93 protein-coding genes and 1 pseudogene are annotated in these 109,062 nt (G+C 68.6%); 28 read left to right on the top strand and 66 right to left on the bottom strand.

Annotation, left to right across the window (positions count from 1 at the left end; all coding sequences use genetic code 11):
• The 3 genes and pseudogenes from ACN5KJ_RS00005 to ACN5KJ_RS00015 form a co-directional block, all read left to right on the top strand.
• Positions 1 to 279, top strand: a pseudogene (locus ACN5KJ_RS00005) (ABC transporter ATP-binding protein); the annotation flags it as partial.
• Positions 276 to 776, top strand: coding sequence for a GAF domain-containing protein (locus tag ACN5KJ_RS00010; RefSeq protein WP_347167029.1), 501 nt, complete (start codon positions 276 to 278; stop codon positions 774 to 776). The pseudogene ACN5KJ_RS00005 and the gene ACN5KJ_RS00010, both read left to right, overlap by 4 nt.
• A 629-nt stretch (positions 777 to 1,405) precedes the next feature.
• The gene (locus ACN5KJ_RS00015) at positions 1,406 to 1,540 is read left to right on the top strand and encodes a hypothetical protein (RefSeq protein WP_347167030.1); all 135 of its coding nucleotides are present in this window, start codon (positions 1,406 to 1,408) and stop codon (positions 1,538 to 1,540) included.
• A 317-nt stretch (positions 1,541 to 1,857) separates the two neighbouring features.
• On the opposite strand, the gene lepA is transcribed toward ACN5KJ_RS00015, so the two are convergent.
• The 3 genes from lepA to ACN5KJ_RS00030 form a co-directional block, all read right to left on the bottom strand.
• The gene (lepA, locus tag ACN5KJ_RS00020) at positions 1,858 to 3,663 is read right to left on the bottom strand and encodes a translation elongation factor 4 (protein WP_418591395.1); all 1,806 of its coding nucleotides are present in this window, start codon (positions 3,661 to 3,663) and stop codon (positions 1,858 to 1,860) included.
• 307 nt (positions 3,664 to 3,970) lie between these two features.
• Positions 3,971 to 4,711: a hypothetical protein gene (locus ACN5KJ_RS00025; protein WP_418591397.1), complete on the bottom strand. Its 741-nt coding sequence runs from the start codon at positions 4,709 to 4,711 to the stop codon at positions 3,971 to 3,973.
• Between the two features lie 151 nt (positions 4,712 to 4,862).
• Positions 4,863 to 6,218, bottom strand: coding sequence for a hypothetical protein (locus tag ACN5KJ_RS00030; protein ID WP_418592207.1), 1,356 nt, complete (start codon positions 6,216 to 6,218; stop codon positions 4,863 to 4,865).
• A 147-nt stretch (positions 6,219 to 6,365) separates the two neighbouring features.
• Between ACN5KJ_RS00030 and ACN5KJ_RS00035 the strand changes: the two genes are divergently transcribed.
• On the top strand, positions 6,366 to 6,791 hold the full coding sequence (locus tag ACN5KJ_RS00035; RefSeq protein ID WP_418592208.1) for an MmcB family DNA repair protein: 426 nt from the start codon (positions 6,366 to 6,368) through the stop codon (positions 6,789 to 6,791).
• A gap of 346 nt (positions 6,792 to 7,137) precedes the next feature.
• On the opposite strand, the gene ACN5KJ_RS00040 is transcribed toward ACN5KJ_RS00035, so the two are convergent.
• Positions 7,138 to 7,338: a DUF6324 family protein gene (locus tag ACN5KJ_RS00040; RefSeq protein ID WP_347167032.1), complete on the bottom strand. Its 201-nt coding sequence runs from the start codon at positions 7,336 to 7,338 to the stop codon at positions 7,138 to 7,140.
• Positions 7,339 to 7,431: 93 nt separating this feature from the next.
• Here ACN5KJ_RS00040 and ACN5KJ_RS00045 point away from each other — a divergent pair, with 93 nt between their 5' ends.
• Positions 7,432 to 7,914 (top strand): GNAT family N-acetyltransferase, encoded by a 483-nt coding sequence (locus ACN5KJ_RS00045; protein WP_418591399.1) that lies wholly within the window; start codon positions 7,432 to 7,434, stop codon positions 7,912 to 7,914.
• A 237-nt stretch (positions 7,915 to 8,151) separates the two neighbouring features.
• Here ACN5KJ_RS00045 and kdsA read toward each other — a convergent pair whose 3' ends face one another.
• The 5 genes from kdsA to ACN5KJ_RS00070 all read right to left on the bottom strand — a co-directional run bounded on the left by kdsA (position 8,152) and on the right by ACN5KJ_RS00070 (position 14,151).
• On the bottom strand, positions 8,152 to 9,000 hold the full coding sequence (gene kdsA / locus ACN5KJ_RS00050; protein WP_418591400.1) for a 3-deoxy-8-phosphooctulonate synthase: 849 nt from the start codon (positions 8,998 to 9,000) through the stop codon (positions 8,152 to 8,154).
• 263 nt (positions 9,001 to 9,263) lie between these two features.
• Positions 9,264 to 10,052 carry a manno-octulosonate cytidylyltransferase gene (locus ACN5KJ_RS00055; protein ID WP_347167035.1) on the bottom strand — a complete coding sequence of 263 codons (789 nt, stop codon included), beginning with the start codon at positions 10,050 to 10,052 and terminating at the stop codon, positions 9,264 to 9,266.
• 148 nt (positions 10,053 to 10,200) lie between these two features.
• Positions 10,201 to 11,166 carry a KpsF/GutQ family sugar-phosphate isomerase gene (locus tag ACN5KJ_RS00060; RefSeq protein WP_418591402.1) on the bottom strand — a complete coding sequence of 322 codons (966 nt, stop codon included), beginning with the start codon at positions 11,164 to 11,166 and terminating at the stop codon, positions 10,201 to 10,203.
• A 357-nt stretch (positions 11,167 to 11,523) separates the two neighbouring features.
• Positions 11,524 to 12,708, bottom strand: coding sequence for a LysR family transcriptional regulator (locus tag ACN5KJ_RS00065; RefSeq protein ID WP_418591404.1), 1,185 nt, complete (start codon positions 12,706 to 12,708; stop codon positions 11,524 to 11,526).
• A gap of 405 nt (positions 12,709 to 13,113) precedes the next feature.
• A complete protein-coding gene (locus ACN5KJ_RS00070; protein WP_418591406.1) occupies positions 13,114 to 14,151 on the bottom strand; it encodes a zinc-dependent alcohol dehydrogenase family protein in 1,038 nt (345 codons plus the stop codon).
• Positions 14,152 to 14,299: 148 nt separating this feature from the next.
• On the opposite strand from ACN5KJ_RS00070, the gene ACN5KJ_RS00075 reads away from it, so the two are divergent.
• Positions 14,300 to 14,974, top strand: a complete 675-nt coding sequence (locus ACN5KJ_RS00075) for a class I SAM-dependent methyltransferase (protein WP_418591408.1) — start codon at positions 14,300 to 14,302, stop codon at positions 14,972 to 14,974.
• A gap of 49 nt (positions 14,975 to 15,023) precedes the next feature.
• On the opposite strand, the gene ACN5KJ_RS00080 is transcribed toward ACN5KJ_RS00075, so the two are convergent.
• Complete coding sequence (locus tag ACN5KJ_RS00080; RefSeq protein ID WP_418591410.1) at positions 15,024 to 15,935, bottom strand: LysR substrate-binding domain-containing protein; 912 nt, start codon at positions 15,933 to 15,935, stop codon at positions 15,024 to 15,026.
• A gap of 148 nt (positions 15,936 to 16,083) precedes the next feature.
• Between ACN5KJ_RS00080 and ACN5KJ_RS00085 the strand changes: the two genes are divergently transcribed.
• Entirely contained in the window at positions 16,084 to 17,316 is a 1,233-nt protein-coding gene (locus tag ACN5KJ_RS00085; protein WP_418591412.1) for an aromatic ring-hydroxylating oxygenase subunit alpha, read from the top strand.
• A 4-nt stretch (positions 17,317 to 17,320) separates the two neighbouring features.
• On the top strand, positions 17,321 to 18,385 hold the full coding sequence (locus tag ACN5KJ_RS00090; RefSeq protein WP_418591414.1) for a 2Fe-2S iron-sulfur cluster-binding protein: 1,065 nt from the start codon (positions 17,321 to 17,323) through the stop codon (positions 18,383 to 18,385).
• 533 nt (positions 18,386 to 18,918) lie between these two features.
• Here ACN5KJ_RS00090 and ACN5KJ_RS00095 read toward each other — a convergent pair.
• From ACN5KJ_RS00095 to ACN5KJ_RS00115, 5 genes are all read right to left on the bottom strand, one after another.
• On the bottom strand, positions 18,919 to 20,730 hold the full coding sequence (locus ACN5KJ_RS00095; RefSeq protein ID WP_418591416.1) for an AMP-binding protein: 1,812 nt from the start codon (positions 20,728 to 20,730) through the stop codon (positions 18,919 to 18,921).
• A gap of 58 nt (positions 20,731 to 20,788) precedes the next feature.
• Entirely contained in the window at positions 20,789 to 21,268 is a 480-nt protein-coding gene (locus ACN5KJ_RS00100; protein ID WP_418591417.1) for a MarR family winged helix-turn-helix transcriptional regulator, read from the bottom strand.
• On the bottom strand, positions 21,268 to 22,560 hold the full coding sequence (locus ACN5KJ_RS00105; protein WP_418591419.1) for a TRAP transporter large permease: 1,293 nt from the start codon (positions 22,558 to 22,560) through the stop codon (positions 21,268 to 21,270). Before ACN5KJ_RS00105 ends, ACN5KJ_RS00100 begins: the two co-directional genes overlap by 1 nt.
• Positions 22,561 to 22,894: 334 nt before the next feature.
• Positions 22,895 to 23,440 carry a TRAP transporter small permease gene (locus tag ACN5KJ_RS00110; RefSeq protein WP_347167047.1) on the bottom strand — a complete coding sequence of 182 codons (546 nt, stop codon included), beginning with the start codon at positions 23,438 to 23,440 and terminating at the stop codon, positions 22,895 to 22,897.
• A gap of 141 nt (positions 23,441 to 23,581) precedes the next feature.
• Positions 23,582 to 24,601, bottom strand: coding sequence for a TRAP transporter substrate-binding protein (locus ACN5KJ_RS00115; protein WP_418591421.1), 1,020 nt, complete (start codon positions 24,599 to 24,601; stop codon positions 23,582 to 23,584).
• Positions 24,602 to 24,801: 200 nt separating this feature from the next.
• On the opposite strand from ACN5KJ_RS00115, the gene ACN5KJ_RS00120 reads away from it, so the two are divergent.
• Together ACN5KJ_RS00120 and ACN5KJ_RS00125 are read left to right on the top strand one after the other, a co-directional pair.
• Positions 24,802 to 26,337 (top strand): sensor histidine kinase, encoded by a 1,536-nt coding sequence (locus ACN5KJ_RS00120; protein WP_418591423.1) that lies wholly within the window; start codon positions 24,802 to 24,804, stop codon positions 26,335 to 26,337.
• Entirely contained in the window at positions 26,334 to 26,732 is a 399-nt protein-coding gene (locus tag ACN5KJ_RS00125) for a response regulator (RefSeq protein ID WP_347167050.1), read from the top strand. Before ACN5KJ_RS00120 ends, ACN5KJ_RS00125 begins: the two co-directional genes overlap by 4 nt.
• 240 nt (positions 26,733 to 26,972) lie before the next feature.
• Here the strand turns inward: ACN5KJ_RS00125 and ACN5KJ_RS00130 are convergent, their stop codons facing one another.
• Positions 26,973 to 27,677, bottom strand: a complete 705-nt coding sequence (locus ACN5KJ_RS00130) for a sensor histidine kinase (RefSeq protein WP_418591425.1) — start codon at positions 27,675 to 27,677, stop codon at positions 26,973 to 26,975.
• Positions 27,678 to 27,859: 182 nt separating this feature from the next.
• Between ACN5KJ_RS00130 and ACN5KJ_RS00135 the strand changes: the two genes are divergently transcribed.
• The gene (locus ACN5KJ_RS00135) at positions 27,860 to 28,543 is read left to right on the top strand and encodes a response regulator (protein ID WP_418591427.1); all 684 of its coding nucleotides are present in this window, start codon (positions 27,860 to 27,862) and stop codon (positions 28,541 to 28,543) included.
• Between the two features lie 176 nt (positions 28,544 to 28,719).
• On the opposite strand, the gene ACN5KJ_RS00140 is transcribed toward ACN5KJ_RS00135, so the two are convergent.
• From ACN5KJ_RS00140 to chvE, 7 genes are all read right to left on the bottom strand, one after another.
• Entirely contained in the window at positions 28,720 to 30,234 is a 1,515-nt protein-coding gene (locus ACN5KJ_RS00140; RefSeq protein ID WP_418591429.1) for an aldehyde dehydrogenase (NADP(+)), read from the bottom strand.
• A 7-nt stretch (positions 30,235 to 30,241) separates the two neighbouring features.
• On the bottom strand, positions 30,242 to 31,162 hold the full coding sequence (locus tag ACN5KJ_RS00145; protein ID WP_418592209.1) for a dihydrodipicolinate synthase family protein: 921 nt from the start codon (positions 31,160 to 31,162) through the stop codon (positions 30,242 to 30,244).
• Between the two features lie 18 nt (positions 31,163 to 31,180).
• Positions 31,181 to 32,101, bottom strand: a complete 921-nt coding sequence (locus ACN5KJ_RS00150) for a Gfo/Idh/MocA family oxidoreductase (protein ID WP_347167054.1) — start codon at positions 32,099 to 32,101, stop codon at positions 31,181 to 31,183.
• The gene (gene araD / locus ACN5KJ_RS00155) at positions 32,101 to 33,846 is read right to left on the bottom strand and encodes an L-arabinonate dehydratase (RefSeq protein ID WP_418591431.1); all 1,746 of its coding nucleotides are present in this window, start codon (positions 33,844 to 33,846) and stop codon (positions 32,101 to 32,103) included. Before araD ends, ACN5KJ_RS00150 begins: the two co-directional genes overlap by 1 nt.
• 102 nt (positions 33,847 to 33,948) lie before the next feature.
• Positions 33,949 to 35,187, bottom strand: coding sequence for a multiple monosaccharide ABC transporter permease (gene mmsB / locus ACN5KJ_RS00160; protein WP_418591433.1), 1,239 nt, complete (start codon positions 35,185 to 35,187; stop codon positions 33,949 to 33,951).
• A 9-nt stretch (positions 35,188 to 35,196) separates the two neighbouring features.
• Entirely contained in the window at positions 35,197 to 36,723 is a 1,527-nt protein-coding gene (gene mmsA / locus ACN5KJ_RS00165) for a multiple monosaccharide ABC transporter ATP-binding protein (RefSeq protein WP_418592210.1), read from the bottom strand.
• A gap of 75 nt (positions 36,724 to 36,798) precedes the next feature.
• Positions 36,799 to 37,854: a multiple monosaccharide ABC transporter substrate-binding protein gene (gene chvE / locus ACN5KJ_RS00170; RefSeq protein ID WP_418591435.1), complete on the bottom strand. Its 1,056-nt coding sequence runs from the start codon at positions 37,852 to 37,854 to the stop codon at positions 36,799 to 36,801.
• Positions 37,855 to 38,012: 158 nt separating this feature from the next.
• Between chvE and ACN5KJ_RS00175 the strand changes: the two genes are divergently transcribed.
• A complete protein-coding gene (locus tag ACN5KJ_RS00175) occupies positions 38,013 to 38,933 on the top strand; it encodes a LysR family transcriptional regulator (protein ID WP_347167057.1) in 921 nt (306 codons plus the stop codon).
• A gap of 244 nt (positions 38,934 to 39,177) precedes the next feature.
• Here the strand turns inward: ACN5KJ_RS00175 and ACN5KJ_RS00180 are convergent, their stop codons facing one another.
• The 12 genes from ACN5KJ_RS00180 to ACN5KJ_RS00235 form a co-directional block, all read right to left on the bottom strand.
• Positions 39,178 to 41,064 carry a bifunctional sugar phosphate isomerase/epimerase/4-hydroxyphenylpyruvate dioxygenase family protein gene (locus tag ACN5KJ_RS00180; RefSeq protein WP_418591437.1) on the bottom strand — a complete coding sequence of 629 codons (1,887 nt, stop codon included), beginning with the start codon at positions 41,062 to 41,064 and terminating at the stop codon, positions 39,178 to 39,180.
• A 136-nt stretch (positions 41,065 to 41,200) separates the two neighbouring features.
• Entirely contained in the window at positions 41,201 to 41,815 is a 615-nt protein-coding gene (locus ACN5KJ_RS00185) for a PqiC family protein (protein ID WP_418591439.1), read from the bottom strand.
• Position 41,816: 1 nt separating this feature from the next.
• Complete coding sequence (locus tag ACN5KJ_RS00190; RefSeq protein WP_347167060.1) at positions 41,817 to 43,637, bottom strand: intermembrane transport protein PqiB; 1,821 nt, start codon at positions 43,635 to 43,637, stop codon at positions 41,817 to 41,819.
• Entirely contained in the window at positions 43,634 to 44,269 is a 636-nt protein-coding gene (locus ACN5KJ_RS00195; RefSeq protein WP_418592211.1) for a paraquat-inducible protein A, read from the bottom strand. The genes ACN5KJ_RS00190 and ACN5KJ_RS00195 overlap by 4 nt, the downstream gene beginning before the upstream one ends.
• Positions 44,242 to 44,877: a paraquat-inducible protein A gene (locus ACN5KJ_RS00200; protein WP_347167061.1), complete on the bottom strand. Its 636-nt coding sequence runs from the start codon at positions 44,875 to 44,877 to the stop codon at positions 44,242 to 44,244. The genes ACN5KJ_RS00195 and ACN5KJ_RS00200 overlap by 28 nt, the downstream gene beginning before the upstream one ends.
• Before the next feature lie 312 nt (positions 44,878 to 45,189).
• Complete coding sequence (locus ACN5KJ_RS00205; protein WP_347167062.1) at positions 45,190 to 46,335, bottom strand: iron-containing alcohol dehydrogenase; 1,146 nt, start codon at positions 46,333 to 46,335, stop codon at positions 45,190 to 45,192.
• Between the two features lie 258 nt (positions 46,336 to 46,593).
• The gene (locus tag ACN5KJ_RS00210) at positions 46,594 to 47,979 is read right to left on the bottom strand and encodes an aldehyde dehydrogenase family protein (protein ID WP_418591442.1); all 1,386 of its coding nucleotides are present in this window, start codon (positions 47,977 to 47,979) and stop codon (positions 46,594 to 46,596) included.
• A 22-nt stretch (positions 47,980 to 48,001) separates the two neighbouring features.
• Positions 48,002 to 49,363: a glutamine synthetase family protein gene (locus ACN5KJ_RS00215; RefSeq protein WP_418591444.1), complete on the bottom strand. Its 1,362-nt coding sequence runs from the start codon at positions 49,361 to 49,363 to the stop codon at positions 48,002 to 48,004.
• A gap of 64 nt (positions 49,364 to 49,427) precedes the next feature.
• Positions 49,428 to 50,465 (bottom strand): TRAP transporter substrate-binding protein, encoded by a 1,038-nt coding sequence (locus ACN5KJ_RS00220; protein WP_418591446.1) that lies wholly within the window; start codon positions 50,463 to 50,465, stop codon positions 49,428 to 49,430.
• A gap of 57 nt (positions 50,466 to 50,522) precedes the next feature.
• The gene (locus ACN5KJ_RS00225; protein WP_347168025.1) at positions 50,523 to 51,845 is read right to left on the bottom strand and encodes a TRAP transporter large permease; all 1,323 of its coding nucleotides are present in this window, start codon (positions 51,843 to 51,845) and stop codon (positions 50,523 to 50,525) included.
• Positions 51,845 to 52,441, bottom strand: coding sequence for a TRAP transporter small permease subunit (locus ACN5KJ_RS00230; protein WP_418591448.1), 597 nt, complete (start codon positions 52,439 to 52,441; stop codon positions 51,845 to 51,847). Before ACN5KJ_RS00230 ends, ACN5KJ_RS00225 begins: the two co-directional genes overlap by 1 nt.
• The gene (locus ACN5KJ_RS00235; protein ID WP_418592212.1) at positions 52,434 to 53,177 is read right to left on the bottom strand and encodes an N-formylglutamate amidohydrolase; all 744 of its coding nucleotides are present in this window, start codon (positions 53,175 to 53,177) and stop codon (positions 52,434 to 52,436) included. Before ACN5KJ_RS00235 ends, ACN5KJ_RS00230 begins: the two co-directional genes overlap by 8 nt.
• A 131-nt stretch (positions 53,178 to 53,308) precedes the next feature.
• Between ACN5KJ_RS00235 and ACN5KJ_RS00240 the strand changes: the two genes are divergently transcribed.
• The 3 genes from ACN5KJ_RS00240 (at position 53,309) to ACN5KJ_RS00250 (ending at position 57,903) form a co-directional block, all read left to right on the top strand.
• On the top strand, positions 53,309 to 54,178 hold the full coding sequence (locus tag ACN5KJ_RS00240) for a MurR/RpiR family transcriptional regulator (protein WP_347167065.1): 870 nt from the start codon (positions 53,309 to 53,311) through the stop codon (positions 54,176 to 54,178).
• Between the two features lie 368 nt (positions 54,179 to 54,546).
• A complete protein-coding gene (locus ACN5KJ_RS00245) occupies positions 54,547 to 56,451 on the top strand; it encodes a hypothetical protein (RefSeq protein WP_418591450.1) in 1,905 nt (634 codons plus the stop codon).
• 336 nt (positions 56,452 to 56,787) lie between these two features.
• Positions 56,788 to 57,903, top strand: coding sequence for a hypothetical protein (locus ACN5KJ_RS00250; RefSeq protein WP_418591452.1), 1,116 nt, complete (start codon positions 56,788 to 56,790; stop codon positions 57,901 to 57,903).
• Positions 57,904 to 58,096: 193 nt separating this feature from the next.
• On the opposite strand, the gene ACN5KJ_RS00255 is transcribed toward ACN5KJ_RS00250, so the two are convergent.
• Positions 58,097 to 58,390 carry a DUF2218 domain-containing protein gene (locus ACN5KJ_RS00255; protein ID WP_347167068.1) on the bottom strand — a complete coding sequence of 98 codons (294 nt, stop codon included), beginning with the start codon at positions 58,388 to 58,390 and terminating at the stop codon, positions 58,097 to 58,099.
• A 135-nt stretch (positions 58,391 to 58,525) separates the two neighbouring features.
• Here ACN5KJ_RS00255 and ACN5KJ_RS00260 point away from each other — a divergent pair, with 135 nt between their 5' ends.
• The 4 genes from ACN5KJ_RS00260 (at position 58,526) to ACN5KJ_RS00275 (ending at position 62,126) form a co-directional block, all read left to right on the top strand.
• Positions 58,526 to 59,431: a siderophore ABC transporter substrate-binding protein gene (locus ACN5KJ_RS00260; RefSeq protein ID WP_418591454.1), complete on the top strand. Its 906-nt coding sequence runs from the start codon at positions 58,526 to 58,528 to the stop codon at positions 59,429 to 59,431.
• A 4-nt stretch (positions 59,432 to 59,435) separates the two neighbouring features.
• Entirely contained in the window at positions 59,436 to 60,368 is a 933-nt protein-coding gene (locus ACN5KJ_RS00265; protein ID WP_418591456.1) for an iron chelate uptake ABC transporter family permease subunit, read from the top strand.
• A gap of 85 nt (positions 60,369 to 60,453) precedes the next feature.
• Positions 60,454 to 61,374 (top strand): iron chelate uptake ABC transporter family permease subunit, encoded by a 921-nt coding sequence (locus tag ACN5KJ_RS00270; protein WP_418592213.1) that lies wholly within the window; start codon positions 60,454 to 60,456, stop codon positions 61,372 to 61,374.
• On the top strand, positions 61,371 to 62,126 hold the full coding sequence (locus ACN5KJ_RS00275) for an ABC transporter ATP-binding protein (RefSeq protein WP_418591458.1): 756 nt from the start codon (positions 61,371 to 61,373) through the stop codon (positions 62,124 to 62,126). Before ACN5KJ_RS00270 ends, ACN5KJ_RS00275 begins: the two co-directional genes overlap by 4 nt.
• A gap of 356 nt (positions 62,127 to 62,482) precedes the next feature.
• Here ACN5KJ_RS00275 and ACN5KJ_RS00280 read toward each other — a convergent pair whose 3' ends face one another.
• The 5 genes from ACN5KJ_RS00280 to ACN5KJ_RS00300 all read right to left on the bottom strand — a co-directional run bounded on the left by ACN5KJ_RS00280 (position 62,483) and on the right by ACN5KJ_RS00300 (position 68,469).
• The gene (locus ACN5KJ_RS00280; protein WP_347167071.1) at positions 62,483 to 63,433 is read right to left on the bottom strand and encodes an ABC transporter substrate-binding protein; all 951 of its coding nucleotides are present in this window, start codon (positions 63,431 to 63,433) and stop codon (positions 62,483 to 62,485) included.
• 111 nt (positions 63,434 to 63,544) lie between these two features.
• Complete coding sequence (locus ACN5KJ_RS00285) at positions 63,545 to 64,537, bottom strand: ABC transporter permease (RefSeq protein WP_418592214.1); 993 nt, start codon at positions 64,535 to 64,537, stop codon at positions 63,545 to 63,547.
• A 223-nt stretch (positions 64,538 to 64,760) separates the two neighbouring features.
• The gene (locus ACN5KJ_RS00290; protein ID WP_418591460.1) at positions 64,761 to 66,260 is read right to left on the bottom strand and encodes a sugar ABC transporter ATP-binding protein; all 1,500 of its coding nucleotides are present in this window, start codon (positions 66,258 to 66,260) and stop codon (positions 64,761 to 64,763) included.
• Complete coding sequence (locus ACN5KJ_RS00295; protein WP_418591462.1) at positions 66,257 to 67,414, bottom strand: Gfo/Idh/MocA family protein; 1,158 nt, start codon at positions 67,412 to 67,414, stop codon at positions 66,257 to 66,259. Before ACN5KJ_RS00295 ends, ACN5KJ_RS00290 begins: the two co-directional genes overlap by 4 nt.
• Positions 67,411 to 68,469 carry a sugar phosphate isomerase/epimerase family protein gene (locus tag ACN5KJ_RS00300; RefSeq protein ID WP_418591464.1) on the bottom strand — a complete coding sequence of 353 codons (1,059 nt, stop codon included), beginning with the start codon at positions 68,467 to 68,469 and terminating at the stop codon, positions 67,411 to 67,413. The genes ACN5KJ_RS00295 and ACN5KJ_RS00300 overlap by 4 nt, the downstream gene beginning before the upstream one ends.
• A gap of 154 nt (positions 68,470 to 68,623) precedes the next feature.
• Between ACN5KJ_RS00300 and ACN5KJ_RS00305 the strand changes: the two genes are divergently transcribed.
• A complete protein-coding gene (locus ACN5KJ_RS00305) occupies positions 68,624 to 69,631 on the top strand; it encodes a LacI family DNA-binding transcriptional regulator (RefSeq protein WP_418591466.1) in 1,008 nt (335 codons plus the stop codon).
• A 211-nt stretch (positions 69,632 to 69,842) separates the two neighbouring features.
• Here ACN5KJ_RS00305 and ACN5KJ_RS00310 read toward each other — a convergent pair whose 3' ends face one another.
• The 4 genes from ACN5KJ_RS00310 to ACN5KJ_RS00325 all read right to left on the bottom strand — a co-directional run bounded on the left by ACN5KJ_RS00310 (position 69,843) and on the right by ACN5KJ_RS00325 (position 77,871).
• Positions 69,843 to 70,874, bottom strand: coding sequence for a histone deacetylase family protein (locus tag ACN5KJ_RS00310; RefSeq protein WP_418591468.1), 1,032 nt, complete (start codon positions 70,872 to 70,874; stop codon positions 69,843 to 69,845).
• Positions 70,875 to 71,111: 237 nt separating this feature from the next.
• Complete coding sequence (locus ACN5KJ_RS00315) at positions 71,112 to 71,990, bottom strand: transglutaminase family protein (RefSeq protein ID WP_418591470.1); 879 nt, start codon at positions 71,988 to 71,990, stop codon at positions 71,112 to 71,114.
• A gap of 3 nt (positions 71,991 to 71,993) precedes the next feature.
• Entirely contained in the window at positions 71,994 to 74,402 is a 2,409-nt protein-coding gene (locus ACN5KJ_RS00320) for a circularly permuted type 2 ATP-grasp protein (RefSeq protein WP_418591472.1), read from the bottom strand.
• Between the two features lies 1 nt (position 74,403).
• Entirely contained in the window at positions 74,404 to 77,871 is a 3,468-nt protein-coding gene (locus ACN5KJ_RS00325) for a DUF2126 domain-containing protein (RefSeq protein WP_418591474.1), read from the bottom strand.
• Between the two features lie 428 nt (positions 77,872 to 78,299).
• On the opposite strand from ACN5KJ_RS00325, the gene ACN5KJ_RS00330 reads away from it, so the two are divergent.
• Positions 78,300 to 80,102: an autotransporter assembly complex protein TamA gene (locus ACN5KJ_RS00330; RefSeq protein ID WP_418591476.1), complete on the top strand. Its 1,803-nt coding sequence runs from the start codon at positions 78,300 to 78,302 to the stop codon at positions 80,100 to 80,102.
• Positions 80,102 to 84,862 carry a translocation/assembly module TamB domain-containing protein gene (locus tag ACN5KJ_RS00335; protein WP_418591478.1) on the top strand — a complete coding sequence of 1,587 codons (4,761 nt, stop codon included), beginning with the start codon at positions 80,102 to 80,104 and terminating at the stop codon, positions 84,860 to 84,862. The genes ACN5KJ_RS00330 and ACN5KJ_RS00335 overlap by 1 nt, the downstream gene beginning before the upstream one ends.
• A 145-nt stretch (positions 84,863 to 85,007) precedes the next feature.
• Here ACN5KJ_RS00335 and ACN5KJ_RS00340 read toward each other — a convergent pair whose 3' ends face one another.
• The 4 genes from ACN5KJ_RS00340 to ACN5KJ_RS00355 form a co-directional block, all read right to left on the bottom strand.
• Complete coding sequence (locus ACN5KJ_RS00340) at positions 85,008 to 85,502, bottom strand: hypothetical protein (RefSeq protein ID WP_418591480.1); 495 nt, start codon at positions 85,500 to 85,502, stop codon at positions 85,008 to 85,010.
• Positions 85,499 to 86,596: a cupin domain-containing protein gene (locus tag ACN5KJ_RS00345; protein WP_418591482.1), complete on the bottom strand. Its 1,098-nt coding sequence runs from the start codon at positions 86,594 to 86,596 to the stop codon at positions 85,499 to 85,501. Before ACN5KJ_RS00345 ends, ACN5KJ_RS00340 begins: the two co-directional genes overlap by 4 nt.
• 79 nt (positions 86,597 to 86,675) lie before the next feature.
• Positions 86,676 to 87,371 carry a fumarylacetoacetate hydrolase family protein gene (locus tag ACN5KJ_RS00350; protein ID WP_418591484.1) on the bottom strand — a complete coding sequence of 232 codons (696 nt, stop codon included), beginning with the start codon at positions 87,369 to 87,371 and terminating at the stop codon, positions 86,676 to 86,678.
• Between the two features lie 55 nt (positions 87,372 to 87,426).
• The gene (locus tag ACN5KJ_RS00355; RefSeq protein WP_418591486.1) at positions 87,427 to 88,632 is read right to left on the bottom strand and encodes a 3-hydroxybenzoate 6-monooxygenase; all 1,206 of its coding nucleotides are present in this window, start codon (positions 88,630 to 88,632) and stop codon (positions 87,427 to 87,429) included.
• 78 nt (positions 88,633 to 88,710) lie between these two features.
• On the opposite strand from ACN5KJ_RS00355, the gene ACN5KJ_RS00360 reads away from it, so the two are divergent.
• Both ACN5KJ_RS00360 and ACN5KJ_RS00365 read left to right on the top strand, forming a co-directional pair.
• Entirely contained in the window at positions 88,711 to 89,169 is a 459-nt protein-coding gene (locus tag ACN5KJ_RS00360; RefSeq protein ID WP_347167083.1) for a MarR family transcriptional regulator, read from the top strand.
• A gap of 66 nt (positions 89,170 to 89,235) precedes the next feature.
• Positions 89,236 to 89,997: a hypothetical protein gene (locus tag ACN5KJ_RS00365; RefSeq protein WP_347167084.1), complete on the top strand. Its 762-nt coding sequence runs from the start codon at positions 89,236 to 89,238 to the stop codon at positions 89,995 to 89,997.
• A 109-nt stretch (positions 89,998 to 90,106) separates the two neighbouring features.
• Here ACN5KJ_RS00365 and ACN5KJ_RS00370 read toward each other — a convergent pair whose 3' ends face one another.
• The 7 genes from ACN5KJ_RS00370 to ACN5KJ_RS00400 form a co-directional block, all read right to left on the bottom strand.
• The gene (locus tag ACN5KJ_RS00370; RefSeq protein ID WP_347167085.1) at positions 90,107 to 90,532 is read right to left on the bottom strand and encodes a universal stress protein; all 426 of its coding nucleotides are present in this window, start codon (positions 90,530 to 90,532) and stop codon (positions 90,107 to 90,109) included.
• Between the two features lie 12 nt (positions 90,533 to 90,544).
• Positions 90,545 to 93,175: a TRAP transporter permease gene (locus ACN5KJ_RS00375; RefSeq protein WP_418591488.1), complete on the bottom strand. Its 2,631-nt coding sequence runs from the start codon at positions 93,173 to 93,175 to the stop codon at positions 90,545 to 90,547.
• Between the two features lie 428 nt (positions 93,176 to 93,603).
• Complete coding sequence (locus tag ACN5KJ_RS00380) at positions 93,604 to 94,566, bottom strand: TAXI family TRAP transporter solute-binding subunit (RefSeq protein WP_347167086.1); 963 nt, start codon at positions 94,564 to 94,566, stop codon at positions 93,604 to 93,606.
• Between the two features lie 367 nt (positions 94,567 to 94,933).
• Entirely contained in the window at positions 94,934 to 96,214 is a 1,281-nt protein-coding gene (locus ACN5KJ_RS00385; RefSeq protein WP_418591490.1) for a flavin-dependent oxidoreductase, read from the bottom strand.
• 88 nt (positions 96,215 to 96,302) lie between these two features.
• Positions 96,303 to 97,178, bottom strand: coding sequence for an amidohydrolase family protein (locus tag ACN5KJ_RS00390; protein ID WP_418592215.1), 876 nt, complete (start codon positions 97,176 to 97,178; stop codon positions 96,303 to 96,305).
• A gap of 19 nt (positions 97,179 to 97,197) precedes the next feature.
• Positions 97,198 to 97,686 (bottom strand): MarR family winged helix-turn-helix transcriptional regulator, encoded by a 489-nt coding sequence (locus ACN5KJ_RS00395; RefSeq protein ID WP_347167088.1) that lies wholly within the window; start codon positions 97,684 to 97,686, stop codon positions 97,198 to 97,200.
• Positions 97,679 to 98,464, bottom strand: coding sequence for a crotonase/enoyl-CoA hydratase family protein (locus ACN5KJ_RS00400; protein WP_418591492.1), 786 nt, complete (start codon positions 98,462 to 98,464; stop codon positions 97,679 to 97,681). Before ACN5KJ_RS00400 ends, ACN5KJ_RS00395 begins: the two co-directional genes overlap by 8 nt.
• Before the next feature lie 120 nt (positions 98,465 to 98,584).
• On the opposite strand from ACN5KJ_RS00400, the gene ACN5KJ_RS00405 reads away from it, so the two are divergent.
• Complete coding sequence (locus ACN5KJ_RS00405) at positions 98,585 to 98,728, top strand: hypothetical protein (protein ID WP_418591494.1); 144 nt, start codon at positions 98,585 to 98,587, stop codon at positions 98,726 to 98,728.
• 183 nt (positions 98,729 to 98,911) lie between these two features.
• Here the strand turns inward: ACN5KJ_RS00405 and ACN5KJ_RS00410 are convergent, their stop codons facing one another.
• From ACN5KJ_RS00410 to ACN5KJ_RS00420, 3 genes are all read right to left on the bottom strand, one after another.
• The gene (locus ACN5KJ_RS00410; protein WP_418591496.1) at positions 98,912 to 99,670 is read right to left on the bottom strand and encodes an SDR family NAD(P)-dependent oxidoreductase; all 759 of its coding nucleotides are present in this window, start codon (positions 99,668 to 99,670) and stop codon (positions 98,912 to 98,914) included.
• Between the two features lie 244 nt (positions 99,671 to 99,914).
• Positions 99,915 to 100,760, bottom strand: coding sequence for a metallophosphoesterase family protein (locus tag ACN5KJ_RS00415; RefSeq protein WP_418591498.1), 846 nt, complete (start codon positions 100,758 to 100,760; stop codon positions 99,915 to 99,917).
• Complete coding sequence (locus ACN5KJ_RS00420; RefSeq protein WP_418591500.1) at positions 100,757 to 101,731, bottom strand: diacylglycerol/lipid kinase family protein; 975 nt, start codon at positions 101,729 to 101,731, stop codon at positions 100,757 to 100,759. The genes ACN5KJ_RS00415 and ACN5KJ_RS00420 overlap by 4 nt, the downstream gene beginning before the upstream one ends.
• A 380-nt stretch (positions 101,732 to 102,111) precedes the next feature.
• Between ACN5KJ_RS00420 and ACN5KJ_RS00425 the strand changes: the two genes are divergently transcribed.
• A complete protein-coding gene (locus ACN5KJ_RS00425; RefSeq protein WP_418591502.1) occupies positions 102,112 to 102,564 on the top strand; it encodes a DUF2267 domain-containing protein in 453 nt (150 codons plus the stop codon).
• A gap of 243 nt (positions 102,565 to 102,807) precedes the next feature.
• On the opposite strand, the gene metF is transcribed toward ACN5KJ_RS00425, so the two are convergent.
• Positions 102,808 to 103,674, bottom strand: a complete 867-nt coding sequence (metF, locus tag ACN5KJ_RS00430) for a methylenetetrahydrofolate reductase [NAD(P)H] (RefSeq protein ID WP_418591504.1) — start codon at positions 103,672 to 103,674, stop codon at positions 102,808 to 102,810.
• 88 nt (positions 103,675 to 103,762) lie between these two features.
• Between metF and ACN5KJ_RS00435 the strand changes: the two genes are divergently transcribed.
• Entirely contained in the window at positions 103,763 to 104,668 is a 906-nt protein-coding gene (locus ACN5KJ_RS00435; RefSeq protein ID WP_418591506.1) for a LysR family transcriptional regulator, read from the top strand.
• 7 nt (positions 104,669 to 104,675) lie between these two features.
• Here ACN5KJ_RS00435 and ACN5KJ_RS00440 read toward each other — a convergent pair whose 3' ends face one another.
• Positions 104,676 to 104,978 (bottom strand): hypothetical protein, encoded by a 303-nt coding sequence (locus tag ACN5KJ_RS00440; RefSeq protein WP_418591508.1) that lies wholly within the window; start codon positions 104,976 to 104,978, stop codon positions 104,676 to 104,678.
• Between the two features lie 217 nt (positions 104,979 to 105,195).
• Positions 105,196 to 105,402 carry a cold-shock protein gene (locus ACN5KJ_RS00445; protein ID WP_023852138.1) on the bottom strand — a complete coding sequence of 69 codons (207 nt, stop codon included), beginning with the start codon at positions 105,400 to 105,402 and terminating at the stop codon, positions 105,196 to 105,198.
• A gap of 235 nt (positions 105,403 to 105,637) precedes the next feature.
• Here ACN5KJ_RS00445 and ACN5KJ_RS00450 point away from each other — a divergent pair, with 235 nt between their 5' ends.
• Positions 105,638 to 105,952 (top strand): arsenate reductase family protein, encoded by a 315-nt coding sequence (locus ACN5KJ_RS00450; protein WP_418591510.1) that lies wholly within the window; start codon positions 105,638 to 105,640, stop codon positions 105,950 to 105,952.
• A gap of 27 nt (positions 105,953 to 105,979) precedes the next feature.
• On the opposite strand, the gene ACN5KJ_RS00455 is transcribed toward ACN5KJ_RS00450, so the two are convergent.
• The 4 genes from ACN5KJ_RS00455 to ACN5KJ_RS00470 all read right to left on the bottom strand — a co-directional run bounded on the left by ACN5KJ_RS00455 (position 105,980) and on the right by ACN5KJ_RS00470 (position 108,666).
• Positions 105,980 to 106,567, bottom strand: coding sequence for a DoxX family membrane protein (locus ACN5KJ_RS00455; RefSeq protein WP_347167098.1), 588 nt, complete (start codon positions 106,565 to 106,567; stop codon positions 105,980 to 105,982).
• Positions 106,548 to 107,321, bottom strand: coding sequence for a putative DNA-binding domain-containing protein (locus ACN5KJ_RS00460; protein WP_418591513.1), 774 nt, complete (start codon positions 107,319 to 107,321; stop codon positions 106,548 to 106,550). Before ACN5KJ_RS00460 ends, ACN5KJ_RS00455 begins: the two co-directional genes overlap by 20 nt.
• Positions 107,318 to 108,250 (bottom strand): DUF692 domain-containing protein, encoded by a 933-nt coding sequence (locus tag ACN5KJ_RS00465; protein WP_418591515.1) that lies wholly within the window; start codon positions 108,248 to 108,250, stop codon positions 107,318 to 107,320. Before ACN5KJ_RS00465 ends, ACN5KJ_RS00460 begins: the two co-directional genes overlap by 4 nt.
• A gap of 116 nt (positions 108,251 to 108,366) precedes the next feature.
• Positions 108,367 to 108,666: a DUF2282 domain-containing protein gene (locus tag ACN5KJ_RS00470; protein WP_206563280.1), complete on the bottom strand. Its 300-nt coding sequence runs from the start codon at positions 108,664 to 108,666 to the stop codon at positions 108,367 to 108,369.
• Between the last annotated feature and the right edge of the window lie 396 nt (positions 108,667 to 109,062).

Below are 109,062 nucleotides of genomic sequence, written 5' to 3' on the forward strand. Positions count from 1 at the left end.
GTCTCGGTGCAGGCCGAGATCCTGAACCTGCTGAAGCGGCTGCGCCGTGAACAGGGGCTGACCTACCTGATGGTCACCCACAACCTGCCGGTGGTCAGCTTCATGTGCGACCGCATGGCGGTGATGAACAAGGGCCGCATCGTCGAGATCGCCCCCAAGACCGCGCTTTACGACGGCAGCTTTGCCGATCCCTACACGCGCGACCTCTATGCCGCTTCGGGCGGCAACCCCGATGCCGATCCCGAGGGGACGGCATCCGAAAGCAAGGACCCCGCATGACCGATACCACAAAGGCGCTCGCCGACTTCACCACCGCCCTGGCCGCCGCGACGACCGAAGAGGCGGCTTTCGACGCGCTCTGCGCGCTGATCAAGGCGACCGTGGGCGCCAAGCTGTTCACCGTGATGACCTCGGACACCGACGCCATGGTGGCGCGGCGCGCCTATACCGACGATGCCGAGAACTACCCGACCTCGGGCGAGAAGCCGATCGAGCTGAACCGCTGGTTCGACCAGGTTCTGATCCGGCAGGAGGCCTTCGTTTCGAACACGCTGGCCGATATCGACACGGTCTTCCCCGATGCCGAGCTGATCGGCAAGCTGGGCTGCGGCTCGGTGGTGAACCTGCCGCTGATCATCGGTGGCAAGGTCATCGCGACGATGAACATCCTGCACGAAGAGGGCTACTACACGCCCGAACGCGTGACCCGGATCCACGACATGCTGCGCCTGCCGGCAACGGCGGCCTGCGCCGTGGCGATGGTGCTGCGGGCCTGATCAAGGCCGCCACCTGACAAGCGCATGGTCCCGGCCTCGAAAAACACGGCTGTCCGTGGACGAGGCCGGGATCGCTCTGCCATGCGCGCCAGATGAATTGCACCGGCGCCAGCCCCTTCCGCGTCTTCGGACGCCGCGCGGTGTTGTCGGCGTCAAGGAATGAAGTGCGGTGGCGCCAGAGCTGCGCGCGATCATCGGGGCGGCAGCGTGTCACCGTGGCGTCTTTGACGGTCAGGCGCATCCGTGCGACCGGTCCCTTGGTCCCGGGGGGGCTGGTCTGCCGGTGCGCGGTTTCCCTGGCCTTGCCGATCCTGTCGCGCCGCCCGAGCCGGGAGGAGGCGGCGGTGGTGCGGTTGCGTGGCTGGAAGGGCGTACCGGTGGGTGTCTGTCCCAAGCAGGGCCACCTCTGCGACCCGGCCCAGGGGGCCGAACCTCGCGATCAGCGCCTGCGTCGGGGCGGCGCGGGCCGTCGTGGCCAGCCAGGCTGTATCAGGGGCCGCGAAGAGCGTTTTACCCTGTTCTGTTCGGGTGCCACGCGGGGCGAGGATCGCTTGTCGGCGGCGGGGCCGCTTCGAGCGCGGCCTTGAATGCCCTGCGAGAGGCGTTACACTTGGGCCATGCAAACAAATTTGACTGGATCCCTCACCGCGCTCTGGGAGCGCATGAATCCCGTGGAACCTTCGATCAGCTATCTGGTCAAGACGATGATCGTCTGCCTGACGATCATGGCCCTTGGCGGGCTGATCGGGCACTTCTGGATCTGACCCGCACGGGGTCACGGAGAAACAGCCATCGGTGGGCGAGGGCGGCGGTCTTCTCTCCGCGTGACCGGGGCGGGTTTCGTCAGCGTCGCTCTGGCACGCTGCGGGTCTGACCCGCTGGTGCGGAGGATCGATCTGCGGCGCGGGGCGGCGCGGAAGACGCGCCCCTTCGCAATCGCGGCATGGGGCGCCTCTGCGCGGGCAAGCCGCCGGGCGAGCATCGAAGCACGAGCCGGCGGGCCGCTCTGTTGATCAGTGCCACCGCTGCGGCGGCGCGGGACGTGCTGCGCGAATCCGCAGCGCCCCGCGCGGGCCCGCCTTCAGCTGTCCATCTTCAGGGCCGAGATAAAGGCTTCCTGCGGGATCTCGACCTTGCCGAACTGGCGCATGCGCTTCTTGCCGGCCTTCTGCTTTTCCAGCAGCTTCTTCTTCCGCGTGGCGTCGCCGCCGTAGCACTTGGCGGTCACGTCCTTGCGCATCGCCGACAGCGTCTCGCGCGCGATCACCTTGCCGCCGATGGCCGCCTGGATCGGAATCTTGAACATGTGGCGCGGGATCAGATCCTTGAGCTTTTCGCACATGGCACGCCCGCGCATCTCGGCCCGGTCGCGGTGGACCATCATCGACAGCGCGTCCACCGGCTCGTCGTTGACGAGGATCTGCATCTTCACGAGGTTGTCCTCGCGGTAGCCTTCCAACTGGTAGTCGAAGGAGGCGTAACCCTTCGTTACGGATTTCAGCCTATCGTAGAAGTCGAAGACGACCTCGTTCAGGGGCAGGTCGTAGACGGCCATGGCGCGGCCGCCGACATAGGTCAGGTCCAGCTGGATGCCGCGACGGTCCTGGCACAGTTTCAGCACGTCGCCGAGGTATTCGTCGGGGACGAGGATCGTCGCCTTGATGCGCGGCTCCTCGACGTGGTCGACATAGGTCAGGTCGGGCATGTCGGCGGGGTTGTGCAGGTCGCGCCGTTCCCCGTCCTTCATGTGGAGGTGGTAGATCACCGACGGCGCGGTGGTGATCAGGTCGATATCGTACTCGCGTTCCAACCGGTCGCGGATCACCTCGAGGTGCAAAAGGCCCAGGAAGCCGCAGCGGAAGCCGAAGCCGAGCGCGGCAGAGGTTTCCATCTCGTAGGTGAACGAGGCGTCGTTCAGCGCCAGCTTCTCGATGGCGTCGCGCATGTCCTCGAAGTCGTTGGCGTCCACCGGGAAGAGGCCGCAGAAGACCACGGGGATCGAGGGTTTGAAGCCGGGCAGCGGTTCGGTCGCGCCCTTTTTCTCATGCGTGATGGTGTCGCCGACGCGGGTGTCGCGAACCTGCTTGATCGAGCCGGTGAAAAAGCCGATCTCGCCCGGGCCGAGTTCCGGCACATCCTGCATGGCGGGGCGGAAGACGCCCAGCTTGTCGACGCCGTACTTGCCGCCGGTGCGCATCATCTTGATGTTGTCGCCCTTGCGGATCGTGCCCTCCATGACGCGGATCAGCACGACGACGCCGAGATAGGGGTCGTACCACGAATCCACCAGCATGGCCTTCAGCGGCGCATCCGGGTCGCCGCCATGGGGCGGGGGCAGGCGGGTGACGATGGCCTCCAGCACGTCGGGGATGCCGACGCCGGTCTTGGCCGAGATCAGGCAGGCGTTGGAGGCGTCGATGCCGATGACGTCCTCGATCTGCTCGGCGACCTTTTCCGGTTCGGCCGCGGGCAGGTCGACCTTGTTGAGCACGGGTACGATCTCGTGGTCGGCCTCGATGGCGGTGTAGACGTTCGCCAGAGTCTGCGCCTCGACACCCTGAGAGGCATCGACGACCAGCAGCGAGCCTTCGACCGCGCGCATGGAGCGGGAGACCTCGTAGGCGAAGTCGACGTGCCCGGGGGTGTCGATCAGGTTCAGGATGTAGGTGTTGCCGTCCTTCGCCGGATAGTCGATGCGGACGGTGTTCGCCTTGATGGTGATGCCGCGTTCGCGCTCGATGTCCATGGCGTCGAGAAGCTGGGCCTTCATGTCGCGTTCGGCGACGGTTCCAGTCAGCTGGATCAGCCGGTCGGCCAGGGTGGATTTCCCGTGGTCGATATGGGCGACGATGGAGAAGTTGCGGATGCGGGACAAGGGTGTGCTCATGTCTCGCGATATGCGGTGGAACAGGGGTTTGGTCAAGTGGGCTTGCGTGTCGGATGCCGAACCGCTGCGGGTTTCGGCGCAGTCTATGCCGGTTCCTGCCTTTTGCGGTCATCGGAGGCCGGTTTCCCCTGGGGGCCGGGCCGTGACAGACCCGCGCCGTCGCGCCGTTGTCGGTGACCCGGTCCCGGCGCGGCAGGTCGCCAAGGACCGCGCGGCAGGGCGAACCGTCGGGATGGGCCAGCGGTTCGCCAGGGGCAACGGGGGCCCCCTTGCACAGACCCGCTGCCGCTGGCTTTGGCCGGGCGGATTACTCCGCGCCCGGGAGGAAGCCGTAGCGGGTCAGCTCCTCGGGCACGAGAATATAGATTTCGTCCGCCGGGGTGGACATGGCATGCCGCATCACCAGCGGGTCGATCCCCATGTCGTCGAGATAGGTCATGACCTCTGCCTGCCCGCGCTGGATGTCTTCGGTCGCGATGAAGGCGGGCAAGAGCGTATTCTCTCCGAAGCTGTGCTGGTGGACGCCGATGGAGGCACTGTCCGAGGCGCTGCGGGTCGTGCCACCGGCAAAGAGATAGGGGCAGGCGGAATAGCAGATCTCGCCCGACAGGATCTCGGTGGCGATGGCGCGGTCGCGCAGGTGGCGGCCCAGCGTCAGCGCGTCCTGCACCGCACCGCCCGGGGATTGCAGGACAAGGGTTTCGATCACCGGGTCGGCTTCGTCGATCAGCGCGATCACGCGTTCGGCGTCGCCGGGCGCGATGGTGCCTTCCAGCCGGTCCTGGCCGTTCTCGCGGGTCAGGGTCAGCCGGTCCGGCAGGTCGCCGGCCTCGCGCAGGGGGCGGGTGGCCGGGCGGTCTCGGTCGGGCGCATAGGTGCGGCGCTGGTCGCCGGGGCGCACGGGTTCGGACAGGCGCGGCGTCTGCGGGCCCATGAAGGGCATGGAAAGCGGCGCCTGCCGGACGTCGCCCAGGATCAGCAGCGCGCCGATGCCGACCTGGAACAGCAGCACGGCAGAGAGGGTGCGCGCGATGTTGCGGGCGTTCATGGCCGCCGCTCCCGGGGGGCGATTGGTTGGAAAGCCAGCCTCGGGCCCCTGGTGACGGGTCGGTGCCGCCGTGCGGGCTGCGGGGGCGGGGCAGGCTGCGCAGCGGGGCCACCGCAGGCCCGGTGTGTCGCTGTGCCGGGGCGGGGGTGGCTCATTCCGCGGCCTCGCGCGGTGCCTGCGGATCGCGGGCGGGCGTCGGCTTGGCCCCTGCCGTGGGGTCCGGCGCGACAGGGGGCGGGGCGGTGGGCGCTTCCGTCTGCCGGGCAACGGCGTCGCGGCTGGCCGAGACCGCCTCGACCTCTTGCAGCGCGGTCAGGGCGGCGCGCAGTTCGGCCAGCGTCAGCGTGTCCTCGACGCCCGCGCCGTCGCGGCCCTGCCGGATCGCGCCCTGCGTCACCGCGAGGATCAGCACCAAGACGGCAGGCAGAAGGTCGATGGCGATGGCACCGGCCCAGCTTGGCACGAAGTTGCGGGCGTAAAGGATCACCGCGTCCGCCGCGGAGATCGGCGTATAGGTCACGTCGGTGGGCTGGCCCAGATCCTGCACCGCCTGCGCCGCGCGTTCCAGCGTCGCGGCGCGCTGGCCCAGCACTTCGAGCACCGAGGTGATGGTGGCGGACTGGTCGGCGCGCCCCGCCGCCGTCGAGCTGTCGAGCTCCGGCAGCACCACCGAGGCGGCGAGGTCCTGCGCGGCGCGTTCCACCAGCGGCGCGACCGAAAGCTGGCGCAGCTGCGTGATCAGGCCCTGCAGGCGCACGGCGGCCTCGGAAAACTCGACCGAGCGGGCCTCGACATTGCCGGGCTCGACCGTCAGCGCGCGCATCCGCGACAGGATCGAGTTGCCCTCGGTGAAGGCGCTTTCCACCAGCGGGGTCTGGGCGGCGATCTGGGTTTCCAGCGCCTGAAGCTCTGCCGATTTCTGCCGCAGCACGCGGAAGACGGCGCCCCGGCCCGCGAGCCCGGAGAGCGAGCCCTCGGCCTCTTGCTGCGACAGGTCCTCGAAGCTTTGCCGCGTGCGGGCGACGTCGCGCTCCAGCCCCTGTCCGGTCAGGGCGATCTCATGCGCGCGTTCCAGCGCGACCTGGTAATCCTGCACGGTCTTGGCAAGGTGCTGTTCGACGGCCGCCGAGCCCGCCAGCGCGGCGGCGTTCAGCCAGGACGACATGGCGACGATGGCGAGGCTGCCGAGGCCCATGGCGGCCAGCAGGCCGGTGCGTGCGCGGGTGGTGCGGACGGCGGGAAAGAGCCGCATCAGGTAGGACCAGAAGACAAAGATCCCGACCGAGACGGCGGTGGAATAGGCCACGGCGGCAAAGACCGAGAGCGCGCCGTTGTCGTCCAGAAGCGAGGAGACGCCGAGGTAGGTGTAGATGCCCGAGGCGACGGACAAGACGCCGAGCGCCGTGCCCGAGAAGGTTTCCAGCCAGGAGATATGGCCTTCGAGTTCGCGGGCGTTGCGGACGCCGCGCGCGGCCTCGCGGTCCAGGGGGTCTTGGTCTCGGGTCATGCGGTCCTCGGTCCGGGGAACGTTCAGCATGTAGGTATTTTGCCGGTCATGGAAAGCGTTTGCTGCCGGGGGCTTGTATTTGTTCACCTATTGTTCATATTTTTGGACATGGATACAGGGATCTTGGATAGCGGAACGGGGGGCCTGATGCCCGGGCAGGTGCTGGCGCGGGGGGTCTGTCGCCACCTGCTGACGCATGGCTTTGCGGTGATCGAAGAGTTCGTGCCGGAGCGCGGGCTGCGCGTCGACGTGATGGCGCTGGGGCCGAAGGGTGAGCTTTGGGTGGTCGAGTGCAAGTCGAGCCGGGCGGATTTCCTGTGCGACGAGAAATGGCAGGGCTATCTGCCCTATTGCGACCGCTATTTCTGGGCGGTCGATCAGGATTTTCCGACCGACCTTCTGCCCGGGGAGACGGGGCTGATCATCGCGGATGGCTATGACGCCGAGATCCTGCGCATGGGGCCGGAAGAGAAGCTGGCGGCGGCGCGCCGGGCCAAGCTGACGCGAAAGTTCGCGGTCCACGCGGCGCGGCGCCTGCAGGCCCTGCGGGACCCGGACGCGCTGCTGCGATGACGGTTTGTCCGGGCGGGCGAATTCCGGGACGGAATTCGGGCCGGTTTCTTTGAAAGAAACCGGTGGTTGGCGGCGGGGGTGTTTGTGGATCGCGTCGGAACGAGCGGTGTGCTGCGCACGTTCGGCGTTTGCCTCACCCCTCGCGCTCCCCGAGGTATTTATGAGACCGAAGAAGAGCGGGGGGCGTGGAGAGCACGGGGCCGATGGGGGCGCTGCGCCGGGCCGGCTTTCGCCGCATACCCTGCGCTTTGCGAGGTGTTTGCCGGACCAGAGAAGGCCTGTTCGGCGCGTGCGGGTTGCCGGGGCTTGAGCGCGCGGCGGGGCGCGTCCGACCCGGCGGGCCGGCCTAGCGCTTCTTGTTCTTCGCGCCCTTGCGGGCGGTCGCGGCGGCAGCGCGGAGTTCCTCGGCGATCTCCTCGGCCTCTTCGGGGTCGAAATCCATCGGGATCTCGAGGCCCTCGGCGATGACGAAGAGGCGCACCATGCCCTGATCGGTCGGCCCGATCTGAAGCCCGGCCTCGATGTCCTTTTCGTCGTTGATGCCCATGGTCGATCCTGCCTTTTTCAGCCGCCGCGCGGTGACGGGGGAGATAGCCGCGCGGGGCTTGATTTGCAAGGCGCAGAGGCGCTTCATGGCCGCATGAGGATTGACCTGACCGACCTGCGCCCCGGCGATGTGGACTGGCTGGTAGAGCGGCACGGCACGCTCTACGCCCGCGACGAGGGCTTCGACGCGCGGTTCCCGGCGCTGGTGCGGCAGGTCCTGGAGGCTTTCGTTGCAGGGCACGACCCGGCGCGGGAGCGCGCCTTCATCGCGCGGTCGGGTGAGAGGCGGCTGGGAAGCATCTTCTGCGTGCAGGGGCCGGAGCCGGGGGTGGCCAAGCTGCGGCTTTTCCTGCTGGAGCCCGAGATGCGGGGGCAGGGGCTTGGCCGCAGGCTGCTGGCGGCGAACATGGCCTTCGCGCGGGATGCCGGGTATCGGCGCATGGTGCTCTGGACGCATGAAAGCCACCGGGCGGCAGTGGCGCTCTATCGGCGCACTGGCTGGCGCATGCTGCATGCGGAGCCGCGGGTGAGTTTCGGCGTGCCGGTTGTGGAACAGCACTGGGAGATCGACCTCTGAGGGCGGCTTTGGTGGGCCGTCCGACCCGACAGAGGCCGCGCGGCGCAGTGGGGCAGGGCGATCCCGGGGCGGGTGCAGGGCTGCGGGCGCAGGCCGACCGTCGCCGGCATGCACCGCGCCCGGGTCAGCCCGGGTGCGGCGGCGCGGCTGGGCCCGTCGCTGCCATTGTGCGATGATGAAGCGGCGCCGCGCCGGACGGGTACTCCGGCGGTGCGGCGCCTATGCGCGGCCCGGCTCTCAGCCGAGCGGGATCTCGGGCTGCGCCTTGGTCAGCGCGTCCAGCGCGCGCAGCTGGCCTATCAGGGCCTCCATCCGGTCGACCGGGATCATGTTCGGGCCGTCCGAGGGCGCGTTGTCCGGGTCCTGATGGGTCTCGATGAACAGCGCCGAGACGCCCACGGCCACCGCCGCCCGCGCCAGCACCGGCGCGAATTCGCGCTGGCCGCCGCTGGTCGTGCCCTGTCCGCCGGGCTGCTGCACCGAATGCGTGGCGTCGAAGACCACCGGGTAGCCGGTGCGCGCCATGGTCGGCAGGCCGCGGAAGTCGCTGACCAGCGTGTTGTAGCCGAACGACGTCCCCCGGTCGCAGAGCAGGATGCGCTCGTTGCCGGTCGAGGCGATCTTTTCGGCGACATTGCCCATGTCCCACGGCGCGAGGAACTGGCCCTTCTTGACGTTGATCGCGGCGCCGGTTTCGCCTGCTGCCAGCAGCAGGTCGGTCTGGCGGCAGAGGAAGGCGGGGATCTGCAGCACGTCGCAGACCTGAGCCGCCGGGGCGCATTGGCGGGCGTCGTGGACGTCGGTCAGGACCGGTACGCCGAATTCGGTCTTGATCTGGTCGAGGATCGTCAGCCCCTCGTCCATGCCAAGGCCGCGCTTGGTCGAGATCGACGAGCGGTTGGCCTTGTCGTAGCTGGCCTTGAAGACGAATTTCGTGCCGCTGGGCGCGCAGGCTTCGGCGATCTTCTCGGCCATCATGCGCGCGTGATCGAGGCTTTCCAGCTGGCAGGGCCCGGTGAACAGCGCAAAGGGCGCGGTGCCGCCGATGGCGATGTCGCGGACGGTGACGGTTTTCGTTTCGATCATCGGGTCGTGCTCCTTTGGGGGCCTTTCGGCGCCGGGGTTCGGGGTCTGTCGCGGACACTGCGCCGGGCCCTGGTCCGGGGGGGCTGGCGCCGGGGGCTGGTCCGGGGCGCCGGGGAAAATCACTTTGTGCCGATCCGGCCACGGAGGCCGGGGGGGGTGGGTTGCCGTCCGGGGCTTTGGCCTTCGGCGCCGGTCCGGCTTGGCGGGGTGCCCGAGCCAAGGGGGCAGCGCCGCCCCGGACCCGCACAGCCGCCGGGGCGCGATCAGCCCTGCGCCAGCGCGGTTTCGATGCGGGGGATGTCCTCGGGGTTGTTGAGTTCCCAGAACAGGCGGCCACGGGCCTCGACCTCGACGCAGGCGACCGGCGTGCCGTTCACCAGGAAGCGCAGCTGTTCCAGCCCTTCCAGCGTCTCCAGCGTGGTGACCGGGGTGGCGATGTAGGAGGCCAGCGCCTCGGGGCGGTAGGCGTAGACGCCGACGTGGTGGAAGACCGGGATCGGGTCGGGACGCTTGTCGGGATCGATGAAGGGCAGCACCTCTTTCGAGAAGTAGAGCGCCTTCAAGTCCTGGTCGAAGACGGCGGTGGTGCCGCCGACCCGACCGTGCCGGCGGTCCTCGGTGAAGTTCTCGTAGGTCTGGGCGTCGCAGCGCAGCACCGGGGTGGCGACATCGACAGTGGGGTCGTTGGCCATGCGCTCGATCAGCGCCTCGACGAACCACGGCGGCGTCAGGGGCGCGTCGCCCTGCAGGTTCACCACGAGGTCCGGCGTCTCGCCCAGCACCCGCAGCGCGTCGGCGCAGCGGGCGGTGCCGTTCTCGCAGGCGTCCGAGGTCATGACGACCTCTGCCCCGAAAGCGCGCGAGGCCTCGGCGATCCGGTCGTCGTCGGTGGCGACATAGATGGCATCGACGCCGGCGATCTGCCGGGCCGCTTCCCAGGTCATCTGGATCAGCGACTTGGTCGAGCCGTCCTTCTGGCGCAGCGTGGCCAGCGGCTTGCCCGGATAGCGGGTCGAGGCATAGCGGGCGGGGATGAAGAGGATCGTGCGCATCACAGGGCTCCGTCGTGCCGGGGGACAGGTCTGGCCGCGCCTTGGGGCGCGCCGGTGGTGGTCAGGGTGAGGGGCCGCCTCTGCGGCTGTCCTTGCGCCCGCGTGGCCGGGGTGCGGCGCGGGGCGCGGTCGGGAAGGCCCGGGGGCATCACATCACCCCCGCGCGCAGGAAGTCGTGCAGATGCAGCACGCCCACGGGGCGCTTGTTTTCGTCCACCACCAGCAGCACCTGCACCTGACGCTCGTTGGCCAGCGCCAGCGCCTTCGGGGCATATTGGTCGGGCGCGATGGTGACGGGCGTGCGGTTGGCCACGTCGATCGGGCGCCGCTCCATCAGGCCGGGCAGGTTGCGCCGCAGGTCGCCGTCCGAAATCACGCCCTGCAACACGCCGTCCTCGGTCAGTGCGGCGATGCCGAAGCCCTTCGAGGTCATGGCGAGGATGACGTCGTCCATGGTGCAGTCGCCTTCGAGCACCGGGATGGCCTCGCCGGTGTGCATCATCTCGGCCACGGTCTTCATCTGCGCGCCCAGCTTGCCGCCGGGGTGGTAGGTGCCGAAGTCCTCGGAGCGGAAGCCGCGTGCCTCCATCAGGGCCACCGCCAGCGCGTCGCCAAGCGCCAGCGTCAGCGTGGTCGAGGTGGTGGGCGCCATGCCCAGCGGGCAGGCCTCTGGCATCTTCGGCAGGGTCAGGCGGAAGTCGGCGGCCTTCATCAGGCTGCTGTCGGGGTTCGACGAGATCCCGATCATCGGGATCGCGAAACGCCGCGTGTGGTAGATGATATCGCGCAGTTCCGCCGTCTCGCCCGAGTTCGAGATCAGCAGGCAGATGTCCGCGCCGGTGATCATGCCCATGTCGCCATGGCTCGCCTCGGCGCCATGCACGAAATACGAGGGCGTTCCGGTCGAGGCGAGGGTGGCGGCGATCTTGCGCCCGATGTGGCCGGACTTGCCGATGCCCGAGACGATGACGCGGCCCTTGGACAGAAGGATGCGTTCGACGGCGCCGGTCAGGTCGGGCGGCAGGTGCTCGGCCATGTAGGCGAGGGCCTCGGCCTCTGTCGTCAGGGTGCGCCGGGCCGAGGCGGCGGTGTCTTGGGGCAGGGGGGCGGTCATCTGTGTCTTCACCGGGTCGCTGATGGGTGCCTCATAGAGGGTTCGGGTCCGGTTTCAAACCCCGGGCGGACAAGGGACCCATCGGCCCTGTCCGGCGACCATCGGCAGTGCGGTGCCGGAAGGCAAGCGGCAAACCGGCGGGTCGCGGCTTTGTGCCGACGCCCGGCGCGCGGGTGCGGGCCTTGACGGGCTTGACGGGGCCGGGCGGGCATACCCTGCCGGTCAGGGTCAGGGTCAGGGTCAGGGTCAGGGTCAGGGTCGGCGGTACGGGGCGGGGCATGCCGGCATTCCGGGCGGGGTGCCGCCCCGATCCCGGTGGCCTTTGCGCCTTCTGTCCGGGGGCGGCTTGCGCCGGGCCTATGGCCGGTCGATCCCGGCGGCGGCGTGGCGGATCTCTCCCAGCAGGTCCGCCTGCGCGCGGGTCGGCACCCAGCCGTCCCGCACGGTCAGGCCGATGCGCCGCCCGGGCCAGCGGGTGCGGGTGTCCAGCCGTTGCAGAAGGCGGTTGCGGACCTCTGCCTCGGCCTGTCGCGCAGAGATGCAGCCCAGCCCGTCGCCGCGCCTGAGAAATTCGCGCATCAACAGGATAGAGCCGCTTTCGACGATGCTTTCCGGCAGGGCCAGCCCCTCGGCGGCGAAAAGCGCCGCGACCTGCGCGTGCGCGGGGGTGCCAGAGCGGGGCAGGCACCAGGGATAGGCGGACAGCACCTTCAGCGGAATGTCGCGCCGGTCCGACAGGGGATGGCCGGGGCGGGCGATCACCGCGAGGTGATCGGTGAACAGCGGCTCCTGCACCACGTCGGCGATGGGCAGCGGATCCCGCAGGGCGCCGAGGATGATGTCGATGCTGCCGCGCCGCAGGCTGGCCAGCATCTCGTCGTAGGGGCCGTCAAGCACGGTGACGCGCGCCATGGGGCGGGCCTCGCGGAACCGCGCCAGCGCCTCGGGCAGGACGACGGAGCGCGAAAGCGGCAGCGCGCCGATGGTGATCCGGCCCTGTTCGCGGCCATCCAGTTCGGCAAGGTCGGCTTCCGCCTGCTGGAACTCGGAAAAGGCAAGCCGCGCCGCCTGCGCGAGGTCCCGGCAGGGGCGCGTCGGCAAAAGCCCGAAAGAGCTGCGCTCGAACAGCGGGCGCCCGGCGGCATGTTCCAGCTGGGTGATGGCGCGGTGCACCGTGGGCTGCGCGAGCTCCAGCGCGCGCGCGGCCAGCGTGGTGTTCTGCGCCTCGGTCACGGCGATCAGCGCCTGCAACTGGGCCATGGTGGCCGAGGCCTTGAGGCGGGGCGCGATCTCGTCGAGGCCTGCGTCAAGGCGGCGCATCGCGCGGTCCAGCCGGTCCCGCAGGACCACACCGCGCGGCGTCGGGAAGAAGCCCTGCCGTGTGCGTTCGAACAGCGCGCCGCCGCTCCCGCGTTCAAGCTTGGCAAGGGCCTGGGTGACGGCGGGCTGGGACACGTGGCACTGCTGCGCCGCCGCCGTCGGAGAGCGCAGGTCGGCGGTCGCAAGAAAGACGCGCAGGTGGCGCAGGTTGCGAAAGGGCATGGGGCGCGTGCTCCGGGGCGGTTTGCGGGCGGGGTGCCATGGGGCCGTCTATAGCAGGAACCGCATCGGTTGCACGGGTCGGGCGGGGCTTGGTGTTGTGCTCTTGCAGGGCCGCCGGGGGCCTTCGGGGCTTGCAGGGGGCCGCCCGCGCGGAAGGGTTGCGGGTGTGGCGGCACCGGCGTCGCGGCCCCGTTCCGGCAAGGCCCCCCGCTCGGGCGGCCCGGTTGGGCGCCGGAGGTCAGGGCCGGGGCGGGCGCGAGACAGGGCCCTGCCGCCCCGCCGTCTTTTGAAGAGGCTCCCGGGGCACGGGGCGCTTGGGCGTTGCGCCCGACAGGTCCGGTCCGCAAGGCAGGGGGACGCGGCCCCGCACCTTGCGGGCCGGAGCGGGGCGAGCGCCTCGGGCCCCTAGAACTGCGTGATCACCGTTGCGCCGACGCCCTGAAAGCGGTCCATGGCCATCAGGGCCTCTGGCGCCGCGTCCAGCGCGATCCTGCGGCCCACCAGCCGGTCCGGCGAGACCCGGCCGCTGCGCACCAGGTCCAGCATCGCGCCGTAGCGGTGCGCCTGCATGCCATGGCTGCCGTAAAGTTCCAGCTCCCAGCCGATCACCCGGTCCATCGGCACCGCCGGACGCGCCTGATCCGCCAGCAGCAGACCCACCTGCACGTGCCGCCCGCGGCGTTTCAGGCTGAGGACAGAGTTCTCCAGCGTCGCTGGATGCCCCAGAGCATCCAGCGAGACATGGGCGCCGCCGCCGCTGGCCTGCATCACCGCCTCGGGCACCGCCCCGGCAGAGCCGTCGATGCAGGCCACGGCGCCGAGGTCGCGGGCCAGCGCCAACTTTTCCGCGTCGATATCCACCGCGATCACCTGCGCCCCCAGCGCGGCGGCGATCATCACCGCAGACAGGCCGACGCCGCCGCAGCCATGCACCGCGACCCATTCGCCGGGGCGCACGCGGGCCTGATCGACCACCGCCCGGAAGGCGGTGGCAAAGCGGCAGCCGAGGCTGGCGGCGGTGGCGAATTCCATCGCCTCGGGCAGCGCCACGAGGTTCAGGTCCGCCTGATGCAGGCCCACGTATTGCGCGAAAGAGCCCCAATGCGTGAAGCCGGGCTGGAATTGCGCCTCGCAGACCTGCTGATGCCCGGCGTGACATTCGGGGCAGGCGCCGCAGCCGCCCACGAAGGGCACGGTGACACGGTCGCCCGCGCGCCAGTTGCGCACGTCCCTGCCAACCGCCACGACCGTTCCGGCCAGTTCGTGGCCGGGCACGTGGGGCAGGGTGATGTCGGGGTCGTGGCCCATCCAGCCGTGCCAGTCGCTGCGGCAGACCCCGGTGGCGCCGACCTGCACCACCACGCCATGCGGCTCTGGCGTGGGATCGTCGACAGAGGCAAGGGACGGCGGGCGTTGGAAAGATTCGTAGAGGACGGCTTTCATCAGGGCTCTCCGGTGATCGTCTTTCCTTGTGTAGCAGACCGCGCCGGGGATGCACGCGGCAGGGTGAGGGGCTGGAGCCGGGGGCGGGGCATTGCGGGGAGGGTCATGAGGAGGTATGAGATATCATAACAAAAAGGAGCCAGCCCGCATGACCCATCCTTCCGCTCCTCCCCGCCCGTTTCACGGCGCCCATGCGCAGTCCTATGATCAGGCCAACGCGTTCTGGGCGCCGCTGCGCGGGGCGCTGGACTTCACGCTGGCGCAGACCCTTGCCGGGGCACCCGAAGAGGCCCGGGTTCTGGTTGTCGGCGCGGGCACCGGGGCAGAGATCGCCTTTCTGGCAGAGCGCCGCCCCGGCTGGCACTTCACCGCCGTGGACACCTCGGCAGAGATGCTGGCGCTCTGCGCGGAGAAGGCCCGCGCGGGCGGCTACGGCGATCGGGTGACGATCCACGCCGGCCCGGTCGAGACGCTGGAGGCCGGGGGGTTCGACCTCGCCACGGCCATCCTCGTCTCGCAGTTCCTGACCGACAGGGCGGCGCGCCGGGCCTTCTTTGCCGCCATCGCCGCGCGGCTGGTGCCGGGCGGGCGGCTGTTTTCGGTCGACCTCTCGGCGTCCGGGGCAGAACGGGCGGCGGCGGTCGATGAATGGCTCGGGATCACCGGCACGGCCACGCCCGAGCGGCAGGCGCAATTCGACGCCCTGGTGTCGGTCCTGCCGCCCGAAGAGCTTGAGGCGCTGCTGACCGAGGCAGGATTCGCGGCGGTGCGGCCGGTCTTTCAGGTGCTTCTGATGCGCGGCTGGTCGGCGCGGAAGGCGTGACCCCGATCCGCGTGCCGGTGTTGTCTGCTTAGTCCGCCCCGTCCACCCGTCACGGCTGCCCCGGCGGGATCCGCGCGGCGCCGTCCTGCGTGCGCACCAGCCAGTCCCGGAAGGCGCGGGCGGGGGCCGAGGCGCGGGGGTGCGTGCGCAGGTAGAAGACCTGTGGCGAAGCCATGCGTTCGGCCACCAGCGGCACCAGTTCGCCACGCTCCAGCAGCGGGCCGATCAACCCGGTCCAGCCCAGCACCGCGCCCGCGCCGTCGCGCGCCAGTTGCAGCGCGATCATGTGGTTGTTGACCGTCAGCCCGCGGGACCGGGGCGGCTCTTCTCCGAAATGCGCCAGCCAGTCGGCCCAGCCGGTCCAGCCGGTGTCCTCGGCGGTGACATGGATCAGCGGCACGTCGGGCAGGTCGGCCACGGTGGCGATGCCATGGGCGGCGGCAAAGGCGGGTGTGCCCACCGCGAGGATCTCGTCGTGGAACAGCACCTCGCAGGCCTCGTCCACCTCGGCGGCGGCGCCGTAGTGGATCGACAGGTCCGCGCCGCTGCCGGTTCCGGCGACGTCGGTCACGCGCTGCGACACCACGATCTCCGGGTGCTCTCGCCAGAAGGTTGCAATCTGCGGCGTCAGCCAGAAGGCGCTGACGGCGGTGGTGGCCTGCACCGTGACGTCCTCTGCCTCTTGCGGGCCGCGGGTCTCGCGCACCGCGTCGGACATGGTTTCGAACCCGCGCTGCAGGGCGAGGAAAAGATAGGCGCCCGGCTCTGTCAGGTCGACGCCGCGATGCTGGCGGCGGAACAGCGCCAGCCCCAGTTCCGCCTCCAGCCCCTTGATCTGGTGGCTGACGGCGGCGGGGGTCACGTTCAGCTCGGACGCGGCTTCCTTGAAGCTCAGTTTTCGGGCAGCCGCCTCGAAGCAGACCAGGGCGGTCATCGGGGGAAGGTCGTAGGGCCGGGGCATCGGTCGCTTTTGCAGGGTGCGGTGTCGGAAAGGGGACAGGTGAATTCACCTAATCCATGGTGAATATAATTGCCATTGAGAGGCGCGTAAACCATGCGCCATGCACAAGGCAGACTAAACCCATCCGACCCTTCGGGAGGCCCCTCTGATGCACGATCTTCTGCCCGACATGCTGGCCCGCCGCACCCCCGGTCACTCGCTGGAGCGGCCCTTCTATACCGATCCCGCGATCTATGCCGCTGACCTCGAGAACATCCACTACCGCGAGTGGCTCTTTGCGCTTCCGGCCTGTCAGCTGACCAAGACCGGCGCCTATGCGCGGCTTCAGGTCGGCGCCTACAACGTGGTGCTGGTGCGCGGCTCGGACGGCGTGATTCGCGCCTTCCACAACTCGTGCCGCCACCGCGGCTCGGTGATCTGCCAGAAGGATCAGGGCACGGTGGCCAAGCTGACCTGCCCCTATCACCAGTGGACCTACGACCTGGATGGCCGCCTGATCTGGGCGCGCGACATGGGGCCGGATTTCGATCCCTCGCAGCACAACCTGAAGCCGGTGCACCTGCGCGAACTGGCCGGGCTGATCTACATCTGCCTCGCCGAGGATGCGCCGGATTTCGACGCCTTCGCCGACCTCGCGCGGCCCTATCTCGCGGTGCACGACCTGCACCGCGCCAAGGTCGCCTTTTCCTCGTCGATCGTCGAGAAGGGCAACTGGAAGCTGGTCTGGGAGAACAACCGCGAGTGTTATCACTGCGCGGGCACCCATCCGGCGCTGAGCCGCTCTTTCCCGCTGGACCCGGCGGTCGCGGGGGTTTCTGCCGACGGCAGCACGCCGCCCCGGTTGCAGGCGCATTTCGACAAATGCGAGGCCGCCGGTGCGCCGTCGAAATTCGCCATGGCGGGTTTTGCCGGGCAGTACCGGCTGGCGCGCATGCCGCTCGAGGAAAAGGCGCTGTCCTACACGATGGACCTGCAACCGGCCTCGAAGCGCCCGCTGGGCCGCGTCACCGTGCCGGACGCGGGCACGCTGCTGAAGTTCCACTACCCGACCACCTGGAACCATTTCCTGCCCGACATCTCGCTGTGCTTCCGCGTCACCCCCATCGGCCCGCAGGAAACCGAGGTCACGACCTGGTGGCTGGTCGACAAGGACGCGGTCGAGGGCGTGGACTACGACATGAAGCGCCTGACAGAGGTCTGGCTGGCCACCAACGACGAGGACCGCCGCATCGTCGAGGACAACCAGCTGGGCATCAACTCGCCCGCCTATACGCCGGGGCCCTACAGCCCGATCATGGAGGACGGGGTCGATCAGTTCGTCGACTGGTACGTACAGACGATGCTGCGCGCCCTGGGTCCCCGCTCGGTCGCGGCGGAATAAGCCGATGACCGCGATGACCCCGACGCTGGCCTTCTGGAGTGACGACGAGCCGCTGGAATGCGTGTCCTTCCTGCCCGAGGCGCCCAACACCGTGACCTTCACCTTCCAGGCGCCCTCGGGCGCGCTGTTCCGCTACAAGCCGGGGCAGTTCGTGACGCTGGAACTGCCGGTTCCGGGCGGGCCGCTGCACCGCACCTACACGATCTCCTCCTCGCCCTCGCGGCCGACCTCGCTGACCGTGACGGTCAAGGCGCAGGACGGATCGCTGGGCACGCGCTGGATGCTGGACCACCTGCGCCCCGGCGTGCGGCTGAAGGCCATGGGGCCGACCGGGCATTTCTCGTTCATGAACCACCCGGCGTCGAAGTACCTCTTCATCTCGGCGGGCTCGGGCATCACGCCCATGGTCTCGATGACGACCTGCATGTATGACGCGGGCCGCGCGCCGGACATCGTCTTCATCAACTGCGCGCGCCTGCCCTCCGAGATCATCTTCCGCCAGCGGATGGAGATGATGGCCGCGCGCCTGCCGGGGATCGAACTGGCCTGGGTGGTGGACCGGCCCGACCCCTACAGCCCCTGGACCGGCTACCGCGGGCCCTTCAACCAGCTTCTGCTGGGGCTGGCGGCGCCGGACTACCTTGAACGCGAGGTCTTCTGCTGCGGCCCGGAACCCTTCATGACCGCCGTGCGCGAGGCGCTTCAGGGTCTCGGCTTCGACATGGACCGCTACCATCAGGAAAGCTTCTCGGCCCCCCTGGGCGAGACCGGCGAATACGACGAGGGCGTGACGCTCGACGAGGACGCCCGGGCCGAGGTGACCTTCGCGCTCTCCGACAAGACCGTGACCTGCACCGAGGCCGACACGCTTCTGTCGGTGGCGCGGGGGGCCGGCCTGGCGATCCCCTCGGGCTGCACCTTCGGCGTCTGCGGCACCTGCAAGGTGAAGAAGACCGAAGGCCAGGTCCATATGGTCCACAATGGCGGCATCACCGAGGAAGAGATCGAGGAGGGCTATATCCTCGCCTGCTGTTCGAACCCGCTGGGCAAGGTCTCGATCGAGGCCTGAGGGGGCAAGCGGCGCTCACCGGCTGATCTTCGCTCCGGGGGCGGGCCAATGCCCGCCCTCCTTCGCAATGGGGGGAAACCCCCTCCACCACGCCTGCACCCTCTCCGCCCCGCCCCCCGTCGTGAGGCGCAGGGCGTGCCTCCCCCGGGGCGCCAGACCGCAGGCCGGTCATCCGCACGACCGCCGGGCTCACGGCAGGACACCCGCTCCCTACGTCCTTGGTCTCGAAAACACCGCGGGGGGGCACAGCGGGGGCAGGGCCCCTCCGCCCGTGCCCGAAACAGGCCGAAGCCCGCCCTCCGGGTCTCGCCGCCGCGGCCCGGTTTCAAAAGCGCGCGCCCCGTGCTTCGTCCCGCCTCTCCGCCTCTCCGCCTCTCCGCCTCTCCGCCTCTCCGCCGCGCGGTCGCAGCCCCGGGGGGCGCTCCGCCGGCGGGCCGCCGCATCTTTTCGCGCGCCCCTGTTTCTTCTGTCCGAAAATATCCCGGGGGAGCGCAGCGGGGGCAGAGCCCCCTCAGCCCTTGCCTCGACCGCCCTCAGCCCGCCGTGACGCGCCAGGCCACCGGCATCCCCGCCAGCGCCTCGCGGATGGCGGGCACATCCGCCTCGGCGACGCGTATCGCTGTCCCCTCCGCGCCGACCGTGACGCGGGCGGCGATACCGGCCTTCTCGGCGGCGGCCTCGAAGGCGCGGCGGGTGGCTTCGGCGCGCAGGCTCGGCTTGAAGATCTTGCCCACGGGGGTCAGCGGCATGGTCTCGATCACCGCGACCCAGCGGGGCAGGGCGACCGGGTCTTCAAGCCGCTCCCCGAGGAACCCCACCAGAGCCTCTCCGGTCACCTCCGCCCCCGCGCGCAGGGTCACGAAGGCCGCCGGCAGTTCGCCTGCGTAGGCGTCGGGCATGCCCAGGGCGGCGGCGGCGGACACCTCCGGGTGCGCCAGAAGGGCCTCCTCGATCATCTGCGGGTCGATGTTGTGGGCGCCGCGGATGATCATGTCCTTCTTGCGCCCGGTGATGAACAGCCGCCCCGCGGCGTCCAGCATCCCCAGATCGCCCGAGACCAGCCAGCCGCCCGGCAGAAAGCTGCCCGCACCCAGTGCCGGGTCCGAGTAGCCGTCCGCCACATTGGGGCCGCGCAGGGCGATGATGCCGGTCTCGCCCGCAGGCAGGGGGCGGGCGGGGTCGGCCTCGCCGTCGGTTTCGCCGAGGATCGCGAGTTCGGTGAAGGGCAGGCGCAGCCCGCAGGACAGCGGCACGCGCGGCCCGTGCACCGGCTCGACCGCGATGGCGCCCGCGCATTCGGTCATCCCGAGGATATTGCGCACCGCCACGCCGGTCTGGGCCTCGATGGTCTCGGCCAGTTCCGTGGGCAGCGGCGAGCCGCCGGTCAGGAACCAGCGCAGCGTTGAGATATCGGCATCCACCGCGCGGCCCTTCAGCCCCGCCAGCACCGTCGGCACGGCGCCGACGATGGTGATGCCCAGCCGCTCGACCTGGTGCCAGAGCGTGCCCATGAAGGCCGGGTTGCGCATCCCCAGCCGCCCGGGGATCACCAGCGTGCCCCCGGCGCAGAGCGTCGACAGCCCGTAGACGAAGGCCCCCGCGACGTGGAACAGCGGAAAGCCGTTCACCACCACGTCCGAGGGTTTCAGGTCATGCATCAGGGCGCAGGAGCGGGCGACATGGGCCTGATTGCCGCGCAGGTGGCGCACCAGCTTCGGCGCCCCGGTGGTGCCGCCGGTGTGGTAATAGGCGGCCAGCGCCGTCTCGTCCCCCTCGGGCCGGATCGGATCGCCGGGTGCGGCGATGAGCCTTTCGAAAATACCGTCGGCGCCGGGACTGTCGGCCTCGGCGTCGCAGGCGAAGATCGGCAGCGCGATGCCCTCGGCGCGCAGCGCGGGCACCAGGGTGGACCAGTAGTCCATCTCGGCGTTTACCCCCATGGCCACCACCACCGCAGCATCCGAGGCGCGGATCAGCGCGGCGATGTGATCGGGCTTCAGCAGCGGGTTGATCGGGCAGGCATGGCCCGCGACCTCTGCGCCCCACAGGGCGACCTGTCCCGAGACCGTGTGCTGGGTCAGGATCGCCACGCCTCTGCCGGGCCGGACGCCATGGGCGCGAAACAGCCGCGCCGCGCCCTCTACGCGCGCGGCAAGCCCGGCATAGGTCACGACCGCATCGCGCGCGGGATCGCCGGCGTCGTGCAGGTAGCGGATCGCGGTTGCATCGGGGCGGCTTCGGGCCTGTTCCGCAAGGATCTCCCAGGCCGAGCGCTGGGGGAAGCTGGCCGCAAGGCCCCGGGCCTCGAGCGTTTCAAGGTCTTGCAGCGTTGCGATCCGTGCCATGGTCCCCCCTCTCGTGCACTGGGTCCTTGCGGCCCCGCCCGGCGCCCTTCCGCGCGGTTCAGACCCGCCCCGCCTGCACGTCGCGCAGGTTGTCGTCGAGGCGCAGCAGCAGGCGGTGCAGGGTGTCCAGATCCTCTGCGGAGAGCCCGGCGGTCAGGCGCGCCTCGTGTTCTTCGACGGCGCGTTCCAGCGCCACCAGCCGCCCGGTGCCTTCGGGCGTCAGGAAGACCCGGCGCACGCGCCTGTCCTGCGGTGCCGCGCGCCGTTCCAGCCAGCCCTCGCGCTCCAACTCCTGAAGGATCGGCACCAGCGAGGAGCGGTCGAGGAAGATCGCCTCGGCCAGCCGGGCCTGCGGAACGCCGGGGTTGGCCTCTATCAGTTTCAGCATGCCGTAGTAGCGCGGCGCCGGGCCATGACCGGAGACCCGGGCCTCGAAGGTCTTGTAGGCGGCGATCTGCACCAGCCGGATGCGGTAGGACACCAGACGCGCCAGCGCCTCGGGTTCGTGCAGCTCGGCGATGTCGCGCATGATCGCCATCAGTTCATGCTGTTCGGCAGCGCCATGACCAGCGCCGGAAAGGCGATCAGCAGGATCAGCCGCAGCACGTCGACGGTGACGAAGGGCAGCACGCCCCGGAAGATCGTCGTCAGGCTGACGCGGCTGGCGATGGAGTTGATGACATAGACGTTCATGCCCACCGGCGGGGTGATCAGCCCCAGTTCCACCGTCATGACGATGATGATGCCGAACCAGATCGGGTCGAAGCCCAGCTGCTCGATCACCGGGAAGACGATGGGCACCATCAGGATGATCATCGCCATGGCGTCGAGAAAGCAGCCCATCACGAGGAACAGCAGCAGGATCAGCAGCAGCGTGCCGTAGCGGCCCGCGCCGAGGGTGGTCAGGAAGCCGGTGATCTCCTGCGGGACCTGCGTGATGGCGAGGAAATAGCCGAACAGCGTCGCCCCGATCAGCACCACGTAGATGGACACCGAGGTGCGCAGCGCCTCGACGAGGCTGTCGAGCAGGCTGCCCAGCGTCAGGCGGCGGCGGAGCAGGCCGATGAGCGCGGTCAGAAGCGCGCCCACGGCGGCGGCCTCTGTCGCGGTCACGACGCCGAAGTAGATCGACAGGATCACCGCGATGAAGAGCAGACCGACGGCCCAGATGCCTTTCAGCGCGGCGAGGGCCTGGCCCAGGCGGAAGGGCTCGGCGGCGGGCAGCTGGCGGCCGTACCAGAAGCGCACGGTCAGCATGTACATGACGACCGCCAGCAGGCCCGGCACGACGCCCGCGATGAAAAGCTGGCCGATGTCGGTTTCGGTGATGAAGCCGTAGATCGCCAGCACCACCGAGGGCGGGATCAGGATGCCCAGCGTGCCGCCCGCCGCGATGATGCCGGTCGAGGCGGCGTCGGAATAGCCCGCCTGCTTCATCTCGGGATAGGCGATCTTGGTCATGGTGGCGGCGGTCGCCACCGAGGACCCGCAGATCGCCGCGAAGCCGCCGCAGGCGCCGACAGAGGCCAGGCCCAGCCCGCCCCGGAAGCCGCCCAGCCAGGCCCGCCCGGCGCGGAACAGTTCCGAGGACATGCCCGAGTTGGTGGCCAGCACACCCATCAGGATGAAGAAGGGGATCAGGGTCAGGTTGAAGTCGGTGATGGTCGAGATCGGCGATTGCGCCAGCAGGTTCAGCGCCGGAGCCATGCCGATCACGGCCCCGAAGCCGCCGATGCCGACAAGGCCCATGGCGATGCCGATGGGCACCCGCAGGGCCATCAGGGCGAAGAGGGCGACGAAGCCCGAAACGGCGAGGAGTTCGTTGCTCATGGGGTCGGGGTCCGGTGGGTCTGCGGGCTGGTGCCGTTCAGGGCTGTCGGGTGGGGTCTGTCGGCCTCGGGGAGAGGGGGCTCTGCCCCCCGGCCTTCGGCCTCCCCCCGAGGTATTTCGAGACCAGAGAAGCGGGGGGCCGTGTCCGGGGCGCCCGGGTGGCGCGCCGGACGGGCGGCTGCGGGGCGGTCCTGGCGGGGCGAGAGGCCTGCGGGGGCGCGGGCGGGCGCTGTTGCCGGGCGGCGGGCTGTGGCCCTGCCGGTTTCCCTGTTGTGGGGCGCGGTCGGGCGGGCCTTCGAGGGGCCGGGGCGCGCGGTCGGGGCGGCAGGGCGGCTCATTTCTTCTGGTCCTGCAAGAGCTGCGCGTCGATGCCGTCGAACTCGCCGAGGTCGGCGCCCTGCACGACGATCCGCCAGAGCCGGGCGATGGTGGCAAAGAGCGCCGCCACCAGCCCCAACCAGATCGCAAGGAAGAAGGGCCAGTGCGGCAGGCGCAGGTCCATGGTGGCATCGCCGCCGGACATGGCGGCGCTGACGCGGCCCCAGATCTTCCATGTCAGCAGAGCGGTGAACAGCAGCAGCACGGCCCATGCGACGGCATTGATCCAGCGCCGGGCCGGGGGGCGGACGGCCTGCGCCAGCAGGTCCACCTTGATGTGCGTGCCGTGCCAGGCGACCGAGGCGAAGCCCCAGGCGATGGCCACCCCCAGCACCAGCCGGGACAGGTCGAAGGCATCGGGCAGCGGCCGGGCAAAGCCGTAGCGGCCAATGGCCGAGGCCACGATCAGGACGGTCACAAGGCCGAGAACGGCACCGGCGATCCGCTCGATCAGCTGAACGGCGCGGCGAATCGGCCCGCCGGGGGAAGGGGCGTCACGCATGAGGGGGCTCCGGTCGTTGGGGCAGGCGGGACAGCCCGCGTGCCGAGGGGCGGCGCTGCGCAGAGGGCCAGGGCCCCGCGCAGCGCGGCCTGGCCGGCCAGGGCAGGGGCAGGGCACCGGGGCGCCCTGCCGGTGCCTGGCTCAATAGGCGGCGTCGTATTCGTCCAGCGCGGCCTTATAGGCCTGAAGGATGGCCTCGGCGTCGTGGCCCTTGGCGGCCACCTCTGCCTTCCATTCCTCGGTCAGCGGCGCGGCGGCAGAGATCCAGGCCGCGATCTCGTCCTCGCTGGGTTCGTTGAACGACTGGGCCTCGTCCGCCATCAGCCGGTCCTTGGCGGCCATGTCGTCCTCGTGCCAGCCCGCGGCGACGCGGCCCGACCAGTCCGGCGAGCAGTGGTCGTCGATCACCGCCTTGTTCTCGTCCGAGAGGCCATCATAGCTGCGCTGGTTCATGATCATGACCTGCGCCGACATGTAGAAGGGCATGTCCAGATGCACCGGCACCTCTTCGGAGAGGTTGAAGTCATACATCGCGCCCCAGGGGAAGGTGACCGCCTCTGCCGTGCCCTTGGACAGCGCCTCGCGGGCCTCGGGGGCGGGCACCTGCACCGCACCGCCGCCCAGCAGCGACACGAAGCGCGAGATGCCCTGATGTGCGGGGCGCACGTTCATGCCGCGCACGTCGTCGGGATGGGTCACGTCCACCTTGGAATGGAAGGCGCCCGGCGCGTGCGGATGGAAGAAGCACACCTTGACGTCGCCCATTTCCTGCGCGGCGCCGTTTTCCATGTACCAGGCGTGGATCGCCTTGGCGCCCTGGATGCTGTCGTCGACGAGGAAGGGCACCTGCGTCAGGCCGTAGATCGGGAAGCGTCCGGCGGTATAGCCGGGGTTCACCCAGGCCAGATCGACGATGCCCTGGGCGGCCATGTCGTAGTGGTCGGGGGCCTTGCCCAACTGCTGCGCCGGGAAGATCTGGATGGCGATACGCCCGTCAGAGGCCTCTTGCACCGACTGCGCCCAGGGCTCGATCCCCTTGGACGCGGGGGCGATGGAGGGCGGCACCCAGTGCGACAGGCGCAGGGTCACCTCTTGGGCGCTGACGGAGAGCGGCGCGCATAGCGCAAGGATCGCGCCAAGCGCGACGGATGTTCTGATCATGATGTCCTCCCATGGGGCCGTATGTCTCCTCCGGCCCTTCTGATTGATGGATATCAAACAATCCTGCCGAAGCAAATGAAATGTCACGGGGGTGGGAGATGCGCGCAATTCGAGCGATCAAGCCCTTGTTCCGCCACGGCTTAACGCTGCTTCAACACTTGTGAGGCAAAGCTGAAGGCGACGCTCGATGGAGGACGCGGATGGCGCATTACCGGTGTCGTGCCCCCCTTGCGCTGGCGACGCTGCTTCTGGCCCTTGCCCTTGCCTTGCCGTTCGGGGGTGGGGCGCGGAGCGGCCCGGGGGTGATCCGCCCGGGCTGGGGGCCGCCGCCCGCGCGGGTGGAGAGGGATCCGCTCAGCTTTGCGATGGCTGGGCCCGCGCGCCCGGCGGTCGGGGGCCTTCTTGTCCCGACGCCCGCGCGGGACAGCCTGCCGACCCGGCTGGACAGGGTGCTTCCCGCCTCTCTTGCCGCGGACCAGGCCCCGCTGTTGGCCGGCGCGGGCATCGGGCTGCCGAAGATCCTGTCGCCCGACCGGGCGCAGGTGCTGATCGTGGCGCTGTGCGCGGCGGGCGCCATGCTGGCAGCCGGGGTCATCTGGCGGAACCGCCAGCGCTCGACGATCGCGGCAGGCCAGGGGCTTGCCGCCGAGCTGATCGACTCCATGCCGGTTGGCCTGTTGCTGATCGCGGTCGATGGCAGGGTTGCCTACGTCAACCGGGAAATCCTCGACGCCACCCCCGGCGGTCCCGATGTCATGCGGTGCGGCGCCCACTACCCGACGGCCATGAAGGCGCTGATCGACAACGGCGCCTTCGATCTGGAAGGCCGCGCGCCGCAGGACATGCTGCGGCTGCTGGCGGTGGAGGGACTGAAGGACGGCTTCCGGCAAGAGCTTCGCATGGCCGATGGCAGCAGTTTCATCCGCACCGCGCGGCGCCTTGGCAATGGCGAGACGCTGATCGTCCGGCAGGATGTCACCATCGAGCGGGCGCGCCTGCGCCAGATCGAGGCGCTGAACCGCACCCTGGCGGAGAAGGTGCGCATCGCCACCGCCACCAACGCCGAGTTGCGCGCCTTTGCCTATGCCACCTCGCATGACCTGAAATCACCGTTGAATTCCGCGATCATGCTGGCGGATCTTCTGCTGGAGGAAGAGAGGCAGGGCGAGAGGGACGCGCTGCGGGACCTGATCACTGACCTGCGCGGAACGCTGCGCGGCATGTCCGGGCTGATCGACGGGGTGCGGCTTTACACGGATGCCATCGTGACCGGGGCGCCCATGGTGCCCTGTGACCTTCAGGCCATGGCGGAAGAGATCGTCGGGGCCCTGACGCCCGATCTTCAGGTCGCGGGGGCCGAGGTCACGGTGCAGGGCCTGCCGAAGATCAGCGGCAATGCGGTGCAGTTGCGCCAGCTGCTGTCCAACCTGCTGGACAATGCCCTGATCTTCCGCGCCGAAGGCCGCGCCCAGCGGGTCGCGCTCAGCGGCTTCGACGGACCGGAGGAGGCGGGGTTTGCCATCCGCGACAACGGCATCGGGATCGACCCCGCCCACCACGAGCGGATCTTCCAGCTTTTCCAGAGGCTTCACCCCGGTGCGCTGTACCCCGGAAACGGCCTTGGCCTGCCGATCTGCCAGCGGATCGTGCTGGCGCACGGCGGCCGGATCGCCGTCGAGTCCGCGCCGGACAGGGGCGCGGCCTTCACCGTAACCTTCGGAAAGGATGTCCGATGATAGACACGCTCATGATCGTGGACGACAATGCGCTCGACCAGAAGCTTTATGCCCGGATTATCGCCCGGTCCGGGCTGGTCGGTCAGGTGCACAGTTTCGTCATGGCCGAGGACGCGTTGACGTTTCTTGCCGCGCCCACCTGCCCGGTGATCGACGCCGTCCTGCTGGATATCAATATGCCAAGGATGAACGGGTTCGAGTTTCTCGATGCGGCCACGATGCGTTTCGGATCGGGGTTCGCCCGCGCCGCCGTGATCATGCTGACCACCTCCATGTCAGAGCACGACCAACAGCGCGCCGCAGGCTACGAGGTGGTGCGGGACTACATCAACAAGCCGCTGCGGCCCGAGCATCTGGAACGGATTGACGCGCTCTTGCAGGGCAGGGCGGCCTGATCTGGCGGGACGCGCTGGCCGGACAGGGGGGCAAGGGGCTGTCGGCTGGCACCCCTGGCAGTGCTTTCGGTTGCCGTCGTGAGCGATGGACGGGCCAGAACAGGCGCGCGTGCCCGCGTCGAAGGGACCGGAGGGACGGACAGGGGGCGGCGTCCTTTGTCCTTTATGGAGGGGGGAGCGGGCCGGACGGTTGTCGGGGGCGAGCGTCGCGGTTCAGCCGGACGCAGAAGGCCTGCGCGGTCAGGCGGCGGTCTTGGCCCCGGGAAGGTCGAAGACCACGCGGCAGCCGTGCCCGGCGCTGGGCTCTTCGATATGGATTTCGCCGCCGAGGGACTTGACCACCTTGCGCGCGATGGCAAGCCCCATGCCCGCGTGCCCGGTTTCGTCCTTGGGGCGCAGGGTATGCAACGGCTCAAAGACCTTCTGGCGATACTGCGCCTCGATCCCGGGGCCGTTATCCGCGACACGGATCTGCACGCGATCGCCGTCACGCACCGCCGTCACCCCGATGTCCGGGCTCGGGTCGGAGTTGTGATCCACCCCGTTCGACAGAAGTGCCGCGAAAAGCCGCGACAGATCATTTTTCGGCCCGTGTACCCGGAAGGCATGCTGCGGGACGGACAGGCGGGCGCTGCCGGGCGTCAGAGAGGCCCATGCGGCATCCAGAAGGTCGTTCAGCGCGTGGTCGGCGCAAGGATCCGCAAGCCGCCCGACGCGGCTGAGCGTCGTCAGCGATTCAAGCATCCGGTCCATGCCGCCCGCATAGGACTTCAGCATGTCCATGTGTTCGCCGACGCCGTCGGGCAGGGCGATCTTCGCGGCGGTGAGGTCTTCGGCGATCCAGTCCGGAATGACCCGCATGGCGCGGGAAAAACTTTTCAGGTCGTGGGTGATGCAATAGAGGAACTCCTCGTATTCGCGCTCCCTCTCTGAAATGACCGTCATGGACCGTTCCTGCGTTTCGTGGCGTGCATTAACCGCTTATCCCTACCACGACGCGCCCGATCCGGCAATTTTCAGCCGTCCCGGATTGAATTCAAAGTTGAAAGAAATTCCCGGTATTGAGGAGTGGCCCGCCGCTGGGAAAGGGAATACCGTTGGCCGGGGAAATGGAACAGGGGTGCCCGATGAATAAGGCCTCGATACGGGATAGCGCGGCGGCTGCCGAGGCGGCCTATGACAAAGCCACCTTCGCGCATGAGCGCCGGGGCGTTTTCGATGTGCTGGTGCTGGATGACAGCCGCTTCGACCAAAGCCGCATCATCCGCGCCTGCGAGAAGACCGGCCTGCCTGTGTCCACGACCACGGCACAGGACATGGATACCTTTGCAAAGGCGCTGGACAGCGCTGCCTACGACCTTGTGCTGATCGACTACAAACTGCCCGACGGCAACGGGCTGCACGCGCAGCGGATGGTGCAGAACCACCCGATGAACTTCGGTGCGGCGGTGGTCATGGTCTCGTCCGAGATGCGGACGGACGTGGCGGTGGCCTCGATGAAGAAGGGGTCTCTGGACTGTCTGGACAAGGATGCCCTGACCGCCGAGAAGCTGCGCGAGCTGATGATCGCCTCGGCCAAGATCTTCGCCGAGGCCTCGCGCCACTGGATCGGAGAGCTGCTGGCGCAACAGCGGGTTCAGATTGCGCAGGATGTGGCGCGGGTGATCCGCGACGAAATGGAATTCGGGCGTTTCGTGGATACGATAGACAAGCGGATCATCGATATGCTGGCCTCCCGGGGGTTTTCGGAACCGGAGAACTGGAATGTCTCCTATCTGTTCGATTCCGACGAGCCGCTGAAATTCAAATAGGCGACGTTCCATGGTATTGGAATGAAAGAGGGGCCGCAGATCTGCGGCCCCTTTTCTGTTTGGCGAGCGGGGAGGGGGCGTCATGCCAGAGGCATGCTTTCAGCATGACCCCCGTGGCTCACGCCGCCCCCCCGAGGTATTGTCAGGACCAAAGAGGGGGCGGGGTGCGCCTGTCCTCAGCCCAGGTCGCCGGGCAGCAGGGCGTCCGGGAAGTTCTGGTAGCAGACCGGCCGCAGGAAGCGGCGGATGGCCATGGTGCCCACCGAGGTCGCGCCGAAATTCGTCGAGGCCGGGTAGGGGCCGCCGTGAACCATCGCGTCCGCCACCTCGACGCCGGTCGGGAAGCCGTTCACGAGGATGCGGCCCGCCTTGCGTTCCAGCACCGGCATCAGGCGTTGGGCAAGGCCCAGATCGCCGTCGTCCATGTGCAGGGTCGCGGTCAGCTGACCTTCGAAGCCCTTGGCCAGCGTCGCCATCTCGTCGGGCCCGTTCACGCGCACCACCAGACCCAGCGGGCCGAAGACCTCTTCGCCAAGGGCGTGGTCCTGCAGGTAATTCTCGGCGTCCGTCTCGAAGAGGTTCGGCGCGGCGTTGCGGCCCTCGCTGTCGGTGGTCAGCACCGGCTTGACCGCGTTGCGCCCGTCAAAGCGGCCCTTGCCGTCCTTGTAGGCCTGCGCGATGCCGTCGGTCAGCATGCATTGCGCGGGCGCGTCTTTCAGCGCCTCGGCGGCGGCGGCGACAAAGGCGTCACCCTCGGCACCCTTCTGCACCACGGCGATGCCGGGGTTGGTGCAGAACTGGCCCGCGCCCATGGTCAGCGAACCGGCCCAGCCCTTGCCGATCTCGGCGCCGCGCGCGCGGGTCGCCTCGGGCAGCAGGAACATCGGGTTGACGGAACCCAGCTCGCCGAAGAAGGGGATCGGCTCGTCGCGCTGTGCGCAGAGGTCGAAGAGCGCGCGTCCGCCGCCCAGAGAGCCAGTGAAGCCCACGGCCTTGATCAGCGGGTGCTGGACCAGCGCCGTGCCGACGTCGCGCTTGCCGCCCTGGATCAGGCTGAAGACGCCCTTGGGCAGGCCGCAGGCCTCGATGGCGGCGTGGATGGCCTCGGCCACGATCTCGCCGGTGCCGGGGTGGGCCGAGTGGCCCTTGACCACGACCGGGCAGCCCGCGGCAAGCGCCGAGGCGGTGTCGCCGCCCGCGGTCGAGAAGGCCAGCGGGAAGTTCGAGGCGCCGAAGACCGCGACCGGGCCGATGGGGCGCTGCACCATCTTCAGGTCGGGGCGCGGCAGCGGCTGACGGTCGGGCAGGGCCTTGTCGTGGCGGCGATCCAGATAGGCGCCATCAAGGATATGCGTCGCAAAGAGGCGCAGCTGGCCCACGGTGCGGCCGCGTTCCCCCTGAAGGCGGCCCTCGGGCAGGCCGGTTTCCTGCGTGCCGATCTCGGTGATCGCCTCGGCGCGGGCCTCGATCTCGTCGGCGATGGCGTTCAGGAACTTGGCGCGCTCTTCGCGGGTGGTGTAGCCGTAGGTCCAGAAGGCCTCTTCGGCGGCCTTGCAGGCCTGATCCACCAGCGCAGGCGTGCCGACCGAATAGTCATGCGCCGGGCCGTGGGCCGGTTCCGAGGTGAAGGTGGTCTCGCCGGCGACCCATGCGCCCGCGATCAGGTGTTTGCCATGTGGTTGAAAGGTCATGTCTTCCTCACTTTCCCCATTTGAGGGCAATCAGATCCATATCCCTTGCCATGGACAGCAAGCGGTCCTTCGTGCGCTGGGACATGGGCTTCAGCGGATGGCGTACGTGATCGGAGCCGATGACACCACCCTCCATCATCACCGTCTTGGTGGCGCGCAGCCCGCATTGACGGTTCTCGTGGTTGATCAGCGGCAGGCAGTATTGCCACTGTTTCAGGGCGCCGTCGGTGTCGCCCGCCCGATACTGACGCACGATCTTGCCGATATGTTCCGGCTGCAGGCCCGAGGTCATGGTGCCGGTGCAGCCCGCGTCGAGATCCGCCAGAAGGGTCACGGCCTCTTCGCCGTCGAAGGGGCCGATGATGTCGTCGCCGCCCGCCTCGATCAGCGCGGCCAGCTTGTCGGCGGCATAGGGCATTTCCAGCTTGAAGTAGCGCACGCGTTCCAGTTCGCGGGCCATGCGCGCAAGCATCGGCACCGGAAGCTGCACCCCGGAAAGCGGCGCGTCCTGCACCATGATCGGGATCGAGATGGCGTCCGAGACCGCCTTGAAGTGCTCGTAGATGCCGGCCTCGCCGGGCGCGAAGGCGCCCGCGCCGTGGTAGGGCGGCATCATCATGACCATGGCGGCGCCCATGGCCTGCGCCGTCTTGGCGCGTTCCACCGCGATGTCGGTGTAGAAATGCGAGATCGTGACGATCACCGGCACCCGGCCCGCCACCTGTTCAAGGCTGAGGCGCATGACGGTGTCGCGCTCGGCGTCCGACAGCAGGAACTGTTCCGAGTAGTTGGCGAGGATGCAGATCGCGTCGACGCCCTGGTCGATCATGCAGTCCATCACGCGGCGGCAGCCCTCTTCGTCGAGGCGGCCATCGGCGTGGAACGGGGTCGGGGCCACCGGAAGAATGCCGGTCAGCGGGGTTTTCAACAGGTCCATGGTCTCTCCTTACCAGTCGAAGGGGGCGACGGCACGCCGTTCCCCCAGCATGAAAGCGTCGGCCACGTGGGTCAGCGGGCTGAGATCCATGTCGATCCCGCCGCGGGTCACGAGCCGCGCGAAATTGTCGTAAAGGCGGGGGTATTCGCCTTGCAGGGTGTCATCCTCGTCGTCGGCGCCGCGTTCCTTGCCGTCGATCAGCAGCCGCGCGCCACCGTCTTGCAGCAGCAGCGTGCCCTCGGGGGTTTCGACCTCGATTTCCCAGGTCTGCTTGCCGGTCTGCAACCAGTCGAACTCGGCGGTGACATTGCCCGACAGGGTCAGATGCGCCGCGATGGGGGTCTGGCGGTTCCCGGGGACGTCGAGCGTCGCGCGGGTCAGATGCACCGGCGCGGGCAGGATGCGCGTCAGGATCGACAGCGCGTTGATGCCCGGGTCGAAGACGCCCATGCCGCCCGGCTCAAAAACCCAGTCCTGCCCGGGGTGCCAGTGCCGCACGTCCTCGCGCCACGTGATATGGGCGCGGGTGACGCGCTTGTCCGACAGCCAGTTGCGGGCGGGGCGCACCATGGCGGCCTCGCGGCTGTGCCAGGTCGCGTACAGCGACACGCGGTTCTCGCGCGCCAAGGCTTCCAGCGCGTGGCATTCCGAGAGGCTGGCGCCCGGGGGCTTTTCCAGCATCACATGGCGGCCCGCCCGGATCGCGGCCTGCGCATAGGCAAAGCGCGGCACCGGCGGCAGGCACAGGGACACGACGCGGATGTCCGGGCGCTTCTCCAGCATCCGGGCCATGTCGGTGAAGGCTTCGACCCCGGGCAGGGTGCCCGCGCGCGAGACCGTGGCCCCCACCTCCCAGTCGGGAGAGGCGGCGATGGCGGGGACGTGCTGGTCCACCGCGATCTTGCCGATGCCGACGAGTGCGAGTTTCATCAGTGGCTGTCCTTGCCCACGGCATTGCCCCGGCAGCCCTTGAGAAAGCTGAGGTCGGCCCCGGTGTCGGCGCCTTCCACATGGGCGTTGTGCAGCCATGCGTAGCCGCTGGCGGGCTGTTCGTGCGTGGGCTGCCATGCCTCCAGACGGGCGGCCAGTTCGGCCTCGGTGATGTCCAGATGCAGGCGGCGGTTGGGCACGTCCACCTCGATCATGTCGCCGTTCTGGACGACCGCCAGCGGGCCACCGGCGGCGGCCTCGGGCGAGGTATGCAGGATCACCGTGCCATAGGCGGTGCCCGACATGCGCGCATCCGAGATGCGGACCATGTCGGTGATGCCCTTCTTCAGCACCTTGGGCGGCAGACCCATGTTGCCGACCTCGGCCATGCCGGGATAGCCCTTGGGACCGCAGTTCTTCAGCACCATGACGCAGGTCTCGTCGATATCCAGCGCCTCGTCGTTGATCTTGGCCTTGTAGTCGTCGATGTCCTCGAAGACGACGGCGCGGCCCCGGTGCGTCAGCAGGTGCTTCGACGCGGCAGAGGGCTTCAGCACCGCGCCCTTGGGCGCGAGGTTGCCGCGCAGCACGGCGATGCCGCCCTGTTGCGTCAGACCCTTGCCAACGGGTCGGATCACGTCCTCGTTGTGGTTCTGCACATCCTTGACCTCGTCCCAGATGCTCTGGCCCGAGACGGTCAGCGCGTCCTTGTGCAGCTTGCCGCCCTCTCCGAGGCGCTTCAGCACGACTGGAAGGCCGCCCGCGTAGAAGAATTCCTCCATCAGGTATTCGCCCGAGGGCATCAGGTTCACGATGGTCTCGATATCGCGCCCGCAGCGGTCGAAATCGTCGAGCGTGAAATCGACGCCGGTGCGGCCCGCCATGGCCAGCAGGTGCACGACCGCATTGGTCGAGCCGCCGATGGCGCCATTGGTGCGGACGGCGTTCTCAAACGCCTGCTTGGTCATGATGTCCGAGGGCTTCAGGTCGTCCTTGACCATCTGCACGATGCGCCGCCCCGACAGTTGCGCCATGACGCGGCGGCGGCTGTCCACCGCCGGGATGGCCGCGTTGCCCGACAGCGCCATGCCAAGCGCTTCGGCCATGGACGCCATGGTCGAGGCCGTGCCCATGGTGTTGCAGGTGCCGGTCGAGCGGGACATCGAGGCCTCGGCTTCGAGGAATTCCTCCTGCGTCATCTCTCCGGCCTTCACCATCTCGGAGAACTTCCAGAGGTGCGTGCCAGACCCCACGCGTTCCCCCTTGTAGTAGCCGTTCAGCATCGGCCCGCCGGTGACGACGATAGACGGCAGGTCGACCGAGGCCGCGCCCATGATCAGAGAGGGCGTGGTCTTGTCGCAGCCCACCATCAGCACGCAGCCGTCGATGGGCTGGCCGCGGATGGTTTCCTCGACCGCCAGCGCCGCGAGGTTGCGGAACATCATCGCCGAGGGGCGGAAGGTGTTTTCCGAAGCGCTGAAGACCGGCACCTCGACCGGGAAGCCGCCCGCCTCCCAGACGCCGGCCTTCACCTTCTCGACCAGTTCCTTGACGTGGTGGCCGTTGCAGGGGGTCAGCTCGGCCCAGGTGTTGAGGATGCCGATGATCGGGCGCCCGTCGAAGAGGTCGTGCGGGTGGCCCTGGTTCTTCAGCCAGCCCCGGTGGTAGATCGTGTCGCGGCTGTTGCCGCCGTACCATTCCTGAGAGCGCAGCTTGCGGGGCCATTCGGCGGGTTTGAAGGTCATGTCGGTTCCTTGGGGATTGCCGGACAAAGGCCCGGCCTACGGATGGTCGGAATGGTTTCGGGAAGGGGCAGGCCGGGGTTCAGACCGGCACCCCGGCCCGCGTCACCCCTGTTTCGATTTGTTGTAGACGTCGAAGATCACGGCGGCGAGCAGCACGAGGCCCTTGATGACCTGCTGGTAGTCGATGCCGATGCCCATGATCGACATGCCGTTGTTCAGCACGCCCATCAGGAAGGCGCCGACGACCGCGCCGACGATCTTGCCGACGCCGCCCGACATCGAGGCGCCGCCGATGAAGACCGCCGCGATCACGTCCAGCTCCAGCGCGAAGCCAGCCTTGGGTGTCGCCGTGTTCAGACGCGCGGCGAAGACCAGCCCGGCGGCGGCGGCGAGGATGCCCATGTTGGTGAAGGCGAGGAAGGTCAGCCGCTTGGTCTTGATCCCCGACAGCTGCGCCGCCTTCACGTTGCCGCCAAGCGCGTAGATGCGGCGGCCCAGCGTCGTGCGCTCGGTGATGAAGGCGTAAAGCACCGTCAGCACACCCATGGTCAGCAGCACGTTGGGCAGGCCCCGGAAGGTCGACAGCTTGAAGCAGATGAAGATCAGCGCAACCGCGATGATGCCGGTGCGCAGCACGAAGAACGAGGTCGGCTCGTCCTCGATCCCGTAGGCCTTGTTGCGCGCGCGCTTGGCCAGGCCCATCCAGATCACCACGGCGGCGGCCACGACCCCGGTGGCCAGAGCCAGCACGTTCAGGCGGCGGGCGCCGAAGAGCGCCCCAAGGCTTTCGCCGGTCTCGCGGCCCACGATGTCGGGGACAAAGCCGTTGGCGATCACCTGGAACTCGCGCGGGAAGGGGCCGACCGACTGGCCTTCCAGCAGCCAGAGCGACGCGCCCCGGAACACCAGCATCCCCGCCAGCGTCACGATGAAGGACGGGATGCCCCAATAAGCCACCCAATAGCCCTGCGCCGCGCCGATGACACCACCCACGACAAGGCAGGCCAGCATGGTCGGCAGCACCGGCACGCCCCAGTTGACGATCATCACGGCGGCGAAGGCGCCGACGAAGCCCATGACCGATCCCACCGACAGGTCAATGTGCCCGGCGACGATGACGATCAGCATCCCCAGCGCCATGATGACGATATAGCTGTTCTGCAACAGCAGGTTGGTGATGTTCACGGGCTTCAGCAGGGTGCCGTCCGTGACGATCTGGAAGAAGGCCATGATGGCGATCAGCGCGAACAGCAGGCCGTATTCCCGCAGGTTCGCAACAAGGTATTCGCCCATGCCCTTGCGGCGGACTTCGGCGGTCGTATCGACGGTTTGCTCTGTCATGGCTTGGTCCTATTCCGTCACGATCAGGGACATGATGGCCTCCTGGCTGGCCTCGGCGGCGCTGAGTTCGCCGACAAGCGCGCCCTCGTTCATCACGTAGATGCGGTCACACATGCCCAGAAGCTCGGGCATCTCGGAAGAGATCATCACCACGCCCTTCCCTTGGGCGGAGAGGTCGTTGATGATCCCGTAGATCTCGAATTTCGCGCCGACGTCGATGCCGCGCGTTGGCTCGTCGAGGATCAGCACCTCGGGTTCGGCAAAGAGCCACTTCGACAGCACCACCTTCTGCTGGTTGCCGCCCGACAGGTTCACCACCCGCTGAAAGACGCCGGGCGTGCGGATGTTCAGCGCGCGCCGGTAGTCCTCGGCCACCGCGGTCTCGCGGTTCTCGTTGAGGATCGCGTTGCTGGACACGGCGGGCAGATTGGCCAGCGTGATGTTCTTGCGGATGGTCTCGTCCAGCACGAGGCCAAGGCTCTTGCGGTCCTCGGTCACATAGGCGAGGCCCGCCTGAATGGCGCGCGGCACGTCAGAGACATTGGCGGGCTTGCCGCTGATCTGCACCTCGCCCGAGATGTTCTGCCCCCACGAGCGGCCGAAGATGCTCATCGCCAGTTCGGTGCGGCCCGCGCCCATCAGGCCCGCGATGCCCACGACCTCGCCCGCGCGGACGGTGAAATCGACGTCGCGGATGACGTGCCGGTCGGCGTGTTCGGGGTGGTAGACGTTCCAGCCCGCGACCTGCATCAGAACGTCACCGGCGCGGCGTTCACGGTCCGGGTAGCGGTGCGCCATGTCCCGGCCCACCATGTCGCGGACGATCTCGTCCTCGGTGATCGGCGCGGCCCGGGCGTCCTTGGTGCTGACGGTGGTGCCGTCGCGGATCACGGTCACGGTGTCGGCCACGCGGCGCACCTCGTTCAGCTTGTGGCTGATGATGATCTGCGTGACGCCCTGCTGTTTCAACTCCAGCATGAGGTCCAGAAGCGCCTGACTGTCGGATTCCGACAGGGCGGCGGTGGGCTCGTCGAGGATCAGCAGGCGCACGTCCTTCGACAGGGCCTTGGCGATCTCGACCAGCTGCTGCTTGCCCACGCCCAGCTTGTCGACCTTGGTGGTCGGCGCCTCGCGGCCAAGGCCCACCTTGCGCAACAGCGCCTCGGTGCGGCTGAGCGTTTCCTGCCAGCGGATCACCCCGCCACGGCCCGCGATCTCGTTGCCCAGAAAGAGGTTCTCGGCAATCGACAGCTGCGGCACCAGAGCAAGCTCCTGGTGGATGATGATGATGCCCCGGGCCTCGCTGTCGGCGATATTGCGGAACGCGGCCAGCGCGCCGTCGTAGTGGATCTCGCCCTCGTAGCTGCCCGCCGGGTAGACCCCCGACAGCACCTTCATCAGCGTCGACTTTCCGGCGCCGTTCTCACCCACCAGCGCGTGGATCTCGCCCTCGCGCACCGACAGGTTCACCGTGTCCAGCGCCTTGACGCCCGGGAACTCCTTGGTGATCGCGCGCATTTCCAGAAGCGGCCGCATCTCCGACAAACCCCTGTCCTTTTTGGGAAAAGCCGCCCGGACACCGGCCCGGACGGCGCTTGGCCAAAGGGCCGGTTACTGGATCTGGTCGGCCGTGTAGTAGCCCGAGCCGATCAGCATTTCCTCATAGTTGGAGGCATCCACCGGATGCGGCACCAGCAGGTAGGAGGGCACGACCTTGACGCCGTTGTCATAGGTCTCGGTGTCGTTGATCTCGGGTTCGCCGCCTTCCAGCAGCGCCTCGACCATGCCCACGGTGACCTTGGCCAGTTCGCGGGTGTCCTTGAAGACGGTCGAATACTGCTCGCCCGCGAGGATCGACTTGACCGAGGGCACCTCGGCGTCCTGACCCGAGACAATCGGCATGGCCATGTCGCCCGAGCCGTAGCCCACGCCCTTGAGCGAGGAGAGGATGCCGATGGACAGGCCGTCGTAGGGCGACAGCACGCCATGCACGCGGGCGTCGGTGTAATGCGCGGACAGAAGGTTATCCATGCGCGCCTGCGCCACCGCGCCGTCCCAGCGCAGGGTGCCGACCGTGTCCATGCCCATCTGGCCGGACACGACGTTGACCTTGCCCTCGTCGATCATCGGTTGCAGCACCGACATCGCGCCATCGTAGAAGAAATAGGCGTTGTTGTCGTCGGGCGAACCGCCGAACAGCTCGACGTTCCACGGCGAGACATCGGGGAAGCGCTGTTCCAGACCCTCGACCAGCGAGGTGGCCTGAAGCACGCCGACCTGGAAGTTGTCGAAGGTGGCGTAGTAGCTGACGTGTTCGCTGTCGCGGATCAGGCGGTCGTAGGCGATGACCGGGATCTCGGCGTAATAGGCGTTCTCCAGCGCGTTCGACAGGGTGGTGCCGTCGATGGCGGCAATCACCAGCGCGTCGACGCCATTGGTGATCATGTTCTCGATCTGCGCCAGCTGGTTGGGGATGTCGTCCTCGGCATATTGCAGGATGGTCTCGTAACCGGCGTCCTGGAACTGCTTGACCATGGACTCGCCGTCGGAAATCCAGCGGGCCGAGGATTTGGTCGGCATGGCGATGCCGATAAGCCCGTCCGCCATGGCGCCGGTCGCAAGCGTGAGGGCCGCGACGGACGCGGCCAGAAGGGTCTTGAGCTTCATGTCTTCCTCCACTGGTGGGGGCGTCCGTTGTCCTCCACGACGCGTCCCGAATGTGGGCCCGGTGCGGCCCTGCCCGAACAGGTAACACGGGGCTGACATGCCTCTCAAATCGGATTAGGCATAAGATGCATACCGATTTCGTCATGTCTGGAAATGTCATGTCCCTGCTGCGCCGCCTGAAGCCCCAGCACCTGCACCTGATGAACCTGATCGCCGAGCGGCGGCAGTTGCAGGTCGCCGCCGAGGCCATGGGCCTGTCGCAGCCCGCTGCCTCGCGCGCGCTGGCGGAAATGGAGCGGGAGCTGGGCGGCGCGCTGTTCTACCGCCACCCGCGCGGGATGGAGGCAACGGAACTGGGCGCCGCCTGCCTGCGCCATGCCCGCGCGATCCTGTCGGGCTTCGAAAGCCTCGAAACCGAGGTCACCGAGCTTCAGCGCGGCACCGCCGGAGAGGTCCGCGTTGGCACCGTCACCGGTCCGGCGGTGGGTTGCGTGGTGCCCGCCGTGCAGGCGGTGAAGGCCGAGACCCCGGGCATCCGGGTGACGGTGGACGTGGGGCCCTCGGCGCAGCTGGTGCGGGGGTTGCAGGAGGGGACGATGGACTTCATCGTCGCGCGCCTGCCGCCGGGGGTCGAGGGGGCCGACTTCGAGCTATACCCGGCACGCAACGAGGTGGCGGAGCTGATGGTCCGCCGGTCGCACCCGCTGGCGGGGCAGGGGGCGGTGGCGCTGGCCGACACGCTGCCCTTCGAATGGGTCATCCAGGAACGGGGCTCGCCGATCCGGGTGGCGGTCGAGGGCGCCTTCCGGGGGCAGGGCCTGCCGGTGCCGCCCCGGGTCACGAACAGCTCTTCGCTGCTGGTGGCGCTGGCGATGCTGGCGGGGGACACCAGCGTGATCACCTCGCTGTCGGCGGAGGCGGCAAGCCTTCTGGCGGCGGGCCCGCTGGCGGCGGATCTGGTGACCCTGCCGCTGGTCGAGCCGATCCTCGTCACGCCCTATTTCGTGATCAGCCACCGCTACCGCCAGCACAGCCGCGCCGCCGGGCGGCTGATGCAGGAGACGCTGGCGCGCCTGTGACGCGCCGGGCCGTGGCCCCTGCATGGGGGAACGGCGGAAGCGGCTTGCGAATGCCACCTTCTTGCCGTGCAGATCGGTCGCGGACAGGGCGGGCGGTGATCCGCGCCTTGAGGCCCCCGGGAAGAACAGCCCTGACCTCGGGCAGGCCGTGGCGGCGCGGGTTTTCGAGCCGTCGGTCAGCGGGGCATCCTCTGGGCGCCTGGCGGGCGGGACGCGCGCTGGGTGGCCCCGCCGGGGCGCTTCGTCAGAGGGCGGGCACACCCTTGGTGCGGCGCAACCGCTTTTGCGCGGCGATGCGGAAGGGCGCGTTCGGGGCGCCGTATCCGCCGTATCCCGCGCGCCGCTCGACGATCTCGAAGAAGAACCCGCCCGCGAAGGTCGGCGTGTAGCACTGGAAGAAGGCGCCGCTGGCATCCTCGTCGTAAAGGACATTGGCGGCCTGCATCTTCTCCAGCAGCCCCTCGGGAAAGTCGAAGCGCGCGGCGAGATCGTCGAAGTAGTTCTGCGGGATCGGCAGGGGGCTGAAGCCCCTCGCGCGCAGCAGGTCGAGCGTTGCGAAGATATCGTCGGTGGCCAGCGCGATATGCTGCACCGGCGCGCCGAAGCTTTCCTCGAGAAAGGCGCCGGCGAGGGTACGGTAGGTATCCGCGCCGTTCAGCGTGACCCGCAGCGCCCCGTCCGGTGCCTCGACCACCTGGCTGCGCACCAGCCCGTCCGGGTCGATCACATCGACCATGGGGCTTTTACGCATGTCCAGCAGGGTGGTGTAGAACAGCGTCCAGCTGAGCATCTCGTCATAGGTCATCGTCTGGGCGATGTGATCGACGCGTTGCAGCCCGGCGCCCGGGACGGCGCCCCCCGCTCCGGTGAACTCCTGTTCCCAGACGCCGCCAAGCGTGGCGCTGGAATCCATGAAGTGCAGGACCGAACCGGACAGGCCGCGAACCGCCGGGATCGGCACCTCGCCGGGTCCGTTCGGCTGGCTGAAGGGCTGGGAGCCAAGGCGGGCCGCCCGCTCGGCCACCTCGGCGGCACTGTCGACCAGAAGGCCAAGGTCGCAGACCGAGGTGCCGCGCAGGTTGAAGGCCCGCGCCGCGTGGCCCTCTTCCTCGGCATTGACGACGATGCGGATCTCGCCCTGTTGCCAGAGGGTCACCGCCTTGTTGCGGTGCTGGCCGACGACCTCGAAGCCAAGGCCGGACAGCAGGGCGCGCAGCTCTTCCGCCTCCTCCCCGCGCGAGGCGAACTCGATGAAGGACACTCCCCGGGGCGCGACCCGCGCGGGCATCGGCGCAAGGTCGACCTTGGCCTCGGGTTCGGCCCGGCGCACGTCGTCCATCAGCGCCACGATCGACCGATAGCCGTCGCGGGCCAGCGTCTTCGTCGGGCCGCCGCGGAACTGGTCGTTGAAGATCTCCAGGCTGATCGGCCCGGTGTAGCCCGCCGCCATGACCGCCCGCATGAAGCCCTGCACGTCCAGATCGCCCTCGCCGGGCATGTTGCGGAAGTGCCGCGACCAGTACAGCAGGTCCATGTCGATCTTCGGCGCGTCGGCAAGCTGGACGAAGAAGATGCGGTCGCCGGGAATGCGGCGGATGGTATCGGGGTCGATGCCGCGCGACAGGGTGTGGAAGCTGTCCAGGATCAGACCCACGGCAGGGTGGTCGGCGCGGCGCACCACCTCCCAGGCGTCGCGGTGGTCGTTGATGTGGCGGCCCCAGGCCAGCGCCTCGAAGCCCACGCGCAGCCCGCGTCTGGCGGCGCGCTCTCCCAGTTCGGCGAAGTCGTCGGCGGCGCGGTCGATGCCGCCCAGGCTTTGGGGATGGCAGGAAGAGCAGACCAGCACGAGGTCGGTGCCCAGTTCCTGCATCAGGTCGAACTTGCGCTCGGCCCGGTCGAAGGCCTTGGCGCGCAGCCCGCCGGGCAGCCCCTCGAAATCGCGGAACGGCTGGAACAGCGGGATCTCCAGCCCGTGGTCGCGGATCATCCGCCCGACCTCGCGCGGGCCGGCCTCATCGGCGATGAAATCCTGTTCGAAGATCTCGATGCCGTCGAATCCCGCCGCGGCGATGGCCTCGAGCTTCTCGCGCAGGTTGCCAGAGATCGAAACGGTGGCGATGGCGGTTTTCATGGGTGTCGTCCTGAAAGGCGGAATGTGGGGCCAGCATAGGCGGGTGGCGCCGCAAAGGCCAACCGCTGCGGGGGCGCCAAAGTCTTCGACGAAGACTTTGGCCGCGGGCGGGGTCTTCGTCGAAGACCCCGTGGGCTCAGCGCGCCATGTCGCGGGCGATGGCCTCGGCGAGGCTTTTCAGCGCGGCGGCCTGCGCGGTGGCGATGGCGCCGGGGCCGGGGCCGGTCAGCGGGATCTGCAGATCGAAGTTCCGCGCCTTGTCAGAGAGCGGCGCGGGCCGTTCGATCGGATCCTTGTCGGGATCGTCCGGCACGATCGGGTCGGGCGTCTCGGAGCCCAGGAAATACTGGCCTGACATGCGGAAGCTGCGCTGCCGCGTGGCGATGAAGGTCTCGACCCGGATATCCAGAACGCCGATGGCGGGCTGCGGCAGCGGCCAGGGGTCGGGCGCCACCTTGGCCGAGGTCATGGTGTTCAGGTGCCGGGTGATCGCCAGCGTTGTGGCGCGCTCGGGCTCGTCCGCCCAGAGCCCCTTGTTCATCATCTGCACCGACCCGTCCTCGGCCTGGAAGGCGATGGCCTCGTCCGCCGCGTAGCTGGGCAGCGAAACGGTGCGCACCACCATGGTCGGCACCCGGGCGCGTACGCGCAGGTCCGAGGCCGGGGTCTCGACGAGGTACTGCGGCCCGGAGGTTCCGCAGGCGGCCAGTGTAAGGGCGACCATCCCGGCCACCAGAGTTTTCATACGCATGTCACCGTCCCAGGAGCAGAGAGTTGGGGTTGCGTTGCAGGGTCCGGGCGAGGGTGCGCATGGCATCCGCCGCCTGGCTGATATCCCGCAGCGTCGACAGCGCCCCGGTGATCAGCCGCGAGCCGTCTCCGTAGGCGTCGATCACCGTTTCGGCCCGTCCGACGAGGCCGCTCACACGGGCGGTGATCTTGGGCAGTTCCAGCGCCGCGCTTTCGACGGCGTCGGCGGCGTCTGCCGCCGAGGTCAGCGCCTGGTTGAGCTTTTCGCTGGCGCCGCCCTCGCGCAGGTCGCGCACGATCAGCGTGGCCTCGCCCAGGGTTCCGCGCGCTTCGGCGACGGTGGTCTGCAACTCGTTCAGCGTCTTCCTGAGGTCGGGCGAAAGCGTGCGCAGCTCGGCCAGCGTGGCGTTGACCTCTGCCGGGATCTGCCGCGTGTCGTCCGAGGCGACCAGGGTATTGGCGTTTTCCACCAGCCCCTGGATTGCCGCCATGAGTTCCTCGACCGGCAGGTTGTTGATGCGCTCGAAGACGCCCTCGGCGGTGGCGTTCAGGTCGGACATCTCGGCGGTGATGGTCGGCAGGCGCGGCAGCGAGTCGCCGTCAGAGGCCAGCACCGCGGGCTCTGCGTCGGGCACCTCGACAAGGTTCACCACGAGGTCGCTGGACAGGATGCTCGCGGTCGACAGCTGCGCCCGCAGGCCCTGCGCGACCATGTCGCTGAGGAAATCCATGCTTTCGGCGGCATTCGTGTCGCTGTCCAGTCCCAGCCGCCCGGGCCGCAACGACAGGGTCGCCTGCATGTAGACCACGCGGCGGTTGCCCTCGGTTTCGGCCACCATGCCGACCGAGCTGACCTCGCCCACCGGCGCGCCGCGGAACCGCACCAGCGCGCCCTCGCTCAGCCCCGCCACCGAGCCGTCGAAGGTGGCCAGCACCCGCAGCCGTGCCGAGCCCGGATCCTCCAGCAGGCTGACGCGCGCCTCTTCGGCATCGGCGTAAAGCGTGTAGCTCTGGCCCGCGCGCGCCATCTCTCCGCCCGCCACCAGCGTGTCGAAGGCGATGCCGCCCTGCAGCAGCGAGGCGACCGAGGTGAAGTCGAGCGACACGCCGCCCGCGCCGACAGAGACCGAGATGCCCGAGATATCCCAGAAGCGCGAATTGCGGGTCAGGATCTGGTTGTAGGGCGCCTCGACGAAGCCGCGGATCACCACGCCGTCGCCGCGCCGGGTCAGTTCGGGGGCCTCGACGGCGCCGACCTTGATCCCCTTGTAGAGGATCGGGGCGCCGGCAACGATCGAGTTTCCCTCCTTGGCCCGCAGCACGATGGCCGTGCCGGGCCGGGTCCCGTCGGCCAGCGGCTCGCGCTCCAGCCCCTCGAATTCCGTCAGAGCTTCGCCGGCCTCGGAATCCCAGCGGCCTTCGATGTAGACGCCGGACAGCACGGTGTTCAGCCCGCTGATGCCCTGCGTCGTGACTTCGGGCCGGACGACCCAGAATTTCGCGTCCGCATCGAGGTAGGGCGCCACGTTCCGGGCCACCCGGACGCCGACCACGACCCGCGAGAGATCGCTGGAAAAGGCCACGTCCTCGACCATGCCCACGGTGACGTCGCGGTACTTGAGCTCGGTTTTCGCCGCGACCACGCCGGAGGCGCTTTCAAAGGCGATCTCGACCAGCACCCCGCGTGCGGCATAGCTTTGGTAGGCGATGCCCAGCGACACGGCCAGCGCGAGCACCGGCACCAGCCAGACGAAGGACAGCCCCGAAAGCCGGCGCCTGCGGACGGGTGTGACATGGGGCTCTGCTGGGGTGGGTGCGCTCAAGGGTGCTCTTCTTTCTCGTCTTCGTCCCAGATCAGCCGCGGGTCCAGGGCCTGGGCCGACAGCATCGTGAAGGCAACCGAAAGGGCAAAGCTGACCGCGGCGATACCGGGGTTAATGATAGCGACGGACCCAAGCTGGACAAGGGCCGACAGGATGGCCACGACGAAGACGTCGATCATCGACCAGCGGCCGATGAACTCGACCACCTCGTAAAGGCGGTGCCGCTGGTGCTTGTTCAGCAGGGTCGAGGGCGTCAGGTCCAGCGCCAGGTAACCGATGGCGATGAACTTGCCAACGGGGATCAGGACCGAGGCGATGAAGACGATGGCCGCCACCGCGTAAGAGCCGTGTTGCACAAGCTCGATGGCGCCGCCGACGATGGTGCTTTCCGACTGGTCCAGCAGGGTGGAGGTGCGCAGCATCGGGTAGATGTTGGCGGGGATGTAGACCACGACGCCCGCCACCAGCCAGGCCCAGACCGCCTGCATGGACTTGCGCCCAGCGGGGTTCAGCGGCGCGCCGCAGCGCGTGCAGGCCTCTTCCGAGGGGCGGTGGACCCGGCCACAGCGCGTGCAGGCGACAAGGCCCGCCTGCCGCGCCGTGATCAGCTCGGCTGTTCCAGCGTTTTCCATATCGTGTACCGGCACATGGCGTTGTCCTGAAGGACGGTGACAAGGACGAGGATGGCAAAGGCCCAGAAGGCTGGGCCAAGGCTGACGGTGGCGAGGCCCGCGACCTTCACCAATGCGACGGCGACCCCGATGATGAAGATTTCGGCCATCGACCAGGGCCGCAGGCGCTCGGACAGGCGGAAGGCCCGCGTGGCGCCGGCGAAGGGCGGGCGCCCGGCCACCAGCGGCCCGATGGTGTAGATGATCGCGAACAGCCGCGCGGTGGGGATCAGCACGATCAGCAGCGCCACCGCGAAGGACAGGGGTACCATCAGCCCGGTCGAGAAGGCCAGCACCGCATCCAGCACCGAGGCGCGGTTGTGCAGGCCCGCGGCATCCAGTTCGATGAAGGGAAAGAAGACCGCGCCGACCATCAGGATGACCGAGGTGATGGCCAGCGCCAGCACGCGGGCAAAGGCGCCCTCGCGCGGGGCGGCCAGCACATGGCCGCAGCGGCGGCAGCGGGCGACATGGCCCACCGGCACCTGTGGCTCTGCGTGCAGCGTGTCGCAGACCGGGCAGGCCAGCATCGGCCCCTCGGCAAGCGGCGCCTGCGGGTGGTCACTCATCGCTCTTTCCCCCTTGGATCGCGGCGCGCGGGCAGGCTGCCGCGTATCCCTGTGGCGGGAATCATAGGGAGCAGAGGGCCATTGTCCACAGCCCGCGGGGGCGTGGAGGCAATCACCCTTGCGTGTGCGACTCCGCAGACGCAGCAAGGCAGACCCGATCGCGCGGGCGGGTGCCGCCTGAGAAGGCGGCAAGCCGGACCGGGCCACGATCCGGGCCCGGCGCCGCTGCGGGAAAGGTCGTCCCGGCCCTTTCTCTGGTCCTCAAAATACCGCGGGGGGCGAGCGCAGCGAGCGGGGGCAGAGCCCCCTCCGTCAGAGCGCGGCGCGGAACAGGCCCTCGAGGTTCTCCGCCGTCAGCGCCACCGGGTTGCCGCCGCAGGACGGATCCTTCAGCGCGCCCGCCACCAGCGCCGGGATGGCGTCCTCGGTCACGCCCATGTCCGACAGGCGGCGCGGGATGCCCAGCGTGTCGTTCAGCCCCTGCACGAAGGTCTGGAAGCCCGCGAAGCCGCCCGAGATGCCAAGATAGCCCGCCGCCATGTCGAAGCGGTCCTTGATGGCCTCGGCGTTCATGGCCAGCACGGCGGGCATGCAGACCGCGTTGGTGGTGCCGTGGTGGGTGTTGAAATGCGCGCCGATGGGGTGGCTCATGGCGTGGATCGCGCCCAGGCCCTTCTGGAAGGCGGTGGCACCCATCATCGCCGCCGACATCATCTGCGCGCGCGCCTCGATATCGGTGCCGTCGGCGTAGGCGCGGGGCAGGTAGTCTTTGACCAGCCGCATCCCCTCCAGCGCGATGCCCTGGCTCATGGGGTGGTAATGCGGGCTGCTGAACGCCTCGACGCAATGCGCGAAGGCGTCGAGCCCGGTGCCCGCGGTGATCGGCTTCGGCATGCCCACGGTCAGCTCGGGGTCGCAGATCACCACGGCGGGCAGCACCTTGGGGTGGAAGATGATCTTCTTCTCATGCGTCTCGGAATTGGTGATGACGCTGGCGCGCCCCACCTCGGAGCCGGTCCCGGCGGTGGTCGGCACCGCCACGATGGGCGCGATGACAGAGGCATCGGCGCGGGTCCACCAGTCGCCGATATCCTCGAAGTCCCAGACCGGGCGCGTCTGGCCCGCCATGAAGGCGACCATCTTGCCCAGATCCAGCCCCGAGCCGCCGCCGAAGGCGATCACCCCGTCGTGGCCGCCGTCCCGATAGGCGGCGACACCGGCGGCAAGGTTGATCTCGTTCGGGTTCGGATCGACGTCGGCGAAAAGCGCGCGGCCCAGCCCGGCGGCTTCGAGGATGTCCAGCGTCGCATCGGTGATCGGCAGATCGGCCAGCCCCTTGTCGGTGACCAGCAGGGGGCGCGTCATGCCAGCCTGCGCGCAGGCGGCGGGCAGTTCCGCGATGCGGCCTGCGCCGAACTTGATGGCGGTGGGGTAGGACCAGTTTCCGGTGAGGCTCATGTCGGGGCTCTTTGTCTGTGTTGGGCGCCGGACCCGTCGCGGGGGCGGCCTGTCTGGTGGAGGGTGTGACCCGCCCGGCGAAGGGGCGGGGGCTTGTCGGTCTGGCTGCCCGGCCCTGAAGGGGAGGGGCCGGGTGCCGTCTTGCGCGCGTGGCGGGCCCCCGGTCGGGGAACAGGCCCTTGGCGCTGGTGGGCCGCGCCGGTTGTGCGGCGCGGCCCGCGTGTTCGCACCCGGCCCCGTGCGGGCCGGGCCGGTCCGTCAGGCGCGGGTCACGCGCTTCAGGTGGTAGGACTTGGGCCGGGTCAGGTTGTGGAAGCCGATCACCGACAGGCCGCCGCCGCGCCCGGTCTGCTTGCAGCCGGTCCAGCACAGGCCCGGGTCGAGGTAGTCGGCGCGGTTCAGGAAGACGGTGCCGGTCTCGATCCGGTCACCCACCGCCTGCGCGCGTTCCACATCCGCCGTCCAGAGCGAGGCGGTCAGGCCGAAGGCGCTGTCGTTCATCAGCGCGATGGCCTCTTCGTCGTCGCGGACCTTCATGATGCCCACGACCGGGCCGAAGCTTTCGTCGCGCATGACGCGCATGTCGTGGGTCACGCCGGTCAGGATCTGCGGCGTCAGATAGGCGCCGCCGTCGTCCCCGGGCATGGTCTCGATATGGGCGGTGGCGCCCATCTCGACGGCCTCGGCGATCTGGGCGCGGACCTCCTGCGCGAAGCGTACATGCGCCATGGGGCCGATGGTGGTCTCGGGGTCCAGCGGGTTGCCCAGCCTGTAGCCGCGCACCACCGCCAGCGCCTTTTCGAGGAAGGCGTCGTAGAGCGACTCGTGCACGTAGATCCGTTCGATCCCGCAGCAGCACTGGCCCGAGTTGAACATCGCCCCGTCGATCAGCGTGTCGACGGCGGCATCCAGATCGGCGTCCTCCATGACGTAGCCCGGGTCCTTGCCGCCAAGCTCCAGCCCGGTGCCGGTGAAGGTGCCCGCCGCTGCGCGCTCGATGGCGCGGCCACCGCCGACCGAGCCGGTGAAGTTCACGAAGTCGAAGGCATTGCCCGCGATCAGCGCCGAGGTGGTGTCATGGTCGAGGAAGACGTTCTGGAAGACATCCTCGGGCACGCCCGCCTGATGGAAGGCCCGCGCCATGCGCTCGCCCACCAGCAGCGTCTGCGTGGCGTGCTTCAGCATGACGGTATTGCCCGCGATCAGGGCGGGGGCGACCGTGTTGATCGCCGTCATGTAGGGGTAGTTCCAGGGCGCCACGACAAAGACCAGACCCAGCGGCACGCGCTTGATGTAGCGGGTAAAGGTCTGATCCTCGCCGACCTCGATGGGGGCGAGCGCTTCGGCGGCGATCCCCGCCATGTAAGAGGCCCGCTCGTTGAAACCGCCGAATTCGCCGCCGAAGCGGACCGGGCGGCCCATCATATGCGCCAGTTCCGGCACGATCTCGTCGTTCATCGCGCCGACGGCGGCGACACCGGCCATCACGAGGTCGATACGTTCCTGCAACGGACGCGCGGCCCATGCCGCCTGCGCCGCCTTGCCGCGCGCGGCGGCGGCCTGCGCCGCGTCCAGCGTCAGGACCGGGCGCTCGGCATAGGTGCTGCCGTCGATGGGAGAGATGTTCTTCAGGGTCTTGCTCATGTGTTCCTCACTGGGCCTTTGGTCAGGCCATCTCGAAGCCGCGCGCGATCTCGTAGTCGGTCACGACGCGGTTGAAGTCCTCGATTTCCACCTCTGCCGCGCGGGCGTAGTGGATCACCACGTCCTCGCCGAAGGCCTCGCGCAGCAGGTCCGAGGCCAGCAGCGCGGCCCGTGCGGCGGGCAGGGTGGTCGGCAATTCTGGCGCCTCGCCCGCATAGGCGTCGCCGGTGAAGGCCGGTTGCAGGTCCAGCCCGTCCTCGATGCCCTTCAGCCCCGCCGCCAGCAGGGCGGCCATGGCGGTATAGGGGTTCAGGTCCGACCCGCCGACGCGGCATTCGATGCGCACAGCCTTGGTGCCGTCGCCGCACAGCCGGAAGCCCGCGGTGCGGTTGTCGACCGACCAGATGATCCGCGTCGGCGCGAAGGTGCCCGCCACGAAGCGCTTGTAGCTGTTGATGTAGGGGGCGAGGAAAATCATGATGTCGGGGGCGTATTTCAGCAGGCCCGCGGTGTAGCTCTTCATCAGGTCCGACATGCCAAGCGCGTCGTCCTTGTCGTAGAAGGCCGGGTCGGACCCTTTCCACAAAGACATGTGCACGTGGCTGGAGGAGCCCACCTTGTCGTGGTGCCATTTCGCCAGGAAGCTGGCGGCATGGCCCTGCTGCTGGGCGATCTCTTTCACCGCGTGCTTGGCGATGGTGTGGTACTCGGCGGTGTCCAGCGCCGGGGCATACTTGATGTTCAGCTCTTCCTGCCCGGTCTCGGCCTCGCCCTTCGAGTTCTCGATCGGCAGCCCGGCGGCATAGAGGTGATTGCGGACCGGGCGCATCACATGCTCTTCCCGGCTGGTCATCATGATGTTGTAGTCCTGATTGTAGCCGATCAGCGTGTCGAGATCGCGGAAGCCGCCCTTGCGGATCTCGTCGAAGCTGCGCTCGAAGAGGAAGAATTCCAGCTCGGTCGCCATCAGCGGGGTCAGGCCCATGGCCTCGGCCCGTTTCACCTGCTTCTTCAGCATGGCGCGGGGGCTGTGCGGCACCTCTTCGTGGGTATGGTGGTCCAGAAGGTCGCAAAGCACCATGACCGTCGCGGGCAGCCAGGGCATCGGGCGGATCGTCGACAGGTCCGGCTTCATCACGTAATCGCCGTAGCCCTGCTCCCACGAGGTCGAGGCATAGCCCTCGGGCGTCGACATCACGAGGTCGGTGGCCATCAGGTAGTTGCAGCAGTGGGTTTCCTCCCACGCGCTGTTGACGAAATGCGCCGCGTGAAAGCGCTTGCCCATCAGGCGGCCCTGCATGTCCACCATGCAGACCAGCACCGTGTCGATGGCGCCGGTTGAAACCTGTTGTTTCAGGTCGTCGAAGGTCAGGGGGCCGGGCATGTCTGGCAGTCCTTTCAATAGAGTGGCCCCGGCACCCATGCGCCGGGGCCGGGGCTTGGATGCGTCAGGTGTAGCGGTAGGGACGACCGGCCTTGGCCATGTCGGCGTTGTACTGCTTGAAGATCTGGACGACCTTTGCCTTGGTCTCGGACTCGGCGGCGATCTCGTCCCAGAAGGTCTGGGCCGCTTTCTCGACCTGATCCCATTCGGCATCGGGGATCGAGGTCAGCTTCAGCTTGTCGCCGTTCACGCGAAGCGAGGCTTCGCCGCCCCAGTACCACCACTGGCGGTAGTAATGCGACTGCTCCATGCAGGTGGTCAGCAGCAGTTGCAGGTCCTCGGGCAGTTCGTCCCAACGGCCCTGGTTGGCGAAGAAATGCCCGATCCACGCGCCCGAAATATTGTTGGTCAGGAAGTAGTTGGTCACGTCCGCCCAACCCACGGTGTAGTCCTCGGTGATGCCCGACCAGGCAATGCCGTCAAGCTCGCCGGTCTGCACCGCGACCTCGATGTCTTCCCACGGCAGGGTGACGGGCACGACCCCGAACTGGCTCAGGAAGCGGCCCGCGGTCGGGAAGGTGAAGATGCGCTTGCCCTGAAGGTCGGCAAGGCTGTTGATCGGGTCCTTGGTGGCGAAATGGCAGGGATCCCAGCTGCCCGCGCTGATGTGCTTGACGCCGACCTTGGCGTATTCCTCGCCCCAGATCTCGTTCAGGCCGTACTGGTTGAACAGCACCGGCACGTCCAGCGAGTAGCGCGAGGCGAAGGGGAAGTAGCCGCCGAAGACCGTCACCTCGGTCGGCGAGGCCATCGAGTCGTCGTCCGACTGCACCGCGTCGATGGTGCCGCGCTGCATGGCGCGGAACAGCTCGCCCGTGGGAACAAGCTGGTCGGCGTAGAACAGCTCGATCTGCATCCGGTCGCCGGCGATCTTGTTGAAAGTGTCGATGGCGGGCTTCACCACATGTTCGGCCAGTGCGGCACCGGCATAGGTCTGCATCCGCCAGGTGATGGTGGATTGCGCCAGCGCGGGCGCGGCGAGGGGGGCAGCCGCCGCGCCGACGGCGGCGGTGGTCAGGAACTTTCTGCGGGATGTGGTCATCTTCAACGTCTCCAGGTTGCTAGGGTTTGCGGCCCCGTTGTCGGGGCTCATTATGGTTCAGTTTCCGTATACCAGCCCCGGCAGCCACAGGGCGATCTGCGGGAACACCATGATCAGGGCCAGTGCCAGCACCATGACCAGCGCGAAGGGGATGATCGAGCGGTAGATGTCCATAAGGCCGATTTCCGGCGGCGCCATGGCGCGCATTAGGAAGAGGTTGTAGCCGAAAGGCGGCGTCATGTAGGCGATCTGCGTCGTGATCGTGTAGAGCACCCCGTACCAGATCAGGTCGAAGCCAAGCGCCCCCACCAGCGGCACATAGAGCGGCGCCACGATCACCAGCATCGCGGTGTCGTCGAGGAAGGTGCCCATGACGATGAACGACAGCTGCATCAGGATCAGGATCATCCAGGGGGACAGGCCCAGCTTCTCGGTGAACAGCGACTCGATGGCGCCGACCGCGCCCAGCCCGTCGAAGATCGCGCCGAACCCGAGCGCGGCGAGGATGATCCACATGAACATGCAGGAGATGGCGAGGGTCTGGCGCACCGAGGTCTCGAAGACGGCGCGGGTCATGCGACCCTTCAGCACGGCGGCGAGGAAGGCCGCCATGGCGCCGATGGCCGAGCTTTCGACGAGGCTGGTCCAGCCCTTGACGAAGGGCACCATCATGACCGCGAAGATCGCCAGCGGCAGGATGCCCGCCCGCAGAAGACGCAGCTTTTCGGCGCGGCTGACGTTGCGCTCTTCCTCGGGCAGGGGCGGGCCCAGCTCGGGCTGCAGGCGGCAGCGCACATAGATGTAGATCACGAACATCGTGGCCATCATCAGCCCGGGCACCACGCCCGCCAGCCACAGCTGCCCCACCGGCTGCCGCGCGATCATCGCATAAAGCACCAGCACGACGGAGGGCGGCACGAGGATGCCAAGACTGGACCCGGCCTGGATCACCCCCGTCACCATGATCTTGTCGTAGCCCCGCCGCAGCAGTTCCGGCAGGGCGATGGTGGCGCCGATGGCCATGCCCGCCACGGAAAGCCCGTTCATGGCCGAGATCAGCACCATCAAGCCGATGGTGCCGATGGCAAGGCCGCCGCGCACCGGCCCCATCCAGACGTGGAACATCTTGTACAGATCGTCGGCGATCTTCGATTCCGACAGCACGTAGCCCATGAAAATGAACATCGGCAGCGTCAGAAGCGGATACCACTTCATCAGCTTCATGGCGGCGGCGAAGGGCACGTCGACGCCCCCGGTGCCCCAGAGCAGAAGCCCCGCCAGCGCGCCGACAAAGCCGATGGCGCCGAAGACCCGCTGCCCGGTCATCAGCATCAGCATCATGCCCGAGAACATGACGATTGCGATCAGTTCCTGACTCATCAGATCTCTTCCCCGCGGATGCGGCCGATGTCACGGATCAGCTCCGCAAGGCATTGTAAAAGCATCAGGAAAACCCCGAATGCGAGGATCAGCTTGACCGGCCACATCACCGGGCGCCAGGCGGTCGAGGAGCGTTCGAGAAAGCCCAGTTTCTCGCCCGCCGCGTCAAAGCCGCCGGTGAAGAGCGCGCCGAAGAACTCGATGAAATACTCCAGCGGCTGCATCCCGAAGTAGCCCATGGAATAGGCCAGCGATCCCAGCGCGCCGTAAAGAAGCACACCGAGGTAGAACATCAGGAAGAAGACGGTGAAGGCATCCATCCAGGCCTTCTGGCGGATCGTCCAGTTGCCGTAGAACAGGTCCATCCGCACGTTCGACCCCAGCTGGATCGAGTAGGGCCCGCCAAGGACGTAATAGGCGACCATGACGAATTGCGCCGTCTCCAGCGTCCAGAGCGAGGGCAGGAAGGCGGCCTTGGACACGCTCGACCAGAGCAGCACGCCGATCAGCACGAAGATGCCGTACATGGCGATGCGCCCGATAAAGCGGTTCATGGCGTCGACGCCGTGGACAAAGCCGGTCGCAAGCCTAGGCATCGGCCACCTCCGCAAGCGCGGGCGTCAGCATGGCCAGCAGGTCCATGGCCATGGTCTGCACATCCTTCGAGGTGGTCAGCAGGTCGTTGCGGGCCTCGATCATCACGTTGGGCAGCCCCTTGCCGTGAAGTTGCAGGGAATGGGTCACGCCATCCTCGGGGCCATAGGGGCGGTTGAGGTGCACCACGCGGCCCTGCGGCGCCCGTGCCAGCATGGCCTCGGCCAGCCGCGCGTCGCTGTCGTGCAAGAGGCCGATCTCTGTCTCGCGCGGGGTGCCGTGCCAAAGCGGGGTGAAGCTGTGCACCGTCACCAGCGCCCTGGGCGCGCGGCCAAGCTGCGCCTCTACGGCGGCCAGGAAGGGGGCATAGACCGATTCGACCCGTTCTGCCCGGGCTTCGGGCGTCAGCCCGACATTGCCCGGCACCTCGACCACCTCGGAGCGTTCGGGCATGGCAGAGGGCGAAGAGGGCGGCCGGTTGCAGTCGTAGACCAGCCGCGACACGGCCCCCGCCACCAGCGGCGCGTTCAGGGCAGAGGACAGCACCTGCGCCAGCGCCAGCGCGCCCGGGTCCCATGCCGCATGGCTGTCGCGCCACTCGGCGCGCAGGCCAAGGCCGCCGTAGCGCGCCGGGATATGCGCCGAGGCATGTTCGCACAGCAAAAGCACGCCGCCCCTGCCGCAGCCGTTGATCACGCGGACCGGCCCTGTGCGGTCGTCGTCATCGCCTTCGAACATCGTCATTCCCCCGTTTCTGAAAAAAAGTCTCCACAACTGTCACGGTTGTGTCAATATCTCTTCATCGGTCGGTCGGGGATTCCCGGGCAGAGGCCGTCAACCGCCCAGGAACCAGCCACGGGGGAGCCCACTTGAGCCAGCAGGCCGCGACCGTCCGCGAACGCATCCGCGCGCAGTACACCGCGCTGACCCAGTCAGAGCGCAAGGTCGCCAATGCCCTGCTGGAGGATTATCCTGCCGCCGGTCTGGCCAGCATCACCGTGGTCGCTGCCGGGGCCGGGGTGTCGACTCCCACCATCGCGCGCATGGTGCAGAAGCTGGGCTTCAAGGGTTTTCCGCAGTTCCACCAGGCCCTGCGGGAAGAGTTGCAGGCCCGGGCCTCGGGCCCGACCGAGCGCCGCGCCGTCTGGGCGACAGAAGCGCCGGACGGCCACCCGCTGAACACCTTCGCCAAGGCGGTGACGCAGAACATCCAGACGACCTTTGCCAATATCGGCTCTGGTGGCTTCGACGCCGCCGCGGCGCTGCTGTCGGACCCCTCGCACGGGTTGTACATTGTCGGCGGGCGGATCACCCATGCGCTGGCGGATTACGCCTTCACCCATCTTCAGGCGGTGCGGCCCGGGGTCACACATCTGACCTCGTCCTCGGCCACATGGCCGCATTACCTGGTGGACATGAAGGCGGGCGATGTGCTGCTGGTCTTCGACATCCGCCGCTACGAGGCGAACCTGCTGCGGCTGGCGGAACTGGCGACGCAGCGCGGCGTGCGGGTGGTGCTGATCACCGACCAGTGGTCCAGCCCGGTGGCCGAGATCGCGACGCAAAGCTTCAATTGCTGGGTCGAGATCCCCTCGGCCTGGGATTCCAATGTCTCGACCATGATGGTGCTGGAGGCGCTGATCGCCGCCGCGCAGGAAACCGTCTGGCCCGAGGCCCGGGACCGCTTCGAGGCGCTGGACGCGCTGTTCGAACAGACGCGGCTGTTCCGCAAGCCCTGAGCGGCGGCGGGGCCTGTCGGGCCGGTCCGCGGGCTGGCGGGGCTGCGCCGGGCGGTGTCGCCGGTGGCGGCGTCGGAGGGGGCTCTGCCCCCGGCCTGCGGCCTCCCCCGAGGGTATTTGGAAGACCAGAGAAGAGCGGGAGGCGGTCCCGGTCGGGGGCGGCGTCCATTGGCGGCGGTGACGGTGTCGAGAGGGTCGCGCCGGGGGCGTCGGCGTTGCACCGGGAGCCGCGCGGGGGCGGGCTTTATGCCCGTGTTGCCCGGCGCTTGCCGGGTCTGCGGTGCGGCGAATTGACCGGCAGGGCGCGCGGCCTATGATCGGCGGGCCGCTTGTGGGCGGCTTGGTGACCGGCGGGCAGAGGGGGCGGTATGAGCGATCCGGCGATTTACGGGACCGAAGAGCCGATGGCGGCGCTGCGGCGGGTGGCGGTCGGGCCGCTGTCCTTCCTGTGGGGGCAGGAGGCGCTGCGGCAGATCCGCTGGCACGGGGTCGAGGTGGTGCGGGCCCTGGCCTGGCCGATCCGCGACGAAAGCTGGGGCACCTGGCCCGTCACTGTCGAAGAAGAGCAGCTGGAAGAGGGCGCGGGCTTTGCCGGGCGGCTGCGTTTTACCGTCGCGGAGGGCGCGCTGCGCTGCCTTCTGGAGGTGCGCGCCGAGGCGGGCGGGAGGCTGACCGCGCGGCTGACCATGGATCCGGGCGCCACGCCCTTCCGCACCAACCGCGCGGGCTTTACCGTGCTGCATCCGATCCGGGGCGTCGCGGGCGCGGATCTGACGGTCACCCATTCCGACGGCACGCAGGAGCAGACCGGTTTTCCGGCGCTGATCTCGCCGGATCAGCCGGTTATGGATATTGCCGGGCTGCGGCACAGCCTGGCGGGTGTGGCGGTCGACATCGCCTTTGGCGGCGAGGTCTTCGAGATGGAGGACCAGCGCAACTGGTCCGATGCCTCTTTCAAGACCTATTGCGTGCCGCTGGTCCATCCCTTCGTCTACACGCTGGAGGCGCCGGTGACGCAGAGCGTGACGGTGACGCTGTCCGGTGCGGGCGCGGGCGGCGCTGCGGCAGGGGGCGGGCGCGTCGCGCTGGCCCGCACAGGCGCGTGGGCGCCGCAGATCGGGCTGGCGCTGGAGCCGGGCTGGGAGGCGCCGGAAAGCGCCCGGGACATCGCCATGAAGACCGGCGTCGGGTGCCTGCTGGTGCGTCTGGCGAGCGTGCCGGACCCGGCCTTTCTGGCGAACGCCGCCAGCATGGCCGCGCGGCTGCGCGCCGAGGTCGATGTGGAGATCGTGACCGGGCCGAGGCCCGAGGCCGGTATCGCAGGGGCCGTCGACGCGCTGGCCGATGCCGGGCTGGCCCCGCGACGGGTGCTGGCGCTGCCCGAAGGCTACCTTGGCAGCCACCAGCCCAGCGGGCCCTGGCCCGGGGGCGCGACCCCTGCGGAGCTGTTGCCGATGCTGCGCCGGGCCTTCCCCATGGCAGAGATCGGCGGCGGCGTGATGACCAATTTCACCGAGCTGAACCGCTGCCGTCCCGACATGGCGCAGGCCGACTACCTGACCCATGGCAATACCGCGATCGTGCATGCCGGGGACGACCTCTCGGTTCTCGAAACGCTGGAGTGCCTGCCGCAGATCTTCGAAAGCGCCGGGGCGCTGGCGGCGGGCAAGCCCTATCGGCTGGGCCTCGTGTCTATCGGGATGCGGTCCAACCCCTATGGCGCCGATGTGGCCGCCAACCCGGCGCAGCTGCGCCGCACCATGGGCCGCGCGGACCCGCGCCACCGTGGCCTCTTCGGCGCCGCCTGGGCGGTGGGGGTGCTGGCGGCGAGCGCGGGCAGCAGGGTGGCCTCGCTCTGCCTTGCCGCGCCCGCCGGTCCCTTTGGCGTGGCCGTCGCGGAACAGGAGTATCCGCAGGCGGGCTACGATGGGCGCGCGGCGCAGGTCTATCCGCTGTTCCACGTGGTGGCAGAGGCCGCCTCGCTGGCCGGGGCGCCCCGCCTGGGTGTGAGCGGCCTGCCGGAGGGCGTCGTGGGCTATGCCGCGGACCGGGACGGGCAGCGGATGATGCTGGCCAATCTCGGTGCTGATGCGGCCTGCGTGACCCTGCCCGCCGAGGCAGAGGTGGCGCTGATGGACGCGGGCGCCTTCGAGGCCGCCACGGAGGACGCCGACTGGCTGGCCGGGGCGCCGCGCGAGAGGCTGCGGGACGTGACGCTGCCGCCCTTCGCGGTGGCCTTCGCGCGGATTGCTGGGGGAGGGGCGGAGATGTGACGGCTCGCCGTTGAGGCGGGGCGGCAGGTTGGGAAGGGGGCCGAGGCACCGTTAGGGCGCAGAGGGTCTTTCAGGGGGCGAGGACGGGGCGCCCGTTTCACTGGGAGGCGCCAATGGCCGCAGCTAGCCCAAAGCTGAGATTGCAGTCCAGTGTCTCGTGCGTGAGGCGTTCGTTCTCTCCGTCCTGATTGAACAAACTCGCTTCGCGAAACATAGTAAAGTCGGCGAAAGCATGCTTTATAGTCGGAGGGTACATTTGATCCGATAATTTGTAATTTTAATGAGACAATGGACCCTTGTCTCAAGCATAAAATTCTAAACCTGAAAGGCAGTGGGATGGAGAAATCTGGCAGAGGTAAAGAAATTGATGCTGAACTGATTTCAATCCATAGTATCGATGTTACTGAAACCATCATTCTTACTGGCGGCCTTAAGGCAAGGTCTTGTGATGATGAGTGTGTTCAGATTTACCCATTTTGGAGAGATGGAGAGCCTATCTGGGGTGAGCATATCCCATGCGATAATTTCCTAAAGTTCCTTAAGGAGAGATCGGTCGATATTATAGGAATAAAGCAGGATACCAGAGCCGGTGATGGCAATCATTGGCGTTGGGCTCCAGCTAAAGCTTGCCATAACCCTCCTCATAACAACCCCAGCTATCGATGGAGGTTTTTATCTAGCGGAATATGTAGGTCTGTAAATTCAGGTGAGACCCTCAGCGTCATCGGTGCGAAGTCAAATGAGACCATTTCTGAAGTTGATGCAAAAAAACTTTCGGACTTAGCAAGGCACATTGCAATTGACCTGCATCATCTGAACCATGCAATCGCCATGATGGCGGAATACCTTCACATTGAACTTGTCAGTCAAGGACCACGAAGCCGTCGCTATTCGCACATCCGTAGCCTCGACCTATCAGCCTATGTGCATGGTTTCTTCCAAGTTTTTAGTGCGGCAAGAGATCACTATGCCCAGTTTCTCGCCATACAAATTGGCCAGAAGAAGGTCGAAGGGGAAAAGATTGACAGCATGTTTAACCTCCTAAATGCGTCTGAACCTTCTCAGCTAAGGCAACTAAAAATAATCAAACTCCTCGAGCAGAAGAACCTTCTTGAGGTTGGAAAGGGGAAACGTAGGCACACAGGGAGAAGTCGACTGGTTTATAAGTCAGATACATGGTTGAAATATTCGAACGACTTACGAAACCGCTTCACCCACGGATCTCCATATGGAACAATGGAGGGCGAGGATATGACGGAAATTCTCCAACCCGACGGTGACAGGGCAATGTTTCTCGCCAAAACCTTCCTTGATAAAGGTGAAGGGGAATTCACGCCCGATCTTCTAAGAACTATCAACAATTTATACCAAGGGGTTTGTGCTTTATTTCTCATAGCGTCTGAAGTCACCGGATATAAATATGATCCACTGTCAGTCAATTTAAAGAGCTAACACATCACACACATGGGCAAGGGAGCTCCCGGTTGTCTTTGCAAACTTCGCTTCCTCTGCCTCGCAGCCCTCCGCGTCTTTAGGAACACCCCCCGGCCCCTCTCGGCAGCGCAGGACGTGCCAGGACACAGGCGTCCCGGTCTCCGGCGGCAAGGCCCCGGCGGAGAGCCGGGCCGGGGCCGGGGCAAACCCCTCAGGCGGCGGGTTGCCAGTTCATTGTCGTGAAGTCCTCGCGGAAGGCGAAGCGGGCGAGGTGGTCGTCGATGATCGCCCGGGCGCGCGGCAGGCCCTCGGCGCTGTCCGCCTCGATCTCGATGGTCAGCCCCTCGGGATCGGCCCGCAGCTGCGCCGGACCCATGGGCAGGGCGGCGGTTCCCTGTTCGGCGTCATAGGTGACGGCGATCTTGTGGGCGAAGTGCTTGCAGAGCTGTTGCAGGTATTTCGATCCGTTCGGCGTCTCGAAGCGCCCGATTTCGTGATGTGCCATGGCTTCCCTTCCCGAGTGTTTTTGTCAGAATGGGGATTGCGGCGGCGGATTGCAATCGTCTACCACCGGCGCGACATGCGAAGCCAACCCGAGCGGGCCAGCCACGCGCAGACATATGCCCTGAAAGGAGCACCCATGCGCACCCGCCTTCTTGCCGGCCTCGCCGCGCTGACCCTTGCCGCGCCGGTTCTGGCGCAGGACCTGACCGTCGAAACCGCCACCGGGCCGGTTCAGGTCGGCGCCAATCCCGAAACACTCGCGGTCTTCGACATTGCCGCGCTCGACACGCTGACCGCGCTTGGCGTGCCGGTCGCGGGAGTGCCGAACCCGGTCTACCTGTCCAGCCTGTCGGAGGTGGCGGCACAGGCGCAGGCCGTGGGCACGCTTTTCGAGCCGGATTTCGAGGCGCTGGCGGTGCTGCAGCCCGACCTGATCGTGGTCGGCGGGCGCTCGTCCGAGCAGCTGGGGCCGGTGTCGGACATCGCGCCTGCCATCGACATGACCCTCGGGGGCGACGACCTGCCGGGGCAGGCGCGCGCGCGCATCGCCGCCTATGGCGCCCTGTTCGGCAAGGAGGCCGAGGCCGAGTCGCTGACCGCCGATCTGGACGCCAAGGTTGCTGAGGCGAAAGAGGCGGTTGCAGGCAAGGGCAGCGGTCTGATCCTGCTGACCAATGGCGGCAAGATTTCCGTCTACGGCGCGGGCAGCCGCTTTGGCTGGCTGCACGGCGAGATCGGCCTGCCCGAGGCGGTCGACGGACTGGACGCCGAGAACCACGGCCAGCCGGTGTCCTTCGAGTTCCTCGCCGAGCACGATCCCGAGTGGCTGCTGGTGATCGACCGGGGCGCCGCCATCGGCGCCGAGGGCGAGGCTGCGGCGGCGACGCTGGACAACCCGCTGGTGGCCAAGACCACGGCGGCCCGCGAAGGGCAGATCGTCTACCTCGACGCCGCGCCGCTTTACATCGCCGCGGGGGGCGCCGGGGCGATGATGCACACGCTGGATCAGATCATCGCGGCCTTCGGCGCCTCCGAAGGCTGATCGCTTGCGGCCTTTCCTCTGCATCGCCGCGCTTGTGGCGCTGGTCGTCCTCAGCCTTGCGCTGGGGGCGGCGTCGCTGTCGCAGGACGGCGGCTGGCTGATCTGGGTCAGCCGCCTGCCGCGCACCGCCGCCGCGCTTCTGGCGGGGGCCGGGCTGGCGCTGGCGGGGGTGGTGGTGCAGCAGGTGGTGCAGAACCGGCTGGTGGAGCCCGCGCTGACCGGCACGCCCGAGGCGGCGATGCTGGGCCTGCTGGCGGTGACGCTGATCGCGCCCGGCATGGCGGTGGCGGGCAAGATGCTGGTCGCGGCGGCGGCGGCGCTGGCCGGGATGCTGGGCTTTCTGGCGCTGGCCGACCGGGTGCCGCGTCAGGACCCGATGCTCTTGCCCATCGTCGGGCTGATCTACGGCGGCATCCTCGGCGCCACCGCGACATGGTTCGCCTGGAGCGCGGACCTGATGCAGTACCTCGGCACCTGGCGGCTGGGAGAGTTCTCGGGCGTGGTGCAGGGCCGCTACGAATGGCTCTGGGCCGTGGCGGCGCTGGCGGTGCTGCTGTATGTGGTGGCGGACCGCATCACCATCCTCGGGCTGGGCGAGACGCAGGCGCGGTCGCTGGGGCTGAACTACGGGCGGACGCGGGCGCTGGGGCTTGTCGTGGTCTCGACCCTGACGGCGCTGGTGCTGGTGACGGTGGGGGTCTTCCCCTTTGTCGGGCTGGTGGCGCCCAACCTGATCTCGCGCTGGCGGGGCGACAACCTGCGCGCCAACCTCGGCGTCACGGCGCTGTTCGGAGCGGCGCTGGTGCTGGCCGCCGACGTATTGGGCCGCCTGATCCGCTACCCCTACGAGATCCCTGCGGCGACGGTCTTTGCCGTCTTCGGCGCGGGCGTCTTCCTCTGGCTTCTGCATGCAAGGCCGGGGCGGGCGCATGGCTGACCGGGGCATCGACACCGGGCAGGGGCACCTGCCACTGCCCGCCGAAGCGCCGGGGGCGTCGGGGTCAGCAGGCCGGCTTTGGGTCATGGCGGGCGTGCTGGCGGTCCTGTCGGCCCTCTTCCTGCTCTGGGGTCTGCGCGCGCCCTACGGGTTCATCCTTGAGCTGCGCGGGGGCAAGCTGGCGGCGCTGATCTGCGTCGGCGCGGCAACCGGCGCGGCAACGGTGCTGTTCCAGACCGTGGCGATGAACCGGCTGCTGACGCCGGGGATCGTGGGTTTCGACGCGCTCTTCGTGCTGATGCAGACCTTGCTGGTGGCGGCCCTGGGCGGCGTCGGGCTGGCGCAGGTGCCCGAGGCGCTGCGCCTTGTGCTTGAGACCGGGGTGCTGATGGCGGCGGCCATGGCGCTGTTTGGCGTGCTGCTGCGGCGCGATGCGGCGGATGTGACGCGGATGATCCTGACCGGCGTGATCCTCGGGGTGCTGCTGCGCGGGCTGTCCGAGATGGTGCAGCGCATGCTGGACCCGGCGGAGTTCTCGGTGGTGCAGCAGGCGGTCGTGGCCTCGTTCAACCGCGTCGACGGCGGGCAGATGGCCGTGGCGGGCGCGTTTCTGGCGCTGGCCATGGGGCTGGCGCTGCGGATGGCCCCGGCGCTGGACGTGGCCGGGCTGGGCCGGGCCACGGCGCGCGGGCTGGGGCTGAACCACGACCGGGTGGTGATGCGGGCGTTGGTGCTGATCGCGGCCATGGTGTCCGTCTCGACGGCGCTGGTCGGGCCGATCACCTTTCTTGGCCTTCTGGCGGCCAGCCTTGCGCGGCAGATCTGCGACACCCACCGGCACGCGGTGCTGATCCCGGCCTCGGCACTGATCGGCGCGGTGATCCTCGTGGCGGGGCAGGCGGTCTTCGAGCGGCTTCTGGGCATGCAATCGGCGCTGGCGGTGGTGGTGGAATTCTTCGGCGGGCTGGTCTTCCTCGCCCTCGTCTTGAGAAAGGTGCGGACATGATCCGGGTATCGGGACTGACCTACCGGGTCGGCGGCGCAGAGATCCTGCGCGGCCTCGACCTGACCATCCCCGAGGGCGGGATCACCGCCCTGATCGGCCCGAACGGGGCGGGCAAGTCGACACTGCTGCATTGCCTCTCGGGGCTGCTGCGGCCCTCTGGCGGGTCGGTGGCCCTGGGCGACATGGACCCGGTCACCGCAGAGCCCGAGGCCCGGGCGCGGCGCGTGGCGCTGTTGCAGCAATCGCCCACGGTGGTCAGCCGCCTGTCGGTCGCGGAACTGGTGAGCTTTGGCCGCTGGCCGCATCACCGGGGCCGCGTCAGCGACCACGACCGCCGCGTGGCGCGCGAGGCGCTGGCGGCCTTCGCCCTTGGCGATCTGGCGGACCGGCGGATCGAGACGCTGTCCGGCGGCCAGCGCCAGCGCGCCTTCGTGGCGATGACATGGGCGCAAGAGACGCCGTGGATGTTCCTCGACGAGCCGCTGAACGCGCTCGACCCCCGGCACGCGCGCGACCTGATGGCGCGGATGCACGCACTGTCGCGCGGGACCGGGCGCAGCATCGTGATCGTGCTGCACGATATCAACGCGGCGGCGGGCTGGGCCGACCGGGTGGTGGCGATGAAGGACGGCTGCGTGATGGCCGAGGGGGCGACAGAGGCGGTGCTGACCGGCCCCCGGCTGGGCGCGATCTTCGACACGCCTTTCGAGATCCTGCAACACGCCGGGCGGCCCGTGGTGGTGGCCCGCTAGGGCGGGGCATGGGCGGTGCCGGACGGGTCGGCCCCGCATGATGGCGGTGGCGCCGGATTGCGGCACGCGCGGGCTGGCGCCCGGTGGCGGGTGGCGCAATCGGAGCGGGGCAGCGCGCGGGTTTTTTGCGGTCCCGCCCCGGGCCGGGGTGGATGCCGCCCCGCCTCGGGCCGGGTTTCGTCGTTGCGCCGTGGGGACGCCGTCCAGTCGCAGGGCAGGGCACGTGGCCTCACCGGGCGGGGCCTCGTCCTGCCAGAGGGCAGGGCGCTGAGGCCCACCCTGCGACGTGCCGCACCCCCGGAACGGCAAAAGGGCGAGCCCGGGCCCGCCCTTCGCCTGTCACCCCTCGGACCCGATCAGAACGGGCTGTCCGGGAAGTAGAAGTTCTCGGCGTTTTCCGGCGTGATGATCTGGCTGCCGATGATGAAGCGGCCCGAGACCGGGGTGTCGGACACCAGACCCAGCGCCGTCAGCTCGATCGCGGTGGCGATCTGCGCGGGCGGGTAGGTCACATTGACCGGCAGCATCGGGTCCTTGTCCATGATGCGGGCGATGATCTCCTTCATGCCGGCGCCGCCGACGACCCACATCTCCTCGTTGCGACCGGCCTGCGAGATGGCTTCCAGCACGCCGATGGCCATGTCGTCGTCCGCCGCCCAGACCGCGTCGATGTCGTCGTACTTGGACAGGAAGTCCTGCATCACGTTGAAGGCGTCGTCGCGGTTCCAATTGCCGTGCTGCATGTCCAGCACGTTGATGCCAGAGCCCTCGATGGCGGCGGTGAAGGCATCCACGCGCTCGTTGTCCAGCGTCGTGGGAATGCCGCGCAGCACGACGATATTGTCGCCCTCGCCGAGGGTCTCGGCAAAGTACTCGCCCGCGGTGCGCCCGAAGCCCGGGTTGTCGCCCGCGACGTAAAGGTCTTCGATCCCTTCGACCGAGAGGCCGCGGTCGACGACCGTCACCCAGATGCCCTGTTCCTTGACGAATTGCACCGGCGCGGTCAGCGGCTCGGATTCGAAGGGCAGCACCACCAGCGCCGAGATATTGCGCGTGGCGACCATGTCCTCGATGTCGTTGACCATTTTTCCGGCGTCCCCCGCCGTGGCGAGCACGAAGTCGAGCTGCGGATAGGTCTCTTCGAGACGCTCGATGGCGGCCTGCGCGTGGTAGTTCAGGCCCCCCATGAAGCCATGCGTGGCCGAGGGGATGGCGACGCCGACGGTCATGGTCTCCTGCGCCAGCGCCGGGGTGGCGGTCAGCGCCAGCCCGAGGGCCGCGCCCTTGAAAAGCGTTCTGCGGTTCATGGTAGTCCTCCCTGATGTTCTGCCGGTTGCCCCGGCGGGTCGTATCGTTTGCCGATGGGGTCGGCGGGTCTTGTGTTGCGCCGGTTGCCCGGCGGGCCGTTCAGACGCCGGTCACTCGGCGCTCTTGCCCTGCCGCTGCAAGACGACGGCAAGGATGACGATGACGCCCTGGATCGTGCCGTTCAGGTAGGGCGAAACGATCGAGGCGAGGTTCAGGATATTGTCGATCAGGCTGAGGATCAGCACGCCGACCACGGTGCCCCAGACCCGACCGAAGCCACCCTTGAGCACGGTGCCGCCGATGATCACCGCGGCGATGGCCTCAAGCTCCCAGAGCACGCCGGTCGAGCCCGAGGCAGAGCCCAGGCGCGGCACGTACATGATGGTGGCCAGCCCCACGAGCCCGCCCAGCAGCACGTAGGTTGCCATGCGCACCCGGTCGACCTTGACGGCGGAATACTTCGCCACCTGCTCGTTGGCGCCAAGCGCCGCGCAGTGGCGCCCGAAGGGGGTCTTGCGCATGGCGATCTCGCCCAGGATCGCGACGAGGGCGAAGACGATGATCGGCCAGGCCACGCCGAGGATGCCGTCGTAATAGACCGGCCGGTAGAAGCTGCGCGCCGCGAAATCGAGGGACAGCGTGCCGCCGTCCGCCAGCCAGGTGGTCAGCGAGCGGTAAATGCCCATGGCGCCCAGCGTGACGATGAAGGGCTCGATCCCGACCTTGGCGATCAGCACCCCGTTCAAGAGCCCCGCCGCAAGGCCCGCCAGCAATGCCACGGCCATGCCGGCGGCGATCAGCGGCACGCCAATGCCAAGGCTGGGTATCAGCGCGTTCATGGCAAGGATCATGACCCCCGCGACGAAGGCCGCCATGGAGCCGACCGACAGGTCGATGCCGCCGCCGGTGATGACGAAGGTCATGCCCACGGCGATGATCCCGATGAAGGCAGAGCGCGCCAGCACATTGGTCACATTCGCCGCGCCGAGGAAATTCGAGTTCAGCGAGGCGCCAAGGATCACCAGCGCAATCAGCGCCAGCACCGGGCCCAGCGTGTGCAGCGAAAGGCGGCGGCGCGGCGCGGCCTCGGTTGTGGCGGTCATGTCGGTCATGAAATGGCTCCGGTGCGGGGCGTCGGTTGGCTCTGCGCCTGTGGCTGGCCGGGGAGAGAGGTATTTTTACCAAGAAGAAGCACAGGGGCGCTCTTCACGATCACCCGGCGTGGTTTGCGGTGGCGGGTTTCTTCTGTCTTGAAATATCCCGGGGAGCTGCGCAGCAGCGGGGCGGAGCCCCCATGGCGATGCATCTGCGGGCCCGTGTGACGGATCATGCGGCATCCCCCGAAAGCTCCCCCACGCCCATGGCGCGGCGCAGGATGGCGTCTTCGGTGATCTGGTCGCCTGTCAGTTCCCCGGCGATATGGCCGCGGGCCATGACCATGACGCGGTTCGCCAGACCGATGATTTCGGGCAGTTCCGAGGAGACGACGATGACGCTTTTTCCCTGCGTGGCCAGCGCGGCGATGAAGTCGTAGATCTGTTGCTTGGTGCCGATGTCGATGCCGCGGGTGGGCTCGTCGATGATGACGATCTGCGGCTCGGCCAGCATTGTCTTGGCCAAGAGCAGCTTCTGCTGGTTGCCGCCCGAGAGGCTGCCCGCCAGCATCGTGCGGTCCTTGGCGCGGATGTCGAATTCCCTGGTGGCCTGCGTCAGGGCGCGGTCCTCGGCGGGTTTGTCGATGAACAGGCGCCCGAAGCGGTCGAGCGCCAGAAGGGTCAGGTTCTCGGTCAGGTCCTTGCCCAGAAGCAGGCCCTTTTCCTTGCGGTCCTCGGTCAGGTAGACCAGCCCCGCCTCGCGCGCCGCCAGCACCGAGCCGGGTTTCAGCGGATTGCCGTTGATCGCGACCTGGCCGGTGACCGGGCGCAGGCCCGCGATGCCCTCCATCAGTTCCGTGCGGCCCGCGCCGACGAGACCGGCAAAGCCCAGCACCTCGCCGCGCCGCAACGTGAAGGAGGCGTTGCGGACATGGCCGGGGACGGTGAGGCCCTCGACGGTTAGCACGATGTCTTCCGAGGGCACGGGTTTCGCCGGGTAGAGGTCGGTCAGGTCGCGGCCCACCATGGCCTCTGCCATGGCGTGTTCGGTGAAGCCCCGGGCGGGGCGCGTGGTGATATGGGTGCCGTCGCGCAGCACGGTGACGCGGTCGGCGATGCGGGCGATCTCGTCCAGCTTGTGGCTGGTATAAAGTATCGCCGTCCCCTGCGCCTTCAGCCGCTCGATCTGCTTCAGCAGCACATCCGTTTCGCGGCCCGTCAGCACGGCGGTGGGTTCGTCCATGATCAGCACGCGGGCATTGCGCCCCAGCGCGCGGGCGATCTCGACCATCTGGCGGTTCGGCACCGACAGGTCGGCGACGCGGGCGCGCGGATCGACGGGGCATTCGAGCCGGGCCAGCCATTCGCGCGCCTGGGCCATCATGGCGCGGCTGTCGAGGAAGGGGCCGCGGCGTATCTCGCGGCCCAGAAAGAGGTTCTCCTCGACCGTCAGTTGCAGGGCGAGGTTGAACTCCTGATGGATCATCAGGATGCCCGCCGCCTCGGCCGCGCGCTGGTCGGCGAAGGTGACGGGGGTGCCGTCCAGTTCCAGCCCGCCGGTGGTGGGGGAGAGGTAGCCGCCGAGGATCTTCATCATCGTCGACTTGCCCGCGCCGTTCTCGCCGATCAGGGCGTGGATCTCGCCGGGCCGCAGGTCGAAGTCGACGCCGTGCAGCACCTCGATCGGGCCGAAGCTGCGGGTCACCCCCTTTGCGGCGAGGACGGCTGTCACAGCGTCACCCAGGCGGCGTCGCGTTTCGAGGACCGCACGCAGGCATCCACGAAGCGCACGCCCTCGACCCCGTCGTCGATCGTCGGGAAGAGCACGCCCTCGGGGACCGGATCGCCGGTGCGCGCCGCGCGGATGGCGGCGGCGGCTTCTGCGTAGATATTGGCGAAGGCCTCGTGGAAGCCCTCGGGGTGGCCCGGCGGGATGCGTGTCATGCGCCGGGACGCCTCGCAGGTCGCGGCGGAGGCGCGGGTTACCACCTGCGTCGTGCCGCCCAGCGGCGTGACGTGCAGCGCGTTGGGGTGCTCCTGCCGCCATTCGAGGCCGCCCTTGGTGCCGAAGACGCGCAGGCGCAGGTTGTTCTCTTGCCCTGCCGCGACCTGACTGCACCAGAGCGACCCGCGCGCGCCGCCCGCGAACCGCAGCAGCACCTGCGCGTTGTCATCCACGCGCCGCCCGGGGACGAAGCTTTGCAGGTCGGCAGCCAGCGCCTCGGGCTGCAACCCCGTCACGAAGCGGGCAAGGTTCCAGGCATGGGTGCCGATGTCGCCGGTCGACCCACCCGCGCCGGAGCGGGCCGGATCGGTGCGCCAGTCGGCCTGCTTGTTGTCGGGGTCCGGTTCCTCGGCCAGCCAGTCCTGCGCGTATTCCACCTGCACCAGCCGGATTTCCCCCAACGCGCCGGCTGCCACGCGGGCGCGGGCCTCGCGCACCATGGGGTAGCCGGTGTAGTTGTGGGTCAGGATGAAATGCGCCTGCGACGCATCCGCCGCGCGCTTCAGCCGCTTGGCGTCCGAGAGCGTCCCGGTCAGCGGTTTGTCGCAGATGACATGGATGCCGCGCCGCAGGAACTCGCGCGCGGCGGGCAGGTGCATGTGATTGGGCGTGACGATGGCCACCGCCTCGATGCCGTCCTTCAGCCGCGCCTCGCGCCGCGCCATCTGGGTGAAGTCGTCGTAGCTGCGGTCCTCGGGCAGCCCCAGCTCGGCGGCAGAGGCCCGCGCCTTCTCGGGCGTCGAGGACAGCGCCCCCGCGACCAGCCTGTAATGCCCGTCCATGCGCGCGGCGAGGCGGTGCACGGCGCCGATCAGCGCGCCCTGTCCGCCGCCCACCATGCCTAGGCGGATCGGTCCGGTGCGGTCCCTGAACTTGCTCATCTGTCCAGCCCCAGCATGCGGCGGTTGGCGGCGTCGTCGGTGCCGCCGTCCGCGAAGTCGTCGAAGGCGCGCGGTGTCACGCGGATGATGTGGTCGCGCACGAATTGCGCCCCCTCGCGGGCCCCGTCCTCGGGGTGCTTGAGGGCGCATTCCCACTCGACCACCGCCCAGCCGTCGAAATCCATCGCGGCGAGCTTCGAGAAGATCGCGCCGAAATCCACCTGCCCGTCGCCCAGCGAGCGGAACCGCCCGGCGCGGTTCACCCAGGACTGGAAACCGCCGTAGACGCCCTGCTTGGCGGTCGGGTTGAACTCGGCATCCTTGACGTGGAAGGCGCCGATGCGCTCGGCGTAGTTGTCGAGATGCGCCACGTAATCAAGGCATTGCAGCACGTAGTGGCTGGGATCATACAGCATCATGGCGCGGGCATGGTTGTCCACGCGCTCGAGGAACATCTCGTAGCTGACGCCGTCGTGCAGGTCCTCGCCCGGGTGGATCTCGTAACAAAGGTTCACGCCATGCGCGTCCGCCAGATCCAGCAGGGGGCGCCAGCGCTTGGCCAACTCGTCGAAGGCCGCCTCGACAAGGCCCGCAGGCCGCTGCGGCCATGGGTAGATGTAGGGCCATGCCAGCGCGCCCGAGAAGGTGGGCAGGGCGGCCAGGCCAAGGTTGGCCGAGGCGCGGATGGCCTTTTCCACCTGATCCACGGCCCAGGCCTGCCGGGCGGCGGGGTTGCCGCGCACCTCGGGCGCCGCGAAGCCGTCGAAAGCCTCGTCATAGGCCGGGTGCACGGCGACAAGCTGGCCCTGAAGATGCGTCGACAGCTCGGTCACGGTGACGCCGTTCTCGCGCGCCTTGCCGGCCCAGTCCTCGCAGTAGGTCTTGCTTTCGGCGGCCTGTGCAAGGTCGATCAGCCGGGCGTCCCAGCTGGGCACCTGCACGCCCTCGTAACCGCAACCGGCGGCCCATGTGGTGATGCCGTCCCAGCTGTCGAAGGGCGCGTCATCGCCCGCGAACTGCGCCAGAAACAGCGCAGGGCCCTTGATGGTCTTCAAGATGTCCTCCCATGGCCGGTTGCCCGGCTCTTCGTGACGCCGCGTCTCCCCTCGCGGTGGTCATGAAATCGTTTACATAGGAGCCTGACAAAGGTTGCAATCGTTTACAAGAGAAATTTTACGGGCCATTGTGGAGCACCGCGAAAGGATGTCGATGGACCGCAGAACCGCCACGATTCAGGATGTTGCCCGCGTGGCGGGGGTGTCGACCGCCACCGTCAGCCGGACCCTGTCGAAGCCCGCGGTGGTGACGAAGGCGACACGGGACGCGGTGCTGAGCGCCGTGGCCGAGACCGGCTACCGCGTGAACACCACGGCCTCGAACCTGCGGCGCCAGCGCACCGGCTCGGTGATCGTGCTGCTGCCCAATATCGCCAATCCCTTCTTCGCGCAGATCCTCGCGGGGCTGTCCTCGGTCCTGACGCCCGCCGAATACGGCATGCTGATCGCCGACACGCAGTCCGGGCCCGACGCCGATGCGCGGCTGGCGCATTACCTCGCTTCGGGGCAGGCGGACGGGCTGGTGCTGCTGGACGGCACGCTGTCGGCGGAGGTGCTGGCCAGCCCCGCGCGCCCGCCCATCGTCATGGCCTGCGAATGGATGGGCAGCACGCTGCCCTCGGTCCGGGTCGAGAACGCCCGCGGCGGCGCGCTGGCGGTGGGCCACCTTGCAGAGCTGGGGCATCGCCGCATCGGCCATGTGACCGGCCCGCCGGACAATGTGCTGACGCAGACCCGGCTGGCGGGCTTTTCCGACGCGCTCCGCGCGCTCGGCCTGCCGCAGAACCCCGCCTGGGTGCTCGAAGGCGATTTCACCATGGACAGCGGCGCCGCCGCCGCCCGGGCCTGGCTGGCGCTGACGGACCGTCCGACCGGGCTGTTCCTGTCCTCGGACGAGATGGCCACCGGCTTTATCGGAGAGGTCCAGCGCGCGGGCCTGAACGTGCCGGGCGACGTCTCTGTCGTGGGCTTCGACAATATCGAGATCGCCCAGCACCTCGCACCGGGCCTGACCACCATCCGCCAGCCGCGCACGCAGATCGGCGTGCGCGCCGCCGAACTGCTTCTGACCATGATCGAAAGCAACAGCCGCGACGCGCCTTCGGAGATCATCGCGGTCGAACTCATCCGCCGCGGCAGCGCCGGCCCGCCGCCGGGCTGACCCACGCCGCCATCAAGGCGCGCGCATGTCTTCTTCGGTCCCGCAAATACCGCGGGGGGAGGGCGCAGCCCGGGGGGCAGAGCCCCCTTTTGCCGCTCACAGGGCAGAGCCAGCCCATGGCTTCGAGAGGGCCGCGCCCCGCCTCGCCGTTCCGGGAAGGCACATCCGCCGCAACCCTTCCTCGCAACAGGTCTGCGTCCCGGCCCGGCCTTCAGCCCGCGCCGGGCGCCATGACCCCCGAGAGGAAGGCCTCCAGCGCGGTTGTCAGGTCGGGCGAGAGATAGCCGCCTTCCTGCACGATCACCGCGGGCAGACCGCTCCCGGCGATCAGCCGCCCGGCGCGGCGAAAGCCGTCGAAGGTGATCTTCATGCCCTGCAGCGGGTCGTTTTCATGCGCGTCCAGCCCGAGGCTGACCACAAGGGCGCCCGGGGCGAAATCCGCCACGCGCGCCAGCCCGGCCTCGATGGCGGCGATCCAGGCGTCGTCCCGGGTCGTGCGGGGCAGCGGCAGGTTCAGGTTGAACCCCGCTCCGGCGCCGGTGCCGGTCTCTTCGGCGTAGCCGGTGAAGAAGGGGTAATAGGCGCGGGTCTCGGCATGGACCGAGAGGGTCAGCACGTCGCTTCGGTCGTAGAAGATCTCCTGCGTGCCATTGCCGTGATGCACGTCGATGTCCAGCACCGCGACCCGGTCGTGTGCGCGGCGAAGATGCGCTGCGGCGATGGCCGAGACGTTCAGCAGGCAGTGCCCGGCGGCCACCTCGGCCCCGGTGTGGTGGCCCGGCGGGCGGCACAGCGCATAGGCGGCGGGGGCGCCCGCCAGCACCGCCTCGGCGGCGGCCACCGCGCAATCGGCGGCGCGGCAGGTGGCCTGCCAGCTTTCCGGCCCGATGGGGGCAGAGGTGTCGCCCATGTGCCAGCCCGCCCGCGCCACGACGCTGTCGGGGTAGGTCAGCGGCGCGCCGCGCGGAAAGACATTGGCCACTACCTCGGGCCCGGCGCCGGGCAGGCGCTGCCACTCGGCCCAGGCGGTTTCGAGGAAGGCCAGGAAGCGCTTCGTGTGCACCGCCTCCAGCACGCTGCGCGGCGCCGACGGAGGCGAGGCCGTGGCAAGCCCCAGCCGGTCCAGCCCGGCCAGAAGCAGGCGCGCGCGCTCTGCCTGTTCGGCATTGCGGGCGACGGCGCCATGGGACAGGCGGAAGATCGGATCGTGGGCCTCTGTCTCGGGGGCATAGAAACAGTGCATCGGGGCAGGGGTCCTTTGGCTGGGCGTCCGGGTGAGGGTTTCGTGCCCGCGCCCGGCTGTCAAGCGGTCCGGGCGGAAGGCGCAGACCCATCCGGCGCCCGGTCCGGGACCGCAGGGCAGCCCCTGCGGAAGGCCCGGCGGCGCGTGCGGGGAACGGCCTTCGAAGGCCGTTCAAAGCCGGTTCGAACCGGCTTTCGCCGCCGCAGGCATCGCAGCGGCGCGGGGAGGCCGGCCGATCTAGACCGGCACGACGTCGACGTGATGCCGGGTGTCGTGTGCGCCCGCGCTGGTCAGGGTGCCGCGCACCGGGGCGACATCGGCATAGTCGCGCCCCAGCGCCACCATCACGTGATCGGTGCCCACGCGCATGTCGTTCGTGGGGTCGATCTGTACCCAGCCCAGCTCTGTTCCGCACCAGGCGCGGACCCAGGCGTGCATGGCGTCGGCGCCTTCCAGCCGGGGCTTTCCCTCGGGCGGCACGGTGCGCAGAAAGCCCGAGACGTAGCCCGCCGGGATGCCGACCGCGCGCAGCGCCGCGATGGTGACATGGCTGATGTCCTGACAGACGCCCCGGCGGTTGCGGAAGGCCTCGGCGGGGTCGGTGCGCACGTCCGTCGCCGTCGGGTCGAAGTCGAACTCGGCGTGCATCTGCCGCGAGATCGCCTGGACCGCCGTCAGCGCCGACATCGCCGGAGCGGTCACGGCGCGGGCAAAGGCGGTGATCTCGGGCACCGGCTGCACGCGCTCGGATGCGCCGATGAAATGATGCGGGGCACCCGGCCCGAGGTCGCCGATCTCCGCCATCTCCTGGCCAAGGGCTGCCAGCGGGCAGGACAGGTCGAGCCCCTCGGGGACGCCTATGCGTTCCACCCGCCCGCTGTAGCGGAAGGTCAGCCGGTCCGTCGGCGCGTCATGGGCGACCTCGCAGATCGCATTGCCGAAGAAATCCGTCCAGTCGCGGCGCGTCGCCGGGGCCGGGTCGATGGTCAGCAGGCCCGACACCAGCCGCTGGTCGGGCCGGTTCAGCGGCTGCATCCGCAGCAGCGTCCGGGCCGAGCGCGCCGGGTTCTGGTAGCGGTAGTGGATCGCGAGGGTGATGTCGTAGAGCTGGGACATGGCTCAGCTCAGGTACTGCGCGGTGATGCTGTCCGAGATCGCCCAAAGCTCGGACCGCAGGGTCAGGAAATCATCGGTGCCCAGGGTCTCGGGCGAGGCGACGGACAGGTCGGTGTGCAGCGTCAGGAGGGCCCGCGCCACCGGGCTGAGCTGGGTGGTGAACTGCCGGTGCGGCAGGGCAAGCTGTTGTGCGCGCAAGAGGTTCACCTGAAAGACCAGAGAGATCGGGTTTTCCGGGTCCAGCGCCAGCAGGTCGATCAGCGTGTTGCGGTTGATCTCGACCGAGTAGCGGCGGCGGTGGGTCATGACGCTGTCGCCGATCTCGATGCACAGGTCGTAGCTGCCCTGCGGCGCCTCGGGCGTGGCGAAGCGGTGCAGCAGGCTGCACATCTGGATGCCGCGTTCCACGGCCCGGCCCATGGTCATGAAGCGCCAGCCCGAGAAGCGGAACATGTTGTCGTTCGAGATTCCCGCGAAGGCCGCGAGGATGCGCAGCAGGCGCCCCATGTTGCGGGCGGTCTCTTCGCCGGGGCGGCTGTCCTTGGCGATGCGGCGGACCTCGTGCGAGAGGTCGTCGAGCGCGTGCAGACCGTCGTCGGAAAAGCGGTCGCGTACCTTGCCGGCGCAGAAGCCGGTGGCATCCATCAGGGCCAGCAGGGAGGCCGGCACCGGCTGGGTCGCCGGGTCCGGGGCCTTGCCGAAGGTGGCGAGGTGTTTGCCCAGCTCGCGCATCATTGGCATCGGCGTCGGACCCGCGGTTTCCAGCCGCAGGTGATAGGCGCGCAGCGCGCGGATCTGCGCGTTGGCCCGCTCGACGTAGCGGCCCAGCCAGTACAGGTTATCGGCGGCGCGCGCGGGCAGGCGGCCCGGCATCCGGCGGATGAACGGCCCCTTGCGCGTCGCCACCAGCGAGTCGAAATCGGCGGGTTTCCCGCCCGTCACCCAGACGTCCGAGACCGATCCCCCCGCCTGCATGGCCAGCGCAGTGGGGTCCTCGGTCTTGCCGATGCGGGCGTAGCCGCCGGGCATGACGGTCCAGCCCTGCGGCGTGCGCACGGCGAAGACGCGCACCACCATCGGGCGCGGCACAAGCTGGCCGTCGATCATGGCGGGCGTCGTCGACAGGGTCACCGCCTGCTGCGCCACCAGATCGTGGCCTTCGGCGTCCAGCCATTGACGCACCGGCGGGTGCGCCGAAGAGCGGAACCTGCCGCCAAGCGCCGTGGCGCTGTCGATGTCGAAGGGCAGCTGCGTGGACATCGCGCGCCCGATCATCATCTTCTCGAAATTCTCGCGGACGTAGGACAGCTCCTTGTCCTGGCCGCACCACCAGGTTGCGATATTGGGCAGCGCCAGCGGCGCACCGGTCAGGGCCTGCGCGATGCGCGGCAGGAAGGCCATCAGCGCCCGTGCCTCCAGCACTCCCGACCCCAGCGCGTTGAGCATCGACACCGAGCGGTTGCGCAGCGTGCCGACAAGGCCGGGCGTGCCAAGCGCCGAGGTCTCGTCCAGTTCCAGCGGGTCGGCGGAACGCGAGTCGAGCCTGCGCCAGAGCACGCTGACCGGTTCCAGCCCGTTGATGGTGCGCACCATCAGGCGCCCGTCGACGGCGCGCAGATCCTCGCATTCCAGCAGCAGAAAGCCGAGGTAGCGCGCGATATAGGCGTGTTCGAAATAGGTGTCGGTGTGCTGCCCCGGTGTCAGGATCGCCACGCGCCCCTCGCCGCTCTGCCGCAGCGCGTTCATGGCATCGCGGAATTCGCGGAAGAACCCGGCAAGGCGGCGGACGTTGGCGTCGGGCATGAAGTCGTGGAAGATCCGCGCCGTGGCCATGCGGTTTTCCAGCGCGAAGCCCGCGCCGGATGGCGCCTGCGTGCGATCGCCCAGCACCAGCCAGCCGCCGTCCGGCGAGCGCCCGACCTCGAAGGCCAGCACGTGCAGGTAATGCCCGTCGCGCGGCTGCACGCCCACCATGGGGCGCAGCCATTCCGGGTTCGAGGCCACCAGCGAGGCGGGCAGCAGCCCGCGCCGCACCAGGTCGCCGGGGCCGTAGAGGTCGGCCATGACCTTTTCCAGCACCTCGGCGCGCTGCGCCAGCCCGGCGGCGAGCGTATCCCACTCTTCCTCGGCGATGATCACCGGCAGGTGGCTCAGCGGCCAGTTGCGCACCGTCGAGCCCTCGGCGGTGTAGTGGCGGAAGTAGACGCCCGCATCCCGCAGGTACTGGTCGCCGCGGGCGAAATCCTGCGCGATATCGGCCGGGTCGTGGCGCGCAAGGTGGGTGATCAGCGGCTCCCAGCCCGGGCGGATGCTGCCATCGGCCCGCAGAAGCTCGTCCGCCACGCCCTCGGGCGGGTGGTAGCTTTCCAGAAGCGCGTCCAGCCCCTCGTCCAGGGTGGCGGGTTCGTCCATCTCAGATCCCCGGTGCCCGGCGCAGGTCCAGAGTCATCGGGAATTCCGGGTGCCTCTGTTCCGGTGCCGGCCAGAAGCTGCCGGGCGTGTGGCCGAACTTCTCGAAGCGGGCAAGGCGGCGGGCATCGGCCTCGTTGGTGTTGACAGGGAAGGTGTCGTAGCTGCGCCCGCCCGGATGGGCCGCGTGATAGGTGCAGCCGCCGATGGACCGCCCGGCGTAGGTGTCGAAGATGTCGAACACCAAGGGCGCGTTGATCGGCAGCACCGGGTGCAGCGCATCGGCGGGTTGCCAGGCCTTGAAGCGCAGGCCGCCCACCTTGACGCCGCTTTCGCCGGTATCGGTCAGGGGCACGGCGCGCCGGTTGCAGGTCACGATATAGCGGTCGGGGTTCAGCGTGGTCAGCTGCACCTGCATGCGTTCCACCGAGCTGTCGGTGTAGCGCACCGTCCCGCCGATGGCGCCGCGTTCGCCCAGCACGTGCCAGGGCTCCAGCGCCTGATTGATCTGAAGGTGCACGCCCTGATACTCGACCTCTCCGGCGAAGGGGAAGCGGAACTCTTTCTGGGCCTCGTACCATTCCGGGCGGAAGTCGTAGCCGTGATCGCCAAGGTCGCGCAGCACGTCCATGAAGTCGGCCCAGACAAAATGCGGCAGCATGAAGCGGTCGTGCAGCTGCGTGCCCCAGCGCACCGGCTTGCCCTTGATCGGGGCTTTCCAGAAGCGCGCGATCAGCGCCCGGATCAGCAGTTGCTGGGCCAGCGACATGCGCGCGTCGGGCGGCATCTCGAAGCCGCGGAACTCGACCAGACCCAGCCGCCCGGTGGGGCCGTCGGGTGAGAACAGCTTGTCGATGCAGATCTCGGCGCGGTGGGTGTTACCGGTGACGTCGATCAGGATGTTGCGCAGCAGGCGGTCCACCAGCCAAGGCTGCGGCTGGGGCGCGTCGTCGCCCGGGTCGGGGATCTGCGACAGCGCGATTTCCAACTCGTAGAGGCTGTCGTGGCGGGCCTCGTCGATGCGCGGTGCCTGCGAGGTTGGCCCGATGAACATGCCGCTGAAGAGGTAGCTGAGCGAGGGATGCCGTTGCCAGTACAGGATCAGCGAGCGCAGCAGGTCGGGCCTGCGCAGGAAGGGCGAGTCGCCCGGCGTCTGGCCGCCCACGACGACGTGGTTGCCGCCGCCGGTGCCGGTGTGGCGCCCGTCGATCATGAACTTGTCGGCGCCAAGACGGCTTTGCCGGGCCTCCTCGTAGACGCCATTGGTGATTGCGACGCAGTCCTCCCAGCTTGCGGCGGGGTGGACGTTGACCTCGATCACGCCGGGGTCGGGGGCCACGCGGATCACGTTCAGGCGCGGGTCCTGCGGGGGCGCGTAGCCCTCGATGTGGATCGGCAGGCCAAGCTCTTCGGCGGTGGTCTCGGCGGCGGCGATCAGGTCGAGGTAATCCTCGAGCGTCTCGACCGGCGGCATGAACAGACACAGCCGTCCGTCGCGCGGCTCGATGGCGATGGCGGTGCGCACGGGGCCTTCGAAGGGGTCGAAGTGCTGCTGCTGCACCTCTTGCCGCTCTCCCAGCTCGCGCGCGGCACTGACGGGCTGGCTGCGGCCCGGGGTCTGCTCGGGTTCGACCAGCTTGCCCTTGTCCTTGCCGCCCTTGCCCTTCTTCTTCCCCTTCTTGCCCGCCTTGCCGGCAGCCTCTTCGGAGGCGATGCGTTCCAGTTCCTCCAGCAGGGCGCGGCGGCGTTCGGCGATCTCGGCGTGGAAATCGGGCAGATCCTCGCGCGGGACGGTGGGATCGGCGGGGTAGGTATAGGGATAGGACGAGGGCGGCACGTAGGGCAGGGTGCCCAGCGGCAGGCGGAAGCCCACGGGGCTGTCGCCGGGGATCAGGTACAGGTGCCCGCGCCGGGTCTGCCACTTCTCGGACCGCCAGCGGCGGCCCAATGCCTTGGACTGCCAGCGCTGGATCGGCAGCACGAAGCCAGAGGCCGTGGTCAACCCCCGCTCGAAGACCCGCGCGATGCGCGCCCGCGCCTCGGGGTCCTTCAGGCGCGAGTCCTCGGGCGTGACGTTCAGCGGCAGTTCGGCCTCTTTCAGGATCCACTCCGCCGGGTCCTCGTAGGCGGGCAGGGTGTAGTCCTCCTCCAGCCCGAGGTTGCCCGCGAAGGCCTTCATGAACTGCCCCGCCTGTTCGGCAGTGGCGTCCCTGGCGGTCTCGCGGGCGATCAGCGCAGGGTTCTTCCAGACCGGCTGGCCGTCGCGGCGCCAGAACAGCGAGAAGGTCCAGCGCGGCAGGGTCTCGCCCGGATACCACTTGCCCTGACCGTAATGCAGGAAACCGCCGGGCGCGAAGCAGTCGCGCAAGCGGCGGATCAGGTCGTCGGCCAGCCCGCGCTTCATCGGGCCGACGGCGGCGGTGTTCCACTCGCTGCTCTCGAAGTCGTCGATCGACACGAAGGTCGGCTCGCCACCCATGGTCAGGCGCATGTCAGCCTCGGCCATCTCGGCATCGACCTTTTGCCCCAGCGCATCCAGCGCCTGCCAGCTTTCCTCGGAAAAGGGCTTGGTGATGCGCGGGTGTTCGGCGACGCGGGTGACCGTCATGGCGAAGTCGAAGTCGGTCCTGGTGTCCTTGTGCCCGGAAAAGCCGCCGACGATGGGGGCTGCGTTGGAATAATGCGGCGTGGCGGCCAGCGGGATATGGCTTTCGCCGGTCAGCAGGCCCGAGGTCGGGTCCAGGCCCACCCAGCCCGCGCCGGGCAGGTAGACCTCGCACCAGGCGTGCAGGTCGGTGAAGTCGTGGTCGGTGCCAGAGGGGCCGTCCAGCGCGTCCAGATCCGGCTTCAGCTGGATCAGGTAGCCCGAGACGAAGCGCGTGGCGAAGCCCAAATGCCGCAAGAGGTGGATCAGCAGCCAGGATGTGTCGCGGCACGACCCCGACCCCTTCGCCAGCGTCTCTTCCGGCGTCTGCACGCCCGGTTCCATGCGGATCAGGTAGTCGATGTGCTGTTCGAGCTTGGCGTTCACCTCGACAAGGAAATCGACCGTGCCCATGGTCTTGCGCGGGATGCCCTTGAGGTAGGTCTGGAAGGTCGGGCCGAACTCTTCGGTCTTGCGGTAGACCGCAAGGTCGCCCGCGATCTCTTCGGGGTAGGTGAAGGGCCAGTCCTTCGCCACGTCCTCGAGGAAGAAGTCGAAGGGGTTGTAGACGGTCATGTCCGCGACCAGATCGACCTCGATCCGGAATTCGGTCACCGGCTCGGGAAAGACGAAACGCGCCAGCCAGTTGCCGTAGATGTCCTGCTGGTGATTGACGAAATGCCCCTCTGGGCCGACCTTCAGCGAATGCGAGATGACGCGGGTGCGCGAATGCGGCGCCGGTCGCAGGCGGATGATCTGCGGGCTCAGCGTGACCGGGCGGTCGTACTTGTAATGCGTCAGGTGGCGAATGCTTGCAGTGATGGCCATCGGATGTCCGTTTCTCCTGTCCCCCAAGGATAGAGCGCGGAAGGGGGCCTGTGTAAACCCGCAGGGCAGGGGCGGTGCGGCGAGACCGGCCCCCGGGCAGGCAGGCGGGCGAGCCCGATGCCTGTTTCTTGTGCAGGCGGGGCGGCCGGTGTCCCGGGCGGTCGTGGCGGCCTTGCGCGACGGGGCCGGAACGGCCTTCCTCTCGACCCCGAATGTCGCGCTGCGGGAAACATCCTTCCGACAGGGGCGGCAGGGCAGAAAGGCCGTTCCCCGCGTCCGCCTGCAAGGTCTTGACGAAACCGTGACTCGGGCACCCGGATCTGCGCGCAAAAGCGCCGGAAATCCCCTTTTGCCCTTTGCCGTGGCGTGACATGCTCTAGGGTGAACGCGACTGGGGAAAAACAATCCGAACAACGGACGGGACATGCATGTGGGGTAAACGCGCGGCTGCGGCGCTTGTGGTCATGGGGCTTGGCGGCCAGGGGCAGGCGCTGGACAATCTGGAATTCCGCCTCGTCGGGCAAAAGAACGACGACCTTGTCGGGGCGCTGCGCGGTGCCTCTCTGCTGGTGGACCTGAAGTCCCGCGATATCGACGATACCCCCGACATCCTCTCTGCGGCGCAGGGCGATTATGCCCGCCTTGTCGAAACGCTCTATGCGCTGGGCTATTATTCCGCCGTCGTGAATATCCGCGTCGACGGGCGCGAGGCGGCCGAGATTTCGCCGCTTTCCGTCCCGGCGCGCATTTCGAACGTGACGGTGACGGTCGAGCCGCGCTCTGCCTTCACCTTCGGGCGCGCCGATATCGCGCCGCTGGCGCATGGCCGCGACCGGCCCGAGGGCTTCAGAACCGGCCAGCCCGCACTGGCGACCGTGGTGCGCGACGCGGCCAGCGGCGCCATCGACGGCTGGCGCGAGGAGGGCCACGCCAAGGCCGATCTGGCCGGGCAGGACATCGCCGCGCGCCACCGCGAGTCGCAACTGGACGTGACGCTTCGGGTCGATCCCGGCCAGAAACTGAGTTTCGGCGACGTGATCGTGACCTCTGACAGCGCGGTGAAGGCGCCGCGCATCCGTCAGATCGCGGGAATCCCGCGCGGCGAGACCTTTTCGCCGGACGACGTCGAGAAGGCGGCAGAGCGCCTGCGCGCCACCGGCACCTTCCGCTCGGTGCAGGTGACGGAATCCGAGACCGTGAATCCCGATGCCTCGATGGATATCTTCATCGAGGTGGTCGACCAGAAGCCGCGCCGCTTCGGCGCCGGGCTGGAACTGTCGTCGAACGAAGGGCTGGCGGTCTCTGCCTTCTGGCTGCACCGCAACTTCCTTGGCGGGGCCGAGCGGTTCCGCGTCGACGGGCAGGCGCGCCAGCTTGGCAATGTCGGCGGGCAGAAACCCGACTACCAGATCACCGCCCGGCTGGAACGGCCCGCGGTCTATGGTCCCGACACGCTGGCCTACCTTTTCACCGACCTCGAGTACGAGGAAGAGCCCGACTACATCTCGCGCAAGTTCGAGATCGGCATCGGCGCCTCGCGCGAGTTCTCGGACCAGGTGACCGGGGATCTCGGCATCACCTACATGCGCTCGCGGGTGACCGACCTCTACCTGCCGGGCGAACCGACGCGGGTGCTGAACGTGCTCAGCGTCCCGGCCTCGCTGACCGTGGACCGCCGCGACGACCCCCTGAACGCGACCGAGGGCTTTTACCTCAAGGTCGAGGCAGAGCCCTTCTACATGCTCAACGACGACCAGCCCGGCGCGCGGGTGTCGCTGGACACGCGCGGCTACCGCGCCTTCGGCGAGGCGCAGGCCGTGGTGCTGGCGGGGCGGTTGCAACTGGGCTCGCTGGTCGGACCGGACGCCGCCGATGCCCCGCCGAACGACCTGTATTACTCCGGCGGCGGCGGCACCGTGCGCGGCCATCCCTACCAGTCGCTTGACGTCGACTATGGCGGCAACAGCCTTGGCGGGCGCAGCTTCGTCGCGCTCTCGACAGAGCTGCGCGTCGACGTGACCGACAAGATCGGCGTCGTGGGGTTCTTCGACACCGGCTACGTCGGCCCCGAAAGCTTCTACGACGGCAGCGGCGACTGGCATTCCGGTGCCGGGCTGGGGCTGCGTTACGACACCCCCGTGGGTCCGATCCGCTTCGACGTGGCCGGGCCGGTGCAGGGCGATACCGGCGACGGGGTTCAGATCTATATCGGGATCGGGCAGGCCTTCTGATGACTTACCTCACGCGCGTTTTCACGCTTTTCATGGCCCTGTGCCTGCCCGCCACGCTGCCGGCGCAGGAGGCTGAAACGGACCGCGGCTTCATCCAGGGGCTGCTGGAGGACGCGCTGTCCGGCGAGGGCCGCAGCGTCCGCATCGTGGGCTTCGCGGGTGCGCTGAGTTCGCGTGCCACCATCGAGGAAATCACCGTCAGCGACCCGGACGGCATCTGGCTGACCATCTCCGACGTGGCGATGACCTGGAACCGCTCGGCGCTGCTGCGCGGGGCCATCGACATCGAGGAACTCACTGCCGCGCAGATCGACCTGCCGCGCCTGCCGCTTCCGGCGGAAGGCGCGGTTCCGACGCCCGAGGCCTCGGCGCCCTTTTCCCTGCCGGACCTGCCGGTCTCGCTGGTGCTGGAAGAGCTGTCGCTGGCGCGGGTGAACCTGGGCGAGGGGCTGTTCGGCGAAGCCGCGTCGCTGACCGTCGAGGGCACGGCGCAATTGGCGGATGGCGAGGGGCAGGCGGACCTGCAGGTCCAGCGGCTGGACAAGGGCGGCGAGATCGCCTTTCGCGGCGCTTACAGCAATACCTCGCGGGTGCTGGGGCTGACCCTTTCGGTGCAGGAACCCGAAGAGGGCATCGTCGTCAACCTGCTGAACCTGCCGGGGCGGCCCTCGCTGGCGCTGACGCTTGAGGGCAACAGCCCGATCGACAATTTCGATGCACAGTTGCAGCTGGCCACCGACGGGCAGGAACGCCTTGCGGGCAACGTGATCCTGCGCGCCGATGCCGAGACCGAGGCGCGCCGCTTCCGTGTCGACATCGGCGGCGACATCGCGCCGGTCGTGGCCCCGGCCTACCGCGACTTCCTCGGCGACGAGGTGCGGCTGGTGGCTGAGGTCGCGCAGGACGCCGACGGGCGCGTCGCGCTGAACGAGCTGGAGCTGAGCGCGCAGGCCCTGACCCTGACCGGAGAGGCGGCCATCGGGGCCGACGGCTGGCCCGAAACGCTGGACCTTCAGGGCCGCATCGTGCCGCCCTCGGGCGACGAGGTGCTGCTGCCGGTTTCCGGCGCCGACACCTACGTGCAGTCCGCCACCCTGTCGGGCACCTTCGACGCCAGCGCGGGCAACGGCTGGCGGCTGGAGGCGCGTGTCGCGGGCCTGCGCCAGCCGGCGATGCAGATCGACACCCTGTCGCTGACCGGCGGCGGCGAGATCTCGCGCCAGACCAACCGCGTCGACGGGTCGCTTGCCCTGAACGCCTCGGGGCTGGATCTGACGGATGCGGCGCTGGCGCAGGCGGTCGGCAACAGCCTGCGCGGCGCGCTGCGGTTCGACTGGCAGCCGGGATCGCCGCTGATCCTGGACGAGATCGAGCTTGCGGGCGGCGACTACGGCGTGACCGGCGCCGTCACCGTTTCGGCGCTGGACACGCTCAATCCCATAGTGTCGCCCGACATCACCCTGCGCACCGAAGACCTGTCGCGCTTTGCCGCGCTGGCGGGGCTGGCGCTGTCGGGCGGGGCTGAACTGGGCATCGACGGCGGGCTCGAGCCGCGCTCGGGTGCCTTCGACATCGATGTGCGCGGCACCACGCGCGACCTGGCGCTTGGCATCCCGCAGGCGGATACGCTGCTGGCGGGTGTCGGGTCCGTTGCGCTTCAGGCGCGGCGCAACGAAGAGGGCCTCGTGGTCGATCCGCTGCGGATCGCCACCCAGGCGGCAGAGATCAACGGCACCGCGCGCCTCGCCTCGGGCGCCAGCACGGCGCGGCTGGACGCGGTCATCAACGAAACCGGCGACGTGCTGCCCGGTCTCTCGGGGGCGTCGACGCTGGTTGCGACGCTGGGCCAGACCGGCGACAGTTTCGATATCGACGCCGACGTGACGATCCCCGGCGCGGCGCGCGTCAACTACGTGGGCAATATTCAGACCAACCTGCCGCTGGGCATGCAGATCGCCGGGCGGGCCGAGGCCATGGTCACGCGGCTGGGCGCCTTTTCCGAGCTGGTGGGGCGCGACCTTGGCGGGTCCGCCGAACTGGTGATCGAGGGCACGGGCAACCCGCAGGCCCTGACCTTCGACCTGACCGCCAATGGCACCACGCGGGACGTAGAGGTGCAGATCCCGGCGGTGGATTCCCTGCTGGCGGGGCAGAATGGCATCCGCTTCATGGGCAGCCGCACGGACACCGGCCGGATGGAGATCACCCGGCTGGAGATCGACGGCGCCACCGATGCCTCCTTCGCGGGGATCGTGACGGGCGACAGCCTTGAAACGCTGGACGTGGATGGACGCCTGACCGCCTCCGTTCCGGACCTCGGGCGCTTTTCCGGCGTGACCGGGCGGTCGATGTCGGGGGCGGCCTCGGTGGACCTGACGGTGGAGGGGCCGGTGATGCAGGGGCCGCTGACGGTGACGGGCAATGCCACGGCGCAGGACGCGGTGCTGGGGCTCGAGGCCATCGACCCGGTGCTGCAGGGGGCAAGCCGGATCGACCTCGATGCCGCCCGGGCCGAAGACGGCACGATCACAATCACCCGGCTGCAGACGCAGGGCGCGGCCAATGCCAGCTTTACCGGCACCGTTGCGGGCTTCGATCCGCAGGCGCCGGAGGATCTGGACAGCCTTGCCGTGGACGGGCGCCTGACGGCGGATGTGCCGCAGCTTTCGCGGTTCTCGCGGTTGGCCGGACGCGATCTGGCGGGTTCTGCCTCGGCGGATGTGACGGCGCAGGGGCAGGTGCTGGAGGGGCCGCTTTCGGTCGAGGCCATCGCCACGGCGCGCGGCGTCGCCATCGGCATGGGTCAGGTGGATTCGCTTCTGGGTGGCGAGACGCGCCTTGACCTAAAGGGCAGCCGCGACGCGACGGGTGTCTATGCGGTGGAGCGGTTGCAGACCTCGGGGGCGGTCAATGCCACTTACAACGGCACCCTGCAGGTGGCCGAGGGCGACGCCAGGCTGGATGGTTCTCTTGTCGGCGACATTCCCAACCTCGCGGCCCTGTCGGGGCTTGCGGGACGGCGGCTTGGCGGGTCGGTGCGCTTCGACGCCGAGGTGCAGGGGCAGGCGCTGAGCGGGCCGCTGTCGCTGCGGGCCGATGTGACGGCGCAGAACCTCGTGACCGCGGTCGAGACCGCTGACCGCCTGCTGCGCGGCACAACCAGCCTGAACCTGCAGGCCGCGCGGGACGCCAACGGCCTGCTCAGGATCGAGCGCGGCGTGCTGGATGCCAGCGGCATCGACGCCACCGTGTCCGGGCAATACGCCTCTTCGAATGCCAATGTGACGCTGGATGTCTCGGTGCCGAATGTCGGGCTGATCGTGCCGGATCTTCAGGGCGCGGGCACGGTGCGCGGCACCGTCAGCCATTCCGGCGGCCCTTGGCAGGTGAACCTGACCGGGACCGGTCCGGGCAGCATCGGCGCCACCGCGCGCGGGTCGATCGCGCAGGACTTCGGCTCTGCCAACCTGTCGCTGAACGGCTCGGCGCCGCTGGCGCTGGCGAACGAGCGGATCGCGCCGCAGGTTCTTACCGGCGTGCTGAACTTCGACATCGGCGTGAACGGGCCGCTGGCGCTGTCCTCGGTGTCCGGCAGCGTCAGCACCGATGGCGCGCGGCTTGCCGTGCCCTCGGTCTCGCTGGTGATCGACGGGCTCACCGGCGCGGTGCGGCTGTCCGGGGGCAGCGCGCAGGTGGAGCTTGGCGGCAGGCTCTCGTCCGGCGGCCAGCTGCGGGTCAGCGGCCCGGTGACGCTTTCGCCGCCCTTCAACGCCAACCTGACGATACAGCTGATCGAGGCGGTGCTGCGGCAGGCCGACCTGCTGGAGACCACGGCCAACGGCACGGTGACGATGAACGGCGCGCTGACCGGCGGCGCCCAGATCGGCGGCGTGATCAACCTTGGCGAGGTCGAGGTGCGGATCCCCAACCTTGGCGCCTCCTATTCGGCGCTGGACGGGCTGCGCCATATCGACCCGCCCGCAGATGTGCAGCGCACGCTGGCCTTCGCCGGGCTGAACGGTTCGGGCCGCGAAAGCGCGGGAGGGGGCGGCGGCAGCGCCGTGGCCTATCCGATCAACCTGAGGGTCAATGCGCCGAACCAGATCTTCGTGCGCGGGCGTGGTCTGGATGCCGAGCTTGGCGGCTCCCTGCTGCTGACCGGCACGACGGCGAACCTTGTCCCGCAGGGGCAGTTCGACCTGATCCGCGGGCGGCTGGATCTTCTGGGGCGGCGTCTGGACCTGACCGACGGATCGGTCAGCCTGCGCGGCAGCTTCGACCCCTATGTCCGCTTCGGCGCCTCGACGCAGGTCGAGGACACGATGATCACCATCCGGATCGAGGGCTTCGCGTCAGAACCGGACCTGCGGGTGACCTCGGACCCGGAACTGCCCGAGGACGAGGCGCTGTCCTTCTTCCTGTTCGGACGTTCGGTGACCAACCTCTCGCCGCTTCAGGCGGTGCAGCTGGCGGCGGCGGTGCGGACGCTGTCGGGGCAGGGCGGGCTTGGCCTGACCGAGAACCTGCGCAGCGGACTGGGGGTCGACAACCTCGACATCGGCACCGATGCGGACGGCAATGCGCAGGCGACGGTGGGCAAGTATATCTCGGACAATATCTACACCGACGTGACGGTGGGGAGCGACGGCACCTCGCAGATCAACCTGAACCTTCAGGTGAACCCCAATGTGACGGTGCGGGGGCGCGTCGGGTCGGATGGCGACACCGGGGTGGGCGTGTTCTTCGAAAGGGATTACTGAGGCGCGCCCTGTCGGGCGGGGCGCTGCGGGGCGGCCTCGGATTTCGGTATTTGGACCAAGAAGAAGCCCAGGGTTGCGATCGGGATTGCAGCGTGCCGCGCTTTGCGGGCGGGGACGAGGGCGGTTTGATCGCCGAGGGGCTGGTTCAGCCCTCCCTGTAGAGTGCGGGCATGTCCCGCGCGCGTCCGCCGAGGCTCAGCGAGGCGCGCCACAAGAGCCGTGCGTGGCGGTCGGGCAGGGTCTGTGTTGCCGTTCCGTCCGGGAGGAGGTCGGACCAGGCCGGGCCGGGCAAGTCGCGCATGTCCACGTCCAGATGCCGCGCGGTATGGGCGAAGAGGGCGCGCAGGGCGCGCGGCGGCAGGGTTGCGCCAAGCGCCTGTTCCGCATCGCGCTGTGCCGCGCTCTCCCACATCGGCTGGCCCGCGAGAAGGCGCGTGCAGGCCCGGGCGTGGTAGCCGAGCGTCGCGATGGTCTCTGCGATCTGACCGGACAGCGCGCTGTCGGGCAGGGCGTCGATCAGGCGCGCCACGGCGGCATTGCCGCGCCGCATCCTGAGCAGGGCGTCGGCAGGGGCTTCGGGGGCGTCATAGCGCGCGCCTGCGCCCTGCCGGGCGCGCAGCGCCGCGCGCGGGTCGGTCATCCGCCGACCTGGCTGCGCATGAACTGCAGCCGCTCCATGATCGGGGCGTCGGAGAAGCGGAAGAGGTCGAATTGCGTCTCGGCCTCCAGCGACCACTGGCACCAGGAGGGGGCGACGAAGATGTCGCCCTTGTCCACCGCGTGGCGGGTGCCGTCCAGCACCACCGCGCCGCGCCCCTCGAAGACCTGGAAGACCGTCGAGCCGACCTCGCGCCGCGCCTCGGTCTGGGTGCCCTCGCGCAGGCGGTGGAATTCGCAGCGGATCGTCGGCATGACGTCGCCCCCGGTGGTCGGGTTGACGTAGCGCACCGCCGCATGGCCCGGTGCGACGGTGGCCGGGTGGCCCTCGTCCTCCAGGAGCAGCTGTTCGGTCAGGGCGCGGTCCGTGTGCTCCCAGCGGAAGGCGGCCAGCGGCGAGGACACGGTATCCTGCAGCTGTGACAGGGGCCTGAGGCCGGGGTTGGCCCAAAGCCGCTCCCCGCGCGAGAAGTTGGGCGTGGCGTAGTCGGTGACCTTGTCGGCGCCGAACTCGAAGAAACCCACGTCCATCTGCTGGCTGAAGGGGATGTCCAGCCCGTCGATCCAGGCCATGGGCGCTTCGCGGTCGTTGTGGTGGCCGTGGAAGTTCCAGCCCGGCGTCAGCAGCAGGTCGCCGCGCGACATGCGCACCGGGTCGCCGTTGACCACGGTCCAGACGCCTTCGCCTTCGACCACGAAGCGGAAGGCATTCTGGGAATGGCGGTGTTCCGGGGCGGTCTCGCGCGGGCCGAGGTACTGCACGGCAGCCCAGAGCGTCGGCGAGACATAGGCCTTGCCACCCAGCCCGGGGTTCGCCAGCCCGATGGCCCGCCGCTCGCCGCCGCGCCCGACCGGCACCAGTCGCCCCGAAGCCTCTGCCAGCGGCAGCAGCACCGACCACTTCCAGACATGCGGAACGGCCCGGGGCTTGGGATGCATGGGCATCAGGTCGCCGGTCTGAGTCCAGAGCGGGTTCATGTGGTTCTCGGCAAACCCCCTGTAAAGCGCCCGCAACTCGGCGCTGTCCTCGGGCATCATGCCATGCGCCACCGTGTCGTGATCCAGATCCTCGCCCATGTGACCCTCCTCCCGGTCGGTGTTTCTTCTGTCCGAAAATATCCCGGGGGAGTCCCGCAGGGACGGGGGCAGAGCCCCCTTATCCCCGCGCCCCGATGGTCACCGTCAGGCCCGGCAGCCCGTCGATGGACACAGTGCAGACGTCGCCGGGCACCAGCGCGCCGACACCGGCGGGGGTGCCGGTCATGATCAGGTCGCCGGGCCGGATCTCGACCGAGCGCGACAGGAAGGCCACCACCTCGGGCACCGACCAGATCATCTCCTTCAGGTCGCCGTCCTGCTTGCGAGAGCCGTTGACCGACAGGCGGATCGGACCTTCCGACAGGTGCCCGACCTCTGCGACCGGATGCACCGGCCCGATCACCGCCGAGCGGTCAAAGCCCTTGGCGAAGTCCCACGGACGGCCCATCTGCTTGGCCTCGGCCTGCAGGTCGCGCCGGGTCAGGTCGTTGCCCGCGGCATAGCCCCAGACGTGGTCCAGTGCCTTCGCCTCCGGGATATCGCGCCCAGCCCTGCCGATCACCACCACAAGCTCCGCCTCGTAATGCAGGTCCTCGGTCAGCGGCGGATAGGCCAGCGTTGCCCCGTGATCCACCACCGCGTCGGCGGGCTTGGTGAAGAAGAAGGGCGGCTCGCGGTCCGGGTCCTTGCCCATCTCGCGCGCATGGGCGGCGTAGTTGCGTCCCACGCAGAAGATCCGGCGCACCGGCAGGCGATCCTCGCTGCCCGCCACCGCCACAGAGGCCACCGGGGCCGGTTCAAAAACGAAACTCATCGCGCATCCTTCCCTGCGGGGCACCCGGCCCCTGCTTCTTCTTGGTAAAAATACCTCAATGCCCCGGCCTGCAACAGGTCTGACCCTCCAACCCGTCAGAGCCGTAAAGCCACTGCAGCTGCCGGTACCAGTCCTGCGGGGACATGCCCTGCATCACGTGGTTGCGCACGGCGGCCTGCGCGTCGGCGGGGTGATAGATATACTCTCCGATCAGGCGCGAGTTCATCTGCACCCGCGCCGTGCGCAGGGTCCGCATCGCCTGGTAGCGCGCCAGCGCGGTATCCCGGTCCGCCGCGCCGTCGAGGCAATGGGCCAGCGCCACCGCGTCCTCCATGGCCATGCAGGCGCCCTGTGCGAAGTATTGCAGCATCGGGTGCGCCGCATCGCCCAGTAGCACCACGCGCCCGTCGACCCATGTGGACACCGGGTCGCGGTCGCAAAGCACCCAGAGCTTCCAGTTGTCGCCATGCTCGATGATCTGCCGCGCCCTGGGGTGGATATGCTCGAAGCCCTGCGCGACCTCTTCGCGCGGCACCGGGCGGCCCGAGATCGCCTCCTGCAGGTCGCGGTGATAGGTCACCACCAGGTTGTAGACCTTGCCGCCCTTCAGCGGGTAGTGGACGATGTGGCACTTGGGCCCGGCCCAGAGCGTCGCCGCGTTCCAGCGCAGGTCCTCGGGCATCTGCCCGGTCGGGATCACCGAGCGGTAGGTGGTATGGCCCGAGATGCGCGGCTCTCCGTCGCCCAGCATCTGCGCGCGGATCGGCGAGCGCAGGCCCTCGGCCGCCACCAGCAGCGCCCCCTTCAGCGGATCGCGGCCCGCCAGATGCAGTGTCACCGCCGCGCCGTCCTGCGCATAGCCCGCGACCCGGTGTTCGGTGCGCAGCTCCACGAGGTCCGAGCGTCGGCATTCCTCCAGCAGAACGCCATGCAGGTCGGCGCGATGCACCACCGCGTAGGGGTTGCCGTAGAAGTCGCGGAAGGGCTGGTCGAGCGGGATCCGGGTGATTTCCTCGGCGGTCCGGGCGTCCATCAGGCGCAGGGCGTCGATATAGACCGCCTTTTCTCGCGCCGCGTCCCCCACGCCCAGCCTGTCGAAGCAGTGAAAGGCGTTAGGACCGATCTGGATGCCCGCGCCGATCTCGCCAAAGGCCTGCGCCTGTTCGACGACCACGCTGCGCAGCCCTTTGCGGGCGAGGGCGCAGGCCGTGGCCAGCCCGCCGATGCCGCCCCCGGCGATCAGGATGGGAAGCTCCGTCAACGCGCGCTCCTCCTTCGCGGGCTGATGATATGTATACTTATTAATTGCACGGGGTGCCGGGCCATGTCAAGAAGGGCCATGGGTGGCGACACAGACATCGGCATGATGGCGGGGCATGTGATCCGCCGGTTGCACCAGCACTCGGTGCAGGTCTTCGCGGCCCATGCCCGCGCGGCGGGGGTGGACCTGACCCCGGTGCAATTCGCCGCGCTGGACGCGGTGCGGGCCGCGCCCGGCCTCGATCAGGCAAGCATCGCGGCGGCCATCGCCTATGACCGCGCCACCATCGGCGGCGTCATCGACCGGCTACAGGCCAAGGGGCTGTTGTCGCGGAGGGTCAGCGCAACCGACCGCCGCGCCCGCGTGATCCAGCTGACGCCGGAAGGAGAGGCGCTGTTGCAGCGCTTCCGTCCGGTGGTCGAGGGCGCGCAAGACGAGATCCTCGGCGCGCTGGACGGGGAGGAGCGGCAGGCCTTTCTGGCGCTGGCGCGGCGGGCGCTGGGGCAGGGGGGTGACGATGCGTCAGGCGCAGGGTAGCCTGTGCTCCGGGCAGCCACGAGGGGCCGGGAGAAGCCCTGGTCCCGACAGTCGAAAGAGGACCCCATGATCACTGTGGCCATCGCACTCACGTTCGTCGGCGGGACGCTTCTGCTGGCCTGGGTGGTCTACTTCGCCATGCGCCGCATTGCCGGAGACCGGACAACGGACGAGACCCAGACGCTGGCCGGTTCGGTGATCATTCGGGTCGCCTCGCTGCATGGGCTGATCCTCGCGCTGGTCTTTGCGCAGGAGCTGGTGGATTACCATGACCTTCAGGACAACCTCGTGCAGGAGGCCACGGCCATTGCCGATATCTACAATGACATTTGGCGCTACGACCCGCGGGTGGCCGACGCCGTGCAGGCCGACCTGAGGCGCTACACCCATACAGTGATCGAGGACGAGTGGCAGGCGCTGGCCCGCGACCAACGGCTGAGCGGCGAGGGCTGGGCGCTGCGCGAGTCCATTTACCTCGCCGTGCTGGATCTGGAGCCCGCGACCGCGCGGCAGCAATCCCTGCGCAGCCACATGGTGACGCAGGTCCAGCAGATCGCCACCCTGCGGCAGGCGCGCGAGAACACCGCGCTGCACGCGGTCAGCCCGCTTTTCTGGGTGGCGGCGGTGGCGGGGGTCGTGCTGGTGACAGTGCCCTATTTCACCTATGCGCCAAGTGGACTGCATCTCATGCTTCTGAGCGTCTACGGCACATTCAGCGGGCTGGTGATGTTCACGATCTTCGCCTTCGCGGACCCCTTCCGGTCCCCGGGTGCGCTGGAACCCGCCCCCTTCGAGCGGCTTCTGGAAACGGAGATCGGCGGGGGCTGACCGTTGGCCGCGGGGGGGGCGCTCCGGCCAGCGCGACAGCGCGGTCGCCCACCGCAAAAGCAAAGGGCGGACCGAAGCCCGCCCCTTTTTTGACAGCCGCAGCCCGTCGTTACCGAACAACCAGCACCGACTGGGTGGCGTGGCGCACCACCCGCGCGGCGTTGGGTCCGACGAGGTAGTCGCGCAGCTCGGGGCTGTGGGCGCCGACGACGATGGCATCGGCCTTCAGCGCATTGGCCATGCGGATGATCTGGTCGTAGATCGTGCCGTGGGTCACATGGACCTGCGGGGCCAGCCCCGCGGGCAGGGCGGTCGCGGCCCATGCGGAGAGGCCCGCCTTGGTCTCTGCCTCCATCGTCTTGACGTGATCCGGTCCGAAGGCCGAGCCCACCACCGCCATGCCCATCTTGGGCAGGACCGTCAGAACATGCAGTTCTGCCCCCTCCGTGGCGGCCAGCTTGCCGCCGTACTCTGCCACCTTGGCCGCGCCTTCCAGGTCGTTGTAGTCGACGGCGAGCAGGATTCTCCTGAACATGCGCTTTCCTCCTCAGAACGCGGGTTGCGTGGCGCGGCGGCGCTGGATCATCACGACGCCCGCCAGAAGCAGCAGCGCCGGGATGAAGAACAGCTCTTTCGGCAGGCGCTCTGCCTCGACCTCGACCAGCGTGATCTCGACCGGGTCGTCGCCGTAGTAGTCGTATTCCAGCCCCAGCGTGTCGAAGAGCGGCGTGCCCGGGAAGGGTTCCTCCAGCAAGAGGCGTCCGTCTTCTTCGAGCACCGTCAGGCCCTGCGCCTCCAGCGCGGCCATGCCGTCGCCCGGCACCGCCGGAACCGTGACCGTCGTGGGCCTTGGCTCGCCGTCGTCGAAGTCCGGGCCGGTGACGTTCAGGCGGATCGGCTCTCCCTCCGGCGCGGTGCCCATCAGTTCGATGGCGGCGGGGCCGCTGGCGGTGTCGTAGGGCTCGCTCACCTGGTCCAGCCAGAAGCCGGGCCGGAACAGCGTGAAGGCGATCAGCAGCAGGACGACCGTTTCGTACCATTTCGACTTGGCGATGAAGTAGCCCTGCGTCGCGGCGGCGAAGAGCAACATGGCTATCAGCGCGATGATGAAGACGAAGACCGCCTTGAACAGCCCCACGTCGATCAGCAGCAGGTCGGTGTTGAAGATGAACAGGAAGGGCAGCAGCGCCGTGCGGATGTCATAGGCGAAGCCCTGGATGCCGGTCTTGATCGGGTCGCCCCGGCTGATCGCCGCCGCCGCATAGGCCGCAAGGCCCACCGGTGGCGTGTCGTCCGCCAGGATCCCGAAGTAGAAGACGAACATATGCACGGCGATCAGCGGCACGATCAGCCCCGCCTGCGCGCCGACCGAGATGATCACCGGCGCCATCAGCGAGGAGACGACGATGTAGTTCGCCGTGGTCGGCAGGCCCATCCCGAGGATCAGCGACAGGACCGCGACGAGGAACAGCAGGACCATCAGGTTGCCGCCCGAGATGACCTCGATCACGGTGCCGATGACCTGGTGTGCGCCGGTCAGCGAGATGGTGCCCACGATGATGCCTGCGGCACCCGTCGCGACGCCGATGCCGATCATGTTCCGCGCGCCGAGGATCAGCCCCTGCACGAAGTCCTTCCAGCCCGCCAGGGTCTCTGCCGCGGCGCCTTCGCCCCGGAAGAAGGCCTTGATGGGCCGGTGGGTCAGCGCAATGATGATCATGAAGACCGTGGCCCAGAAGGCCGAGAGCGCGGGCGACAGCCGGTCGAGGTTCTCGGTCCGCACCATCAGGTTCCAGACCAGGATGAAGATCGGGATCGAGAAATACAGCCCGCCGACCAGCGTCGGGGTCAGGCGCGGGGCCACCGGGGCGCCGTCCTCTCCGGTCTGGGTTTCGATCTCGGGATAGCGCGACGAGACCCAGAGCAGGTAGAGATAGAGCGCCGCGACCAGCGCCACGGCGGCATAGATCGAATCCCCCATGATCGGGTCGAGGATGGCCCGCAGGCCGACCATCAGGAAGGCGAGGATGCCCAGCACGATGAAGCCGGTCAGGAACAGGATGGCGATCATGATCACGCCGATCTTGCGGCCCGGTTTCTCAAGGCCCTTCAGGCCCATCTTCAGGCTTTCGAGGTGCACGATGTAGAGCAGCGCGATGTAGCTGATCACCGCCGGCAGGAAGGCGTGCTTGACCACGTCGATGTAGGGGATGTTGACGTATTCCACCATCAGGAAGGCCGCGGCCCCCATGACCGGCGGCGTCAGCTGGCCGTTGGTCGAAGAGGCCACCTCGACCGCGCCGGCCTTTTCCGCCGGAAAGCCGATGCGCTTCATCAGCGGAATGGTGAAGGTGCCGGTGGTCACGGTATTGGCGATGGACGAGCCGGAGATCATGCCGGTCATCATCGACGAGAGCACGGATGCCTTGGCCGGGCCGCCCCGCAGCGAGCCCAGCAGCGCGATGGCGACCTGGATGAACCAGTTGCCGCCGCCCGCGCGGTCCAGAAGCGCGCCGAACAGCACGAAGAGGAAGATCATCGCCGTCGAGACACCCAGCGCCACGCCGAAGACGCCCTCGGTCTGCATCCAGTAGTGCCCCAGCGCCTTCGACAGCGAGGCGCCGCCGTAGTTGGTGATATTGCGCGCCCATTCCGAATAGCCGCCGAAGAAGGCGAAGGCGATGAAGGCACAGGCGATGATCACCAGCGGCAGGCCCAGAGAGCGGTAGACCGCGATCATCAGGACAACCATGCCGATGGCCGACATGGTGATGTCGGAGGTGCTCCAGAGGCCGGGGCGGCTGGCGATCTCGAAGCGGAAGACCACGAGGTACAGGCAGGCCGCGACGCCAAGGAACATCAGTACCCAGTCATACAGCGGGATGCGGTCCTTGGGGGCCGAGGCGGTCAGCGGAAAGGCCATGGTGGCCAGCGCGATGGCAAAGGCAAGGTGGATGTAGCGCGCCTGCGCCACGAGGTTGGCGAAGAAGCTGGTCCCGAAGGTGGTCGACAGCATCGAGGGGATCGACGAGGCGATATAGAGCTGGAACAGCGACCAGGCGATGCAGGTGCCGATGATCAGTTGTGCTTGCCACCTGGCGGCCGGGTTGCGCGCGCCGGTATCGGCTTCGGCGACCATGTCGTCGGCTGTTCTGTCGGTCGAAGGCGTATCCACCATCTCCGTCGTCCCCCTGTTATGTCGTTCTCTGCTGCAAGGCTGCGTCGTAAGGGGAAGGGGGGCAAGGGAAAAGTGAATTCGACACCGGGATAGAGGGGGCCGGGACTTGAAATCGGGGTGTCGAATGACCAACGCGGGGGCCGGGATGACCCGCCGAAGAGGCGGCGGGGCGGCGTCGCGGCGGTTTCGGCCTCGGGCGGGGCCCTGCCTGCGCCGTTGCATTTCGCGCCATCCTTGCGCCTTGCCGGTGCGGCGGGCCGCTTCTGCGCCGCCGATGCCCTCTGGTTCGATCCGTGGGGCGGGGGTGTCCCGCCGCACCGTCGGCCTGCTGCGGCGTATCGCCCAGAGACAGCAGGGCGTCTGAAAGCAAAGAAAAACGGCGGCAGGTTGCCCTGCCGCCGTCTGTCACGCTCTCGGGTGAGAGGCGCTTATTCCATCAGGCCCAGTTCCTTGTAGGCCTTTTCCGCACCGGGGTGCAGCGGGGCCGACAGGCCGTCCTTGACCATTTCCTCGGGCTTGAGCTCGGCGAAGGCCGGGTGCAGCTGCTGGAAGTCCGAGATGTTTTCCATCACGGCCTTGGCCACGACGTAGACGGTGTCCTCGGGAACCGAGGCAGAGGTCACGAAGGTCGCGCCGACACCGAAGGTCGTGGTGTCCTCGTCGTTGCCCTCGTACATGCCGCCGGGGATGGTGGCGACGCGGTAGTAGGGGTTGTCCGCGACCAGCGCGTCGATGGGCTCGCCGACGACGTCGATCAGCTTCACGTCACAGGTGGTGGTGGCTTCCTGGATGGCGGCGGCCGGGTGACCCACGGTGTAGATCATCGCGTCGATGTTGCCGTCGCACAGCTGCTGCGCCATTTCCGAACCCTTGTACTCGGTCGCGAGCGCAAGGTCGTCCATGCCGATGCCGAAGGCTTCCATGACGACTTCCATCGTGGCGCGCTGGCCGGAACCGGGGTTGCCCACGTTCACGCGCTTGCCGGCAAGATCCTCGAACTTCTCGACGCCTGCATCGGCACGGGCCAGCAGGGTGAAGGGCTCGGGGTGGACCGAGAAGACGGCGCGCAGGTCGGGGAAGGCCGCATCGCCTTCGAACTGCGAGGAGCCGTTGTAGGCGTGGTACTGCCAGTCGGACTGCGCGACGCCGAATTCCAGCTCGCCCGCCTTGATGGTGTTGATGTTGTAGACCGAACCGCCGGTCGACTCGACGGCGCAGCGGATGCCGTGCTCTTTGCGGTCCTTGTTCACCAGGCGGCAGATCGCGCCGCCGGTCGGGTAGTAGACGCCCGTGACGCCGCCGGTGCCGATCGAGATGAACTCTTGCGCCTGTGCGGCGCCGCCGAAGGCGAGGCCCGCAACCGCGGCAAAGCCGAGTACCGTATGTTTCATGGTGGTGCTCCCTGGTTATACGCTTGCTCCGCGACCCCTCGGGGTCGCCCGGGACCCTCGGCCCCACGAACGTCCACAGTAGAAGCCAAGGATCGCCTCGCTTGCAACCCGAAAAGGGCAAACGGCCGCGAGGCAGGTCCCTGTCCGGAGGGCGCGCGCCCCTGCGCCCCGCCTGTCCCACGGGTGCGCTTATCGATCTGACAAGTCAGGCAAAGCCTGCCCGGAGGGGGCGGGCGGTCCTGTCCGGGGCAGGGCGATTCGCCTGCCCCCGAGGCGATCCCTGCCCGGCGTGGGCCAGGTTCAGGGCGCAGGCCGCTTCCCGGCGGACCCGGCAGGGAGGGGCGGGCCGGGGTGGCGGGCCGGGGGCTCAGGCCCTGACCTGCGCGCCCTCGGCAATCGTCCGGGGCGCCGCGTTCAATGCGTCGATGGCAAAGCCCGCGGCGCGCTTGTAATCGGCCATGAAGGCCGCGCGCTCGTCTGCCGGGATCACCGTGTCGATGTCCTCGAAGGTGCCGCCGCAGCGCTCGTGCACCATGTTCAGCAAGCCGAAGGGACCGGCGCCCCGATTGCGCAGCACCAGTTGCGAGACCGGGCCGCAGAGGCCTGCGTCGAAGGCGGCCAGCGCGTCGGGCGAAACCCCGTGTTCCAGCAGGCAGACCCCCAGCGTGCGGGCGTCGATCACCGCCTGGCTCGCGCCGTTGGACCCGGTGGGATACATCGCATGGGCCGCGTCGCCCATCAGCGCCACCGGCCCGTCGACCCATGTGGGCACCGGATCGCGGTCAATCATCGGGTTCTCATAGGCCACCTCGGCGCCGCGCAGAAGCGCGGGCACGTCCAGCCAGTCATAGCGGAAGCCGTCGAAGTGATGCGCGAAGCTGTCGACCGAGACCGGGCGGAACCAGCCGGTTTCCTGCCATGCCTCGTTGTCGTCCAGCGTGCGCTCCGCGATCCAGTTGACCAGCGCCTCGCCGTTCTGGTCGGGGGCCGAGATCGGGTAGATCACCATTCGGTGCCGATGCGTGCCAAGTCCGACGAAGCTGGACCCGGTGCGGATCGGTTTCGCCCGCGTCACGCCGCGCCACATGAGCGCGCCGCCCCAGTGGATCGGCGGCTGGTCGGGGTGCATCTGGGCGCGCAGGGCGGAATGAATGCCCTCGCCCGAGATCAGCAGCGCGGCGCGATCCTGAAACGGCCCGTCGGCGTGCTCGAAGAAGGCGGTGACGGTGCCGTCCGCCTCCTTGCGGTAGCCGGTGACCCGCGAACCGGTCTTCACTGCCTCGGGGCCCGCGCGCTCCAGCAGGGTGCGGTAGAGCAGCATGTGGAAGGCGCCCCGGTGCACCGCGTATTGCGGCCACATATACCCCGCCTGCAGCCCGCGCGGCTCGGCATAGATGTCGCGCCCGTTCAGCCCCACCAGCGCCCATTCACGCGCGGGCAGCCCGACGCCGTCCAGCGCCTCCGGCCCCAGCCCCATGTCGGACAATTCGCGCACGGCATTGGGTTGCAGGTTGATGCCGACGCCCAGCGGTTTCAACTCGCGCACCGCCTCGTAGAGGGTGAAGGGCACGCCGATCTCGTGCAGGGTCAGCGCCACCGCCAGCCCGCCGATGCCGCCGCCGGCGATGATCACCCGGTTCCCGGTCATGGTTCGTCACTCCGTCCGTGTTCGTGGGCGTTGGTTTCCGGCCCGCACCTGCGCCGCCATGGACGTCAATGCCATGGCGCGTTGCCTCTTACATTCCCAGGAGACGCCGCGCGTTTTCCTTCAGGATCAGCGGGCGCACCTCGTCGCGGATCTCCAGCCCTTCGAAGTCCGACAGCCAGCGGTCCGGCGTGATCGCGGGCCAGTCCGAGCCGAAGAGCATCTTCTTCTTCAGGATCGTATTGGCGTATTGCACGAAGATCGGCGGGAAGTACTTCGGCGACCACCCGGACATGTCGATGTAGACGTTGGGCTTGTGCTGCGCGACCATCAGCCCCTCTTCCGTCCACGGGAACGACGGGTGCGCAAGGATGATCGGCGTGTCGGGGAAATCCACCGCCACATCGTCGACATGCACCGGGTTGGAATACTTCAGCCGCATCCCCATGCCGCCTCGCATGCCCGATCCGACGCCGGTCTGCCCGGTGTGGAAGAGCATGATTGCGCCTTCCTCGGCAATCGCCTCGTACATCGGGTAGGCCCAGCGTTCGTTGGGGTAGAAGCCCTGCATCGTGGGGTGGAACTTGAAGCCCTTGACGCCGAACTCGCGCACCAGCCGCCGCGCCTCGCGGGCACCCGCCTTGCCCTTGGCCGGATCGATCGAGGCGAAGGGCACGAGGATATCGTCGTTCTCGGCGGCGATCTCGGCCACCTCTTCGTTCGAATAGCGGCGGAAGCCGGTCTCGCGCTCGGCATCGACGGGGAAGATCACCGCGCCGATCTTGCGCTCGCGGAAGTATTCGGCGGTCTGCTGGACCGAGGGCAGCATCCCCGAGGCCCCCGCCGGGTTGCGGAAATACCTGGCCATGGCCGCCTGGAAGTCGTCATAGCCGTCGTCGCGCGGCCCGCAGCAGGGTTCTTCGGCGTGGGTGTGGATGTCGAAGGCGACAAGCTCGTCGAAATTCAGGGGCATGGGGTGTCCTTTCTCAGGGCTCTGCGTCGAGCCGCAGGTAGCGTTGCAGCAGGCCGCGCAGGGTGGCGGCATCCTCGGGCGTCATGCCGGAGCCGCTGCGCGCCTCATGCGCCAGCAGCGGGCCGCGCACCGCCCGCACGCGCCCGGCGCCCGCCTCGGTCAGCCACAGTTCGACCGACCGGCGGTCGCTGTCGGGCACGGTGCGGCGCACCAGCCCGGCCTCTTCGAAGGCCTGCACCATCTTCGTCATATGCGCGCGCTTGATCATCAGCGCCCGCGCCAGCAGGCCCTGCCGGATGCCCGGGTTCTCGGCGATCAGCAAGAGCACGGTCATCTCTCCGGGGCGCAGGCCAAGGGCCTCGAACCCGTCGTAGAAATCCTGAAAGGCCTGCAATTGCGCGATCCGCAGCAGGAACCCAAGGCTGTCGGACAGCGGACCAAGGCGCACCCCGTCCTCCGTCCGCATGTCGGGCGTGTCGGAAGAGACAGGCGTGTCAGGCATCGGGGGCCTTCACCTTCTCGGCCCGCTTTTCAAGGAAATCGCGCAGGCGCTCCTGCGCCTCGGGGGTCATGGTCGCCAGCGAGGCCACCATGCTTTCGGCAAAGAGCCCGTCCTCGGAGGACATGTCGGCGATCCGGGGCAGGGCGTTGATCACGGCGTAATTGGTGAACTCGGCATTCTGCGCCATGCGGGCGGCGATCTCGATGCCCCGCTCCAGCGCCTTGCCCGGCTCGACCACGTAAGAGACACCGCCCCAGCGCTCCATCTCGGTGGCTGACACGGACCGGCCCGTCAGCATCATGTCTCCCATGCGCGCCGGCCCGATCAGGCGGGCGATGCGGACCGAGCCGCCCCCGCCCACGAAGATGCCGCGCTGGCCCTCGGGCAGGGCGAAGAAGGCGCCGTCCTCGGCGACGCGGATATGGGTCGAGGCGGCCAGTTCAAAGCCGCCGCCCACCGCCGCGCCACTGATGGCGCTGACGAAGGGGATGCGCCCGCGTTCGATGCTGTCGAAGGCGGAATGCCAGCGCCGCGACCCCAGCACCGCCTCGAAAAGCGGCTTCTGCGAATGCTCCGACAGGTCGAGCCCGGCGCAGAAGTGCTTGCCGTGGCCGTGGATCACCCCGGCCCTGGCCTCGCGCGTGGCGCGGGCGACGGCCTCTGCGATGGCCTCGACAAAGCGGTCAGAGATGGCGTTGCGCTTGTCGGGGCGGTTCAGGCCCAGAATGGCAACCTCGCCACGCAGCTCGTAGCGGACCAGATCCGAGGCGTCGGACATGGCGTTCTCCTCCCTGAAACACCCCGGACGGGCGTCATTTAGTTTCCTGGTAGACAATATGCGCGATTCGGGACCAAGGTAAAGCGCCCTGACCGGGGCCGCGCGGGGGAGGGCGCCGGCATGGATATGGACTTCATCGCAGAGCTTTTGACCGTGACGCCGGGCTGGCAGGCACAGGCCGAGGCCGCCCGCCTGTGGTGTGCCATGGCCCCGGCGCAACTGGCCCGGGCCGAGGCGCAGGTCGCCGGGGCCCTGCAGGGCTGACCAAAAGCCCCGACACCGCGCCGCCCGGCCCGGCCACCATGGCCCGAAGGCGGACGGCCCCCGGATATCGCCCGGACCGCCTTCCATCTTCTCTGGTCTTCCAAATACCTCTGCGCGCGGGGGCCTGGGGCGCGGTGCCCGCGGGGCGCGCGCCGGTCGCAAGGCGCCCCGGGGGGCAAGGCCTCAGATGGCGCCGCCCTCGACCATGAAATTCCCCGCCGTGCACATCGCCGCATCGTCCGAGGCGAGAAACAGCACCATGCGTGCAAGGTAGACCGGTTCCAGCGGCACCGGCAGGCACTGCCGGGCCAGGTTTGTCTCCATCGCCTCGGGCGTCACCCACAGCTCTTTCTGGCGCTCGGTCATGACCCAGCCGGGCACCACCGTGTTCACCCGGATGCCATGCGGGCCCAGATCGCGCGCCATGCCCCGGGTCAGCCCGTGCACCGCCGCCTTGGCGGTGGTGTAGGCGGGCATATTGCCCATGGCCTGCCACCAGGAACTCGACCCCATGTTGATGATCGAGCCCTTGCCCTTTTCGATCATCCCCGGCGCCACCGCCTGTATCGCGAAGAAGGCGTGGCGCAGGTTCGTCGCCTGCCGCTCGTCCCAATATTCGGGCGTGACCTCGCGCCAGTCGTGGCGGTCGTCGCGCGCCGCGTTGTTGACGAGGACATCCGCGGCGCCCAGCCGCTCGGTGAGCCGGGAAAAGGCGCTTCGAAGCGCCTTCACGTCCCGCAGGTCGCAGGGTTCGAAATCCACCGCGCCCGCTGAGTCCGCCACCAGCGCCCGGGCCGCGTCCTCGTCGAAATCGACAAAGCCGGTGCGGGCGCCCTGCGCGGCGAAGGCCCTGACGATCTCGGCGCCGATGCCCGAGGCGCCGCCGGTGATGAGCACCGTCCGCCCTTCCAGGCTGGGATACTGTGCGAATTGCATGGTCATCGGTGATCCTCCGTCCCGGCCCCCTTGGCCTCTTTGGCCCCCGCGGCACTGAACGCCGGGCGCGCGGGCTTGTCAAACCCGGGCAGCCTGCGCGGGAAACCGGGCCTTTCCCGCGCCATCCCACGCTCGGGCCCACGCCCGGGCGGTCGGGACGCGCCTTGCTGGCCGGGGCCCGCCGGTGCAGGCTTCCCGCCGAATTCGTGACGCGTGGGGCGCCAGCGCAAGGCACCCGAGGCGAGGCGCGTCAGGCCTCGCGCCGTTTCGGGGGATCGGCGGGCGCGGCATCGGCGGCGGTGTCCACGGCGGACCAGCCCTGTGGCCCATGCCGCCAATGCGCCCGGTCCAGTTCGGTGAAGCGGTCCGGGGCCTCGGGGCGCGTGCCCATGGTCACCACCTTCAGCCGCTTGCCGTCGAAGTCGAGCAGGTTGAAGGTGTTGCGCTGATCGTGGCGCAGCCGGGTCGACAGGCCGGTGCCGGCCTCGACGAACAGCAGGTCCGGCGCGGCGCGGAAGGGCCGGGCCGAGGCGCGGTGCAGGTGCCCCGAGAGGACAAGGTTGGCGCCATAGTCGGACAGGACCTCCAGCGCCTGTGTCGCCCCGCGCATCAGCCGCTTGTCGGTCTCTGGCCCGTGCTCCAGCGGGTGGTGCAGCACCGCGATCCGCAAGGCTTGCGGCGCATCCGCCAGCCGCGCCGACAGCCGCGCCAGTCTTGTCCGCCCGACCTTGCCGCGCTGCCACGAAAAGCGGTTCACCGTGTTCACGCCGGCCACGATCATCTGGTCGTCGTGGAACTCGGGCTCCAGATCGCGGCAGATGTGCTTGCGGTAGCGGTAGAAGGGCCAGAGAAAACGCACGAAGACATTGTCGAGCGGGATGTCGTGGTTGCCGGGCACCGAAAGCACCGGCCCGGGCAGCTGGTCGATCAGGGCACGGGCCTTGCGGAACTGGCTGTGCCGGGCGCGCTGGGTCAGGTCGCCCGAGATCACCGTCAGGTCGGGCGCCAGCGCAGAGACCGCCGCGACCAGCGGGGCGGTCAGCGACTGGTCGACACGGCCGAAGTGCAGGTCGGAAAGGTGAACAAGGCGGGTCACGCGTCCTCCGTGTCGGGTTCGGGAATGAGGATGTTCAGCATCCGGTCGGACATGCGGAAATCGAAGGGCGGCCTGGCCAGGGATTTCTCGCCGTCATAGGCCACCAGCGCCCGGGACTTGCGCATGTCCACGGTCAGGCTGCGCGCGGCGATGAAATCGTAGTCGCGCCCCTCGACGGCGGTCCGGGTGACCATGCGCAGGGCGGTGCGGAACAGGTCGGCGCGGGTGTCGCCCCGGCCCACCAGCACCGCAAAGCTGTCGTCGCTGATGGCCTCGGCGCCGCTCAGGCCGAAGCGCTCCAGCTGGAAGGCCGAGCGCGAGACGAACAGCAGCGGCGTGCGCCGGGCCTGCAGGCTGCCGTCCGCCTCGAGGGCCAGATGCATGGGGCGCTGGAAACGCAGAAAGGTCTTGGCCACGGACCAATGTGCCATGATGCGGTGGCGGCCATAACGCGCGTAGACCGACTCGCGCTGCTTCAGGATCGCCGGGTAGATGCCGAGGCTGGCGTTGTTCAGGAAGACCTTGCCGTTCACCATGCCGACCCGGATGCGGTGCCGGCGCGCGCGCATCAGGGCAGCGGCGGCTTCTCCGGCCTCTTCCGGCAGGCCAAGGCCGCGTGCGAAATAGTTGAAGGTGCCAAGGGGCAGGGCGGCGAAGGTGGTGCCGGTGTCGAGCGCGGCCTGTGCCACGGCCATGGCGGTGCCGTCGCCCCCGGCAGAGACGACGGTCTGCGCTCCCTCGCGGATCGCCGTCTCGACCAGCCTGCGCATCGAGCCGTCGGGATCCTTGCCGGGGGTCCAGCTGTAGCGCCGGGCACGCTCTGCCCCGAAGGCCTTCATCGCGCGCCCGATCGCGGCATTGTCGCGGGCATTGGTGCCGGACTTGCGGTTGGCGATGACCGCGATACGGCCAAGGTCGGGCGACGACGCGGGGGCCGCCGGGGCGGCGGCAAGGTCTGGGCTTTGCAGCATCTCTGTGTCCCTCTTCGCAGCGACAACGCCGCGCCCGCGGGGATGGTTGCAGTCAGTCACCCCGGTTTCATGTGATTGTCGGGGCAGCTCCGCAAGGCGGGCGCGCAGGCGCGGCCCGTGCCATTGCCCCCAGGGCCTGCAAGCCCCGCTGTGCGGGTGCTCCGGCAAGCCGACAGGCCCGGGCCGCCGCCTCTGTCTGGGTCGGTCAACCGGAACGGAGCGTGCAGTGGGGACGGGGGGGCGATAGCCGACACCTGCGCCGGGCGGCCCGAAAGCCTGCAACGCGGACCTGCCTGCCGTTGCTTTCTTTTACAAACCTCGGGAAGTCAGGTAGGGATATCGGCGAATATTGTCGTCACGGGAAGCAGATAGCCATGCCAATGCCCTGGACATACCGGCACGCATCCAGAGAGTGGCGCGCTTTCCTTGACGACGTGAAAGACCGCATGTGCCTTGAGTCTGACAACATGGCTTACACGGCGGTCGATGCCGTCCTGCAGGTGTTCCGGCGTCGTTTGACCGCCCGGGAAGGCCTGGAATTCGCCAGCGTTCTGCCAAGTGTGCTGCGAGCAATTTTTGTTCATAGCTGGGATGTTACCGCGCCTCGCGCGACTTTTGACGACCGCGAGAAACTGGTTGCCGAGGTCAAAAAGATCCGTGTGAACCACAACCTGACGCCGGACAACGCGATTGAGGCGACGGCCTGGGCGGTTCGGCGCTGCACCAACGGCAGAGACTTCGAGCGCGTGCTGGCGGGACTTCCGGAAGAGGCGCGGGATTTCTGGCATGTCGATGTGGCTGATCCTGCCGAGCTGGAGCAAAGGATCGTCTAGCTGGGGGGCAGCAGCGCGCCCTTCGGGCGCGACGCCGACCTGTGTCGCAAACCGCCCGTATCAGGTCACGCGTGCAGGCGGCGAAGGCCTTGAAGACACCCGTCCGTTCTGCCTGCGCTTTCTGGCTGGGCGGGGCTGGGCTGGGCACCGACCGGCGCTTTGCGGGCGCGCCTGTTCCCACCCGCAAAGGCAAAACGCGCGAGCCGCGAGGCCCGCGCGTCGGTGTCTTTGGGGAAGCGGCGCTCAGGCCACGTTCTTCAGCGACTGGTTCGGGGTCACGCCAAGCGCGAAGCAGACGTCGCGGGTCAGTTCCGGGCGGTTCAGCGTGTAGAAATGCAGCTTGTCCACGCCGCCCTCGATCAGCTCCGAGCAAAGCTCTGTGCAGAGCGCGGTGGCCAGCAGGTCCTGACGGTCGTCGCGCTCGGCCTTCTCGAAGGCCTCGATGACCCATGCGGGGATCCTGGTGCCGCAGCCCTCGGCAAAGCGGCGCGCGCCCTTCCAGTTCTCGATCGGCAGGATGCCCGGCGTCACATATTGGTCGATGCCCGCCTTGGCGCAGGCGTCGCGGAAGCGGAAGAAGGTGTCCGCCTCGAAGAAGAACTGCGTCAGCGCCTCGGTGGCGCCGGCGTCCAGCTTGCGCTTCAGCCAGTCGATGTCGGCGCCTGCGTTCGCGGCCTCGGGGTGGGTGTCGGGGTAGGCGCCGACGCGGATGGTGAAATCGCCGGTCCCGGCCAGTGCCTCGATCAGCTCGACAGAGTTGGCGAAGCCGCCCGGGTGCTGGCGGAACCCGTCCGAGCCCTTGGGCGGATCGCCCCGCAGCGCCACGATGTCGGTCACGCCGACCTTGGCAAAGCTCTGCGCGATCTCCAGCGTCTCTTCGCGGGTGGCGTCGACGCAGGTCAGATGCGCGGCGGTGCGCAGGCCGGAATGCTTGTGGATCGTGGCCACCACGTCGCGGGTCAGGTCGCGGGTTGTGCCGCCCGCGCCGTAGGTCACCGACACGAAGCGCGGCGCCAGCGGGGCCAGCACCTGCACGCTGTCCCAAAGGCGGAACGTGCCCTCGATGTTCTTGGGCGGGAAGAATTCGAGCGAGATCTCGGGGCGGGTCATCTGGGTCATCCTCTAAGCGTTGACCGCTTGTCGCACGCGGACCTTTGTGAGACAAACTCATAGTTTTCAAGTTCAACATGAGCCGGATATGCATATAGAGTTCCGTCACCTGCGGACCATCAAGGCCATCCACGAGGCCGGGGGGCTGGCCCGCGCCGCCGATCAGCTGAACATCACGCAGTCGGCCTTGTCCCATCAGATCAAGGGGTTGGAGGATCAGGCGGGGGTCGAGCTCTTTGTCCGCCGCTCCAAGCCGATGAAGCTTTCCGCCGCCGGTCTGCGGCTGCTGCGGCTGGCAGAGCAGGTGCTGCCGCAGGTCGAGGCGCTTCAGGACGAATTCGCGGGTCTGCGGGCGGGCAACGCCGGGCGGCTGCACATCGCCATCGAGTGCCACGCCTGTTTCGAATGGCTGTTCCCGGTGCTCGAATCGTTCCGCAAGGCCTTCGGCGATGTCGATGTCGACATCCGCCCCGGTCTGGCCTTCGACGCGCTGCCCGCGCTGATGAAGGAAGAGGTCGACGTGGTGATCTCCTCCGATCCCGAAGACCTCGGTGGCGTCACCTTCGTGCCGCTCTTCGACTACAACCCGGTCTTCGTGGCCTCGTCCCAGCATCCTCTGGCGGCGAAACCCTTCATCGAGGCGCAGGATTTTCGCGGCGAGACGCTGATCACCTATCCGGTCGAACGGTCGCGGCTGGACATCTTCAGCCAGCTGCTGACCCCGGCCAAGGTAGAGCCGGCGGCGATCCGGCAGGTGGAACTGACGGCGGTGATCCTGCTGCTGGTGGCCTCGAACCGCGGCATCGCGGTGCTGCCCGACTGGGTGGTGCGCGAGGTCAAGTACAACTCGGACTATGTCACGCGCCCGCTGACGGAACAGGGTATCACCCGCAGGCTATACGCGGCGGTGCGGACCGAGGATCTGGAAAAGCCCTACATGCAAAAGCTCATCGCGCTGGCCGGGCAGGAGGCAGGCAAGCTGCAAAGCGCCTGATCCACGCTCAGCGACACCGGTCAGCGGCCTGGGACAGGGCCAGCGCCCAGGGGTCCGCGTAGGTCCAGCCTTTGATGCGGGGGTTGTCCTGCGCCATGATCTGCACGGCCTTCTGCGCAAAGCAGCCGCAGTCCACGCCCGGCAGGGTGGCGCGGCAATAAGAAAGCTCGTCCAGCACGGTCCGGCCCTGCGCATCCTTCCGGCCCAAAGGCGCCTCATAGGCGGTCAGCGGCGGCAGGAACTGCACTGCGCCGACGGCGGCGCCGGATGCGGCGAGAATGGCAAGGGCAGTGGCGGTTTCGCTGGGCATGATGGCGGCCTCCTTGACAGGCGCCATCCTACTCCGACCGGCCTCCATGCCGGAGCGCGAAGTGCAAAACAGGTTAACCGCACGCCTGACCCGGGGATCCCGGGGTCGGCCCGCACGGTTCCGGGCGATCTGGCCCGGCCCCTCCGAGACACTGCCCGACATGGCCCGATACAGGCCCCGCAGGCAGCGGGGGCCGGTCGCGGGACAGGGTGTCGGTTCAGAGGGTCTTCAGGTCAGAGGCCATCTGGCGGCCATCGCGGCCTTCGCGCAGCTCGTAGCTGACCTTCTGGTTGTCGGCGAGGCCGGTCAGGCCGGACCGCTCGACTGCCGAGATATGGACGAAGACGTCCTTGCCGCCCTCATCTGGCGCGATGAAGCCGTATCCCTTGGTGGTATTGAACCATTTCACGGTGCCGTTCGGCATTGTTCCCGTGCTCCTTTCCAGTCCTGCATTCGGCCCCTCAGCGCCGGGGCCACCGTGACACATCCGAGGGCCGGTGCCATGGTGGCGGCCCCGCAGGGCGACACCTTATGCCGAACTTCGAAGGTCTCGAAAAAAACATGAAGCCCCTGCAGGAAAAAGCAAGCCCCGTGCTTTCGTATTTCATTCCCGCGACGCATATTTGCGGCTGGATGAAGAAGAAGAGGGCGAGTTTCCCATGCAGCTATACGGATTGCGGACCTGCGACACCTGCCGGAAGGCCTTGAAGGCCCTGCCGGGTGCCACGCTGGTCGATGTGCGCGAAGAGGGGCTGCCCGATGCGGTCCGCGACCGCGCGCTGGCCAGCTTCGGCGCGCGCCTGGTGAACACCCGCTCCACCACCTGGCGCGGCCTGTCCGAGGCAGAGCGCGCGGCTCCGCCCGAGACCCTGCTGGCCAGCCACCCGGCGCTGATGAAGCGGCCCTTGATCGTCGATGGCGACGCCATGTGGCTGGGCTGGGACAAGGCGGTGCAGGCAGAGCTTGCGGGCTGAAACAGGGCGCCCCGGCGGCGCGGCCCCTCAGGCGGCGGGCTGGGGGGCGCGCCGCTCCAGTCCCAGCGCGCGATCCAGCGACAGCGCCCCGGCGCCCTTGAAGACCAGCGTCGCCAGCAGCAGCCCCCAGAACAGGCGCTGGTCCAGGATGACCCCGTCCGGCGCCCGGTCGAACCAGGCCCCCAGCGTCGCCGCATGGGCCAGCCCGCCGTGACCGTAGAGGTCGGTCAGGCTCTGCACCGCGACGAACCCGATCATGCCAAGCGCGGCCAGCCGCGTCAGCAGGCCGGCGAGGATCAGCAGCGGCAGCAGGAACTCCGCCCAGGTGCCCAGCACCACCACCGCCCAGTGCCAGAGGCCAAGCGCCTCGCTGTTGTAGCCCACCGCCTCGAACTGGCGCGGGAAGATCTGCGCATAGGCGCCGCTGGAGGGCCGCAGAAAGCCGAGGATTCCCTCGCCCAGCTTGGTGGCGGCAGAGGCCCAGAAATACCCCGCGAGGCTTGCGGCGAAGATCAGGCGCGCCAGAAGCGGCAGCGCTTCGTCCCCGGCGCGGGACAGGGCGGCAGAAAGCCGCGCCAGCGCGGCCTTGAGGCGGTCAGTCATCGGGGCAGGCATGGGGGTGATCCTCCGGCGCGAGGGTAAGGGCAGAGAGCGCGCCGCCTGACAGAAGCAGCGAGAGGAGCGGACCGGGATCGCTGTACCCGGCATGGCCGAAGGCGGCGCCCAGCGATTCGCCCCGCATCAGCGCGGCGGCAACCTCGGCGCCGCCCGGCGGCAGGGCATGGGGCACCGGGTCGAAGCCGGGACGGCAGACAAGGACATCCTCGGCGACAGGCTTCGGCGCGGGCGTTCCTGGCGTCATCGCGTAGCGGTACAGCGACAGCACCGGCCAGCGCGACCGCAGCAGGCGCGTGGCCGGTGCGACGGTGACGCGGGCCTGCGCCAGCGCCGCCTCGTCCAGCCCGGCAAGGGCGGCGGCATCCAGCCGGGGCGCATCGGCGGCGTGGTAGCTTTGCCGCAAGGCAAGCTCCAGCCGCGCCACCTCCCCAAGATAGCCAAGAGGCGCCAGCCGGGGTTCCGCCTCCAGGAAGGCCGGGAAACCGCTGCCATAGACCATCATGCGCGGCGAGCGGGGCGGCGACCGGCGCAGGAAGGCCCCGGCGACCATGGCGAAATTCTCGGGCCCAAGCAGCCTGGCCACCGCCGGAAAACCCGCTTCCAGCGCCTCGCGCAGCGAGACCGCGACATTGTTGCGATAGATCGCATAGCGCCGTTCCGCCGCGCGGCCCGCGGCATCGCGCAGCCCCCCGGGCACCGGCTGCGCCGGATCCAGAAGCCCGCGGTAGAACCTGTCCTGCGAGATAATCATGCGCGCAGCCCGCCCGTCTTCTTTGGTCCGGAAAATACCTCGGGGGTGAGGCCGCAGGCCGAGGGGGCAGCGCCCCCGGCCTTGGCCGCCGCCCGGGCCAGGGCCCGACCGGCCCGCGCCGCCTCTGCCTCCAGCACCGGCCAGTCGGGCACGTCTGTGTCCCATTCGATCAGCACCGGGCGCGGCCCCGCCCGGTCGAGCACCCGGTCCAGCAGCGTCCAGACCGGATCGGCCACGGCCCGCCCGTGGCTGTCGATCAGCAGCGGCGCGCCGTGCTCGTCGCTGTCCTCGTCATGGCCGCCCAGATGGATTTCGCCCACGGCCTCCAGGGCGAAGGCGTCCAGGTAGGCCTCTGCCGACAGCCCCAGGTTCACCGCCGAGACAAAGACGTTGTTCAGGTCCAGCAATAGCCCGCAGCCGCTGCGCCGGGCGATCTCGGCAAGGAAGGCGGGTTCCTCCCATGTGCTTTCGGCGAAGGCCAGGTAGGAGGACGGGTTTTCCAGCAGCATCTGCCGCCCCAGCGCCTCCTGCACGCGCCCGATGTGGTCGCAGACCCGGGTCAGGGTGGCATCGGTATAGGGCAGGGGCAGAAGGTCGTTCAGGAAGGCGCCGTCATGGGTCGACCATGCCAGATGTTCCGAAAAGCGGGCGGGCTTCAGCCAGCCGGTCAGATGCGCCAGCCGCGCCAAGTGGTCGCGATCCAGCGGCGCCGCGCCGCCGATCGACAGGCCCACGCCATGGACCGAGACGGGAAAGCGTTCCGCCAGGGCGCGCAGCTGCGCCAGCGGGCGGCCGCCGTCGCCCATGTAGTTCTCGGCGTGGATCTCCAGCCAGCCGACCGCGCCGGGCGCGTCGAGCAGGGCGGCGAAATGCTGCGGTTTGTAGCCGACCCCGGGCAGGGGCGGCAGGTCGCGGAGGGTATCGAACATGGGTGGGGTCCTTTGACCGGGAAAGCGCGGCGGGGCGGTGCGGGCACGAACACGGCGGTCTGGCACCGCACCGGGACGGGGGCGAAAGGGCGCGGGGGCCCCTCCGCCCCTGCCGGTCATGCGTTGGGCAGGTCGCGGTCCAGCGCCTCGAGCGCGCCCATCCGGGCCGAGCCGTCCGCCATGTCCGGCAGCTCGATCTCGGCGCAGGTGCCGGCCTCGACCAGCGTCCAGGCATTGCCCTGGTAATCGACGGTCGAGGTGCCCGCGCAGGTGGTGCCGGGACCGGCGGCGCAGTCGTTTTCCCCGGCGAGGCTGACGCCGAAGCACTTCTCCTGTTCCATCGCCTGGGCGCCGGTGGCCGAGAGCGCGGCGGCGACAGCCCCGACGAGGGCGGCGGTCTTGATCGTTGCGGACATGGAATTTCCTTTCGGTTGAGCGGTTGGAACCTCTTGGCCCCAAGGCATCGCCCCGGGGATGACCCAAGGCTGCCCTGACGCAGGGTCAGCAACCATTCACGGCCCCGTGGATCACGCGGCTGTCAGCCCACCGGACCGTTCCGTGAGGCTTTGCAGGTGCAGAAAGTCAGCCTTTTCAAGGCGCAGCGGCGGGGCGGCGAAACATTCGCGGGCCTATGCCGACCTTCCAGCGCTGGAATGTTGCAGTCGCGGGGCCGGACAAAGGGGGCAAGACAGGCCGCCTCACGTCCCGCGTCAGAAATGTTACGGGCGCCAAGGGGCGTGATCCGGGCACGGGCGGGCCGGGACGCGGCCCCGGCCCTTGCCAGTCCCGGAGGCCCGGCAAAGCTGTCAGGG

This window comes from Ponticoccus sp. (in: a-proteobacteria), assembly GCF_048381735.1.

Bases quoted from the DNA above. Each gene is read 5' to 3' on its own strand.
- ACN5KJ_RS00110 (WP_347167047.1), bottom strand. From the start codon at position 23,440: ATGCGTGACGCCCCTTCCCCCGGCGGGCCGATTCGCCGCGCCGTTCAG.
- ACN5KJ_RS00185 (WP_418591439.1), bottom strand. From the start codon at position 41,815: ATGCGTATGAAAACTCTGGTGGCCGGGATGGTCGCCCTTACACTGGCC.
- ACN5KJ_RS00200 (WP_347167061.1), bottom strand. From the start codon at position 44,877: ATGAGTGACCACCCGCAGGCGCCGCTTGCCGAGGGGCCGATGCTGGCC.
- ACN5KJ_RS00125 (WP_347167050.1), top strand. From the start codon at position 26,334: ATGATAGACACGCTCATGATCGTGGACGACAATGCGCTCGACCAGAAG.
- ACN5KJ_RS00220 (WP_418591446.1), bottom strand. From the start codon at position 50,465: ATGACCACATCCCGCAGAAAGTTCCTGACCACCGCCGCCGTCGGCGCG.
- ACN5KJ_RS00350 (WP_418591484.1), bottom strand. From the start codon at position 87,371: ATGAGTTTCGTTTTTGAACCGGCCCCGGTGGCCTCTGTGGCGGTGGCG.
- ACN5KJ_RS00445 (WP_023852138.1), bottom strand. From the start codon at position 105,402: ATGCCGAACGGCACCGTGAAATGGTTCAATACCACCAAGGGATACGGC.
- ACN5KJ_RS00315 (WP_418591470.1), bottom strand. From the start codon at position 71,990: ATGTCCCAGCTCTACGACATCACCCTCGCGATCCACTACCGCTACCAG.
- ACN5KJ_RS00420 (WP_418591500.1), bottom strand. From the start codon at position 101,731: ATGCTGCAAAGCCCAGACCTTGCCGCCGCCCCGGCGGCCCCCGCGTCG.
- ACN5KJ_RS00465 (WP_418591515.1), bottom strand. From the start codon at position 108,250: ATGTTCGATACCCTCCGCGACCTGCCGCCCCTGCCCGGGGTCGGCTAC.
- mmsA (WP_418592210.1), bottom strand. From the start codon at position 36,723: ATGCGGCCGCTTCTGGAAATGCGCGCGATCACCAAGGAGTTCCCGGGC.
- ACN5KJ_RS00025 (WP_418591397.1), bottom strand. From the start codon at position 4,711: ATGAACGCCCGCAACATCGCGCGCACCCTCTCTGCCGTGCTGCTGTTC.
- ACN5KJ_RS00115 (WP_418591421.1), bottom strand. From the start codon at position 24,601: ATGATCAGAACATCCGTCGCGCTTGGCGCGATCCTTGCGCTATGCGCG.
- ACN5KJ_RS00460 (WP_418591513.1), bottom strand. From the start codon at position 107,321: ATGATTATCTCGCAGGACAGGTTCTACCGCGGGCTTCTGGATCCGGCG.
- araD (WP_418591431.1), bottom strand. From the start codon at position 33,846: ATGACCTTCAAACCCGCCGAATGGCCCCGCAAGCTGCGCTCTCAGGAA.
- ACN5KJ_RS00040 (WP_347167032.1), bottom strand. From the start codon at position 7,338: ATGGGCATCAACGACGAAAAGGACATCGAGGCCGGGCTTCAGATCGGG.
- ACN5KJ_RS00260 (WP_418591454.1), top strand. From the start codon at position 58,526: ATGCGCACCCGCCTTCTTGCCGGCCTCGCCGCGCTGACCCTTGCCGCG.
- ACN5KJ_RS00060 (WP_418591402.1), bottom strand. From the start codon at position 11,166: ATGACCGCCCCCCTGCCCCAAGACACCGCCGCCTCGGCCCGGCGCACC.
- ACN5KJ_RS00035 (WP_418592208.1), top strand. From the start codon at position 6,366: ATGCCCGGGCAGGTGCTGGCGCGGGGGGTCTGTCGCCACCTGCTGACG.
- ACN5KJ_RS00340 (WP_418591480.1), bottom strand. From the start codon at position 85,502: ATGACCGACCCGCGCGCGGCGCTGCGCGCCCGGCAGGGCGCAGGCGCG.
- ACN5KJ_RS00405 (WP_418591494.1), top strand. From the start codon at position 98,585: ATGGATATGGACTTCATCGCAGAGCTTTTGACCGTGACGCCGGGCTGG.
- ACN5KJ_RS00175 (WP_347167057.1), top strand. From the start codon at position 38,013: ATGTCCCTGCTGCGCCGCCTGAAGCCCCAGCACCTGCACCTGATGAAC.
- ACN5KJ_RS00270 (WP_418592213.1), top strand. From the start codon at position 60,454: ATGGCGGGCGTGCTGGCGGTCCTGTCGGCCCTCTTCCTGCTCTGGGGT.
- ACN5KJ_RS00310 (WP_418591468.1), bottom strand. From the start codon at position 70,874: ATGCACTGTTTCTATGCCCCCGAGACAGAGGCCCACGATCCGATCTTC.
- ACN5KJ_RS00230 (WP_418591448.1), bottom strand. From the start codon at position 52,441: ATGCCTAGGCTTGCGACCGGCTTTGTCCACGGCGTCGACGCCATGAAC.
- ACN5KJ_RS00080 (WP_418591410.1), bottom strand. From the start codon at position 15,935: ATGCCCCGGCCCTACGACCTTCCCCCGATGACCGCCCTGGTCTGCTTC.
- ACN5KJ_RS00130 (WP_418591425.1), bottom strand. From the start codon at position 27,677: ATGACGGTCATTTCAGAGAGGGAGCGCGAATACGAGGAGTTCCTCTAT.
- ACN5KJ_RS00370 (WP_347167085.1), bottom strand. From the start codon at position 90,532: ATGTTCAGGAGAATCCTGCTCGCCGTCGACTACAACGACCTGGAAGGC.
- ACN5KJ_RS00345 (WP_418591482.1), bottom strand. From the start codon at position 86,596: ATGGGCGAGGATCTGGATCACGACACGGTGGCGCATGGCATGATGCCC.
- ACN5KJ_RS00280 (WP_347167071.1), bottom strand. From the start codon at position 63,433: ATGAACCGCAGAACGCTTTTCAAGGGCGCGGCCCTCGGGCTGGCGCTG.
- lepA (WP_418591395.1), bottom strand. From the start codon at position 3,663: ATGAGCACACCCTTGTCCCGCATCCGCAACTTCTCCATCGTCGCCCAT.
- ACN5KJ_RS00360 (WP_347167083.1), top strand. From the start codon at position 88,711: ATGGGTGGCGACACAGACATCGGCATGATGGCGGGGCATGTGATCCGC.
- ACN5KJ_RS00255 (WP_347167068.1), bottom strand. From the start codon at position 58,390: ATGGCACATCACGAAATCGGGCGCTTCGAGACGCCGAACGGATCGAAA.
- ACN5KJ_RS00285 (WP_418592214.1), bottom strand. From the start codon at position 64,537: ATGACCGCCACAACCGAGGCCGCGCCGCGCCGCCGCCTTTCGCTGCAC.
- ACN5KJ_RS00055 (WP_347167035.1), bottom strand. From the start codon at position 10,052: ATGCGCACGATCCTCTTCATCCCCGCCCGCTATGCCTCGACCCGCTAT.
- ACN5KJ_RS00375 (WP_418591488.1), bottom strand. From the start codon at position 93,175: ATGGTGGATACGCCTTCGACCGACAGAACAGCCGACGACATGGTCGCC.
- ACN5KJ_RS00065 (WP_418591404.1), bottom strand. From the start codon at position 12,708: ATGCCCTTTCGCAACCTGCGCCACCTGCGCGTCTTTCTTGCGACCGCC.
- ACN5KJ_RS00435 (WP_418591506.1), top strand. From the start codon at position 103,763: ATGCATATAGAGTTCCGTCACCTGCGGACCATCAAGGCCATCCACGAG.
- ACN5KJ_RS00205 (WP_347167062.1), bottom strand. From the start codon at position 46,335: ATGAGCCTCACCGGAAACTGGTCCTACCCCACCGCCATCAAGTTCGGC.
- ACN5KJ_RS00385 (WP_418591490.1), bottom strand. From the start codon at position 96,214: ATGACCGGGAACCGGGTGATCATCGCCGGCGGCGGCATCGGCGGGCTG.
- ACN5KJ_RS00295 (WP_418591462.1), bottom strand. From the start codon at position 67,414: ATGAGCAAGTTCAGGGACCGCACCGGACCGATCCGCCTAGGCATGGTG.
- chvE (WP_418591435.1), bottom strand. From the start codon at position 37,854: ATGAAGCTCAAGACCCTTCTGGCCGCGTCCGTCGCGGCCCTCACGCTT.
- ACN5KJ_RS00450 (WP_418591510.1), top strand. From the start codon at position 105,638: ATGCAGCTATACGGATTGCGGACCTGCGACACCTGCCGGAAGGCCTTG.
- ACN5KJ_RS00325 (WP_418591474.1), bottom strand. From the start codon at position 77,871: ATGGCCATCACTGCAAGCATTCGCCACCTGACGCATTACAAGTACGAC.
- ACN5KJ_RS00235 (WP_418592212.1), bottom strand. From the start codon at position 53,177: ATGTTCGAAGGCGATGACGACGACCGCACAGGGCCGGTCCGCGTGATC.
- ACN5KJ_RS00070 (WP_418591406.1), bottom strand. From the start codon at position 14,151: ATGAAAGCCGTCCTCTACGAATCTTTCCAACGCCCGCCGTCCCTTGCC.
- ACN5KJ_RS00075 (WP_418591408.1), top strand. From the start codon at position 14,300: ATGACCCATCCTTCCGCTCCTCCCCGCCCGTTTCACGGCGCCCATGCG.
- ACN5KJ_RS00140 (WP_418591429.1), bottom strand. From the start codon at position 30,234: ATGACCTTTCAACCACATGGCAAACACCTGATCGCGGGCGCATGGGTC.
- ACN5KJ_RS00380 (WP_347167086.1), bottom strand. From the start codon at position 94,566: ATGAAACATACGGTACTCGGCTTTGCCGCGGTTGCGGGCCTCGCCTTC.
- ACN5KJ_RS00120 (WP_418591423.1), top strand. From the start codon at position 24,802: ATGGCGCATTACCGGTGTCGTGCCCCCCTTGCGCTGGCGACGCTGCTT.
- ACN5KJ_RS00470 (WP_206563280.1), bottom strand. From the start codon at position 108,666: ATGTCCGCAACGATCAAGACCGCCGCCCTCGTCGGGGCTGTCGCCGCC.
- ACN5KJ_RS00180 (WP_418591437.1), bottom strand. From the start codon at position 41,064: ATGAAAACCGCCATCGCCACCGTTTCGATCTCTGGCAACCTGCGCGAG.
- ACN5KJ_RS00095 (WP_418591416.1), bottom strand. From the start codon at position 20,730: ATGGCACGGATCGCAACGCTGCAAGACCTTGAAACGCTCGAGGCCCGG.
- ACN5KJ_RS00105 (WP_418591419.1), bottom strand. From the start codon at position 22,560: ATGAGCAACGAACTCCTCGCCGTTTCGGGCTTCGTCGCCCTCTTCGCC.
- ACN5KJ_RS00150 (WP_347167054.1), bottom strand. From the start codon at position 32,101: ATGAAACTCGCACTCGTCGGCATCGGCAAGATCGCGGTGGACCAGCAC.
- ACN5KJ_RS00365 (WP_347167084.1), top strand. From the start codon at position 89,236: ATGATCACTGTGGCCATCGCACTCACGTTCGTCGGCGGGACGCTTCTG.
- ACN5KJ_RS00320 (WP_418591472.1), bottom strand. From the start codon at position 74,402: ATGGACGAACCCGCCACCCTGGACGAGGGGCTGGACGCGCTTCTGGAA.
- ACN5KJ_RS00250 (WP_418591452.1), top strand. From the start codon at position 56,788: ATGGAGAAATCTGGCAGAGGTAAAGAAATTGATGCTGAACTGATTTCA.
- ACN5KJ_RS00245 (WP_418591450.1), top strand. From the start codon at position 54,547: ATGAGCGATCCGGCGATTTACGGGACCGAAGAGCCGATGGCGGCGCTG.
- ACN5KJ_RS00010 (WP_347167029.1), top strand. From the start codon at position 276: ATGACCGATACCACAAAGGCGCTCGCCGACTTCACCACCGCCCTGGCC.
- ACN5KJ_RS00275 (WP_418591458.1), top strand. From the start codon at position 61,371: ATGATCCGGGTATCGGGACTGACCTACCGGGTCGGCGGCGCAGAGATC.
- ACN5KJ_RS00045 (WP_418591399.1), top strand. From the start codon at position 7,432: ATGAGGATTGACCTGACCGACCTGCGCCCCGGCGATGTGGACTGGCTG.
- ACN5KJ_RS00215 (WP_418591444.1), bottom strand. From the start codon at position 49,363: ATGCCCGGCCCCCTGACCTTCGACGACCTGAAACAACAGGTTTCAACC.
- ACN5KJ_RS00400 (WP_418591492.1), bottom strand. From the start codon at position 98,464: ATGTCCGACGCCTCGGATCTGGTCCGCTACGAGCTGCGTGGCGAGGTT.
- ACN5KJ_RS00305 (WP_418591466.1), top strand. From the start codon at position 68,624: ATGGACCGCAGAACCGCCACGATTCAGGATGTTGCCCGCGTGGCGGGG.
- ACN5KJ_RS00030 (WP_418592207.1), bottom strand. From the start codon at position 6,218: ATGACCCGAGACCAAGACCCCCTGGACCGCGAGGCCGCGCGCGGCGTC.
- ACN5KJ_RS00100 (WP_418591417.1), bottom strand. From the start codon at position 21,268: ATGGCGATCATGCGCGACATCGCCGAGCTGCACGAACCCGAGGCGCTG.
- ACN5KJ_RS00410 (WP_418591496.1), bottom strand. From the start codon at position 99,670: ATGACCATGCAATTCGCACAGTATCCCAGCCTGGAAGGGCGGACGGTG.
- ACN5KJ_RS00425 (WP_418591502.1), top strand. From the start codon at position 102,112: ATGCCCTGGACATACCGGCACGCATCCAGAGAGTGGCGCGCTTTCCTT.
- ACN5KJ_RS00335 (WP_418591478.1), top strand. From the start codon at position 80,102: ATGACTTACCTCACGCGCGTTTTCACGCTTTTCATGGCCCTGTGCCTG.
- ACN5KJ_RS00455 (WP_347167098.1), bottom strand. From the start codon at position 106,567: ATGCCTGCCCCGATGACTGACCGCCTCAAGGCCGCGCTGGCGCGGCTT.
- ACN5KJ_RS00195 (WP_418592211.1), bottom strand. From the start codon at position 44,269: ATGGAAAACGCTGGAACAGCCGAGCTGATCACGGCGCGGCAGGCGGGC.
- ACN5KJ_RS00395 (WP_347167088.1), bottom strand. From the start codon at position 97,686: ATGCCTGACACGCCTGTCTCTTCCGACACGCCCGACATGCGGACGGAG.
- ACN5KJ_RS00085 (WP_418591412.1), top strand. From the start codon at position 16,084: ATGCACGATCTTCTGCCCGACATGCTGGCCCGCCGCACCCCCGGTCAC.
- ACN5KJ_RS00225 (WP_347168025.1), bottom strand. From the start codon at position 51,845: ATGAGTCAGGAACTGATCGCAATCGTCATGTTCTCGGGCATGATGCTG.
- ACN5KJ_RS00440 (WP_418591508.1), bottom strand. From the start codon at position 104,978: ATGCCCAGCGAAACCGCCACTGCCCTTGCCATTCTCGCCGCATCCGGC.
- metF (WP_418591504.1), bottom strand. From the start codon at position 103,674: ATGACCCGCCCCGAGATCTCGCTCGAATTCTTCCCGCCCAAGAACATC.
- ACN5KJ_RS00135 (WP_418591427.1), top strand. From the start codon at position 27,860: ATGAATAAGGCCTCGATACGGGATAGCGCGGCGGCTGCCGAGGCGGCC.
- mmsB (WP_418591433.1), bottom strand. From the start codon at position 35,187: ATGACAGAGCAAACCGTCGATACGACCGCCGAAGTCCGCCGCAAGGGC.
- ACN5KJ_RS00330 (WP_418591476.1), top strand. From the start codon at position 78,300: ATGTGGGGTAAACGCGCGGCTGCGGCGCTTGTGGTCATGGGGCTTGGC.
- kdsA (WP_418591400.1), bottom strand. From the start codon at position 9,000: ATGATCGAAACGAAAACCGTCACCGTCCGCGACATCGCCATCGGCGGC.
- ACN5KJ_RS00210 (WP_418591442.1), bottom strand. From the start codon at position 47,979: ATGAGCAAGACCCTGAAGAACATCTCTCCCATCGACGGCAGCACCTAT.
- ACN5KJ_RS00090 (WP_418591414.1), top strand. From the start codon at position 17,321: ATGACCGCGATGACCCCGACGCTGGCCTTCTGGAGTGACGACGAGCCG.